The 94132-nt window shown below is 41.4% G+C and carries 71 protein-coding genes and 3 pseudogenes; 50 read left to right on the top strand and 24 right to left on the bottom strand.

Annotated elements, in window-relative coordinates; genetic code table 11:
* Positions 1 to 189 precede the first annotated feature (189 nt).
* The 7 genes from BV375_RS08960 to BV375_RS08990 all read left to right on the top strand — a co-directional run bounded on the left by BV375_RS08960 (position 190) and on the right by BV375_RS08990 (position 15779).
* A complete protein-coding gene (locus tag BV375_RS08960; protein ID WP_086759547.1) occupies positions 190 to 1497 on the top strand; it encodes an ATP-binding protein in 1308 nt (435 codons plus the stop codon).
* The gene (locus tag BV375_RS08965) at positions 1497 to 6242 is read left to right on the top strand and encodes a hypothetical protein (protein WP_086759549.1); all 4746 of its coding nucleotides are present in this window, start codon (positions 1497 to 1499) and stop codon (positions 6240 to 6242) included. The genes BV375_RS08960 and BV375_RS08965 overlap by 1 nt, the downstream gene beginning before the upstream one ends.
* A 199-nt stretch (positions 6243 to 6441) precedes the next feature.
* Positions 6442 to 11514, top strand: a complete 5073-nt coding sequence (locus tag BV375_RS08970) for a DUF4157 domain-containing protein (RefSeq protein ID WP_086759551.1) — start codon at positions 6442 to 6444, stop codon at positions 11512 to 11514.
* Positions 11515 to 11535: 21 nt separating this feature from the next.
* On the top strand, positions 11536 to 12027 hold the full coding sequence (locus BV375_RS08975) for a pentapeptide repeat-containing protein (RefSeq protein WP_086759554.1): 492 nt from the start codon (positions 11536 to 11538) through the stop codon (positions 12025 to 12027).
* 305 nt (positions 12028 to 12332) lie between these two features.
* Positions 12333 to 13256 (top strand): homoserine kinase, encoded by a 924-nt coding sequence (gene thrB / locus BV375_RS08980; RefSeq protein WP_086759557.1) that lies wholly within the window; start codon positions 12333 to 12335, stop codon positions 13254 to 13256.
* A gap of 9 nt (positions 13257 to 13265) precedes the next feature.
* On the top strand, positions 13266 to 13775 hold the full coding sequence (locus BV375_RS08985) for a hypothetical protein (RefSeq protein WP_086759559.1): 510 nt from the start codon (positions 13266 to 13268) through the stop codon (positions 13773 to 13775).
* Positions 13776 to 14165: 390 nt separating this feature from the next.
* A complete protein-coding gene (locus tag BV375_RS08990) occupies positions 14166 to 15779 on the top strand; it encodes an NAD(P)H-quinone oxidoreductase subunit 4 (protein ID WP_086759562.1) in 1614 nt (537 codons plus the stop codon).
* Positions 15780 to 15937: 158 nt separating this feature from the next.
* Here the strand turns inward: BV375_RS08990 and BV375_RS08995 are convergent, their stop codons facing one another.
* The 4 genes from BV375_RS08995 to BV375_RS09010 form a co-directional block, all read right to left on the bottom strand.
* A complete protein-coding gene (locus BV375_RS08995; protein ID WP_086759564.1) occupies positions 15938 to 16480 on the bottom strand; it encodes a Uma2 family endonuclease in 543 nt (180 codons plus the stop codon).
* A 143-nt stretch (positions 16481 to 16623) separates the two neighbouring features.
* On the bottom strand, positions 16624 to 18783 hold the full coding sequence (locus BV375_RS09000) for a glycoside hydrolase family 10 protein (protein ID WP_086759566.1): 2160 nt from the start codon (positions 18781 to 18783) through the stop codon (positions 16624 to 16626).
* Positions 18784 to 19276: 493 nt separating this feature from the next.
* The gene (locus BV375_RS09005; protein ID WP_243713887.1) at positions 19277 to 19792 is read right to left on the bottom strand and encodes a hypothetical protein; all 516 of its coding nucleotides are present in this window, start codon (positions 19790 to 19792) and stop codon (positions 19277 to 19279) included.
* Between the two features lie 276 nt (positions 19793 to 20068).
* The gene (locus BV375_RS09010; RefSeq protein WP_086759567.1) at positions 20069 to 21271 is read right to left on the bottom strand and encodes an alpha/beta hydrolase; all 1203 of its coding nucleotides are present in this window, start codon (positions 21269 to 21271) and stop codon (positions 20069 to 20071) included.
* Between the two features lie 286 nt (positions 21272 to 21557).
* Between BV375_RS09010 and BV375_RS09015 the strand changes: the two genes are divergently transcribed.
* The 3 genes from BV375_RS09015 (at position 21558) to BV375_RS09025 (ending at position 26083) form a co-directional block, all read left to right on the top strand.
* Positions 21558 to 22331 (top strand): ABC transporter permease, encoded by a 774-nt coding sequence (locus BV375_RS09015; RefSeq protein WP_086759689.1) that lies wholly within the window; start codon positions 21558 to 21560, stop codon positions 22329 to 22331.
* A gap of 191 nt (positions 22332 to 22522) precedes the next feature.
* A complete protein-coding gene (locus BV375_RS09020; RefSeq protein WP_086759570.1) occupies positions 22523 to 23416 on the top strand; it encodes an ABC transporter ATP-binding protein in 894 nt (297 codons plus the stop codon).
* A gap of 714 nt (positions 23417 to 24130) precedes the next feature.
* The gene (locus BV375_RS09025; protein WP_086759573.1) at positions 24131 to 26083 is read left to right on the top strand and encodes a choice-of-anchor Q domain-containing protein; all 1953 of its coding nucleotides are present in this window, start codon (positions 24131 to 24133) and stop codon (positions 26081 to 26083) included.
* Positions 26084 to 26938: 855 nt separating this feature from the next.
* Here BV375_RS09025 and BV375_RS09030 read toward each other — a convergent pair.
* Positions 26939 to 28366 carry a right-handed parallel beta-helix repeat-containing protein gene (locus tag BV375_RS09030; RefSeq protein ID WP_086759575.1) on the bottom strand — a complete coding sequence of 476 codons (1428 nt, stop codon included), beginning with the start codon at positions 28364 to 28366 and terminating at the stop codon, positions 26939 to 26941.
* 778 nt (positions 28367 to 29144) lie between these two features.
* On the opposite strand from BV375_RS09030, the gene BV375_RS09035 reads away from it, so the two are divergent.
* Positions 29145 to 29804 (top strand): phosphoribosyltransferase, encoded by a 660-nt coding sequence (locus BV375_RS09035; RefSeq protein ID WP_086759691.1) that lies wholly within the window; start codon positions 29145 to 29147, stop codon positions 29802 to 29804.
* Here the strand turns inward: BV375_RS09035 and egtB are convergent.
* Genes egtB through msrB form a run of 3 tightly spaced genes read right to left on the bottom strand, consistent with a single transcriptional unit; the run spans position 29801 to position 32320 of the window.
* A complete protein-coding gene (gene egtB / locus BV375_RS09040; protein ID WP_086759577.1) occupies positions 29801 to 31036 on the bottom strand; it encodes an ergothioneine biosynthesis protein EgtB in 1236 nt (411 codons plus the stop codon). The two genes, BV375_RS09035 and egtB, sit on opposite strands and share 4 nt — an antisense overlap.
* The gene (egtC, locus tag BV375_RS09045; RefSeq protein WP_086759580.1) at positions 31011 to 31799 is read right to left on the bottom strand and encodes an ergothioneine biosynthesis protein EgtC; all 789 of its coding nucleotides are present in this window, start codon (positions 31797 to 31799) and stop codon (positions 31011 to 31013) included. Before egtC ends, egtB begins: the two co-directional genes overlap by 26 nt.
* A gap of 26 nt (positions 31800 to 31825) precedes the next feature.
* Entirely contained in the window at positions 31826 to 32320 is a 495-nt protein-coding gene (gene msrB, locus BV375_RS09050; RefSeq protein WP_086759583.1) for a peptide-methionine (R)-S-oxide reductase MsrB, read from the bottom strand.
* Positions 32321 to 32688: 368 nt separating this feature from the next.
* Here msrB and BV375_RS09055 point away from each other — a divergent pair, with 368 nt between their 5' ends.
* The 6 genes and pseudogenes from BV375_RS09055 to BV375_RS37535 all read left to right on the top strand — a co-directional run.
* Entirely contained in the window at positions 32689 to 33081 is a 393-nt protein-coding gene (locus tag BV375_RS09055) for an MAPEG family protein (RefSeq protein WP_086759692.1), read from the top strand.
* 410 nt (positions 33082 to 33491) lie between these two features.
* Complete coding sequence (locus BV375_RS09060) at positions 33492 to 34712, top strand: serine hydrolase (protein ID WP_086759585.1); 1221 nt, start codon at positions 33492 to 33494, stop codon at positions 34710 to 34712.
* A 597-nt stretch (positions 34713 to 35309) separates the two neighbouring features.
* Complete coding sequence (locus BV375_RS09065; RefSeq protein ID WP_086759587.1) at positions 35310 to 35813, top strand: DUF2808 domain-containing protein; 504 nt, start codon at positions 35310 to 35312, stop codon at positions 35811 to 35813.
* A 300-nt stretch (positions 35814 to 36113) separates the two neighbouring features.
* The gene (locus BV375_RS09070) at positions 36114 to 37241 is read left to right on the top strand and encodes an aryl-sulfate sulfotransferase (protein WP_086759590.1); all 1128 of its coding nucleotides are present in this window, start codon (positions 36114 to 36116) and stop codon (positions 37239 to 37241) included.
* An 88-nt stretch (positions 37242 to 37329) separates the two neighbouring features.
* Positions 37330 to 37977 (top strand): annotated as a pseudogene (locus BV375_RS09075) (glutathione S-transferase family protein); the annotation flags it as partial.
* Positions 37978 to 38004: 27 nt separating this feature from the next.
* Positions 38005 to 38409 (top strand): annotated as a pseudogene (locus BV375_RS37535) (sulfur transferase domain-containing protein); the annotation flags it as partial.
* 104 nt (positions 38410 to 38513) lie between these two features.
* On the opposite strand, the gene BV375_RS09080 reads toward BV375_RS37535, so the two are convergent.
* The 6 genes from BV375_RS09080 to BV375_RS09105 all read right to left on the bottom strand — a co-directional run bounded on the left by BV375_RS09080 (position 38514) and on the right by BV375_RS09105 (position 45334).
* A complete protein-coding gene (locus BV375_RS09080; protein WP_086759593.1) occupies positions 38514 to 39464 on the bottom strand; it encodes a D-2-hydroxyacid dehydrogenase in 951 nt (316 codons plus the stop codon).
* A gap of 433 nt (positions 39465 to 39897) precedes the next feature.
* Complete coding sequence (locus BV375_RS09085) at positions 39898 to 40182, bottom strand: hypothetical protein (RefSeq protein WP_086759597.1); 285 nt, start codon at positions 40180 to 40182, stop codon at positions 39898 to 39900.
* Between the two features lie 55 nt (positions 40183 to 40237).
* The gene (locus BV375_RS09090; RefSeq protein ID WP_086759599.1) at positions 40238 to 41263 is read right to left on the bottom strand and encodes an ABC transporter substrate-binding protein; all 1026 of its coding nucleotides are present in this window, start codon (positions 41261 to 41263) and stop codon (positions 40238 to 40240) included.
* A gap of 356 nt (positions 41264 to 41619) precedes the next feature.
* The gene (locus BV375_RS09095) at positions 41620 to 41949 is read right to left on the bottom strand and encodes a ferredoxin family protein (RefSeq protein ID WP_086759601.1); all 330 of its coding nucleotides are present in this window, start codon (positions 41947 to 41949) and stop codon (positions 41620 to 41622) included.
* Between the two features lie 214 nt (positions 41950 to 42163).
* Entirely contained in the window at positions 42164 to 43801 is a 1638-nt protein-coding gene (locus BV375_RS09100) for an FAD-binding protein (RefSeq protein WP_086759603.1), read from the bottom strand.
* Positions 43802 to 44293: 492 nt separating this feature from the next.
* Positions 44294 to 45334, bottom strand: coding sequence for an NADP(H)-dependent aldo-keto reductase (locus BV375_RS09105; RefSeq protein ID WP_086759605.1), 1041 nt, complete (start codon positions 45332 to 45334; stop codon positions 44294 to 44296).
* Between the two features lie 652 nt (positions 45335 to 45986).
* On the opposite strand from BV375_RS09105, the gene BV375_RS09110 reads away from it, so the two are divergent.
* The 4 genes from BV375_RS09110 (at position 45987) to BV375_RS09125 (ending at position 52226) form a co-directional block, all read left to right on the top strand.
* On the top strand, positions 45987 to 47684 hold the full coding sequence (locus BV375_RS09110; RefSeq protein ID WP_086759607.1) for an iron uptake porin: 1698 nt from the start codon (positions 45987 to 45989) through the stop codon (positions 47682 to 47684).
* Positions 47685 to 47910: 226 nt separating this feature from the next.
* A complete protein-coding gene (locus BV375_RS09115; protein WP_086759609.1) occupies positions 47911 to 49011 on the top strand; it encodes a sulfonate ABC transporter substrate-binding protein in 1101 nt (366 codons plus the stop codon).
* A gap of 424 nt (positions 49012 to 49435) precedes the next feature.
* Positions 49436 to 51259, top strand: a complete 1824-nt coding sequence (locus BV375_RS09120; protein WP_086759611.1) for a vanadium-dependent haloperoxidase — start codon at positions 49436 to 49438, stop codon at positions 51257 to 51259.
* Between the two features lie 145 nt (positions 51260 to 51404).
* Positions 51405 to 52226, top strand: coding sequence for an NADPH-dependent oxidoreductase (locus BV375_RS09125; RefSeq protein WP_086759613.1), 822 nt, complete (start codon positions 51405 to 51407; stop codon positions 52224 to 52226).
* Between the two features lie 62 nt (positions 52227 to 52288).
* Here the strand turns inward: BV375_RS09125 and BV375_RS09130 are convergent, their stop codons facing one another.
* A complete protein-coding gene (locus BV375_RS09130; protein WP_086759615.1) occupies positions 52289 to 52600 on the bottom strand; it encodes a hypothetical protein in 312 nt (103 codons plus the stop codon).
* Positions 52601 to 53226: 626 nt separating this feature from the next.
* Between BV375_RS09130 and BV375_RS09135 the strand changes: the two genes are divergently transcribed.
* Together BV375_RS09135 and BV375_RS09140 are read left to right on the top strand one after the other, a co-directional pair.
* Positions 53227 to 54030: an ATP-binding cassette domain-containing protein gene (locus BV375_RS09135; protein ID WP_086759694.1), complete on the top strand. Its 804-nt coding sequence runs from the start codon at positions 53227 to 53229 to the stop codon at positions 54028 to 54030.
* 38 nt (positions 54031 to 54068) lie between these two features.
* Positions 54069 to 54266 (top strand): hypothetical protein, encoded by a 198-nt coding sequence (locus BV375_RS09140; RefSeq protein WP_086759617.1) that lies wholly within the window; start codon positions 54069 to 54071, stop codon positions 54264 to 54266.
* 195 nt (positions 54267 to 54461) lie between these two features.
* On the opposite strand, the gene BV375_RS36695 is transcribed toward BV375_RS09140, so the two are convergent.
* Complete coding sequence (locus BV375_RS36695) at positions 54462 to 54608, bottom strand: hypothetical protein (protein ID WP_166507411.1); 147 nt, start codon at positions 54606 to 54608, stop codon at positions 54462 to 54464.
* 561 nt (positions 54609 to 55169) lie between these two features.
* Between BV375_RS36695 and BV375_RS09145 the strand changes: the two genes are divergently transcribed.
* The 7 genes from BV375_RS09145 (at position 55170) to ssuE (ending at position 63439) form a co-directional block, all read left to right on the top strand.
* Positions 55170 to 56285, top strand: coding sequence for an aliphatic sulfonate ABC transporter substrate-binding protein (locus BV375_RS09145; protein ID WP_086759618.1), 1116 nt, complete (start codon positions 55170 to 55172; stop codon positions 56283 to 56285).
* A 384-nt stretch (positions 56286 to 56669) separates the two neighbouring features.
* On the top strand, positions 56670 to 57533 hold the full coding sequence (locus BV375_RS09150; RefSeq protein ID WP_086759620.1) for a TauD/TfdA family dioxygenase: 864 nt from the start codon (positions 56670 to 56672) through the stop codon (positions 57531 to 57533).
* A gap of 326 nt (positions 57534 to 57859) precedes the next feature.
* Positions 57860 to 58672, top strand: a complete 813-nt coding sequence (locus BV375_RS09155) for a class I SAM-dependent methyltransferase (RefSeq protein ID WP_086759622.1) — start codon at positions 57860 to 57862, stop codon at positions 58670 to 58672.
* Between the two features lie 106 nt (positions 58673 to 58778).
* The gene (gene ssuC / locus BV375_RS09160; RefSeq protein WP_086759624.1) at positions 58779 to 59579 is read left to right on the top strand and encodes an aliphatic sulfonate ABC transporter permease SsuC; all 801 of its coding nucleotides are present in this window, start codon (positions 58779 to 58781) and stop codon (positions 59577 to 59579) included.
* Positions 59580 to 60139: 560 nt separating this feature from the next.
* Positions 60140 to 61318 (top strand): acyl-CoA dehydrogenase family protein, encoded by a 1179-nt coding sequence (locus BV375_RS09165; RefSeq protein WP_086759626.1) that lies wholly within the window; start codon positions 60140 to 60142, stop codon positions 61316 to 61318.
* Positions 61319 to 61665: 347 nt separating this feature from the next.
* Entirely contained in the window at positions 61666 to 62826 is a 1161-nt protein-coding gene (ssuD, locus tag BV375_RS09170) for an FMNH2-dependent alkanesulfonate monooxygenase (protein WP_086759628.1), read from the top strand.
* 49 nt (positions 62827 to 62875) lie between these two features.
* Positions 62876 to 63439, top strand: a complete 564-nt coding sequence (gene ssuE, locus BV375_RS09175; protein WP_086759630.1) for an NADPH-dependent FMN reductase — start codon at positions 62876 to 62878, stop codon at positions 63437 to 63439.
* Between the two features lie 72 nt (positions 63440 to 63511).
* On the opposite strand, the gene BV375_RS09180 is transcribed toward ssuE, so the two are convergent.
* Positions 63512 to 63925 carry a VOC family protein gene (locus BV375_RS09180; protein WP_208099091.1) on the bottom strand — a complete coding sequence of 138 codons (414 nt, stop codon included), beginning with the start codon at positions 63923 to 63925 and terminating at the stop codon, positions 63512 to 63514.
* Between the two features lie 98 nt (positions 63926 to 64023).
* Here BV375_RS09180 and BV375_RS09185 point away from each other — a divergent pair, with 98 nt between their 5' ends.
* The 3 genes from BV375_RS09185 (at position 64024) to BV375_RS09195 (ending at position 66752) form a co-directional block, all read left to right on the top strand.
* Positions 64024 to 64815, top strand: coding sequence for a dienelactone hydrolase family protein (locus BV375_RS09185; RefSeq protein WP_086759632.1), 792 nt, complete (start codon positions 64024 to 64026; stop codon positions 64813 to 64815).
* A 407-nt stretch (positions 64816 to 65222) separates the two neighbouring features.
* The gene (locus tag BV375_RS36700; RefSeq protein WP_166507412.1) at positions 65223 to 65360 is read left to right on the top strand and encodes a hypothetical protein; all 138 of its coding nucleotides are present in this window, start codon (positions 65223 to 65225) and stop codon (positions 65358 to 65360) included.
* A gap of 231 nt (positions 65361 to 65591) precedes the next feature.
* Positions 65592 to 66752: an LLM class flavin-dependent oxidoreductase gene (locus BV375_RS09195; RefSeq protein WP_086759636.1), complete on the top strand. Its 1161-nt coding sequence runs from the start codon at positions 65592 to 65594 to the stop codon at positions 66750 to 66752.
* Positions 66753 to 66925: 173 nt separating this feature from the next.
* Here BV375_RS09195 and BV375_RS09200 read toward each other — a convergent pair.
* Positions 66926 to 67267: pseudogene (locus BV375_RS09200) on the bottom strand (Tn3 family transposase); the annotation flags it as partial.
* A 34-nt stretch (positions 67268 to 67301) separates the two neighbouring features.
* A complete protein-coding gene (locus BV375_RS09205; protein WP_086759639.1) occupies positions 67302 to 68033 on the bottom strand; it encodes a class I SAM-dependent methyltransferase in 732 nt (243 codons plus the stop codon).
* Positions 68034 to 68462: 429 nt separating this feature from the next.
* Here BV375_RS09205 and BV375_RS09210 point away from each other — a divergent pair, with 429 nt between their 5' ends.
* From BV375_RS09210 to BV375_RS36705, 11 genes are all read left to right on the top strand, one after another.
* The gene (locus BV375_RS09210; protein WP_086759643.1) at positions 68463 to 69659 is read left to right on the top strand and encodes an FAD-dependent monooxygenase; all 1197 of its coding nucleotides are present in this window, start codon (positions 68463 to 68465) and stop codon (positions 69657 to 69659) included.
* 169 nt (positions 69660 to 69828) lie between these two features.
* Positions 69829 to 70683: an ATP-binding cassette domain-containing protein gene (locus tag BV375_RS09215; protein WP_086759645.1), complete on the top strand. Its 855-nt coding sequence runs from the start codon at positions 69829 to 69831 to the stop codon at positions 70681 to 70683.
* Positions 70640 to 71494, top strand: a complete 855-nt coding sequence (locus BV375_RS09220) for an ABC transporter permease (RefSeq protein WP_086759647.1) — start codon at positions 70640 to 70642, stop codon at positions 71492 to 71494. Before BV375_RS09215 ends, BV375_RS09220 begins: the two co-directional genes overlap by 44 nt.
* 13 nt (positions 71495 to 71507) lie before the next feature.
* Positions 71508 to 71972: a MarR family transcriptional regulator gene (locus BV375_RS09225; protein WP_086759649.1), complete on the top strand. Its 465-nt coding sequence runs from the start codon at positions 71508 to 71510 to the stop codon at positions 71970 to 71972.
* Positions 71935 to 73206: an MFS transporter gene (locus tag BV375_RS09230; RefSeq protein WP_086759651.1), complete on the top strand. Its 1272-nt coding sequence runs from the start codon at positions 71935 to 71937 to the stop codon at positions 73204 to 73206. Before BV375_RS09225 ends, BV375_RS09230 begins: the two co-directional genes overlap by 38 nt.
* 286 nt (positions 73207 to 73492) lie before the next feature.
* Positions 73493 to 75052: a hypothetical protein gene (locus tag BV375_RS09235; RefSeq protein ID WP_143842037.1), complete on the top strand. Its 1560-nt coding sequence runs from the start codon at positions 73493 to 73495 to the stop codon at positions 75050 to 75052.
* 434 nt (positions 75053 to 75486) lie between these two features.
* Positions 75487 to 76422 (top strand): DNA adenine methylase, encoded by a 936-nt coding sequence (locus BV375_RS09240; RefSeq protein ID WP_086759655.1) that lies wholly within the window; start codon positions 75487 to 75489, stop codon positions 76420 to 76422.
* The gene (locus tag BV375_RS09245) at positions 76397 to 77131 is read left to right on the top strand and encodes an HNH endonuclease (protein WP_086759658.1); all 735 of its coding nucleotides are present in this window, start codon (positions 76397 to 76399) and stop codon (positions 77129 to 77131) included. The genes BV375_RS09240 and BV375_RS09245 overlap by 26 nt, the downstream gene beginning before the upstream one ends.
* 240 nt (positions 77132 to 77371) lie before the next feature.
* The gene (locus BV375_RS09250) at positions 77372 to 77746 is read left to right on the top strand and encodes a DUF433 domain-containing protein (RefSeq protein ID WP_086759660.1); all 375 of its coding nucleotides are present in this window, start codon (positions 77372 to 77374) and stop codon (positions 77744 to 77746) included.
* The gene (locus BV375_RS09255) at positions 77743 to 78135 is read left to right on the top strand and encodes a DUF5615 family PIN-like protein (protein WP_086759662.1); all 393 of its coding nucleotides are present in this window, start codon (positions 77743 to 77745) and stop codon (positions 78133 to 78135) included. The genes BV375_RS09250 and BV375_RS09255 overlap by 4 nt, the downstream gene beginning before the upstream one ends.
* A gap of 161 nt (positions 78136 to 78296) precedes the next feature.
* The gene (locus tag BV375_RS36705) at positions 78297 to 78452 is read left to right on the top strand and encodes a hypothetical protein (protein ID WP_166507413.1); all 156 of its coding nucleotides are present in this window, start codon (positions 78297 to 78299) and stop codon (positions 78450 to 78452) included.
* A gap of 177 nt (positions 78453 to 78629) precedes the next feature.
* Here BV375_RS36705 and BV375_RS09260 read toward each other — a convergent pair whose 3' ends face one another.
* A complete protein-coding gene (locus BV375_RS09260; RefSeq protein ID WP_086759664.1) occupies positions 78630 to 79349 on the bottom strand; it encodes a LuxR C-terminal-related transcriptional regulator in 720 nt (239 codons plus the stop codon).
* 97 nt (positions 79350 to 79446) lie between these two features.
* Between BV375_RS09260 and BV375_RS09265 the strand changes: the two genes are divergently transcribed.
* The 3 genes from BV375_RS09265 (at position 79447) to BV375_RS09275 (ending at position 88568) form a co-directional block, all read left to right on the top strand.
* Positions 79447 to 80325 (top strand): sulfurtransferase, encoded by an 879-nt coding sequence (locus BV375_RS09265; RefSeq protein ID WP_086759698.1) that lies wholly within the window; start codon positions 79447 to 79449, stop codon positions 80323 to 80325.
* A 355-nt stretch (positions 80326 to 80680) separates the two neighbouring features.
* Complete coding sequence (locus BV375_RS09270) at positions 80681 to 86578, top strand: AAA family ATPase (RefSeq protein WP_086759666.1); 5898 nt, start codon at positions 80681 to 80683, stop codon at positions 86576 to 86578.
* 16 nt (positions 86579 to 86594) lie between these two features.
* On the top strand, positions 86595 to 88568 hold the full coding sequence (locus tag BV375_RS09275) for an ATP-binding protein (RefSeq protein WP_086759700.1): 1974 nt from the start codon (positions 86595 to 86597) through the stop codon (positions 88566 to 88568).
* Between the two features lie 114 nt (positions 88569 to 88682).
* Here BV375_RS09275 and BV375_RS09280 read toward each other — a convergent pair whose 3' ends face one another.
* From BV375_RS09280 to BV375_RS09290, 4 genes are all read right to left on the bottom strand, one after another.
* Positions 88683 to 89132, bottom strand: a complete 450-nt coding sequence (locus tag BV375_RS09280; RefSeq protein ID WP_086759668.1) for a hypothetical protein — start codon at positions 89130 to 89132, stop codon at positions 88683 to 88685.
* Positions 89133 to 89432: 300 nt separating this feature from the next.
* Positions 89433 to 89582, bottom strand: coding sequence for a hypothetical protein (locus BV375_RS36710; protein ID WP_166507414.1), 150 nt, complete (start codon positions 89580 to 89582; stop codon positions 89433 to 89435).
* Positions 89582 to 90382 (bottom strand): endonuclease/exonuclease/phosphatase family protein, encoded by an 801-nt coding sequence (locus BV375_RS09285; RefSeq protein ID WP_086759670.1) that lies wholly within the window; start codon positions 90380 to 90382, stop codon positions 89582 to 89584. The genes BV375_RS36710 and BV375_RS09285 overlap by 1 nt, the downstream gene beginning before the upstream one ends.
* Positions 90383 to 90620: 238 nt before the next feature.
* Entirely contained in the window at positions 90621 to 91061 is a 441-nt protein-coding gene (locus BV375_RS09290; RefSeq protein ID WP_086759673.1) for a hypothetical protein, read from the bottom strand.
* A 295-nt stretch (positions 91062 to 91356) separates the two neighbouring features.
* On the opposite strand from BV375_RS09290, the gene BV375_RS09300 reads away from it, so the two are divergent.
* The 3 genes from BV375_RS09300 (at position 91357) to BV375_RS09310 (ending at position 94044) form a co-directional block, all read left to right on the top strand.
* The gene (locus BV375_RS09300; RefSeq protein WP_086759679.1) at positions 91357 to 92739 is read left to right on the top strand and encodes a 3' terminal RNA ribose 2'-O-methyltransferase Hen1; all 1383 of its coding nucleotides are present in this window, start codon (positions 91357 to 91359) and stop codon (positions 92737 to 92739) included.
* Positions 92740 to 92840: 101 nt separating this feature from the next.
* Entirely contained in the window at positions 92841 to 93290 is a 450-nt protein-coding gene (locus tag BV375_RS09305; RefSeq protein ID WP_086759682.1) for an ATP-binding protein, read from the top strand.
* A complete protein-coding gene (locus BV375_RS09310) occupies positions 93280 to 94044 on the top strand; it encodes a tRNA(His) guanylyltransferase Thg1 family protein (protein ID WP_086759684.1) in 765 nt (254 codons plus the stop codon). The genes BV375_RS09305 and BV375_RS09310 overlap by 11 nt, the downstream gene beginning before the upstream one ends.
* Positions 94045 to 94132 lie beyond the last annotated feature (88 nt).

Raw genomic sequence — 94132 nt, forward strand, 5'->3', positions numbered from 1 at the left:
TTGACGCTTACACCCAACAAATTTGGGCAAAATCTTCTTAAGTTGACACCAATGGTGGAAGCCGTGCCCCTACAGTAAAATTTATATTTAGTTGTGTGATTAATATTTATTAATTTTTTCGTTCTCATCTGACCCGAAATCGGAATTTTTTGCTCTGTATATAAAGCATATGGTCAGAATTATTTTTATATGAAATTAGATTTAACTAAATTTTATCAAGCGTGCGATCCCAGCAAAACCCTTGTGGTGGGGAATGCTGAGGATCGGCAATACTATATTGATTTCTCCTCGGTGCGCGGTGGCAAAATTATTGCAGAGTTAGAAAGAGCGATCGCAATTTACTCACCAGATAAGCCAACCTGCCAACTGTTTACAGGTCATGTCGGCTGCGGTAAGTCCACAGAATTGCTGAGACTGAAAGCCGAGTTAGAGCAGGAAGGGTTTCATGTAGTGTATTTCAACTCTAGCCATGATATGGACATGGCAGATGTTGATATTACAGATATTTTATTAGCGATCGCCCGTGAGGTAACTGAAAGCCTAGAAGCGATTAAAATCAAACTGAACTCAGGATATTTTGTAAATTTGTTTCGAGAAATTGCCGAGATTTTACAAACACCAATTGATGTCACTGATGTCCAGTTTTCTATTCCTGGTAATATTGCTAAAGTTACAGCTAAAACTAAAGATAGTCCTAGGCTTCGCAGTCAGTTAAGATACTTTCTAGAGCCACAAACAAATCGGCTTTTAGATGCAATTAACCAGGAAGTTCTTGAACCTGCCATCAAAGAACTTAAGTGGCAAAATAAAAAAGGATTAGTAGTAATTGTTGATAATTTAGAAAAGCTACATAATTCTACGAAACCCTCAGGGTCTAGTCAGGCAGAATATTTATTTGTAGACCGGGGCGAACAGTTAAAGCAATTAAATTGTCACCTAGTTTATACAATTCCCCTGGTCTTGATTTTTTCTAACGTCTTAGGAAGGCTAACAGATAAATTTGGCGTAGATCCGAAAGTTTTGCCGATGGTTCCCGTACAGCTAAAAGATAATTCGGAATTTTTCCAAGGTATCGCTCTGCTGCAACAGTTGGTGATGGCGAGAGCTTTTCCTGGTGTTAGTTGGGAAATCAGCCGCGATTTAATTACCCAGGTTTTTGATAGTCCTGAAACTTTAGAACACCTGTGCAGAGTTAGTGGTGGTCATGTGCGAACTTTGCTGATGCTGCTGCAAACTTGTCTTCAGAAAACAGATAATTTACCTATCTCCTGTGACTGCTTGGCAAGTGTGATTAAGCAACGTTGTAATACGCTAAAAAATACAATTAGCGATGATGAATGGGACTTATTGCATCAAGTAGTTCAAGAGAAAAGCTTAAAAGGAGATAAAAGATATCAAAGTTTAATCCACAGTATGTTTGTCTTTGAATATCGCTATCAAGATGATTTGTGGTTTGATATAAATCCAATTTTGGCAGAAGCAGAAGAGTTGCAGTGATGACTAATTCACACCAAATAGAAAATTTCGCTGCCGATAACGAGCGTTCATTGCAGGCGCTAGTGCGAGCGATCGCTCTTTCTCAAGGACAATTCTCGCTAATTTTTTTACGTTGTAACTACGCAGTTTTACGTAAGCGCATAGTGCAACGTCTGCGGGAACTAGCAACTGTCGAGATTCGAGAGTTAGTTCTACCTGAGTCTGTCAAAACTCTCTACACCAGCATTCAGGCAGAAATTGCTTGCGAGCAGCCACAAGCATTGATGGTATTTGGTCTAGATTCAGTTAGCGATATTGATACTGTACTAACTTCTACCAATCAAGTTAGGGAGGAATTTAGCAAGAATTTTCCCTTTCCCTTATTGTTGTGGGTTAACGATCGCATATTGCAAAAGCTGATTCGCCTGACGCCAGATTTCGAGAGTTGGGCGACAACAATTGAATTTGAACTAACTAGCGATGAATTACTTCAGTTCTTACAACAAACAGCAAATGATGTAATTGCTAAAGTTATAGAAGTAGGTGCAGACACATTTGTAGACAATGCAGCCCTAAATTTAGGGATTGGTTCATCTCGTCGCTTTGAGTTGGAGTCAGCCTGCAAAAATTTAAAACGTCGTGGTGTCAGTTTGCAGCCAGAGTTAGAAGCCAGTCTAGAGTTTGTTTTGGGACGAGATGCTTGTAACTCAATGGAACAATCTCTAGAACACTATAAAAGAAGTTTAGCTTTTTGGGAAAAATCTAGTCGCCCAGAATGGCAAGGGTGTTTGCTATTTTGCTTGGGTCTTTGGTGGCTGACATACGCCGTGCTACACCGTTCCCAATACGAGCAATACTGTACTATATCCAAAGACTATTATCAGCAATCAATTAAAGTATTCCAAAAGGCTAACCGTCCCGATCTAGAAGCAAAGTTTATCAATGCTTTAGGCTTCGTTTTACAAAAATTAAGCCAGTGGGATGAGTTGGAAGATATTGCTAAAAGAGCGCAAGATTTACATCAACGCTATTTTAATCCCATCCGCCTTGCTTATACTTATGGTTTGTTAGCCGAGGTTGCACTAGCGAAATCAGCTTGGCAGCAAGCACAGCAATATACTGAAAAAGCACAGCACATTCTAGCAAATGCCGCAGAGCCAGCCCTGAATTATTGTTATTTAGAGCAGAGTACAAGTTTAGCTCAGGCTTGGCAATCTCATGGCGGTTGGTATTTATTATTATTGGCTCAAGCACAACAGCATCTCGGTCAAATTTCTGAAGCAATTAAAAACCTAGAAACTGCGAGAGCCGAAAGTAAATCTGAGTATAATCCACCAGTTTACATTCGGATTTTAGAAGAATTGCGATCGCTTTATTTTACACAAGGTCAATATCTCAAAGCTTTTCAAATCAAACAAGAAAAACGTCAGATTGAACATCAGTATGGTTTCCGCGCCTTCATCGGTGCAGATCAACTACCACTAAAGCAACAGGTAATTAACTCGGCACTGCTACCATCTACCCAGTTAACAAATAACTTAGAAATTGGTACTTCGGCTCGTCGTCAGCAAGAAGTTAATTACTTAATTAAAGAAAGAATTTCCCGGAGTGATCGCAAACTGATAGTAATTCACGGTCAATCAGGGGTGGGTAAGAGTTCGATGGTAAATAAAGAGTTATTACCAGCCCTAGAAGATCCGATTAGTCAATATAAAACTTTGCCTGTAGTGCAGAAGTTTTATACAAATTGGGTAAAAGAACTAAGTAGTGCTTTAGCCGATGCTTTAGAAAAGAAAGGCATGAGCTTACCTGCAACTCTCAATTCAGTCGAAGATATTATTACCGAATTGCGAGACCATAAAAATCGCAATTTACTCACAGTTTTAATTTTCGATCAATTTGAAGAGTTTTTCTTTGTTTGTACCGAACCAGCTCAAAGACGACCATTTTATGAATTTTTGCATACTTCTTTGAATATTCCCTGTGTAAAAATCATTTTGTTACTACGGGAAGATTATTTACATTATTTGTTAGAGTGGGAGCGTCTGACCAATCTAGATATCATTAATAATGATATTCTGAGTAAAAATATTCGCTATTCTTTAAAAGAGTTTTCGCCAGAAGATGCCAAATTAAATATCGAGAGTTTAACGGCGCGATCGCATTGTCACTTTGAGCCTGCGCTAATTGATGCCTTAGTACGAGATTTAGCTGGAGATTTAGGAGTTGTGCGTCCCATCGAATTACAGATTGTCGGAGCGCAACTTGAAGAAGACAACATAACCACCCTCAAACAATATCAACAACTTGGTTCTAATTCCAAAGCAAAACTGGTTGAGCGTTATTTAGAACAAGTTATCCAAGACTGCGGTCTAGAAAATAAAAGAATTGCGCAACTCATTTTGTTTCTATTAACAGATGAAAACGGCACCCGCCCCCTTAAAACTCGTGCTGAGTTAATAGAAAAGATAGACACAGCTGGTTTGCAACTAAAAGCCGAGCAATTAGATTTAGTTTTAGAAATTTTAGTGGGTGCAGGTTTTGTATTTCGCGTCCGAGAACAACCTGCCGATCGCTATCATCTAGTTCATGATTATTTAGTCACGTTTATTCGCCAACAACAAGAACCTGAACTATTAGAAGAACTGAAGCTGACTAAGTTTCAAGAAAAACAAGAACGCAAGCGAGCAGAGATAGCAGAAATTGAAGCTTTGAGTGCCCTTTCTCAAGCATTGCTGCTATCGCACGACCAGCTGGAAGCATTAGTCGCGGCTGTTCAAGCCGGGAGAAAATTACAAGAGATACATGCACTAGTAGATATCAAGCTCAAGCAAAAGACGGTAGCTAATTTACAACAGGCAGTTTACGGAATTCAAGAGTGCAATCGCTTGCAAGGGCACACAGCTAGAATTTTGAGCGTGAGTTTTAGTCCCGATGGTCAAACGATCGCCTCTGCCAGCGAGGACAGTACAATTAAACTCTGGCAACGTGATGGTACTTTAGTTAAAACTCTGCAAGGGCATAGTCTTGGTGTTAATAGTCTGAGTTTCAGTCCTGATGGGCAAATGTTAGCTTCAGCAAGTACGGACAAAACAGTGAAACTTTGGCGGCTTAAAGATACACAATTGCTAAGTACCTTTACAGGGCATACAGACTGGGTTTTGAGCGTGAGTTTTAGTCCCGATGGTCAAACGATCGCTTCTGCTAGCGATGATGACACAGTCAAACTGTGGAATCTGAACGGTACAGAAGTGCGAACCTTACTAGGGCATAGTGCTAGAGTCAGGAGCGTCAGTTTCAGCCCTGATGGTAAGATCGTTGCCTCCGCCAGTGATGATTGTACAGTCAAGCTGTGGAATCTCAACGGCACAGTCATCCAGACCTTACTCGGACATAGTGCTAGGGTAAGGAGCGTATGTTTTAGTCCCGATGGCAAAATAATTGCTTCCGCCAGTGATGACAAGACGGTTAAACTCTGGAACCTCAACGGCACAGAAGCGCAAACCATACTCGGACATACCGATAGGGTAAGAAGCGTAAGTTTTAGTCCCGATGGGCAAACGATCGCTTCCGCCAGTGATGATAGTAAAGTTAAACTCTGGAGCCTTGATGGCATTTTACTCAAAACTTTAAAGGGACATCGCGCTAGAAGCAGGAGCATCAGTTTTAGTCCAGATGCAGAGTTACTTGCCTCAGCGAGTGATGATAGTACAGTTAAACTTTGGAGTCTTGAGGGTATAGAAAAGCCAACTCATCAAGGTCATAGAGCTAGAGTCAGTTGGGTGAGCTTCAGTTCCGATGGGCAGTTGCTAGCTTCCGCCAGCGAGGACAAAACAGTAAGATTATGGAATAGTGAGGGCAAAAGAATACAAACATTTCGCGGGCATACTGACTGGGTAAGGAGCGTGAGTTTCAGCCCTAATGGACAGATGGTAGCTTCCGCCAGTGAAGATAAAACCATCAAAATCTGGAGTCTGAATGGAACTTTGCTCAAAACTTTGAAAGGGCATAGCGATCGCGTTAGAAGCGTAAGTTTTAGCCCCGATGGCAAAACGATCGCCTCATCCAGCGATGACCAAACAATCAAACTTTGGAACTTAGAAGGCAAAGAAATCTGCACTTTCCACGGACATAGCAATTGGATTTGGAGCGTGGTTTTCAGCCCGGATGGTCAAGCGATCGCTTCTGCCAGTGACGATCGCACAGTTAAACTCTGGAATTTGGCAGGCTTAGAACTGTGTACTTTCCACGGTCATCAAAATTGGGTAAGAAGCGTGTGTTTTAGCCCAGATGGAAAAGCGATCGCTTCTGCCAGTGACGATCAAACAATTAAACTCTGGAGCCTGGATGGTAGAGAACTGCAAACCTTCCAAGGACATAGAGATGCTGTCAACAGTGTAACTTTTAGCCCAGATGGTAAATTGATTGCTTCTGCCAGTGATGACAAGACAGTCAAACTTTGGAACTTAGAAGGCAAAGAGATTCAAACTTTTCATGGACATAATCACTGTGTCAATAGTGTCAGTTTCAGTCCAGATGGTAAATTCATCGCCTCTGCTAGTGATGGTAAAACTGTCAGGATTTGGAAAATCAACCATGTAAATGCTCCTACAGAGCTAGATGCGCTTTTGGTGCGCGGTTGTCAGTGGCTACATCCTTATCTAACAACTAACCCCAATATTAGCGAGAGCGATCGCCATCTCTGCAATGATATACAGCAGAATGCAGGATTTAGAATCCAGAACTCAGAAGCAACACAGGCTTGATGAGTGAGTTTGAAACTGAGGATCTGTACTCGCATTCCTTGAAATCCGCTGTAACTTCTCAAAACAGTAGCTTGTAAACAGCTTGTGGAGTGAAATTTAGACTTTAGTCGAAACCGCTGGCAGCTTGACAGGTTGTAATATTGGTGAATTCGGAATGTGGTGGCATTAAGAAAATCGCATAGCCAAGAGGAATAGTGAGATGAGCGAACGCATGGTTGGGCGAAAGAAAGCAGGTACATCCACTTTTTCAAATCCATCGCTTGTCTCACCAACAACTCCAACGCTGGCAAACCCAACCAGCGGTTTTGGAGTAACAAATCATGCTCCAGTCCAAACAGCAACTGAGGTATCAACCGAGTTTCAAGAAGCGCAGTTTACTAGCGAGCAATTATCAGAACCAGATGTTATCAAAGAAAAACCTCTTGGTCACGACATTAGTCGAATATCGCTGTTTCGTTCACAGGCAACATTCTCCACAAGTCAACTAGAAAAAACTCAACAGCCGCTTACCCCAGAAGTAGTGCAGCGTAAATGTGCTGCTTGTGAGCAGGAAGAGGAGGAACTGCAACGCACAACAGACGCTACGGTAATTCAACGAGATCAAACCAGCATACCACCTGTTCCCAATTACCAACTCTCACCCCCTTCACTGCTGCAACCTCCCGACCCTGCTTCACGCTATGGGTTGGGTATGGATATGCATTTGCAACTCGATCCGCAGTTGCAAGCAATGGCAATGCAGTATATCCAGCAGCAGCTAGATCCGGCAACGGTTCTACCTGCACTGAACCAGATCGATTTAGGAGTGTTATCAAATCAAACCAGCCCTAACACACCAAATCCATTTGCAACCCCAACGCCACCGCCTGCTTCGCCACTTGTACCTGCGGGTGCGGGGCCGGAAACTCCCCGAACTGCTACAGCCGGAGATTTGCTGTCAGCGATTATGGCTGTGCCTGGAATTGATAGGGCTGTAACTTCATTACAAACCCAAGCAAGCGATCGCATTTCTCAAGACTGGGGAAGATTAAGAACTGGCGAGCAAGTTGCTGTGGTCAGCACTACTGTATTGATTGGTGCAGGCGCATTAGCAGGTGTACTTTCCGATCCCAACGCTCGCCAATTCGCACTAGATAAATTGAATGGCAAAACCATACCTGTACCCGGATTGAAATGGTTGCGTTTAGAGATGAATACAGGCGGCGACAACTTAATGTTAGGGATGCACGTTGATGTCGGACGCTTGTTACCACCCAGTTTAGGATTTGGGCCATCTTCTCCTAGTGCGATTGGCGGGCCGCCCCAACCTGAGATTCAAAGAGTTGCAGATGTTCCAGAAGTAAATTCTGAACCATCGATTGGGCAGCGCATTCAACAAGCAGCATCTAGCGGTGGTAGCAGTTTAGACAAAGGCGTTCAGCAGGAACTAGAGCAGAGTTTAAATACTGATTTATCTGGAGTCAAGATTCACACTAACACTGAAGCCGATCGCCTGAATCAATCGGTAAATGCGATCGCCTTTACTAGCGGTCAAGACATCTTTTTTAGCGCGGGTAGTTATAACCCCAGTTCTTCTGAAGGTCAGCATTTAATTGCCCATGAAGTGGTACATACAGTGCAGCAAGCCAACGGAGCAGTAGCAGGGACGGCTACAAATGCAGGCGTTTCCATCAGCGATCCGTCAGATGCCTTTGAACAGGAAGCACAACAGGTAGCCGATCGAGTCATGCGAAAGCCAAAAGAGGCGAACGCAACTCAGCAATCTCAGCCAGTATCTCTAACTCACAATTTCAACAAGATTTCGATTCTTGCCAAACATCAGCCTAATGATGCTGCAAACCTTACAGATGAGAGCCAACAGCCAGCACCTTTGAATGCTGCTAACTCAACAGATAATCCTGTCAACATTCCTAAAATTGCAACTGAAGAAAAGGTGAATGATACTGCTGCATCTCCTAAGATTTCTCCAAAAACTACTCCTGAGGAGGCAAATTCTAACGCCGCACCTCAAGCTGCTGAAGTGAAACCAGTAGCTAAATCAACTTCAGAGAGTAACAAGGGAGAGGCTGTATCCGGGGCGAAAGAGACTATACCCAGTGGTGGCGACATGGGAACTACGCCACCGCCAACCCCCGCATTGGATACCAGTAGTTCTGAAGGACTGCTGCAATCTTTGGCAAATACGCCTGCTAGTGCCTTTAGTCAGGGTTTGACAACTGCCAAAGCTGCGAGTGCGCAAATTCAAAACCAAGAAAAAGCCACCTTGGAGACTAGTTTTCCGGAGGTCGATCAGCCAACAGGTTTACCACGTAAAGCTGGAGCGAATAAACTTCCAGCAGCCACCTTAGAAACGGGTCAAGTTCCCCAACCCAAAGTTACTGGGGGAGGAAATCCAACTCAGACTGCTGATACGCAGCATGAAGTAGCTCAAGGCCCGTTACCAGGTAGTCAAGTTTCTACAGCTGCTTCCGAACCAAAAGATGATGAAGGTGGTAGTTGGTGGAATTGGCTATTTAATCGAGTGCGTAATTTTCTTGGCTCTCTACCAACGAGCGATCCGGGTTTATCAACATCAGCAGGTCCCCGCGAGCGAGTTGACCTGAGTGGAGAAGCCGATCCCAATCAGAATTTACAGTATCAACAAGAATCAGATCGCGAAGTTAGTAGTCGTAAGACACAAGCCGACGCCGCGACAACCGCAGATTTTGGCGAGAACAACATTTTCCCCACTCTACCAACTCAAAAGCTCCGACCGAACTATAAACCAACTGCTGCTCAAGGGGCAAAAGGTGGTAGTGCTTTGAATCCGCCTGCGATCCCAGATGATATGCGGATGGGCTTAGATCGAGATGCTTCTCCTTTCCTGCAAGGAAAAGTAAACGAGCAGCTAGAAGAACATCGCTTGAATCAAGCAACGTATCAAAAGGAATCTCAACAGGCGCGTGCAGACGGACAACGTCGGATTGCCGAAGAAACTGAACAGACGCGACTCAAGCAAGAAGGAATGCGACAACAGGCGCGGACTGAGGTAAATGCAGAACGGCAAAGATGGCAGGATGAAAACCTGAAAATTCAAGAGAAATATGCTTCTCAGTCAGATGCGAAGCGCTTGGAAATCGATCGCCAAATTCACGAGAAAGTTCAGACCACAGAACAACAAGCCGATCAAAAATTTACAGAAGCAGAAACGAAAGCTGATGCTGAACGCCAAAAAGCAGAAGCGCAAGCAGCAGAGAAAAAACGAGAGGCAGATAATAGACCTCGCAGTTGGTGGGATCGAGTTAAAGGTGCTGTATCAGATGTATTTGACGGCATTCGCTCGGCAGTGAATGCCATCTTTGACGGTCTGCGCAAGATTGTTAAAGGCATCATCGATGCTGCTAAAGCAGCTGTGCGCATACTAATTGATGCGGCAAGAAGTGCGATCGTTGGTCTAATCAAAGGATTTGGGGAATTTGTTAAAGGTCTAGTTAGTGTAGCCTTATTTGCCTTTCCCGAAGCCGCCGCCAAAGCCAGAGCATGGATTGATGACAAAGTAGACAAATCAGTTGATGCTGTCAACGCCGCAGCTGAAGCCCTAAAACGCGCTACAGATGCGATTTTAGATGCAGTTGGTTTAGCCTTAGATACAGCGCTGTCGGTAATTCAAGCTTCCTTCAACTTAATGCTTGATGGACTAGAGTTTCTAGCAAAACTTCCCTTCGAGGCGATCGCAGCTTTAGCAAAACTCTGGGAGTGGTTGAAAGAACACAGTCATTTCTTAGAAGGAGCGCAAAAACTCTATGATGACCCCAATTCGGTAATTGAAGGCATTAAAGCAGCTTTGGGTGAAAAGCTTGCGGAAGTTCCCGGCCAAGCTTATGCCTCAATTGACGCTGAAGGGCAAAAGCTAGGAGGATCTGCCCAAAAACACATTAAAGGCGTTTTGCGCCATTTAGACAAGGCACTGGAACACCTCAAAAATCACTGGTGGGAAGAAGTCAAAAAAACAGGCTGGAACCTACTGTGGCCTTGGCCTGCGGTTTGGAAAGATTTGAAAGAGATTTGGGCACAAATCAAATTAGGTGTTGCTAGCGCCAGCAAGCTAGAAATTAGCAACGCCATTGACTGCTATCTCAAAATGAGTCAATTGATGAATGGCGTTTTAGGCAACCTTTACGGCTGGTTCTTTATTGGCTCAGTCTTGATTGGCGCTATTATTGGTGCTTTCTTCGGCGGTGCGGGTGCGCTCCCTGGAGCCTTAGCCGGAGCTGCTTTTGCAGGTGAAGTTGGACAGGGATTAGTGATTGCCTTGGTAGCAACCGAAGGAGCCGTAATTGCCAAATCTGTATATGACCTTAGTGCTGGAGAAAATACCCCGCAGCAAGACGAAGAAGACTACAGTCACATTGCTGGCAGTACTTTAACACTCGCTATTACCGGAGCGCTCATGCTCATTGGCGAGCTTGCAGCTAAACTAGCTAAATCTATCTGGGAGGGAGCTAAAGGCTTATTTAAGGGTGGTGAAGCACCCGAAGTTAAAGTTGGCGGCGAAGTACCAGAAGCCAAAGTAGACGCCCCTGAAGTCAAAGGCGAATCTCCCGAAGTCAAAGGCGAAACTCCTGAAGCTAAAGGCGAAACACCAGCAGAAAGTAGCGATCGCATAGTTGCTAAAGAACGAACACCTGACGGAGAGCATGAAATTAAAGTCACTGACGACGGCAGAGTTTTTGTTTGTACAACTTGTGAAGAAGTTGCGAGTAAATACCATCGGGAGTTAAAACAAGATGCTAATAGCAATCTTGCTCAACAGCTTGAAGATGCAATCAAGAAAACCGATCCTCAGGAAAAAGCTAAACTAGCAGGAGAAATTGAACAACAATTACGTAAGAAACGCATCGATGAACTAGCAAAAGATCCAGTTAAAGGTGATATTCCCGCAACACGCGCAGAGGCTGAGGCCATAGCACAAGCAGTAGATGAGGGCTTTCTCCAAGGTCAGCCACGCCGCCCAAATGTCAAAGCAGGCGAGCCGAATTTAGACTGTATTTTGGAAGATGCCAATGGTAAAACAATTGGCTACGCTGATGTTAAGACTCCTGTAGATCCAAAGATTCGCTCATTAGCGGATCAAGTTAACGATGTTGGTGGAAAGATAAATAAATATACTTCTGATATTCAAGTAGTTGTCGATCTGAAAAATATTCCATCTGCCGATAAAGCAGCTTTTAAAGCTGATGTACTTAACCAAGTCACTGATAAAAGTCGAGTTTATTTTGTTAATGACAAGTAAAATATTTTTTTTATAACCGATATGGAATTACAAATTTTGACAAAAGGTGAGTTAGATGAAAAGTTAGCATTGCACCATATATGGCTCACTAATTTTGTACGGCAACCTGAGACATCTATCAATCAACTATCTTTGTTAGATACGTTACTGTCAAATCTGCAATATTCTAAAGCAAATTTTTCTTGTGCCCAACTTGTTCGATGTATTATTCGCGATTCAAGTTTTGAAGAATGCGATTTTTCCTATGCACTACTAATTGATAGTATTATCCAAAACTGTGATTTTATTAATTGTAGTTTTATAAAAACAGACTTGAGATCGGCAAATTGTAGGTTTGCAAATTTTTCTAATAGTAATTTTACTAGAGCAGATTTTACAGATGCGAATTTGCAAGGAGCAAACCTGACAAACTGTATTTTAGATGGAGCTTGGCTAATCAGAACTAATTTAGCTAATGCTATTCTCGATCGTATTCAATTACGAGATGCTAAACTTGCCGAAACCAAAATATAGAATTGTTAGTAAACAACATCCTACTTTAAAGAACAAAGGTTTTGCGGTTGCGATCGCCTGCTACCATATCAAACAAACTTATTCTGGTAACTCCTCAATTAGACATAAATAGCCTCTAAGGCTTGTCTGTCCTGCTAATATCTAGAGGTGAAGCGTTGTTTTATCTCTACGAGCGACCGTTTGATTAATATTTAGGGGGATTAGGAATGAGGGAGAAGTAACTAATGACAAATGAAAACTGATAAAAAATGAGCAAATCAATCATTTACATGGGATGCTGGTTGATTGATTAGTGAGATTTGCAGATGTCTGTTGTTTCTGGTGTAACTGTTACTGTTCCTGCCACCACTGCTAATTTGGGGCCTGGTTTTGACTGCATTGGTGCAGCTTTAACGCTTTACAACGAAATGAAGTTCACTCGCCTTGATGAAGGCGGGTTAATTATTCATGTCACGGGTGAGGAAGCTGAAGGGGTACAAACTGATGAGAGTAATCTTCTTTATCAAGCTTTTGCCAAGTTATTTCAATATATAGAGCAGATACCACCAAGTGTAAAAATTGAGATTCAGCTAGGTGTACCGTTGGCGCGGGGTTTGGGAAGTTCGGCTACAGCAATTGTGGGTGGGTTGGTTGCGGCTAATCAACTGGCTGGGGAACCTCTCTCGCAGTTACAGGTGATGGAATTAGCGATCGCAATGGAAGGACATCCTGATAATGTAGTTCCAGCTTTGTTGGGGGGATGTCGTCTGGCTGCTAGTAGTGGCGCGGGTTGGGAAATTTGTGATGTACCTTGGCATGAAAATGTTGTACCAGTGGTGGCGATTCCTGATTTTGAACTTTCAACTCAGGAGGCGCGACGGGTTCTCCCAACAGAGGTAAGTCGTGCTGATGCAATTTTTAATACGGCTCATTTGGGTTTGTTATTACGTGGCTTGGCAACTGGTAAGGGAGAATGGTTAAAGACGGCTTTGCAAGATAAGTTGCATCAGCCCTATCGCAAAGCTTTGATTCCTGGTTACGATGCTGTGAATATGGCTGCTGTTGCTGCTGGTGCTTATGGCATGGTAATTAGTGGTGCAGGGCCGACACTTTTGTCTTTAGCGGATGCAGAACATTCCCAATCTGTAGAAGCGGCGATGAGATCTGCTTGGCAACAAGAAGGAATTACAGCTGTTGTGCGATCGCTTTCTCTGGATAACCAAGGCGCAAGAAGCACCAAACAAGGATAAACAAAAATTATGCAGCAGATTCAAGCAGAAATAGCAGCGCTTCGCCAACAAATTCAGGTTCTCCAGCAAGAACGTGCTGCTCTCACTATTAATAATGTAGTGGCGAGCGAAAATAATTCACCCATTGCCATAGCTGACGCTTACCGTCGCTTTGCTAGGGAAAATCCCCAATTAGCTGTGGAACTCAAAGGAATTGATGATGCGATCGCCGCCTTAGAATTTCAACTCCAAAAAAAACAAGCTGAGTTAACACGTTGGCAAATTGACTCCAAAGAACTTACCCTACAGCAGCAACTAGAGGAAGCTAGAAGCGTGGCGCAGGTTCATGCTCAAAGCATTAATCAACTCGCAGGAGAACTAGCAACCGAAATCCGCCTGCTGAAAGCTTGCGCCGATCACCTCAGTCCCATATATTGGCAGGTTTATTACAAACCATTCATTACCGGGTTCAAGACAATCTCAGTTCCTCATGTCCGTTCAGATGGTGAGGTTTGGACGATTGTTAACCGCATTGTTTAACCCCAACCGCCTCAAGACTAGGAATACTGTTCACAAGCCTCCCCTTAATAATGCTGTGAGTGACCACTCACGATAATCTTCTATATCTTTACAGCATAGGTTGGTTCTTATCACAGACAAATATCTAGCTTTAACTGGTGGCATAAGCCGCCTTTTTTATTGATTTCTAGCCTCCAACCGAGATTTTTATCTCAGCCCAAGAAAAATATTCAACCGATATTGACGTTGCAAAACTTTACAATTAAAATGGTGGACGGCAAAAATGATGAGTATTTATCTCTATTAAAATCTTAAGATTTGCCATCCTAGGGATAAATTACGTTTACAAAAGTACAAATTTGTTAATATACTGCAATTAAAAGAAAATTGTAAACAGATCGTAACAAAGTGATGAACACTATTGAAATCCCTTGGCTAACAGCCATAATTCTCTTGCCGCTGATGGCATCCCTAGCCATTCCGCTGATTCCAGACAAAGAAGGCAAAACCGTCCGCTGGTATGGTCTGGGAGTAGCACTAGCAGACTTTGCCCTAATGATTTATGCCTTTTGGCATAACTACGACTTCCACGATTCAACCTTCCAACTTGTAGAAAACTATCCTTGGGTACCGCAGTTAGGTTTGAATTGGTCTTTAGCAGTTGACGGTTTATCAATGCCTTTAGTGTTACTGACCGGCTTAATCAACACCCTCGCAATATTCGCGGCTTGGAAAGTTACCAACAAGCCGCGTTTATTTTATGGATTAATGCTGGTGATGTACAGTGCCCAGCTTGGCGTGTTTGTTGCCCAAGATTTACTATTGTTTTTCTTAATGTGGGAAATCGAGTTAGTACCTGTGTACTTGCTAATTTCAATTTGGGGTGGACAAAACCGCCGCTACGCCGCAACTAAGTTTATTCTCTACACTGCTGCCGCATCAATATTTATTCTGGTAGCTGGTTTTGCAATGGCATTCTCTGGAGATACCGTCAGCTTTGACATGGCGACTCTGGGAATGAAAAATTATCCCAAAGCATTTGAATTATTAGTTTACGCAGGATTTTTAATTGCCTTCGGCGTAAAACTGCCAATTTTCCCTTTACATACTTGGCTACCTGATGCCCACGGTGAAGCATCTGCACCTGGTTCCATGATTTTGGCTGGTGTGTTACTGAAGATGGGTGGCTATGCACTAATCCGCTTCAACATTGAAATGTTACCTAATGCCCATGTTACCTTTGCGCCAGTGCTGGCAATCTTGGGTGTTGTAAATATTGTCTACGGTGCTTGTTGCGCCTTTGCTCAAACTAACCTCAAACGTCGGTTGGCTTACTCTTCAATTGCCCACATGGGGTTTGTGTTGATTGGGATTGCTTCCTATACAGAAATCGGGATCAGCGGCGCTGTTCTCCAGATGGTTTCTCACGGTTTAATTGCTGCTAGCTTATTCTTTTTGTCTGGCGTGACTTACGAACGTACCCACACCTTGATGATGGATAAAATGGGCGGTATGGGTAAAGTAATGCCCCGCACATTTGCTCTGTTTACAGCCGGTTCAATGGCTTCTCTAGCTTTACCAGGAATGAGTGGCTTTGTTGGTGAATTGATGGTGTTCCTGGGTATCGCCACCAGTGATGTTTACAGTTCTAGCTTTAAGGTTGTAGTTGTACTGCTGTCAGCAGTGGGCGTAATTTTGACTCCGATTTACTTACTGTCGATGTTGCGCCAAGTGTTCTACGGTAAGCAAAGCGAAGAGTTACATCTCGATAAATTCATCCCTGATGTTAAACCCCGCGAACTGTTTATTACTGCTTGTCTTTTGGTTCCTATCATCGGTATTGGCTTCTATCCCAAGTTAATCACCCAGACTTATGATGTCAAAGCAGTAGAATTAGCTGCTCATGCTCGCCAAGTTCTACCAGTTGTTGCTCACCAGCAACCATCAAGTCTCTACTCGCGTTTATTTAAAGCTCCAACATTGGCAGCTTCTCCAGTTGAAAGTTTGGTTAATATTTCTGAGTAATTATATTTTTCACTAAGGGTGCTACAAGTAAATTCTAAATAAGAGGGGAATATAGAGGTGGTTGCAAAACCACCTCTAAAATTTTGCCTAGAAACAGCAGTGATCGCACTAGCTATTCTCCTCAAGTAAAATGTGAGCGATAGTGCGATCGCATGATCTCATGAAAAAAGCCTACTCACAGAAACTACAATTTCACTAAAAGCTAGTGGTGTAATTATTCCTTCGGCAATAGTATATTCTTCCATGTACTGACCAGCTTGAGGGTTGCGGAACACAATCGTTTGCTTGCTAGATAAATCTAAAACCCAATATTCCGTAATCCCAGCCGTTGCATAAATCGCCGCTTTGAGTTCCAAATCTTTCTTTAAACTGGTGTTGGCAACTTCCACAATCCAGAATATATCACCAGAAGCAGGATGCCGATCGCTGTAGGATGATTCAGGAAGTCGAACAATTGCAATACCAGGTTCTGGTTCGGAGTTGGATAGTGTAATCGGCCCATTAAAACGCACATCAGCTTTCCCTGACAGCAATTCTTCTAAATATTTTGCGCCTCGTTTTGCTGTGGTGTAGTGAATTGGCGTTTCTGGACTCATTTCTATAATTTCGCCTGCTAGCAATTCTACATGACGATCGCGCAGAATGCCTGCCTCAATCATGCGATGATAGTCGTCTATAGACCATTTAGCCAAAGTCTTCATAGCAGAATTGCTCGCATTCTTGTGATAGACCTAGTTTGATTTTATAGTTAATTGCATATTCAAGGTTTTTTGCGATCGCACTAGCTATTCTCTTCAAGTAAACTGTAAGCTATAGTGCGATCGCTTTCACCCACAAGGGCATTTTATCTACGACTGCGAAAACCCTGTTGTCCATTAACTGGGTCAAAGAGTACATCGTATTTGTCGAAAAATGCAATCCCACTATTCACAACCACAGGATTTTCAGCTTTTGCAGAGATATTGATGTTCCACGAATTAAACCCGTCACGATTTCCCGGTGTTAGGCTATAGTCAAAAATCCCAGGAATTGACAGCTTCACAGCATTTTCTGGGCGTAATCTGCCTGGTTTGAGTTTACCTACTAGAGAAGCAGACTTAACTTCCGTAAAACCGCTACTCGTTCCAGTATCAGCGACCATTTTAATATTACAGCTATTGTTCAAGGAACTCCCAGAAATAGTTAAACAAACTCCGTTGAACCGAGAGTCCCACCTGTTACCGGGTATACCGCTAATCACAGGTTGTTGGCTTAAGGAAACCATTTTGAAACCTTCTCGATTATTGAGTGTCAATCCGAGAATCAAGGTACTGTTTTTGTTACTATCGCTATTACCAGTTACGATAAATCCATTACTAAGATTTCCTGGTAGTTTGCGCAATGGGTTATAGGGAAGTGCTTTCTCAGAATAGTTAACACCGATAATACCGGAGAATGGTGTACCACTTTTTGCAGAGCAGTTAGGTTTTTGGGCAATACATTGGCGACTGGTAACGATTTGCACGGGAACAGGTTCTTCTGTGAAGATGAAACCCATCCGCATAGTGGTGTACACTAACTCTCCTTCTAGGACAGTCCCATCATTTAAGACTTCTTTGATAATTTGACCAGTTTTCTTGATGGGAGCATTGCCTAAAAATTCTTTTGGAACTCTTAGCCCAGCCGAACCTGTATCCATTAATAAACGTTTAGGCTGTCCACCTGCTATTGCTACTTCCATAAAATAGCCACGCGTCCGTTGACCGACTGAACCTTTTGTATACAAAGGAACTGATATGGTATTAAAACTGGGCTTGCGGGCTGTAAATTGGGAAGTATCGCGCACAGCCGGATTAGCAAAAAGTTCTAGAAATCCGGCCTGTCGCTGTTCTACTGGTTCGGGTGCATAGTCCCAAAGGCTTTCGTAGTAGAAAAAGGTGGCTCCTAAACCGCGTTGTTTCGCCGCCCGTACTTGAGACTGAATTTGTTGCATAGAAACTGGGCGATTTCTCAACCCAGCCATAATACCGATACCAGTAGGTATTAATTGTTGTGTTTCTAGAAGTTCTGGGCTGGTAAGTTTACTGTAAAAACTGTCCAAATCGTTACGGTAAAGCTGGACAACAAGCTCGTCTACAACACCCAATCGCACCCAGTTCAGCCAGTCTTGGAGTTGATATTTATAGGCAAAGTCGTAGTAATTGGGAGAAACAGAGAAAATGGCATTGGGTTTTCTGGCTTTCACAGCTTGGTTTAGCTGAATCATAAAGGCTGTGATTTTATCTGCTCGCCATTGCTTCCATGCTTGGGCGTGAGGATTGGGCGGAGGAGGGCTACCAGTTTCTTGAGTATATAAGTTAATTGTGTACTTGTCGTAGCCAAAATCAACAGGTAAACTCATGTGATCGTCAAATTGGATACCATCAGCGTCATACTGGGTGATGATTTCCATGACGAGATCGGTAATAAACTTTTGTACTTCTGGGTGAAAAGGATTAAGCCAAGCCACCTCACCCGCAGCCGTAATCGAAGTTTGGGTTCCATCTTGCTTTTGCGTCAGCCAATCTGGATGGTTTGATGCTAGTTCTGAAGTGAGGGGAGCCATAAAACCAAACTCAAACCAAGGTATGGCGAGTACTCCTTGACGACGGGCTTGAGTAACGATGTCTGCAATTATGTCGTGTCCCTCTTTACCTTTAAAGAAAAAAGGGATACCCGCTTGTTTTGCGACTGCGCTGGGATATTTGGGATAACCATCATTCCAAACTACTGGATAAATAGTGTTAAAGTTCAAACGACGCAGTTGAGTAATTGCATCTTGAAGTTTAGCGCGATCGCTCAAGATGTCAAAATCATTATTAGTCAGCCAAACCCCGCGAATTTCTTGAACCGCTGACTGTGATAGTTGAGCCGTTGCAGGAGTGAGGTTATGCAGCAGCAATACTGTAGCAAATGCGATCGCAAACAGAACTGGGAACAGGCGCTTAATTGACTGCCAACCTAGACGCATAAAAGGCAATTGCATAAGTATGGATAATAAGTGAGCTAACCAAGCGTTAAATTGTATACTTTTGTGATCGCATTGCGTTCTCATTACTGCCTAAATATTTATGCTTAGAATTGAGGTTAATTTATAACATTCCATGCAAACATTAAATTACTGCGCCAGGAAAACTGATGCAGATTTAGCTGAGTCAGATAATTGACGCAGCTAGTGAGTGATTAGTGCCAACAATACCTAAGCCACAATCTGATACGCTAGCTACAAGTGTGCATTTCAAGCTACGGGCGTTTCTTTCCGTCTTTGCATGACGGACACTTTCACGCCACTTGCTACTCTGCAAAAAGCAGCCCTCTGGACTTCTACAAGCCGGGAAACCCTAACACAACTGTCCTCTTGTGCATGAGATAAAAAATATGGTTTATTTAAATGAACCACCGATAAACGAGGCATTACGTTGCGGGGTTCCCCCCGCTACAGCAGATGCCGCGCCGATAGTTTTTTCTTAATGGGCTTATTATTTACAGTATTCTTGAAGAAGATTTATAGCTAGCTCAAAATTATTAGGTTGAGTTTGTACTGCATAAGCTTCTCTTTCTAAATCTTGTCTGTGGATATCAGTGTAGCGCAGAAAAAATGGTCGAGCATAATTAATGGGTTGAATATTTAACCCTAAAGTTTTTATTTTACCTTTACCCGCACATACTTGTGCTGCATGAACAGATTCATGAATGAGAGTTTGAGTAGCGATTTGCAAATCAAAGACTACGGGATTAATCCAAATTTTTTTGCTACGCTCTTCTAATAAACCATAAGCTCCTCGCCTTGGTGGCAGATGAATTAGTACCTGAAAACCAGATTTTTCTAACTTATTTTTCAAATTTATAAATTGTTGTTCATCAGCTGAGGGTTGAGCAACTAGTAATAAAGAACTTAATAAAACAATTTCTAGCATATAAATCAATACAGTTCCTAGTATAGTACGATGGGCAATGCCCACCAAAACCCAGATAGAGTTGGCAGCTTCCGACATCACCACTATCGTAGTTCACAAAATACCAAAAGCTCTTTGTAAAAACCAAAATAAGCTAATAACTAATGCAGGCAGATAGAGAGCAAAGAAAAATTAATTTCACCCAAACATCAACATGTGCGAAATGAGGAAGTTGTAGTTTGGGAATGGGATTTAATGATAAATGGAGAAATTTATCAAATGGCGAGCGCCTTTACTCTTCTCCCAACACTATACTTCAACTATAAAATTAATAAGGTTATTTGTTATTTGTAAAAACTTCTTTTGATGATAAAGTTATTGATTGAAGAATGCCCAAGCCAAAAACCTCTCCGTATAATATAAAGCTAATTGATTGCTTACTCCATTAAAAACGGCATCAAAAGCATGTTCAGCCCAAGGTATTTCTAATAAAATTGCAGTTTCACCTGAGTTATGTAAACGTTCATACATCTGCCTACCAAATCTCGCTTCTACTAAATGGTCGCGACTGCCGTAAACTAATAATGTTGGTGGTAAAGAACCGATTACGTAATTAATTGGTGAAGCAGTTTGATACTTTTGAGGTAATTCTTGCGGCGAACCACCGAGCAAAGCTTTTAACACAGCCTGGGTATTAATTGGGTCAGGTCGTGGCGGTGTATTATAGCCTTCAGTTAAGTTCACTGGCCCGTAATAGCTTACCACAGCACGAATCGGTAGCGTATTTGGTTGATAAGCCGCTAGCATTGCAAGGTGTGCGCCAGAGGAGCGTCCCAGAAGTACCATGTTTTCTGGATCTGCTTCATATTCTGCTGCGTGTTGACGAATAAAATTTAAGGCTGTACGCACATCATCCAACTGCGCTGGAAACCGATATTTGGGTGCGTGTCGGTAATCAATTGCAAATACCGTATATCCACGAGCCGCCATATATTGATTAAACTCAGGATTAGCGCTGGGGTTGCCACTTTGCCAAGCTCCACCATAAATTACTACTAGTGCTGGATATTTCCCTACTTCTGGGGGTTGGTAAATTTCCATATCTAAATCAACTCCCGCAGGCGTAGCAAATATAATCTCTGTTTTGTGGCGTATTTTTCCCAGTGGAATACCTCGGAAGCTATTAACTAAAAAAAAGGGATGAGTTTGCATTTTAGTGCTTACTTGAGGTGGGATCTGTGCTAAATAATTTTCACCTAACCCTTGTTTCATTGCTTTCGTCATCTGCATTTGAGTTGGTGAAATGTTGATTAATACTGAACTACAAATAAGTAATCCTATTAAGCTAAAAATGTAGGCTAGGCGTTTTAGTTGATGCTTATATATACACAAACAAGCTATTAACAAAGATAGTAAATTTGATATAAATAGCCAAGGACTGACTTCTGGCGCTCCCACTCCTAGAGTAAGTAAAAACATATTAGGAGCCGAAATTATAATCCAGGAACTGAGAAAAAAGCTGGTGAAGCTCAGTAACAGTGACAAACAGGATAAAATTATTTTGTACCTATAAGACATAACTAGATTTATTCTACAAACACCATAATCAATCAATTTTACAGCAGCTTGATGAACTCTAATAAAAATAGTTCTTGCAATACCACTGTTAAAATCTACGACATTGTTTTAAAATATTATGACACTGTTCTTAGTTTGCAAATTGATAAATTTAGCTCTTTAGATTCCAGAATTATGAGAAAAGGTAGGAATCTTTTTTGTCACCAGCCGATTAATTTAAATTTTTAAACTTTATTACCCTGTATAAATGGACTTTAAACAAACAGCAAATCTACAATTAACTCAAATGAAATATTGGCGTGAAATTATAGCTGTAACTCAGCGGATTTTAATTGAACTATTGCGTCGCAGACGCAGCTTAATATTTTGGAGTATTTTTCCCATTTCTGTATTAATCCTCAGCGGATTTATCTTAGCAGAACGGGCAAAGCTACCCATAAATGCTGCTTTTGATTATGCTGCGCCCTCAACTTTAGTAGGTGCGGCAATGTTTTTTAGTTGTTTGGGTGGAAGTGTCGCTACTGTAGTTGCAGAAAGAGAACAGCAGACTCTCAAACGTCTGTTTCTTTCTCCCTTAAATGGCACTTCCTACTTCTTGGGCATTTTTCTAGCTCATAGTTGCATTGCTCTAGGTCAGACATTGTTAATTTATACTATTGCCGCTTTTTGGGGTGCTAGATTTAAGGGTTCTATTCTGTTAGGATTGATAATTATTTTAATAACTATCATTTCCTATGTCGGTTTAGGTTTTATTTTAGGAACACAATTAGCTCGTCGGATTGAAGATGTCAATGCTTTAGTAGCAGCATTTGGTGTGCCTTTATTAATTCTTGGTGGAGCTTTTTTACCTGCTGCGCTTTTCCCTAAAACTCTAATTAATATCGCTAAATATAATCCAATTTATCATATGAATGAGGCTCTTGTAGGAGTTTCAGCTAAGGGTGAGGAAATTAGTGAGATTGCATCACACTTTTGGTTTTTATTAGTCTTTGCTGTAGTTATGGTTGCTTGTGGATGGCTATGTTATCGACGAATGTTAATAGTAGAAAGGAGATTGTAAAATTTAGAAAGAAGAAAAGCCAGCGCGTTGTGGTGAGATCAATGGTGTGCGAGGGTTTCCCTTCGTTGCAATAACTAACGTAGCAGAAGAAAATTTCTATAACATTCTCGGTTTATGATTTTCAAAAAAGACATTTCTGCGCTCGCACTGTACTTCTTTGCTCTTTGCCTTTATTCAGTAAACTGAAAAATATGCTGACAATTAAAAATCTCAATAAATCTTATGGTACAAGAAAAGTTATTCAAAATTTGAACTTGCATATTGACTCAGGAGAAATTTATGGCTTAATTGGTGCAAATGGGTCAGGTAAGACAACTACAATTAATATTATTTGTAATTTACTCAAAGCTGATAGTGGTGAGATTAAGATCAATTATGAACTAGTTGCAGAATCTACAAAAAAGCTAATTGGGGTTGCGCCTCAAGAAAATTTACTTTATAAAAGTCTATCTTGTGAGGAGAATCTCAAATTCTTTGCTGATATTTATGGAGTAACTCGGAAGAAACGCCAGAAACTAATAACAGAAACTCTAGTAGCTGTAAACTTATTAGATAGAGCAAAAAATCCGGTAGAGACACTCAGTAGTGGGATGCAAAGACGGTTAAATATTGCAGTAGCTTTAATACATCAGCCACAGCTAGTAATTCTTGATGAACCGACGACTGGTTTAGATATTGAGGCGAGATATGAAATTTGGGAGTTGATTCGCCAACTAAAAAATAAAGGAACTACAGTTTTGTTAACAACTCATTTATTAGAGGAAGCAGAGCGCCTTTGTCATAGAATTGGCATACTAAAAAATGGTCATATATTGGCTGAGGGTAGTTTAGCAAAACTACGCACATTAATTCCAGCCCAAGAAATCATCCTAGTGCAAACTGAGTTTGAAGAACAGGCGATCGCAAGAGCCAAAGAATATAATTTTACTCATAGGCGGTATGGTAGCGATTTGGCGTTTTGGTTACCAGAGCCTTTGGAATTAAAGGAAATTATTACACGATTTGAGGGCATAGCTATTAATTCAATCGCCCGTCAGCCTGTACGTTTAGAGCATATTTATATGGAAGTGATGCAACATAATTAGTAAGACCTCAGAATTACAGAAGAGAGGGCTTTTCTGAAGGATTTCTCCTGATTATAATCTTCATACTCAATAATATCTTTGATTGCAGATAAACCTTTATAAATAGCTATCTTGTGTTAATATCCGTTTAAGCACAAGGTAGCGATCACATCTAAATATTCTGTTTAAAACACGTATTCTTTACATTGTCAATTCCTAAATTATCGCTGTTGCACTAACTTTATAGCTTCTATCAAACTTATGCTTGAGTTTGCTCTCAATAGCTTATCAATATGGAATCAAAAAAATAAAATTGAGATATTTTTTTTATAAAGGTTGCATAAAGAGGGCAAATTGTGTAACATCGTCTAAGTAAATTTGTCCGGACAAAAAAAAATCACAGCAAGTTACATCTGTAACTTGTATCTAGGTAAATTTGTCATAGCGAAAAAAGTTTGGGTGAAGTTATAAAGTGTGCATTAACCTAATTGTGCTGATTCAACTGAATCAACATAAGGATAAATTGTTGCATCTCTATATAAGAGGATAATTGGTGATGTTAGCGGATTTTCTGCAAATTTCGGTTGATATTTCCAGTTATTCCTCATCTCAAAAAAATCATCATAGCAGGGTGCTCTGAATCCCATCATCTCGACTGTTTGTGAATCACAACAAAGCGTGATTCTGTTCAAAAAGTCGATCTGACAACGTTCTTCATTCAAGGGAATTCAAAGCATGACTATTATTAACGTGACTACAGCTGCTGATAGCGGATCAGGTTCTTTACGATCTGCGATCGCCTCTGCACAAGCAGGAGACACCATCAAATTTGCCTCTAACCTTGCCAATCAAGTCATTAAACTTACCAGTGGGCAAATTAATATTACGAAGAATCTGACAATAGATGGCACAGGGGCGGCAAATTTAAAGATTAGCGGGAACAATACTGGACGAATATTTGAAGTTGAAAAACATATTGACGCAACGATCCGTAACCTCAGCATTGCTGATGGTCAGACTACTGACAGAGGAGGTGGTATCAGAGTCGTTGACTATGGCAGTCTAACGGTTGAAAACTGTCGATTCAGCAACAATCGCGGCGGTATGGGTGGAGCTATCCATATTGGCTTTAGTAGCAAAGGTACAGTAATCAACAGTAGCTTTGACAACAACGATGGGACTTTAACAAAGTCTGGCTTTAGTAGTGGCGCGATCGCCACCTATGGTTCTGGTGAATTAACTGTCAAAAATAGCCAATTCACCAATAATAAGGGAGTAAATGGTGGCGCAATTTATAGTCTGCTAGGTGGCTTGACTGTAGAAAACTCAGTCTTCCGTAATAACAGTTCCGTCGGTGGTGCTGGTGGCGCAATCTTTACTGATGGAGCTAACCCAGTAGGGCCTGGTTCTACTATCGGAGGTGTTATTGCCATCCGTGGCAGTAAATTTGAAGGAAATACAACCCAAGGAGAAGGTGGTGCGCTCTTGCTCTGGGGTTACGGTCCAGATCAAATCCTTCTGGAAAACAGCACCGTAGTTGGTAACACAGCCAAGTTCAATGATAAAGGTATTGCCCGAGGTGGTGGGTTGCGATCAAATAGCGCCCTCACAATTCGCAACGTTACTTTTGCCAACAACACCTCCGACAAACAAGGAGGAGCTTTGTGGATAGATGGAAGCTCAGCCAAGAAAATTATCAACAGTACCTTTTCCGGGAATAAGGCAATCAACGATGCAGGCGGAGCAATGATGTTGAATACCGACGACTCCACCCCTGTGGATATTGTCAATTCCACTATCGTTAACAATTCTTCTGGAAAATTAGTTGGGGGAATTTGGATAGGTGGTGCGAACAGACCCATAACCCTGACTAATTCAATTGTTGCTAACAATACATCACCGGATGCAGCAAACAAGCAAGTTGGGTATCAACTCCGAGATGGTGGTGGCAACATTGAATTTCCTGCGCCAACACGTGGCAACCGAGTTGTAGCAGGCAGTCGCATTGTTGACCCTCTCCTTGGCTCCTTACAAACTCTTGGTAATTCTTTAGTGCATCCACTTCTAGCAAATAGCCCTGCTTTCAATACTGGAAAGACAGGTACTGGTATACCCACCATTGATGAACGCGGGATGGTACGAGATGGCAAACCAGATGTTGGAGCCTTTGAAGTATCTAGCCAGTTAAGCACAACAGGTATTAACACAAGTATGTCTGGGCCAAATCTTGTGCGTGGTACTGGAGGTAATGACAACCTTCAAGGTGGTTCTGGTAGTAACATTCTTCAAGGCGGTTATGGTAACGATACCCTTAAAGGCGGTAGTAGTAACGATATTCTCCAAGGTGGTGAAGGTAACGATGTTTTAACAGGTGGTCCGGGTAGCGATAACCTCAATGGCGGTGGGGGTAATGACCGATTCGTTTATCAAAGCTTTTTAGACAAGGGCGATACTATCCAGTATTTTGATGCTGGAAAAGACTTGATTGACCTGAACAAAATTATTGACGGCAGCAAGTTTCTTAGCTCTAATCCTTTCAGGGATTATATCAAAACAGCGCAGGTTGGTTCTAATACCGTTGTGAGTGTTAACCCCAATGGAGACGCCAGCCCCAACCAATTTCAGGAATTTTTGACGCTAAAGAACTTCACCAGCAGTAATCTAACTGCCAAGAATGTCATTGTTTAGAATCAGGTTGCAATCTCTAAAAAGTAGCGCTGGTTAAATTATCGTTTTTTTGTAGTGTAGGCGTTTGTCTACGCTACAAAAAACTATCTATGCAATAGACTTGTCCAGAAATTTATCAGCTAGTCTATAGAAAGCTTTTAAAGGGTGCTTATATGTCTTCGCTCAACGTAGCACTCAGGGTTTGAGATAGTTGATGATAGTTGAGAGACAAAAAATAGGATTTTCAAATTTTGAGTGTTAACACGATTTATTATGCTATACAATCCGCAAAAGGTCTATACGGTAAATATTAGGAGTTATAAACATAAAATTTTATATTTTATCTTTACGGGAATTTAGTTTTCGGACGGATCTAATACTAATTTGTTTAAAATTGGCTGCTTATCCCCTCATACAATTTCACCCAGTCTCAACAGCTAATACCAATTTGAAAAAAGAATGCGACACATCCATCGCTAAAAACCCCTCTCAACTCTCCCCGCAGGCAAGTGGGGTATCTGTCGCAAACATTTGTTGAATCGGTATAATCTTTGAGTATGAAGCCATTACAAGCATTTTAGGCTGAGATTGACATAGGTGGGCATTGTTCCATATAAATCAATACGCTTCAGTTAACGATAGCCGTCACCCTTGAGGGTGACGGCTATCCTGTGGGAAGGCTACGTAGGCAGGCTAAAAGCCGATGTTTCACCCAATGTAAAACTGCACTCATCAGGCTTTCCAAAGGAAAAAGGGTGAAAGGAATTGAACTTCCCTTTACCCTTGCTTGGCTGCTGGCAAACTTAGTTTTACAAGCAGCCCTATTTACCCTATTACCCCATCAATTTCTCTACGTTGAATCGCTTTGCTCTCTCGTTACTTTGCCGATGCGGCTTTTGAAAGAACTTCCAATGCACCTATATCCACAACTGGACGCCCGTCACCATTTCCATCTTGTGGACGGTTTAAGCCTACCAGATCGGTATTCGGTGCGCTGCTACCACTGAAATCTTTAACTCCAAAATCAATTGCGAAGCTACCAGACCGGAGGGTAAAATTGCCTCTCGCTGGATCGCTAAATAGTGGATCTTTCCCAAGAATATTGTGAGTTAGCGAACTGGTGAATTTTGAGGAATTGTAGACTAGGTTGTAGTCGTATTGAGTGTTCTTGGCGTTATATATGTTGTTAACTATTGCATCCTTTTTGGCATACATAATGTTGTTGAACACTTTAACTTGATCGGCATCAAGCACTGTAATCTCCCCAGCTTGTCTCGTCTCAGGATACTGTGAATTTTGATACGTTGTGTTATTAACCACATCAACGTTGGCACTGCTGTATACCACGATGCCAGCACCGCCATTTTTATAAGATATGTTGTTGGCAATGAGAGTTTTGCCTCTATAGGGTTGATGAGTTGAATTGCTTTGAGTATTCATAGTATCGTCAATCTCGATACCATTACCCTCAGTAATTTTACCTGACTCTTTCCAGGGAACTAAGCTTTTATTTTCATAGACAATATTTCCCCGAATAATCATCTTGTATTGGCTGGTATTGTTGTCAGAATTCCAGTTATACAACATACCTAGGGTGTTGGCTCCCCAAGGAGTATAGAAGCAGTTCTGAAATAGAACATTATTCTCGTATGTGAGATAGTCTGATTTGATACTACTTATGCCTGCACCACCAAACTTAGAAACTTGGTTGTTGCGAACGACTATATGGTGGGAATTGGTAGTGATTTGAATTCCATTATTTGAGGTTTGGGGATTGTTGAGGTTGTTTTTTTGCTGTAGTGCATACTGCAAAGTGATATTGTCGTTGTTTCCTTCTAATTTAAAACCCTCGACTGTAATGTAAGAAGACTTAACGATTTGAATGCCCGTGGTATTGTTGACTTTGACAAAGGGTTTATGTCCAGGATAGGCTTTGATGGTAGTTGGAGTCTGTGGTGAGCCTTGTATATTTTGAATATACATCACCGCTTGGTTAGGGTTAGACCTCGTGTATGTTCCGTTCATGACATACACTGTATCGCCTGGTTTTAAGACGTATGCTGCTTTGCCCAAGGAACGAAATGCAGTACTTTCCTTCAAGCCATTATTGTTATCATTTCCAGTTCCAGAGACATAGTAAGTCTTGCCAGTAGTACTCTGAGCTATTTTTGTACTTGCATTAGCATTTGTAGGTATCAGCTTTGGTGCAGACAAATCTGCATTATCCGAATATTCAGCTTTTAACCCACTACCATTGCCAAGATTGACAGGTTGAGTTATCGCAACCGGTTGATCTAAAAACATAATTATGCGACTCCTAAGGTGTTTGAGAATTCTAGTAGCGCACTCCTGGTATGAGGCAACGGAAATCTGCAAATCACCGTTCAAAAAATATTCGCGATCGCTATAGATGCCTGGATAGTAAGTGTAAAGGCTCTCAGCCCAAAGTTTGAGCTAACTAAAGCCTTCACTGATGACGCTAAATTGGTAAATATTTTACAAACGATCTTACGTTTGTTTGTCATGCGATTGTTTGGGTGAAATCGCTTTGCTTAAACCTGACTCAGCTTACCATCCGTTTTTGTAGCACATGGTACACTTATGCCACTTTTAAATCTGTCACAATGTATAACTGATTAGAATACAACAGCCAAAGCTGTGACATAAATAAAAAGGCAAAAGATTTTGGCTCTACATCAACCTCAACATCCGCGTAGCAGGTTGGAGTAGTTCATGTAAGATGAGAATAAACAGAGAAAAGAAAGTTGAGAGCATTAATTAACTTTCTTTTCAACGCAATCACAAAGGTGTCGTAAATACTCACATATTTCTCTGTGTGTAATCGGAATTAATAGCGTACTGGTAATTCAGGTAGTACTTAACAGCCTACAGCAGGAGAGAAACTCTAAGACGTACCGGGAAAATTTACAACCACTGTCAAGTAATTACCAGAAAAATTGAGTACAAGCTTTATTGCGTAGCGATTGCAACTAGGAATATGGCAAGGGAAGTAAATCCGGCAGCCTTCTGTATGTTCCACAGAATCAGCGATGCATTGCGCTCACCTAATGGAGGTGAAATTATGTCTAAAAAATTCCATACCCGCGCTGAAGCTGGTAAGATGTTAGCCAGAGAATTGACAGCCTATGCCAACTGCAAAGATCTGTTGGTTTTAGGTTTACCTCGTGGTGGTGTGCCCGTCGCGTATGAAGTGGCAAAAATACTAGGTGCGCTATTAGATATTTGTTTAGTCAGAAAACTTGGTGTACCAGGTCATAAAGAATTAGCAATGGGTGCAATCACGTCGGGTGGAATTCGGGTATTAAATTACGATGTTGTAAGTTCGTTGGGTATCACCAGTCAGACTATTGAGCAAGTAACGGCTGATGAATTGCAGGAATTGCAGCGTCGCGATCGCGCTTATCGTGGCGATCGTCCTCCCTTAAATGTCAAAAATCGTACTGTTATTGTTGTGGATGACGGTATTGCTACTGGCTCAACTATGCGTGCTGCTATTACTATATTGCAACAGCAACAGCCCAAGCGTATTGTTGTAGCAGTTCCAATCGCACCCCCAGAAATTTGTGAACAACTAAGTGAGCAGGTAGCGGAGGTTGTGTGTCTAAAAATGCCAGAGCGAATGTATGCAGTAGGTGTCTGGTATGATGACTTCTCCCAAACTACCGATGAAGAGGTATGTCATCTACTTGCTCAACAGTTAGCTGTTAGCAGTCACAGTTAAGAATCTATTTTGTGATCAGCAACGCAGCGAAACCCTGTGAAAACCTGGCGCACGCTGGGATAATACCAGTTGCGAAAACTCGGACGTAGTACCCAAGGACGAGTTGCCCAACTACCGCCTTTTAAAACGCGATGCTTTTGGTCAAAATAAACTTGCGAGTAACCTATGTAAGGGTAACTTTGAAAACCTTGATAGCCAGCGAACCAAGAAGCCGTCCACTCCCAGACATTACCTAAAGTATCATACAAACCATAAGCACTTTGTCCCCCAGGATAAGCATCTACTGTTGTAGTTTTACCAACTAGGCGATCGCAATTATAATTTTCAATTACTGTTTTTGCTTCTACATTCTGACTAGCAGCTTTTTCCCATTCAGCTTCTGTTGGTAGCCGCTTCCCGACAAACCGTGAGTATGCTTCTGCTTCGTACCAGCTGACACCACAAACTGGGTGATTACCCCAGGTAGGATCGTCATGCCAATACAGCGGTTGTTTTACTTGCTCAGTTTGCAGCCAATTCCACCCAGCCTTTGACCACCAACGATCATCTTGATAGCCGCCTGCCTCTATGAATGCCCGATACTGCCGACAAGTTACAGGGTAGCGGTCAATCCAATAAGTGTCTAAATATACTTTATAGGCTGGGGATTCATTATCCAAAGCATCAATAGAGTTATTACCCTGTTCAAATTCACCGCCTGGGATTTGAATCATTTCTTCGAGGTGATCAGGTGAAGCTTGGCTTGCTCTGTCAGCGCGGAGTAATTTGTTGTTCGATTGAGGAACTTTTGCTAATTCCAACACCATGCTAATAATTTCGCAGTGTTGGCTTTCGTGCTGAATCAAAAAGCGCCACAGACGCTCGTTTGGTTCAACATCAGCTACTTTCAATGAATCCAAAACTTTCACCCTAACCGTATCCAAGTAATAACGGATTTCCTCTAAATCAGGTAATTGCACACGCTTTACTTTGGGTAAACCATCAGCTGCAAACAGCTGACGGTATTGGGGAAACAAGCATGGTAAGCCTGCACTACGTTCTAGCAGCCACAAAGATTCTGTGTAAGCAATATGTCCTAAGTGCCAGCCAACAGGGCTAAAATCAGGATGGGGTTGACAACAAAATGTCTGCCTATCCATACCCTCAAACAGTGCCAGAGTTTTAGTCCGACATTCAAGGAACGCAAGATTTATAGCCTCTTTGAGACTAGATTTGTTCAAATTGGATATCACAGTCTTCTCCCACACTGATGATGCTATTTTCTTGGCAAGCTGTCCAATTACCTGTAAAGAGTGGTTCGGATGCAATAATTACTGCTCCGGGAAAAGTTGGATCGTCCTGCAACCAGTAAAGAGACGGAGCAGGTGATTTTGTACTAAAACGTGAAGCTATCAGGCGATCGCCATCACTAATTACTACGTTGGCATAAACATAAGTTTGATATTCCTTTGCCCATTCTCCTAGCTGAAGTAATGTGATGTGCAAAGCCTGCTCTATACTCTTACCAGGGTTGGCTTGCAAATAATAGAGCAGCAAAGCAAAGATATGTTCCGAATCTGTACTTCCCTGGATTGATTGGTAAATTTCATCGCTGAGCCGATCGCGAATCGGTCTGTATAGCGTCTGCCGAAACTTGTCAATCCGTCCATTGTGAGTAAACAACAAACGCTGATACTTAAATGGCTGAGAATTACTAAAATCTAAGGCTTGACCTGGTGTAGCACTACGAACATAGGCTAAGATTCGTCCTGATTCGACATAGCGGCTCAAACTTGGCAGATTTTGGTCATTCCAAATCGGCAAGGTATTTTTGTAAATAAAGGGTTCGGTATCCTTTTGCGAATGATACCAACCCATACCAAAACCATCAGCGTTCACCACTCCCGAAAGCATTTCGCGAGGTTGGTAACTCTGCACAATCAACGAATGTTCAGGCGTGTACAGTAGCTTTTCTAAAGAAACAGGCGAACCAAGGTAAGCAAGTAAACGGCACATAATTAATTGGAATTTAAAATTGCTGCTCAGCTAGCAATAAACTTTAAAGCCACGCCATTCATGCAGTAGCGCTTACCAGTAGGTGCAGGACCATCGTTAAATACGTGACCCAAGTGTCCACCACAACGATGGCAATGGACTTCAACTCTAGTCATAAAGAACGACTTGTCTACAGTTGTATCTGTTGCTTCTTCGATGGGAGCGTAAAAACTGGGCCAGCCTGTACCACTGTTAAATTTAGTCTCTGAGGAAAATAGAGGTAAATCACACCCAGCACAGACGTAAGTTCCTTGAGCATATTGCTTATCGAGGGGGCTAGTACCAGCGCGTTCGGTGCCATGTTTACGCAATACATGAAACTGTTCTGGTGTCAGGGTCTTGCGCCATTCTTCTTCAGTTTTGGTGATTTCAAATTCATTCTTTGCAGTTGTCATAACTTCTGATTTCCTTGTGAAATATTGTGATAAAAATGCTGTGCCAACGATGACTGCACTAGCTTCTAAAAAATACCGCTTGTTCATTATCCAGTTGCCGATTTACCTTGCTGAATCACCAGTATGAGCGATCGCCCTGAATTAACCCTGATAGAAACATTAAAATCATCTAAGAATCATTGAGATCGGGACTATTAAAGGCTGGTTTAGGATCATCGACTGCAAAATGGAATCGTTGAGCCGGAAAATAAATGCTGTGGTAGTCGCGGATAATTAGTTCTGCTGGCAAATCCTCCTGGTTTCTTTGTCACGCTCTTTTTTAAGCTATTGCAAAACTATATTGTATCGAGAAAGCGAGGTCGTAATTCTGTCGTAATTCCCGACTCAATCTGCTAGTGATCGCTCAATTGATGAAACCAAAGAATTATACTTTTTTGGTACATGAGGATTTTGATATGTCGCCTTGGACTAGTCTCATCACTGCTTTAACACTGCTGCTGTACTCGGTCATCACAATTAATGTTGGTCGAGCCAGAGCCAAATATAAAGTACTACCTCCCCAAATGACAGGAGACGCTGATTTTGAACGCGTGCTGCGTGTTCAGCAAAATACCCTAGAGCAAATGGTTGTCTTTGTGCCTGCTTTATGGTTATTTTCTTTCTACATTAACCCTTTGTGGGGGGCAGTTATCGGTGCTATCTGGCTTGTGGGCCGAGTGGCCTACGCTTGGGGATACTATCAGGCGGCCGAAAAGCGAGCGATTGGCTTTGGCATTAGTTCTATCAGCGGTATAGTGCTACTTTTAGGTTCGCTCGTTGGTATCATCTTGTCTTTGGTGCAGCCATAAGTCATTGTTAGAAGCGATCGCTATTTTTATACCAATTCACAAACAGCCTGATACATATAGATTGTTCATAGGGGTTTAGCGTAGCTAAACCCTTATTTGCGTATTTGTGTCATTATTTACAATTTCTCATAACTTCAAAGCAAATTGCGATCGCCAAAAGCAACAGGGTGTGTGTAGAAAGCAAAGGTTACGACTCTAGCGAGAATTTGCCAAGTTAACCTCCCTTATAGCTGACGAGTTTGGAGTAAGCACTAAAGCTTTTTGGTAATTTTTGCGTAATTTTTATTTATAAAACTATTGCCTCGCTCAGATGAAAATTCATGCAATTCTTAATAGATTATTTCGCCACAATAAATTAGCTATGTTCGATAATTAGTTCCAGATGAACTAGTCAGTAAAACTCAATATATATGTTGTTAGCGACTGGACTATTAACAGCAAGTTTGCTGTTTTCGCATAGGTTCTTGACAGAAGCAACTCAGCAACAGTTATTACCAGTTGTACAGGTACAGTTACCCAAACAATCTGTTATGCCTAAAGCTGCTTTAAAAAGACTATTAACTACCGAACCAGTACAAGCTGACTGGTTTACTTCTGAGTTTTTAGAGCATGTGCCTATCTCCCAGATTCAACAAATTATCTCTAGCTTGAAACAAGGACTAGGAGATTATCAAAAAGTTCAAGAACAAGGCAAAAACTACATAGTTGTGTTTAGTCGTGGTTATGTGCCAGCGCAAATTGCTCTCGATGCCAATGGTAAAATTGCCATGCTATTCTTTCGTCCGCCTATTGCTCAAGGCAAGACTTTAGAAGAAGCGATCGCAGAATTTAAAACTTTACCTGGCAAAGTTAGTTTTTTAGTTTTAGAAGGAAAATCAGAACGAGCCGCATTAAATGCTAATACACCGCTAGCAGTTGGTTCGGCTTTTAAATTGGCAGTTCTTCAAACTCTCAAGTCTCAAATTGCTACGGGTAAGCGATCGTGGCGGGATGTTGTTGAGTTGCAACCTAGTTGGAAAAGTCTACCATCTGGGACTTTACAAACCTGGCCCGATCGCTCAATTTTAACTTTGCAAACATTATCTGCTTTGATGATTTCGCAAAGTGACAATACTGCCACCGACAGCCTGATCGATATCATTGGACGACAAGCCATTGAATCTATTACACCCCGCAACCGTCCTTTACTAACTACCCGTGAATTCTTTGTGCTCAAAAGTGCTACGAACCAAAAGTTACTTCAACGCTATCGTCATAGTAATCAAGAGCAAAGAAGAGCAATTTTACAATCATTAGCTCAACAACCTCTGCCGGATATAAGTGAATTTGAGGCTAAACCAGTCGCTTTAGATATTGAGTGGTTTTTTACTGCTCAAGAACTTTGCAGCCTAATGGAACAGGTTGCCGATTTACCGCTAATGAGTATTAATCCTGGCGTTGCCAATGCTGAAGATTGGCAAAGAGTAGCATTTAAAGGTGGCTCGGAATCAGGAGTATTGAATCTCACGACTTGGCTAAAAGCGAAGAATGGTAAGCAATATTGTGTTGCTGGCACTTGGAACAACGATGCACCTTTAGAAGAATCTCGTTTTTTGAGCATCTATGGAAGTGCGATCGCAGGTTTAAAGTAAACGATATTAACGCTCAAGGCTATGTAAAGCACCCTGAGTTTTAGTAGTTTTCGCGTTAACAGCTTTAATAAATTTTATTTATTATTTTAAAAACAAAGACTATTTGCTTTAATTATTAGTCTGGTTTTATCTTGTAAATATAAGGAATTAAACGCAAGTATTCAAAGTTTCCAGCTTGATTATGAATCAACTATGCCTATGAAATAGGATTTTAAATCACGATACAAGTATCTTTTTACCAATTACTCGCCTCTATTACAGTACAGGAATAATGCCCTATATGTATATAGCATTAGGGGTGTTTTAAATTTGTAAAAAACTTTAATTATTGATGTAGTTAAGTTGTTAGCCCATCAATAATTAAGCCAAAATATAATTGCCATGTTCAAAAAATTAGGCTCAAGAAGATGACGTCTTCAGTAAGGTGATAAGTCGTCAGATAGATTACTCTGACTTGGTTTATTCATCTAGTTTCTTATCGCAATCAAAAACAAGCAGCATCAGCTTATAGTCATAAATTAACTATAAGTTGAGGATGCATTTGTAATTGAATTGCCAATTTTAAAGCCTAATTAAACTATCCATCCCTTAACTGCCATGAAGAATATTTCTAGTGTATCTAAAGCTGTGTTAGCTTTTGCTTTTGGAATATGTATGCTGCCTATTTCCAAAACCTATGCTATTGATGCCAGGACTACGTATAATGACACAAGTATCCCAGCAGTAACTTATTATTTCACTGTTGCTGTACCTGCTTCTGGGGGAAAACCCTTGCAACAAGTGACGCTGACGCAGATCGAAGGCAGCGAAGATATTGAGTTTGATGCTAAACAGAGTAGGGCTTTTGTGGGAACAAGCGATCGCGCAGGTGAAAAACTGCCAGTTTCCTTGGTAAAAAACCCAAGTCAAGACGATTCAGTAACAATCCAGTTCGCGCAGCCCTTACCATCAGGTAAAACTGTAACAATAGCTCTCAAGGCGTACAGTAATCCTACTTGGGATGGTGTTTATTTATTTGATCTCAAGGCTGCTCCTGCAAATCAGAGTACAGAAAGTCAACCTCTTGGTATAGCTCGCTTACAATTTTATTCAAACGACTAAGAGATTGATTTGAAAATAGAAATATACAAATCTCACCAAAAGATTTGTAATAGTTTTAAAGTACACCCTTAACAAGGTGTACTTTTTTATATTTATAGGCTATTTTAGTAATTTTTTATAAGCTTGCTATCTATAAATATGTATGCAATAATCTAAAATTGATTTTATAAACTACGGTTTCTCAATCGGCTTAAAGTACTTTGTTTGCGAATTTAATATGGAAAGTCAGTCATGTCTGCTTTCTATACTCTCCAAGCATTGATACTACGCAGATTTAAGGCTAAAAATTCAAGTAGAATTATGACATTAGCAACTACCTTTGTTGAACAAAATACTATTCGTCGTCGGGGTACTGGCTTAAAAGCATATAATCCTGAAAAAGTTTACTCTGGGTACACGCTTTTTACACCACTTACTGGTAAAGGTGAAGTCTACTTAATTAATTTAGAAGGTAAAGTAGTACATCAATGGCAACTACCATATCTTCCAGGTTTATATGGCTATCTTTTACCTAATGGCAACCTCTTCTATAACGGCAAAACAGTAGAGATTCCACCGCGTTTCCCTGTCTGGTCCTTATTTAAAGGTGGGGTAGTTTTAGAAGTAGATCCACAAGGTAAAATTGTATGGGAATATCATCATCCAGACCATCATCATGATGGTCGTCGGTTGCGTAATGGCAACACAATTTTACTAGCTTTAGAAAAGATACCAAAATCTTTAGTTTCTCAAATCAAAGGTGGTGTAGCTGGGACAGAAGTAGATGGTGATATCTATGCTGATGTCATTCATGAAGTAACTCCAGAGGGTGAAATAATTTGGAGTTGGCACGCTTACGAATATCTTGATCCAGAAAAATATGTAATTACAAAACAAGACCAACGCCATGAATGGACACATGGCAACACAGTTGGAGAGCTTGCTGATGGTAATATTGTATTGAGTTTCCGTAATATCTCAACAGTAGTAATTGTTGAACGTGAGACTGGAAAAATTATCTGGGAACTAGGAGATGATGTTCTTGCTCAACAACACTTTCCTAATGAATTACCTAACGGCAATTTGCTAATTTTTGATAATGGTGCTCATCGGCAGAATGTAGCTTTGAATTTCTCCCGCGTTATTGAAGTGAATAGACAAACCAAGGAGATAGTTTGGGAATACGTTGATAACCCACCACATAACTTTTTCAGTTCTTACATTTCGGGAGCACAACGCTTACCGAATGGTAATACCTTAATTACCGAGGGTGCTTTTGGACGAATTTTTGAAGTAACAGCAACAGGGGAACTTGTTTGGGAATATATTAATCCCTACTTTGCGCCTCAAAATGCTCCTGGAGAATCAGCACTAGTAGCCAAGGGAGAACAAAATTCGGTCTTTCGTGCTTTTCGTTATGCGCCTGAAGAAATACCTTGGCTGAGTTAATTATTAATAAGATTCAAGTGTCAAGGATGAAAAGTGACAAAGTACTAATACTCAGTTCCTTTCTTTTGTTAAATTATAGAGGTAAGATATGGCAGAAATTACAATTTATAGTGCGGTTGTTTGCCCCTATGCTCATAGGTCGCGTTTAGTACTTTTAGAAAAAGGTATTGATTTTGACCTAGTTGAAATTGATTTACAGAATAAGCCAGCTAATTTTACAGATATTTCACCTTATAGCAAAGTGCCAGTGATTAAACATGGCAATGAGCGAGTTTGGGAATCGGCAATTATTAATGAATATCTGGATGAGATTTTTCCTGAACCTTTATTATTACCAAAAGATGCTATTAGTAGGGCACAGGCAAGAATTTGGATCGATTTTGCAAATACTCGATTTGTTCCGGCTTTCTCTACTTTGCTGCGTTCTCAAGACCCCCAAACGCAAAAACAAGCTGCACAAGAACTGGAAGCTCATTTGCGATTTATTGAAAATGAAGGGTTGGGAAAACTATCAGGTAATGGTCCCTATTGGTTTGGCGAAGCTATCAGTTTAGTTGACTTGACATTCTATCCGTGGTTTGAACGTTGGTCTGCAATTGAGCATTATCGAGGTTTTAAATTATCTACAGAATTCACTAGAATACAACAATGGTGGGATGCGGTAAGTAAACGAGAAGTTGTAAAAGCGATCGCAAATTCAAAAGAGTTTTATATAGAACGCTATGCGAGATTTGCTGCACTTCCAACGAAGAAAGTCAGCGAAGAATTAAGTTCAGCTGGACAAGTGACTCCCGAACAATTACAACAAGCAGCAAAGCAAGGATTTAAGTCAGTACTAAATCTGCGTTCTCCTAACGAACAAGGTTTTTTAAATGATGAACAGCAGCAGGCTCAAGCCGCAGGATTAAATTATGCTAATATCCCGATAAATCCCTCAAAAGCAAATCAAGAATTGATAGAAAAAGCCATTTGGGAAATAGATAATTTACCTAAACCAGTATTAATTCATTGTGCAGCGGGTGCAAGAGCAACAGCTATTGCTTTAATTGCTGATGCTAGTCAACAAAAACTTACACCAGAGGAAATTAAACTCAAAGCACAGGAACTTGGTTTAAATTTAGATCAGCCTCATTTAAAACAATTCTTGCAACAAGAAGAATCTAAGTGAGGATTTTAGTCCTCATCTTGAAGAGTAAAAATAAGATTCTCGGCTTCTTCAATAAGTCGGGAATCTATGTTTTTCAATTAGAATTTATAAAAGTACACTGAATATTAATAGCCAGCCTTTTTATCTACGACATTTCGCAGGGGTTGGTCGTTATAATAGCGTGTAAAATTATCGAGAAAAAGTGCGATCGCTCGCTCTTTAGATTTGGGAGAATGACCGGAACAGTGGGGAGTAATAAAAATATTCGGTTGAGTCCATAAGGGACTTTCTGGTGGTAGCGGTTCTGTAAACACTGTGTCTAAAGCTGCACCAGCAATTTCACCATCTTGTAAAGCTTTTAATAGTGCAGGTTCATCAACAATTGCTCCACGCGCAATATTTATCAGATAAGCATCGGGACGCATAAGGCTAAAGACTTCTGCGTCAATTATGCCTTTAGTTTCTTTAGTAAGAGGTGTGGCAATAACTACATAATGAGCTTCACTCAGAAGTGCTTTCCATTCATTTGCACCCACCACTTTATCAAAGTTGGGTAATGGTTGTGGATTACGGCGACTACCATAAATCTTTAAACCAAAAGCTTTAGCACGCTTCGCAATTTCTTGTCCAATTCCACCTGCACCAATAATTAATAATGTTTTATCTTGCAATTCTTCATTTCTAAAACCTCTTTGCCAACTCTTCTGAGCTTGTAACTCATACAATTTCGGAAAATTCTTGGCATAAAATAAAATATAAGCAATCACAAATTCGGCAATAGGAATAGCATGAAGCCCCGCGCCGTTAGTTAGGATGATATCACGTTCTAAATATTGTGGTGTCAGAATGTTATTTATACCTGCATTTGTTGCTTGATGCCAACGCAATTTAGGAGCTGATTCTAAAACTTTCTGTAAAGTTGTAGGTTTAATATAATAAAGCCAACTAAAATATACTTCGGCATCTGTAGCATCACCATCTATATTGCCATCAACATCTGCTCGAACAAATTGTGTATCGTTAGGTAGATGCGGTTTAATTTCATCAGCAACTTCTATTGGTAGAATTAGCTTCATACTCTCTTACTCCATTTAGATTTGAGTTGAATTCTTTCTATTTGAGTGAGAAATTTGCTACTAATACTAATATGCCTGTATTATCTCAAAGCATTATGTACCGCAAGTATTAATAACGTTTTCATACAATTCAAATTTTTGAGAATCAATAGTAGATTACTTAATAGTTTTTTACTGTTGAGCGATTTCCAACAAGCGAACGAGGAGGTATAAGTAGGTCGGCGTGAATATTTATCGTTGGGATGAGGCAGGAGGCAGAAGGCAGGAGGCAGGAGGGAAGAGGGTTTAAGCCTATTTGATTTTTCAAAACATAGTTTTGTTTTTTCACAATGTTCTACTTATACAGCAAAATTCAAGGATCGGAATTGAGAAGTAAAACTTGGTATAAAGCAAGTTTTGAGACTATAGTTACTACTTACCCAGCTACAGTTCATCAGCTCGCAGGAGTATGTAACCATGTTTGTGTAGCAACATCCCAGCGAGAGTCAAGCCAACGCTGTTGTGTTTCATCCCAGTGTAATAATGTAGCCAAATCCACCATTGCGATCGCAATCTCAATGTTTTTTTCTGCCGCCAGCGGTCCTGAATCTGCGAAACTGAGCACTTGGTCAAAGATCTCCACGATCCACCCTTGATAAACTTGACCATTTGTTAGTTTGAAATAGTGTTTTGTGCCTAACTCGCTGAATTCTTCCAGGATAGCTTTTGGGTTTTTCATTAATCTTATTCGTTCATCAGTCGCAACCTTTTGTTAACTTGGTATTTTACATCTTTTACTGTTTTGCCTGCGTCACAATCCAATCATTCAATTTAAAATCAGACTGAGCTAATTTCTGTGAGACTAAAAACTTCTTTGTGCCTTCTAAAAGTTGCACTCCTTGATCTGGTAAAGGTTCTACAGGAAATTGTGTAATGGGGAAAGAAGCCTTCACCACATCAAGAGGATATCCCGATACATCAGCATGAAATTTGTAGTAAGCTTCTGAGTTCGCTTGAATATCTTTGACAGATGCTTGTTTTATCTGATTCCACTTTTGCGGAAAATTGGGATGTTTCGCCAAGAAAGCTTCTGTGGCAACAGTTACGCTGGTTCCTCGTAAGTGTGGGTGTTTAACTGCTTCATCCAATACTGGATAGCCTTTTGATTGTAACAGCGGCCCTGTACCAGTGGATGCAGCGATCGCAGCTACATCTCCCCGTTCTAATGCGGCTTGGGCTTCACTCGGTAACAGGTGAATTACACTAACGCGATCGCTAATCCCAGACTCTTGCAACAATCCAATTAAATAGCGATGCATATAGGAACCTTTGGAAGTCGCTACCTTCTGTCCTTTGAGTTCTGCTATCGAACGCGGGCCGTTTTTCTTTGCTAGTAACCAAGCATTCGTTCCTACTTGTTCTTGACCAATCAGACGCGTAGGAAGTCCCTTGGCTTTACCTACCAGTGCAGGTGTATCACCGTAAATACCCACATCCACCTCCCCTGCTACCAAAGCTTCATTGAGGTTAGGGCCGTTGGGAAAATTCAGTGTCTTAATTTCGGTAATCCCTATTTGTTGCAATTCTGGCAAAAGTTTACCTTGATGCATTGCCCACCCAGCTGGCCCGGTGGGTGTTTTAACTTTCCCATTACTAATAAAACCCAAACGCAAGGTAGTAGTCTTAGCCGCGGCTGTGGTTGTGGGATTGGGTACAGCTTGGGAAACACTCTGACGGGAACTGCAAGCAGTAGTCACAAGCAGCAGACAAGATACGGCCAGAGTTGACAATTTAGGCAAAGAAGGAATGGAAGTAGGCATGGTAAACAAAGCGCAAAGATACAGAAAACGCAGAGGAGACAACAAAAAATTTATGTTATTTCATGTCCGTTCAAATAGCGAACCCGTTCGCGTAGCGTCTCCGGTAGGAGAAGGGTACGAAGTGAAGCAATCACAAGGACTCTGCAATTGCTACCCTACCGGAAGCCCTTCGGGTTCGGGGGTGACGCTCCTGCGTCGCTAACGCAATCGACGGGAAGCGGAGCCGCTGCATTGGACGGGTTCCCACAGGGTAGCAAGTGGCATCCAAGACTGCGACCCCCTCACCACTTCGTGTCTACGTTTCACTTCGTTGCCCTCGCTGCGGACATATTAAGGGCAATTTGCCGGACATCATATTATTTCAGCTGCTTGAGTATTTGATGGGTGGAATCTTCTTTCGCTAACGAAGTGCGATCGCGTCCCCAACCGACATTTTTGCGGTAGCTACCCAGAAGTTCAGCCTTTTTGAGTAATTCTTCATCCACTGAATCTAGTGGATCGACTTGTGGTGCTACATACAAAGCGTCCACCGGACAATACAATTCGCACATGAAACAGGTTTGACAATCACTTTGCCTAGCAATAGTAGGCGGTGCATCAGCTACTTTGTCAAAGACGTTTGTTGGGCAAACGTTAACGCAAATATTACATTGAATGCACCGCGACGCACTAACTAACTCAATCATGTCAAACAATTTTAGATTTTTGATTTTGCGGAAAGTTGCCAGGAGGGTTTCCCTCCGTAGCAAACTTTCCAAGACAGATTTTGGATTGACCTCACAGATTTTTCTGAAGGCTCATACCATCAAGGAATTGTTGGTCAATTTTGAATCAGAAATATTTAGATTGATAAATGAGGCTCGTTGTTGAATAACTCTAATCTTTCTCTGTGAAACATCATCAGGAAGATACACTTACCAATTCTCTCTTCGTCCCTAATCCCTCACTTCTCACCCAAACTCGATCCAAACCACCACTAACTAAATAATGTTGCTGGTTAGTATCCATCTCTGGATAATCCAGATGTTTGTGCATACCGCGACTTTCTTTCCGTTCTAGGGCACTGCTGTACATCCATCTAGCTGTAGCTACCATTGCCGCTGCTTCTCGCACCTGAAGAATTTGAGAATCTCCAGCTTGACTACTACGAATCTCTTTCCAGAGGCGATCTAATCTCTGCAATGATTCAGTCAAACCTTGTTCGTTACGGAAATAATTGCGATCGTAGGGAAAAACTTCCGCCTGTGTTGCTTTGATAACTTCTTCAGCTTTAATCTGGTGTTTACTTGCGTTTGTCAATCCTGCTTCACCAACTGCTTCTACAGGGCGTTGTGTACCCCACTCTCCCAAATTCCGGGCGTACTCAGCCGCAGATTTGCCTGCCCAGTAACCAGAAGATATCGCCCAAGCTGCATTGTGGCTACCACCACCAGTAAACCCACCACAAATTAATTCCCTGGTAGCAGCATCACCAGCTGCATAAAGCCCTGGAACTGATGCGGCGCACGTAGAATCAACGATCCTAATACCACCTGTACCGCGTACTGTTCCTTCTAAACGCAAGGTAACGGCGAAGCGCTGCCTAAAGGGATTGATACCTGCGCGATCGAAGGGTAAGAAGAAATTAGGCTGTGCCTTGCGCATCTGTGCCTGCATATCTTCAGTAGCTTGATCTAAGATGGCATAGACTGGTTGTATCAAGAGGGTTTGAGCAATAACTGAACGTCCTCGTTGCGAACCTGCACCTGGTATAGGTGTGCCGTCTTCGTATGTAAAAGTTGCCCAATTGTAAAACAGAGTCTTGGTGACTGAGGAAAAAGCGGGAGAGATGCCATATGCGTTAGAAAACTCCATCCCTGACATCTCGGCACCCGCTTCTGCTGCCATGAGGTATCCATCTCCAGTCAAGACATTGCAACCTAGTGCTTTACTCAAAAAAGCACACCCACCAGTTGCAATGATTACTGAGTTGGCACGTACAACCCATTGCTTGCCAGTCTGACGGTTAACTCCCGTTGCCCCAGCAACTGCGCCTTCTGCGTCTACTAATAGTTGCAAAGCAGGACTATTATCTAAAATTGTTACTCCTACCCGTTTAATTTGCTTCCGCATCAGGCGCATATATTCAGGTCCCTGTAGACTGCGCCGATAGGGTTTTCCTTCTTCATCAACAGGAAAAGGATAACCCCATTCTGCTAATAGGTTGACGTTGGTATATGTCTGATTTAATACCTCCTGCATCCAATCACGGTTGGATAGAAATCCTCCCAAAGCTTCCCGACTGGACATTGCAGCTTCTCTCGCTTCCGGATTCGGTGGTACATACCACACACCATTACCCGATGCTGCTGCACAGCCACTCGTACCACAGTAGCCTTTATCAACCAAAACAACTCTTATACCACTAGATGCCGCACTCCAAGCAGCCCAAGTACCAGCCGGGCCACCACCAATCACGAGAACATCTGTCTGTAAATTAGGATCGACATCAATATCGATAGTAGATGAATTCTGCGATCGCCAATGGTAACTACTCATTGAATTCTTCGCCTCAATATTTAAACTTATGTACTACAGAAAAACTTGGATAATAACGCAATGAATAAACAAACTTTTAACTGCAATGATGGAAATCAGAACAGTTTATCAATGCATATTTTTGTTGTACTAGGATTTACAATACCACAAACTACGGTTTATCGCTCAAGTTATAGTATTTTTACTAAAATAAGCCTTGCATAATTTTTTCGGAAAATCAAGGGAAGTTTTTATAAAACTTAAAATTCATCATAAAAGACTTGCTTCGTCAGCATTAATATGTATATATTTCCGGCTAAATCAGCGTATTTTATTTAAATTTCGACTTTTATGGCAATTTTGCTATATAGCTTTAGTAATGACATGTATGATTAAATTTATAAATTTCTACAAAAAAAATATCTACCACACACAGATGGAAAAAATTACTTTAGTGTTTTGGTGGGCATTGCCCACCCTACAAAGCCTTCAAGTTGCCAAAAACATGATTAATTAGGGTGCTGGATTGGGATAACGTGTATGAACTGCATCTAATTCTGCTAAAATCTCTGGGTTAAGAACTACATTCACACTGTCGATATTTTCCTGTAGTTGTTGTAATGATGTAGCACCAATAATTGTGCTAGTGACAAACCATTTACTGCGAACAAAAGCCAAAGCTAATTGAGTAGGCTGCAAATTATGTTTTTGAGCAATTTCTACATAGGCTGCTACAGCTTCATTCACATTCTGTTTTAAATAACGTTGACCAAAGCCTTGAAATAAACTTAATCTTGTATTCTCTGGTTTTTTATCTTCTATGTACTTTCCAGTTAACAAACCAAATCCTAGAGGGCTGTAAGCAAGTAACCCAACATTTGTATAGTGAGAAACTTCTGCTAAAGCTGAATCAAATACGCGATTTAGCAAATTATAAGCATTTTGAATTGAAATAACTTTGGGTAATCCTAGCTTTTTGGCAACATGAACAAACTTAGTGACGCCCCAGGGCGTTTCATTACTCAAACCCAAATAGCGAATTTTACCAGCTTTGATGACATCTGCAAAGGCTGCTAATTGTTCAGAAATCGCTACTGTTTCCCGTTCCAACTCTGGTTTATACTCTGTCTGCCCAAAGGTGGGAACATAGCGATCGGGCCAATGAATTTGGTACAAATCAATATAATCTGTTTGCAATCGCTTGAGACTATCATCTACCGCCTGCTTAATGTTATCACGGTCTATTTTAATATTTCCTTCCCGTAGCCAATTAATTGGGCGACCCGGACCAGCAATTTTTGTAGCAACTATCAGTTGATCTCGCTGCTGTTTTTTTAACCATTCACCAATGTAAGCCTCTGTTTTTCCTTGGGTTTCACCACGCGGCGGTACTGGGTACATCTCCGCAGTATCAATAAAATTAACTCCTTGTGCGATCGCATAATCTAACTGTTGATGGGCCTCTTCAATGTTGTTTTGTTGCCCATAAGTCATGGTTCCTAGACAAATTTCAGAAACCTTTAAGTCACTGTCGCCGAGTTGGTTGTATTTCATAGTTTTGGAATTAATTTTCTTAGTTACTCTTGGTAAATTTTCAAGTAACGAAACGCTAAACCTTAATAAAACTCATAAAATCTATCGATTTAGCGGAGTTAATACCTAAAAATGGTATATTACCAGATATTAATCACCAAAACAAGTTGATCTTTCATATTTAAATTTATATATATTGTGTAGCCAAAAATACTCAGTCTCTACAGTTTTTCTGGAATAGTAGTATCTAGTAAGATAAAAGTACTAAAATTCGACCGAATTACCGGAGTATATATAAGGTGATTCAGTCACTACCGTAGTTTAACTTTCTCTTGCATCATTTCTTGCCTAGAAAGGTGTTAGAGAAGAAACTAGCTCAAAAATAACAATGACATTGCAAACTTGAAATTTTTACCTGTTTACCCATAAAAACTTTCAAGCATTTTTACAGTCCTGATGTCCTCTACTTAGTGGGTGCAGAAGTACAGAAGATTTGTACTAGCTCACACTGGGTATTCTACCAAAATGAAAATAATTTTGAGAATTTATTGCTGTATGACATCAGTATTCTCATAAAAGCAATATCTAGTTATTTCTTTTGAGCTATTAGAAGCGCAACTCGCTTTCTAGCAACTACGTAAAAACCTTGTTTTGTGTGAGGAAATTGAAACCAGTGCCTAGAGTTTTTTGGAATTATTTGCTAGCAATCCCAACCTTGTGGAGTGGAGTTTTAGTATTATCTTCAGTAGCAAGTGCAGTTGAAGTTCAGAAATCAACCACATCAACAGTGCAAGTATCGGCGCAGGGACAAGCAAACAAGGAGAACAACAAAGAAACGACTCCTCCAATCTCCGTTTCTGATACCTTAGAGCAAGTCAACTCTGTATCTCAACTGTCTGATGTTCAGCCTACAGATTGGGCATTTCAGGCTTTACAGTCACTAGTTGAGCGTTATGGTTGCATTGCAGGATACCCAGATGGCACATTTAAAGGCAACCGTGCCTTGACTCGTTATGAATTTGCCGCAGGTTTGAATGCTTGCTTAAATCGAGTCAACGAACTACTTGCTACTAGTACTGCTGATTTAGCCACTAAGGAAGACTTGGTTACCCTACAAAGACTCCAAGAACAATTCTCAGCGGAATTAGCAACATTGCGGGGTAGAGTCGATAGCTTAGAGACACGGACTGCACAAGTTGAGGCACATCAGTTTTCAACGACAACTAAACTTACAGGTGAAGTTGAGACCGTTGTTGGAGGAATTCTGGCAGGTAATAACGTCATCACTAAGCAACCCGCCCCCCAAAACATCACATTTCAAGACCGAGTTCGCCTAATATTAAACACCAGTTTTAACGGCACCGATCAGCTGCGGACGACACTGAGTGCTGGAAATATAGCCTCTTTAGGAGGAACAAGAAGTGGATTATTAGGAACCCCTGACGGGAGAACTTCTGATAATGCCAGTCCTGCTTTTGCAAGCAATCAGATTTATGTCTCTGGACTTCGCTATCGGTTTCGCGCTACGAAAAATACCCAAGTTAACATTTTTGCCCAGTCAGATGGAGCTTTTGAAATCGGCCTAACCGGTCCCATTAACCCATATTTTGAAGGGTCTGCTGCTAATGCGATTTCACGATACGCACGACGCAATATGGTCTATGACTATGGAGACAGCGGTCCTGGAATTGCCGTACTCCAGAAATTGAGTGACCAGTTCGACTTAGGATTAGCCTACACCGCTATTAATGGTGACAATCCCACACCTAATAATGGCTTATTTACAGGTAGATATGTAGCTCTAGGACAGTTATCATACTCCTCCCCTAATAAGAATTTCCGCCTGGCTCTAACTTATGCCAATACCTATAGCCCACCGAACACAACGGGTCAAACTGGAACAAATTTCGGTCCAGTAATCGGGAGTAACCTGGCAAATAGTACCGTAGCTGGAACCGGAACCGTAGGAAATCTTTATGGTATACAAGCGTTCTATAGAGTTAGTCCAAAGTTTGCAGTCAATGGATGGGTAGGTTATTCAGCACACCGCTATCTGGGGCGTGGAGATGGCCAGGTCTGGGACTGGGCGGTAGGATTAGCATTCCCCGATCTGTTTAAAGAAGGTAGTTTAGGCGGCATTTTCGTGGGTATGGAGCCGAAACTCACTGGTCTGAGTCCGAATGTTAATTTGGGTGCAGGTGCTGGTAGGGTAGACAAAGATACTTCCCTACACATTGAAGGATTTTACCAATATAAACTCAACGACAATATTGCGATTACACCAGGAGTAATATGGATCACTGCACCAGACTTTGATGCAAGTAACCCTGATACTGTAATTGGTTGGCTTCGTACCACCTTTAGGTTTTAACTATAAAAAACTAGCTCTTTAGTTTCTAGCCATTCTGGTAGCTAGAAACTAAAGATTACTGGCCAGAGAAAAAAGTTTTTTCATAGATGATATTCCTGCCTTATTAGCAAATCTTATTTGCTCGCTTTATTCCAAAATTCAAGTTGCAATTTCTGTTTTTATAGGAAATACCAAACTAACCTGAGAAATCTGATGTGTATTAATGCTATTAGAGAGGAGAAAATTAATGAAGACTTCATTTTTTGTGCAATTTATTACTGAATTTAAAAAAAAATTCCTTTCTCAAATTATCTATAAAAACAGGCTCTTCTCATTTATACCTTTTCCTGTTGCTGGGGCTTTCCTTACTGGATTATGTCTCAGTTTATTATTTGCAGCTTGCACAGCCAATAATACCAACAACACTAATGTTAGCTCTGCTAATAATTCCAACCAAACTAAGGCATCAGTAGTTAAGTTTGGTTATCAAAAATCGGCAATTCTGCTCAAGAGTAAAGGCGTTTTAGAAAAGCGTTTGCAACCTCAAGGTGTCTCTGTAGATTGGATAGAATTTCCAGCCGGGCCGCAGCTTTTAGAAGCTATGAATGTCGGTAGTATTGACTTTGGGCATACCGGAGAATCACCGCCAATTTTTGCCCAAGCTGCGGGAGCCTCATTAACTTACATTGCTGGAATCGCTCCTAGCCCCGCGGGTCAAGCTATTCTTGTTCCTTCAGATTCTCCTATTAAAACAGTGAGTGATTTGAAAGGCAAAAAAGTCGCTTTTCAAAAAGGCTCTAGTGCTCACTATATGCTATTGCAAGTTTTAGAAAAATTTGGCTTGCAATATAGTGATATTCAACCAATTTATCTACCACCTGCTGATGCGCGTGCTGCATTAGTTAAAGGTAGTTTAGATGCTTGGGTAATTTGGGACCCATTTTATGCAGCAGCGCAAAAAGCTATTAATGCTCATGTTTTGATAGATGGTACAGAAATTAATAAACAGGGAGGATATTACTTAGCTAGCCGTAAGTTTGCTACCGAGAATCCAGAAACGATTAAGGCGATATTAGAAGAAATTAAAACCCTAGAAGAATGGTCTGACAAACATCGAGATGAAGTAGCAGCTAAACTCTCGCCAGTGTTAGGTATTGATTTAGAAACGATGAAAACAGCCACAAAAAGAAGAAAATTCGGAGTTGTGCCAATTGATAGTAATTTGATTGCTTTACAACAGAAAGTTGCAGACAAATTTTATGAATTAAAATTAATTCCTAAACAAATTGACGTGAAAGAAGCAATGCTATCACCAGAGCAATATGCCGCTTTTTCTCCAAAAAATTAGGCATAGATCATAGATATAGTAATCTTATTTGATTTGGGAAGATTTGCTATATCTAGATAGCCATCGAAAATTCTTCTTTGATGTGTGGAATACTAGGTATTGTGAGTAATGCCACCCTACAATAATAAAGATTTTTCACATATTATTTAGGTTTCCTATAGAAGGATAAGAGTTAGGCGATCGCGCTTTTTAAAATAGCAATAAATGCCTGCGTGACTGTCAAAAGCAAAAACAGCCAGCGCCAGTTAATTTTCAGTAGTATAATCCCAGATTTCATTCCAAATCCAATTGAGTTTGCCCTCTTTTTCTGGTGATGAGTGTCTCAAATTATGTTTGACTCAAAGCTTTTACTAGTTGTAAGTCACTTACTTTAGTCACCCATGACTAGTTTTTTAGATGATTTTTTGCCAGTGGAGAACATCCCATGCCAGTAGATCCCAATTCTCACCAAAGTTCCGAACAAGATGCTCTAGTTTCTAGCGAAACAACGAAAGTTAAGCACCCTCGACGCTTCTTGATTGGTGGTGCTAGCAGGCGATCGTTTCTAGGTCGTGCTAGTTTATTTACTACAGCTAGTGTGGTTGCAGGAGTTTTAGGTTCACCTCTAGCCTACAAGAAAAGAGAAGGCATTGCCCAGGCTAAGGAACCTTTAGGAAAGTTCGACCATAACAACTTACGTGAGAAAGCTTTTCAAGTACGTACAACAGCAGCGAAGGTGAATCGGGAAATTCCCATTCCACCCCATCCCACGAACGGAGATGAGGCGAAGTACGCCAATAAAATTGCTACGGATACACGAGGATTGCCCCATAATCAGCTGGGCGAAGTGGATCTAAAGGCATATCAATCTTTGATTAATGCGCTCAAATCTGGCGATCCCAACGAGTATGAAAAGATTGTTTTAGGTGGCAAACGAAAACTGGTACAACCGCTGACGCCATTAGCGATTAGCTTGAGTGGTGTGAATACTTGCCAATTAGCGATTCCAGTACCACCCACCCTCGACAGTGCAGAACAGGCGGCAGAATTCCTCGAAATTGCTTGGCAACAACTCTTACAGGATATACCCTTTAGCGAGTTCCGCAATGACACAACTAACTCGCTGATTCTAGCAGCTGTTCAGGATTTGAATCGCTTGTCAGCATTTAAAGGGCCTAAACAGAATGGAAGGGTGACACCAGAACTGCTATTTCGAGGCACGGCAATTTACGTTGATGCATCTGGTAAAACGGCTTACCACACCCTGCCAGGGGTAGAGGTAGGCCCTTACGTTTCCCAGTTTTTACTGCGTCCTGTCCCGGCGGGAACACATAGTTATCCTCAGCTGAACCGGGTTCCTCTGGCTATTCCCGAAAACAGTTTCCAAACCAACTATGACGAATGGTTGCTAGTCCAAAATGGTGGTGAGTCTGGTAGAAAGATTAAGTTTGACTCAACCCGTCGCTACTTTATCAACGGGCGCGACCAATCAGAGATTGCTCACATACCACCACCAGTCTATACAAATGCGGCTTTAATTCTGCTCGCCAAGCCAGTCAAAGATAACCCTCTAGATGGTGGTGTAGGCTCACCTTACAATCCCAGCAATCCTTACAATAAGTCAAAGACCCAAGCGGGTGGTTCGGGGACATTTGGCCCAGGGTATTCACAATCTTTAATCAGTTGGGTCGCTCCACACGCAATCAGAGCAGCCTACTGGCAGAAGTGGTATGTCCACCGTCGTTTAAGAGCAGAGGCTTACGGTGGCTTGGTTCATAATAATAAGGTGAATAAAACAAATTATCCAATTCACCCTGAAGTGTTGAAGTCAGAAGCCCTCGATCGCATCTACAGTAAATATAAATCCTATCTGCTGCCGCAAGCCTTTCCAGAAGGGGCACCATTCCATTCTTCTTATCCAGGGGGCGCTTCGGTGTCGGCTGGTGCTAGCGTCACGATTTTAAAGGCGCTATTTGATGAAAATTATGTGATTCCAAATCCAGTGATACCCGATCCTAAAGATCCTACCAAATTGATTTCCTATCAAGGCTCACCGTTGACAGTGGGCGGGGAATTGAACAAACTGGCAGCGAATATTGGCTTGGGTCGCGATAGCGCTGGGATTCACTGGCGCACAGATGCAGCAGCCTCGTTAGCACTAGGCGAAGCGATCGCGATCGGTATTCTCAGAGATGAAAAGCTTACGTTCCGCGAACAATTTGAAGGCTTCACCTTCACCAAATTTGATGGCACAAAGGTGACGATTTAATTGCCATTAGGATAAGAGGGAACTGGGTTGGGAGAAATCCCCATAATTAAATAGTACAAGTACCCTATATTTGATGCTTATTTGATGCTAAATTCCCCTTTTCCCGCCCTCAAAGGGCTTGGTCACAATTCCACCCACGTAATCTATGACTAATTTTACCGAGCTACTTAATCATCGCTATGGCGCTAGCCCTGCTAATACTGCTCTACTGGGAAATGATTTCATAAGTTCTCTTTTATCTCACCGTTCAATTCGTGCTTACTTATCTGATGCTTTACCACCAGGAACTTTAGAAACGTTAGTGGCAGCGGCGCAATCAGCATCTACATCCTCAAATCTCCAGACATGGAGTGTAGTGGCAGTAGAAGATGCAAAACGCAAGGAAAAGTTATCACAACTAGCTAGCAATCAAGCACATATTCGCTCCTGTCCATTATTTCTCGTATGGTTAGCAGATTTAGCGAGACTCGCGCACATTTCGGAAAGTCGCGGATTACCTCATGAAGGCTTAGATTATTTGGAAATGTTTTTGATGGCGGCGATAGATGCAGCCTTAGCCGCGCAAAACGCTGTTGTAGCAGCAGAATCTCTTGGATTAGGAACGGTGTACATTGGTGCTTTGCGTAACAAGCCGGAAGAGGTAGCGGAGGTTTTAAGTTTACCAAAGCATGTGTTTGCTGTTTTTGGGCTGTGTGTTGGTTATAGCGATCGCACTATCGAGACAGCTATTAAACCACGCTTACCCCAAACAGCGGTATTGCATCGGGAAACTTACAAACTAGCAGAACAGGAAGAAGATATTGCTGTTTATAACCAAGCGATGCAAGCTTTTTATAAGTCTCAGAACATGAATGTTCCTGGTGATTGGACAGAACATTCTGCTAAACGAGTGGCTTTTGCCGAGTCTTTATCTGGACGCGATCGCTTGCGGGAAGCTTTGAAAAATTTGGGTTTTGAATTGCGTTAATTTTTCATCATATACTGGGCTTTCAAGTTGAATCTACGTTGGTATTACTCCTACTTTCAAATCTAAGAAATTAGGAGTAAATTTTTAATATGAATTTTTTCTACTAACACTGTTTGTCCACACTGAAACTGTAAACATTCACTTCTAGACCGAAGTCGAAAGTTTAGTAAATCGAGCCGTGGATGTCCATTACTATCAAGCATTCTAGGTGGTATATCTAGCGCCTCAATTGCACAATTACCAATCGTAGAATCTGAAGTCAACTCAAAACTGATAGTTGGAAAATCTAGCCGTTTTACCACAATATTCCTTAAAATGCGGGAATAATTTAAAATTAATTCAACTTCAACTTCAATAGCAGTTATCAACTCCATTTAAAAACTCTCTCGACTGTGCCATTTTCCTCATTTTTACTTTATCTGCTTCTCAATATTAAACTCACATAGGCTAAGCAAGTTTTTTGGCTTAAGCTTAAATATATTTTATTCTCTCCAATCAAAATTAATAACGCGATCGCCTCTCCTATTGATAATTTCTAAATTGTGTAGCTATCAACACATTTTTTCATGTTGTTTTTTTTTACAAAAATCTACTTGCCTTTTTTTCCCACCTATGTGAGACTACTATAAACATACTACGCAAACCCTACCAATTTAGTGTAGTTTATTGAAAGTTATCGACAAAGAGGCAAATACTGGGCAGCTATCCTATGTAAGTGTTTTCTAGAAAGGGTTTTGAGATTACTGAAACTTATAGATATGGAGGAAAAGAGATGTCAATTAAAAAATGTTGTTGCAGCCTTGGTTAATCATATTCTTTTTGGATAGTCCGCGTACGTAACTGGTCTTCATGACCGTATGAATCGCATGAGAACCACAGTTACTGAAGAGTATATATATGTATTTTAGCTGGTATTTTTTCCAACATGAAGCTTCTCTGGCTATACAGAGGTAGTTAGTAAGCTGAACTGATGCTAGATCAAAAAAGGGAGATTTGTGGAATGACATCTGAAGTACGAGGAATGCATTTAAAACTCGAAGGGTTACGAAAGTCCTTTGGGCGCAAAACAGTCTTGCAAGAAATTGATTTAGATATCAAGCCAGGGGAATTTGTCGCCATTGTGGGTCGCAGTGGCTGTGGTAAAAGTACGTTGTTACGCTTGATTGCTGGGCTAGATGCTCCGAGCGCAGGTACTGTGTTGTTAAATGACCAGCATTCGCATCATCGTATTAGCCCAAGTATCCGCATGATGTTTCAGGATGCGCGGTTACTGCCTTGGCAGCGAGTAATCACAAATGTGGAGTTAGGTTTATTAGGCGCTAACTCGAAAGTTTATGCAAGACAAAAAGCTTTACAAGTTTTGGATGCTGTTGGTTTAGAAGACCGAGCAAGCGAATGGCCTTCTGTCCTCTCTGGTGGACAACGTCAACGGGTAGCATTAGCAAGAGCCTTAGCAAGTAGTCCTGCTTTATTGTTGCTAGATGAACCACTAGGAGCGTTGGACGCGCTCACGCGAATTGAAATGCAGCAATTGCTTGAGCAATTATGGCAAGAGCAAGGCTTTACTGCATTACTAATTACCCATGATGTGGAAGAAGCTGTTGTACTAGCAGACCGAGTGTTGCTAATTGAGAACGGTCAGATAGGACTAGATTTACAGATTAATCTGCCACGTCCACGAGTTAGGGGAGACATTGTACTGGCTCAGACAGTAGAGAAAATTTTACAACGAGTGATGGGTCAGCAAGAGCGCGAACCAGGATTGCAAGAACAACAAGTTTTCATCACGTCTTTGTCAGCGTAAATAATTTCTGCCTCGTTGCGAACTTTGAATTTTGAGTTATGACTATTGCTGTTGAGCATCCACACAAATCTAAATCTGCACAAATCTGCGATCGCCTTAGTTATCCTGTCATCGATACCCATGTCCATACTCAGACATTCTCTCCAGCATTCTTAGATTATTTAGAGTTAGTGGATGAAACTGAGATTGGCGATCGCTCCCTAAAGAATTTACCTGGTGCTTCTCGTGCTCAATAGCTTAGATAGAGTCTCGGCTAAGTGTGTCGAATCAAAAATAGTTCCTATCACCTAATCTTTTGGTATGGATTGGATAACACACCGCTCAATTTTCAATTAACGCTACAACCGTATTGATCGCTTTGCCTCCGCTGGTGAAGCGTTGTGTAAATCCCTATTCTTCGGGGGAATGATATGATGTCCGGCAAATTGCCCTTAATAGGTCCGCAGCGAGTGCAACGTAGACGCCTGAAAAGCTGCTTCCCGTTCGCTGTTAGGCTTTCCCGTAGGGTAGGGTATGCCCGCAGGAAGATGCCCGAAGGGCTGTAGGGCGATCGCAATCAGGGGTATTTGAACGGACATGATATGACACAGCGCTTCCCTTCCTTAAAAGAGTTATTAGCACATCAAAAATAGTTAATCTTTAGCTGTAAATTTTCAACAAACATGGCATAAGGAAGGAGAATAAATTCTTTTATGAATAGCAATATTTTTCTTCCATTACCTATTTATTAATAGCCTTGCAATTCTAAAATAAATATATGGTTGGTCTAAAATTAATAATATTTTTCAAACATAATTTTCCATCACAGTAAACCTCTCATGAATCTATCTTAAGGTGGTTCACTCCACCTTAATTCCTAAAATTAAACTCATAAATCACTTGTGATTAGCTTCTTTTTTATAATATGTATTGCTGTGGTTATTTTAATTCATGCTTAGTTTTCCCAACTTAGATAGTAGTTTATCCATGTTCAAGACAGTTTTTATGGCATTTTTCTCAAGCTCAATAACATACTATGAAATCCGAAGTCAAGAGCAAAAAAAATTTTATAGTTACCCTAAGCTAAAGACTTAGGTTGTTTATAATTATTCAATTTTGTAATTTTTGTAATCGTTTCAAAGGTAGAGGTGAGCCAATTAATGCAAGGTCTGAAAGATAAATTAGATTTTTGGAAACGCGGACGCATTACTCGTCGTTCAGCGTTATTTGCTCTTGGTTATAGCTTAGTGTTATCAACAACACTATTTAGTTGCAGTACGCCAGAAAAAAATACTCAAAAACAAGCAGATTCATCTTCATCTAATACAACCAATACAGCTAATACATCTATAGCTAGTAGTGGACAAAAAGTAATTAGAATTGTACGTTCTAAACAACTTACTGCCCTAGCTGTTCTCGAAAAACAAGGCAGCTTAGAAAAAAGATTAGCAGACCTTGGTTACAAGCTTGAATGGCCTGAGTTCGCTGCGGGTCCACAACAATTAGAAGCATTAAATGCTAACGGGCTTGATATTGCTTCCACAGCAGAATCACCCCCTGTCTTTGCTCAAGCAGCTGGAACACCTTTAGTGTATTTAGCAGCTAATTCCTCTGATGGTAGAGCAGTTTCGCTGTTAGTTCCTAACAACTCAACTGTTAAAACTGTCAAAGATTTGAAAGGTAAAAAAGTTGCTTTCCAAAAAGCATCTATTGGTCATTACCTGTTAGTCAGAGCCTTAGAAAAAGAAGGGCTAAAACTTTCTGATGTACAGTCAGTTTTCCTACCGCCTCCAGATGCGAATGCAGCATTTAGCCAAGGCAAAGTTGATGCTTGGTTTATCTGGGAGCCATTTGTCACTAGAAATGTACAGAAAAAAGTCGGTCGTGTGCTGATAGATGGTGGTAATGGATTACGGGATACCAACAACTTTTACTCCACAACACGCAAATTCTATCAAGAAAATCCAGATGTGATTAAAGTCTTTCTGGAGGAATTACAAAAAGCACAAATTTGGTCTAAACAACATCCAAAAGAAATCGCAGAATTACTTGCACCAGCGACGCAACTCGATGTACCAACATTAGAAGTAATGCACGGGAAATATGATTTTGCTTTGGAACCAATTACCGAGAAAATCATCACCAAGCAACAAGAAGTAGCAGATAAATGGTACAGCTTGGGACTCATACCTAAAAAGGTAAATGTTAGAGATGGGTTTTTGAAACCTGAAGAGTATACCAAAATTACACCCCAAGATGTTTTAGCTAAACAGTAAAGAAAAGGCAGATTGGAGTTAAGTAGGTCAACTTTAAAAAACGGAAAATAAATTCTTTGCGATTACTTCGCTCCACTGCGTTACGCTCGTAATGACATTTCATGTTTAATTAGGTTGAGCTACTTATTTTTTCAATTTTTTTTAGATAAAGTACAGGATTATCTGTGTTCATCTGTGGTTCCATAATTCTTTGTGCAATCCCCCATAACCACTAGGTTATTTCTGCAATTCTGCGCTGAAAATTTTTGTTGATTGTCTCCTTAATTGTGCTATTACCTTTTTTACATCAGACATCAATGTACTTTGTACACAAGAATTGACAAAAATCTTTATTCCTTCTGCCTGCTGCCCTTTGCCTTATTTTCAAATTAGGAAAATATTATTATGCCCACATTAACGTTAACAGAAGTTAAAATTACTCCCTTAGATGCACCTTTAGGCGCTGTTGTTACGGGACTGGATGCTAGTCAAGCTGTTGCACCTGAAGTTATTTTGCAACTTAAACAAGCATTGCGCGATCGCCATATCCTCATCTTCAAAAATCAACAGCTTACTGATGAGCAATTTTTGAACTTTGCATTCTACTTTGGCTCTCTGTTTGTACCACCACAAGATATCCCAGTGTTAGCTTCAGAACCAGGAGTTACACCAGTGATCATTCCTGTTTCCAATGTCGATGGTGGTTATACAGGTACTGGTGAATTAACTTTCCATTCCGATCACCATTGGACTCCTTATCCTTCTAGTGGCTCCTTACTTTATGCTTTAGAAGTACCTGCCAAAGGTGGAGATACCTCTTGGTTAAATCTGAACTTGGCTTATGAGACGTTAGATGAGTCTACCAAAAAGCGGATTGCGGACTTGAAGTTGATTACCTACAATCCGTTTTTAAGAGACCGTAATGCACCTCGTTCTAACTACCGTGTTGATCAGAGTATTCCTCTCATTAGTCCTGTTTTTCCTCATCCTCTAGTACGCACACATCCTGAAAGCAGCAAAAAGATTTTATATCTCGGGCAAGAAACCGAAGTGGAAGTTGTCGGTTTAAATCCCCAAGAGGGAGAAGAATTAATTACACAACTACGCCAGCATCTCAATCAGCCACAGTTTTACTATCAGCATAAATGGTCTGTGGGTGACATTGTTTATTGGGATAATCAAGCGACTTTACACCACCGACAAGCTTTTGATCCCAATGAACGACGGGTAATGAAACGCATCAGTTTAGCTGGAAGCCGTCCTTTTTAGTAGTTGAGATTTTTAGAAGATAACCGCAAAAGTTTTGATTATATAGCCATCCTCAATCATGATTGAAAATCAAGAATTCTGTAAGGTGGGCATTGCCCACCTTACGAATTAATGCTTCTATTAATGGCTTAACTATCAAACTTAATGCGGTTGTTCGCTCACTAAAAACTGAATTTGTGAATATCATCAATTAGACATCTCTCGCATTACTTATATAGGAGTCATATTTGATTTTTGAAAAAAACTCAGTACACTTTTAGTCCTTCTTCCCTGTTCCCTGTTCCCTCCCTACATAAATAATTTCAGTAATCAAATCGGATTGCTATATGACAACAATTCCCAGTTACGACCCTACTTTATTTGAAGGTGCAGCGTGGTATTATGCTCGCTACAGACCCCAGTATCCACCTGTTTTATTTGATTCGCTCACAGAGAAATTTCAGTTAGATGGTAAAGGAAGGCTGCTAGATTTAGGTTGTGGTGCGGGGTTAATTGCAATTCCTTTACGCGATCGCTTTCAAGAAGTCATCGGTTTAGATCCCGATGCAGATATGCTTCTAGAAGCACAACAGCAAGCAGTAGAACTGGGAGCTACAAATATTAGTTGGGTAAAAGATCGCGCAGAAAACATCTCTCCTGCTGTTGGTAAATTCCAGCTAGTGACAATTGGTAGAGCCTTTCACTGGATGCAGCGAGAATTGGTAATAGAACGTATATACAATCTACTTACTGATAATGGTGGTCTTGCTATTATCAAAACCCATGAAGACCCTTGGAATAGTGACCATCCGTGGAAAACAACAGCAATTTCAGTTGTCAAACGCTGGTTAGGTGAACAACGCCGTACAGGTCAAGGTGGTAAAGGCGTATGGCAACCTTTGGCAGTTTCTCACGAAGAAATCTTGGCGAAATCATCATTTCCTCGTCAAGCGACCTATGAAGTTAAATACGAAAAATATTGGACAATTGATACCTACCTTGGCTATCTCTATTCTACGGCTTTCTGTTTACCATCTTTTGTCGGAGAAAATCGCCATAAATTTGAGGTAGATCTCAAAGAATCTCTATTAAAAGTAGAGCCTTCAGGAACATTTAAAGAAGAACTACCGATTACTGTCATTGCTGCTTGGAAAAGTTAATTACTCACAACCTTATCTACCTACTTCATAGAACACAATTCAAAAATACAACATTCATATGAAAAGTATCTCTTCTACTCCTCAAAACCTCTCATCAAGGCAGACTATGAAAAAGCAAAAGTTAAAATTACTGTTCCTTAAGAATCGCCATATTCAATCCTTAATTCCTTGGTTCGTGCCTCTATTCATAATTGTTGTGTGGCAATTATTATCTTCTGTAGGAATAATACCTACTAGAATTTTACCTGCACCTTTAAGTGTTGTGGGCGCTGCTGTTCATTTAGCTCAAACAGGCGAACTATTTAGAAATATTACTATTAGTGCTACAAGAGCAATTTCTGGCTTTTTAATTGGTGGAAGTATTGGGTTTATTTTAGGTTTACTCAATGGCGTTTCTCCAATTGCTGAGAAATTGTTAGATACTTCTATTCAAATGTTGCGTAATATTCCTAACTTAGCATTAATTCCCTTGGTAATTTTATGGTTTGGTATTGGGGATGAAGCTAGATTATTTCTTGTGTCTTTAGGCGTAATGTTTCCCATTTATTTAAATACTTTTCATGGAATTCGTAGTGTCGATCCAGGATTAATCGAGATGGGAAAAGTTTATGGTTTAAATACCTGGGGTTTATTTTGGCGAGTTATTCTTCCAGGAGCATTATCTTCTATTTTGGTAGGAGTCCGTTTTTCCCTAGGTATCATGTGGTTAACGCTCATTGTTGCTGAAACAATAGCTGCTGATTCTGGTATTGGTTACATGGCAATGAATGCTAGAGAATTTATGCAAACAGATGTTGTGGTATTAAGCATTTTGCTCTATGCCTTATTTGGTAAATTAGCAGATGTGATCGCTAGATCTTTAGAAAATTACTGGTTGCAATGGAATCCTAGTTATACAAAGGCTTAACTCAAATTTGTGAGTTTGCTATTCATTGCCATTACAGATAAAGCACTTCAGTAGCAGTCAGGAATCCACAATAATTTCTGGTTGCTACATCTTTTAGTATTTAAGTAATTATTCAGTAGGGTAGGCAGTTTGCAGTGTAGATTTTCTTTTCGCAAAACTGCTGTTTTGTTATTGCTACATAAGGATTTGAGCTTTTGAGAAAGTGACAGCCGTAACGCACTTCCCTAGCGTGACACAGTTAAAGCTGAAGTATAGGCTTTTGGCAAGGCCATACACTCGAAATGTTATTGTAACTAAAGGTTGTTCTTGCCCAATTTCCTATATAAAGGTAGTTTCGAGAAACTAAAACTTGGGGTAAGTCTAAGTAATTTTCATCAAAAAATCATTAATACAGCAATGATAAACTCTTCAATAGAAAATCTCTTTCCTACACTTCGATTACTAATTGTAATAACTGTCTTCTCAATCTTTGATACAAGTAGAGTCTAACGAAATAATACCTCAGACACCGCGTGTAAATATCTGCCCACTCATCCTTTGCTGACACAGAAGAAGTAAATATGGTAAAAGTTGATACATATCCAGTGATACCTACCACAGATTTATTTCAGCGTGTCGCCGCCCTAGCTGCTGACTTTGCTACGCGCGCTGCCGTCCACGATCGCGATGGTTCTTTCCCTTTTGAGAACTTTGCTGCTCTCCAACAAGCGCAGCTACTCAATCTGACTGTTCCCAAAGAGTTTGGTGGTCAAGGTTTAGGATATGCGGCTGTTAGCCGAGTGATTGAAAAAATAGCTAGTGGGGATGCTGCTACTGCCTTAGTATTGACGATGCACTATCTACAACACGTCAATGCTGCTCGCACCCGTCGCTGGAATCCCGTGATTTACGAACGATTGTGTCGTGAATCGGTAGAAGGTATTGCCTTATTAAATGCTGCTCGTGTGGAACCAGAGTTGGGTACACCTGCCAGGGGTGGACTCCCGGCAACCACTGCCCAACAGACTGCTAAGGGTTGGCTATTAAATGGTCATAAACAATACACTACAGGTAGCCCGATTTTACGTTACTTTATTGTTTGGGCGCGAACTACAGAAGCAGAACCGCGAGTCGGTAATTTTCTTATACCTCGTGATGTTCAAGGCATCCGCATTGAGGAAACTTGGGATCACTTGGGAATGCGAGCAACTGGTAGCCACGATTTGATTTTAGAAGATGTCTTGATTCCTTCAGAGTATGCTTTGGATATTAGCCCCTTGAAAGCTTGGTCATCTCCCGATCCGCTGCAATTAGCTGGTGTGAGCCTGTGGTTGAGTGCATTGTATCAGGGCGTAGCCAAAGCTGCGCGAGATTGGCTAGTGGGTTATTTAAATGAGCGATCGCCTACTAATTTAGGAGCTAGTTTAGCAACTTTACCCCGCTTTCAATCGGCGATCGGCGAAATTGAAGCTTTGCTCTACGCTAGCGATCGCCTAATTTATGGTTTAGCTAACGATATTGATCGCGCAGATTATGACAGCAACGTGGGTTTACAGGCGCAAACTGTGAAATATCTCACCACGAGTAACGCCATTCGCGCCGTCGAAAAAGGACTCGAACTTATTGGTAATCCAGGCTTATCACGTCATAACCCTTTAGAACGTCACTATCGGGATGTTCTTTGCAGCCGCATTCATACCCCACAAAATGATGCAATTTGGTTGTCTTTGGGAAAACGAGCCTTGGGTGTGAACTCTTAGACTTAGGCCTACGATTAATCTTTCACAAGTAGGGTCTGTTATGCCGTAGGCTAACGCACCGCATTATCCGAGATTTTCGGTGCGTTAGGACTAAAGTCCATAACGCACCCTACCAAATGAAAACTTTTCATGCTTGGTTCCAAAATGGGGTTGAATGGCTACCTTGAAAGAGTGCTGCATCAAGAGTCATTAATTATTCTCCTTGTGTTTCTTGGCTTTGCTAAATATATTGCTTTCCCCATTCATCTGTGTAATATTATTAAGATGACAAATAAATACGGTATACCGACGAATTTACCGTAGTATTAGAAGTAATCAGATTTTGCAGCCACATTAAATTAGGGATTATGCAACTACTTTGGTTTATCCCCACACACGGAGAAGGACGCTATCTCGGCACTGCAATAGGTGGGCGGGCAGTAAACTTTGATTACTGGCGACAGATTGCCCAAGCAGTGGATCATTTGGGTTTTACAGGTGCTTTATTACCTACAGGGCGTTCTTGTGAAGATGCGTGGATTTTGGCATCAACGCTAGTAACCCATACGAAAAGAATGCGGTTTTTGGTAGCAATTCGTCCGGGGTTGATGTCACCAGGAGTAGCTGCACGCATGGCTGCAACGTTCGATCGCATTTCCGGTGGGCGCTTGCTAATTAACGTGGTTACAGGTGGCGATCCTGTGGAATTGGCGGGAGATGGCTTGCATCTTTCTCACGATGATCGCTACAAACTTACAGACGAATTTTTGACAGTGTGGCGGCAAATAGCAGCAAGCGAAGTGACTAATTTCCAAGGCGACTATCTCAACGTCCAAGATGGCAAGATACTGTTTCCACCTGTACAAAAACCTTATCCGCCTTTGTGGTTTGGTGGTTCTTCACCGATTGCCCAAGAAATCGCTGCTAAACACGTGGATGTCTACTTAACTTGGGGTGAAACACCTGCACAGGTTGCTGAAAAAATTGCCTCAGTCCGTCGACTAGCAGAAGCACAAGGACGGACAATCCGCTTTGGTATAAGGCTACACGTAATTGTCAGAGAAACTGAAAGCAAAGCTTGGGATGCAGCAAATGATTTAATCCGCTACGTAGATGAAGATGCGATCGCCAAGACTCAACAAGCATACGCTCGTATGGACTCAGAAGGACAGCGCCGGATGCAAGAATTACACAAAGGTAGCCGCGACGCTTTGGAAATTAGTCCGAATTTATGGGCAGGAATTGGTTTAGTGCGCGGTGGTGCGGGTACTGCTTTAGTCGGCGATCCTGAGACTGTGGCTAGAAGAATGTTGGAGTATACAGATTTAGGAATTGAGACTTTCATTTTTTCTGGATATCCTCATTTAGAGGAAGCGTATCGCGTTGCTGAATTACTCTTCCCGCGTTTGCCTTTAGAAAATTTACCTGATATCGAACCACAGATGACAAGTCCGTTTGGCGAAATAGTAGCTAGTCGTGAATTTCCCAAACAACAAGTTAATAAAACAGCAGCAGCGACTGTAGATTAAACAGTTCTGCCTTTGTACAAAAAAATAATTCCCAGGAGAACTTGAAACCATGCCTCATATTTTAGCGATCGCAGGTAGCCCTTCCCATCCTTCCCGAACCTACTCTTTAGTGGAATATGCTAGCAAAATCCTTGTGCAGCAAGGTTTCACAGTAGATATTATTTCGGTGCGTGACATTCCTGCTGAAGATTTAGCATTTGGACGTTACGATAGCCCTGCTTTAGAAAAACCAAAAGCTATTTTAGCCAAAGCTGATGGTGTGATTATTGCAACACCAATTTACAAAGCAGCATACACAGGTGTCCTGAAAGCATTCTTGGACTTGTTACCTCAAAAAGCCTTAGCAGGAAAAGTCATAGTCCCTTTGGCAACAGGTGGGACGATCGCTCATTTATTGGCAACAGAGTATGCTTTAAAACCCGTGCTATCAGAATTAGGAGCACGCCACATACTCAGTACTATCTACAGTGTAGATAAGCAAATTCAAGTACAACCTGATGGCAGTATTCAGCTAGATGCAGAAATTGCCCAGAGGTTACAAGATGTTTTGCATGATTTAGTAAAAGCGATCAATACTTCTTCAGCTACAAAAGAAGTCGCTCATGCTGGTTAGGTAATAATCTTTACTCTTTTCTGCTCCAGTAGCAGTTGGGTTGCCCTTGCCTAACTGCTACTTTTCTCCAATTTATAACTGCTGCACCGATGCTATTTCTAAACGATTTCCACCAGGATCGCAGATATAAAAGCGATTGTATCCGGGTATGAGTTGGCGATCGCCAATAATTTCTACCCCATGCGCTTTCAGATGCTCTTCAAAAGCATCTAAATTATGCACTCGAAAACAAATATGCCGTCTTGACGCTTCATTATGGGAGTTATTCTCTCTACTAATGTGAATTTGGATATCTCCCAATGCGTACCAAGCGCCTCCATTGTTTTTAAGTGCTTCCGGCTTTGCAATTTTAGTTAGTCCCAAAACTGTGCCGTAGAAAAATAGCATTGCATCCTCCACTTCAGAGGGCGATGTAACTTGAATATGATCAATTGCATCTAGCCACACTTTCACTTCCTCCAGTTTGCTGCTGTATTGGGGAACCATGCTATTTCGCTACAATATCTCTGGCTTGATTTTAATACTACGATAAATTGGTCAAATTAACGTAGTATAGTAAATTTAAAAATTTTAGGCTACCCAAAATGACAAATAAAGAAATTCGCACTAGCCAAGTTAAAGTCCCAAACGGTGATTTGCAAATTGATGCTTACTTAGCTGAACCAACAAATGAAGGGACATTTCCGGCTGTAATCGTGATTCAGGAAATTTTTGGAGTTAACATTCACATTCGGGAAGTAACCGAGAGACTTGCCAAAGAAGGATATGTAGCGATCGCGCCGGCTCTATTTCAACGTATTGCTCCTGGCTTTGAGGCTGGATACACTCCTGATGCTATCGAAATTGGCAGGAAGCATAAAGAGCATACCAAAGCTGATGAAATATTAAGCGATATTCAAGCGGCGATCGCTTATTTGCGAACTTTACCAAATGTCCAAAAAGATGCGATCGGTTCGATAGGTTTTTGCTTTGGTGGCCATGTCGTTTACCTTGCTGCTACATTATCAGATATCAAAGCTACAGCTTCTTTCTACGGTGGCGGTATTCCAACCTCAACTCCTGGCGGTGGTGCACCTACTATTACCCGTACTTCTGAAATTAAAAACCCTTTATACGCCTTCTTTGGCTTAGAGGACAAGGGAATTCCCACAGAACACATAGAGCAGATTGAAGCGGAGTTGAAAAAACATCAAATTCCTCATGCAGTCTTTCGCTATTCCGGAGCCGACCACGGTTTTTTCTGCAACCATCGCGCCAGTTACAATGCAGAAGCCTCTGCTGATGCTTGGAAGCACGTGTTGGAATTATTCCAACAGAACTTGAAAAAAGTAGAATTAGGGGTAAATCTAGCGAAGCTGTCACCAGGGGGAAGATAGGCTGAAAATATTGCTGTCGTTGTACCCATAATATTGCCGCGACTGGAACCATAATGTTGCCGTAACCGGGGCTGTAATGCTTATTCTTACCTTAAGCGATCACAACCAAAGACCTAAATAAGGGTATCCGGTCAATCCCCCTTCCCCAAATCAAATCCCAGATTGAGAAACTAGTCGAATATGCAAATACTCATCCTGAACTAGAATTCCTAACAACTAGGATTGGATGCAACCTTGCAGGATACACTGACCCAGAGATAGCTTCCCTAAGTGCAAATTTCAATCTTCCTTCTAATATCTGGCTGCCCCAAGAGTTTGTTGATTGGCTCATAGAAGATAAACCAACCCTAAAAGTGGTATTCATGAAAAACAGGCATCAAAAATTTGATGAAGAGGGATGGAAGCAGGTGCGTAGCCGACTCGAAGGCATGATTGTTCATGCTTGCGTTCGTGAAGCGACTCCGCAGGAGTATCGCGCCCTTGAGTGGGTACGCATCCAGTTCTATTCAGGTATGGCTTTGGGGGTTGATATCATGTTCGGTTGAAGACTTATCATAAAGACTGACGCGGGAACACGGGGACGCGGAGAGATTTTAATAATAAGTAATTATCCGAACTTGATATGATACCGCAACAGTAGAGATAATCTGGGAGGTAAAAAAGAAGTTTTCTGTATATTCAGACAGGAATTCGTTGTAATGCTTGATATATTATGATTGAGAAAAGAATTATACGAAAACTTTACGTATAATAAGTAGTTGGGCGACACGGAAGGAATGAACGACTATAAAGACTCAATGCAGAACTCCCTGAAGCTCGGATTCTTCATCCAGCCCGTCCACCCGCCGTCCCGTTTCTATGGGGACGTTCTCCGCGAGGATCGCGAAGCGGTCGTGCTCGCCGATCGGCTCGGCTACCGCGAAGCCTTCATCGGCGAGCATCTCGTCGACTCGGCCGAGACGATCACCTCGAGCCTCGCTTTCATTGCGAATCTCGCCGATGCGTGCCCGTCGATCGCCTTCGGTACCGGCGTGCTTCCGCTCGCCAACTACCACCCGGCGATGGTGGCGGCGCAGGTCGCGATGGTGGACCACCTGGTGCAGGGTCGATTGATCCTGGGAGTTGGGCCGGGCGTTCGCGGCGACGCGGAGGCCATCGGAGACCTGGGATCGGACCGCAACCGCAAGACCCAGGAGGCGCTTGAGCACATGTGCCGGATCTGGAGCGAAGAGCCGCCGTACCGGATCGAAGGCAAGTTCTACCGTACCACCACGGAGCGATCGCTCGATCGGAACATCGGAGTGGGTGTCGCTGTCCGACCGCTGCAAGAGCCCCATCCGCCCATCGCCATCACCTCGATCCGACCGGACGCTCAGGGACCGCACGCCGCGGGAGCGCGCGGCTGGTCCGGAATCTCAGCGACCTACGTGGGTGCGTACGCCGTCCGGGCCCACATTAAGAACTACTTGGAAGGCCGGCGTTCGGCGGGTCTCTGTGCCGATGCTTCCGGGTGGCGCGTGGCGCGCAGCGTTTTCGTGGCCGATGACGAGGCCACGGCACATCGCTACGTGCATCGCGAGGACGGCGCGTACGACTTCTACTTCCACGTCATGAGAACCAAGCTCGCGAAGGCCGGCGCGCTGGACGTCATGCGCGACTTTCCCGACCAGCCGGATTCCGAGCTCTCTACGAAGCGGTGCATCGAGCGTCTCGTAATCGCGGGAACCCCCCAGAGCGTCGCGGACCAGATTCTTGCATTCCGCAACGAGGTCGGCGCGTTCGGCACACTGCTCTACACGGGCCACGACTGGACCGATCCAGTGCTCGCCCGGCGCTCTATGGAGCTCATGGCGAACGAAGTCTGGCCCCGGATTGAGCGGGCCGCGCATGGGACGACACCAAAAGGTCAAACTGACGGTAAGGCATTTTCAGTCTGATGGATAGCCCAACCATTGCGTGCAGCCGACGCCCGTCAGCAGGTGCGGCTGACGCAGGCGTTCTATTAAATATTTTTTTATATCCTTAGTTTCTCCGGAGTGAGAATACTAGTATTATTAAAGACATTCACGCGGCTACTTCAATCGGCAACCTTTCATTCATATCCAAGCGAAAAGTACCGTAGGGAGTCGAAATCAGCAGGTAAATCTTCTTCAGGGTTTCTATAACGATTAGCTCCCACAACCCAAATTTCCTTGCATCTGAGCTTGTCTCTTAATGCTTGAAGCACGCTCAACTCATAATTAATGCGATTAACTTTAATTTCGCCATCGGTATTCTTCTCTAAAATAAATTCTTGCCACCCACTACGTAACACTCTTTCAATAGGTATATCTTACCCAACATCATAATAACGCTGTTTGCTATCAGCATATTTTTTAAGTAATTCTAAACCTTGAATAACTGGATGATGAACTTCGTTATTGGAGCGAAATTCAAGCTTATTTAAAATTAATTAAAAATCAAAGACTAAAGTTCTAACTACGAACTTACTCTGGCTTACGTGCAATAAAAGCAGCATGAGCTTTTGGCAAAGAATATTCACCGTAACTACGCATCATCTGAACTTCAAAACCAACTTGATGGAGTTCATTGGCAATATCCGTTGCTTTGTATAACTGCTGATAATGTACTTCGTCATCCCTTCTGTAGTATTCCCCCACTTTGCGGAAGCTGATAATCCGACGGGTCAAAATGTTTGCCTCCTGATTTTCCGCTTTTTCAACAAGTACTACCCAATCTTTCCCTTCAGTAAATCCCTTAGTTATTTTTTCTGTAACCTGTCTTGGTTCTGCAATGTCGAAAATCAAGACACCCCCAGGAACTAAAGCGTTATATATACGTTGAAAAAGATTAATTAGCGTTTGGCGATCGCTCTTTGGATCGAACAGATAGTTAAGACATTCACTAATCGATGTAACGGCATTGCATAAGGGAATATTAACCTCAAACAGTGAACCGATGCGAAACTCAGCATTTGGCGATCGCTCGCGTGCGATCGCAATCATCGACTCAGAAATATCAATTCCCAGAACACGATAACCAGCTTTTGTAAACTCTTGCGCCGATAAGCCGCTACCACAACCCAAGTCTACTATCAGCCCTTCTCGGATATGGTGTCTAGCCAGAATTTCTAATATACCGGGAGCAGACTTGAGAGCATAGTCACTGTAACCGATATCATGAATAAATGCGAGGTCTTCTTTGTAATATTCTGGCATAATTTTTATTTGGCACTTTATTTATACCTGCATGTAATTAAGCTAATACTAAAATTTTATACTGTCTAGTTGTTAAACTATATCTATTGAAAAGTCTACTTTTTTATAGCATCAAATTTTCACTCTTTTGTTTTAAAGAATTGGCACCATATTTTTTATACTTGTACTAATTAAAATTATTTCTTGTATCTAACTGAATTTTTTAGATATTTTGTTAACCTAATTAATTACTTCTTTATTGAGCAATTAAGACAATATTATACACAATAGTATGACTTGTCCTAATTAATGTGAGTAACATTCCTCTTCAGTAGAAAAATTATTGCTAAAATTTAAAAAAGTTTATATGGGTATTCATATTTAAGATTTAATCTATCTTGATGCGGTTGTTTTTCACTAATCGAAAAGAAGTTGGATGTAAAAAGCAATATGAATATACAAGAACACTCTCTTAGCCAGAATTCATCTAAACAGACAGTAGAAAAAATTGCTGTCATCGGTGCTGGCCCTGGTGGTTTGGCTACTGCTATTGCGCTACGAAACAAAGGATTTGATGTTCAGGTATACGAAAAAGCACAAGAGTTTCGCCCAGCTGGTACTGGTCTAGGACTAACTCCCAACGGATTGAACTGTCTAGAAGCAATTTCGCCGGGAATAGTCGAGAGACTTAAAAGTTCCGGCATTGAACTTCGTCAGACAGCTTTAAAAAATGTTAGTGGAGAAACAATCCGGGCTAACACAGCCAAGTATTTAGAGAAATACGGACAGACATTTATCATTGTCTGGTGGTGGAATTTACAGCAAGTTCTGGCATCCAGATTGCCATCAGACATTATCCACCTGAATCATCGCTGCATCGGCTTTAAACAAAATGACAGCAATGTGGAAATCTATTTTGATGGTGGAAATACAGTAAATGCAGATTTACTAATTGGTGCTGATGGTGTCAACTCCGTTATTAGAGAAACTTTAACTGGTGAAGGTAAGCTTAATTATTTGCGTAGTATGTGTTGGCGTTCAGTCATCAAATATAACCACGAACTGTTTAATTCCTACGATCTAGTTTTTATTAAAGGTAATAAACAGTTCATGTACCTGCTCAATGTGGGTAATGGCTTTACCAGTTGGATTAGTCGTAAATTTTTACCAGATTGCTCTCTTTGTGAGAATGCCGAACAAGTCAAATCTCGTATTCTTCATGAATTAAAAGACTGGGACAAATCCTTTCGGGCGGTTGTAGAAGCAACACCAGCCGAGGAAATCAAGGAACATCCTATCTGCGATCGCCCACCATTAGCTTATTGGAGTCGAGGTAGAGTCACACTTCTAGGCGATGCTGCCCATCCAATGGCACCTGCTATGGCACAGGGAGCAAATTCTGCTTTTGAAGATGCATACGAACTGCAAGCGTGTTTGTCACAAGAATCTAATCTGGAAGCAGCACTAATTAGGTATGAACAGCGACGCATTGAGCGCACACAAGTTATTCAAAAACGTAGCGCCTTGGGTGAGATGCGCTACTACGAAACCGAAACTGAGACATTTGATAGACAAATGCAAGAGCGATCGCAAATAGCTAATAATGATGATTTTCAAACTTGGCTCTATAGCTACAAGCCATACTGAATCGAAAATTAGCGTTGTGACTAGCTTTTCTTTAAACAGTTACGCAAGATGTCCTTGCTCTAGGCATTAGCTGGGGTTGATAGCTTTTAGGCTCTTGACTTACACCAAATATATGAGAAGCTAATAATTAGGTAACCTAATTATCTTTTAAAGGAAGTGCATCTTACTCGTGACAAAACTTACGGGAAGAGCCGATCGGTTAGAAACGCCTACCAACTTTCCGAAATCGGTCATATTGGAAACACAGGAACTCACGCACCGTTTTGACAAGTTCACAGCCGTTGATGGGCTGAATATCTCTGTCGCACCTGGTGAAGTGTTTGGCTTGCTCGGTCCTAATGGAGCAGGGAAAAGTACAGTAATTAAGATGTTGACAACGCTGCTACCACCAAGTAGTGGCAGGGCAACCATAGCTGGTTATGATGTAACTCATCAATCTCAGGCTGTGAGAAGAGCGATCGGCTATGTACCGCAGGCTCTTTCTGCTGATGGGAGTCTCACCGGCTATGAAAATCTCTTAATTTTTGCCAAGCTATATGACATTCCATCTAAACGACGCCAACAGCGTATTCGTGATGTCTTGGAATTCATGGGTTTGGAGGAAGCAGCCCATCGCTTAGTAAGAAATTATTCTGGGGGGATGATTCGCAAGCTGGAAATTGCCCAATCCATCTTGCATCGACCCCAAATTATGTTTTTAGATGAGCCAACAGTCGGACTCGATCCAGTTGCGCGCAGCCAAGTCTGGAATTTGGTACAGGAACTCCGTGCAGATTACGGCACAACTATATTTTTAACAACTCACTTTTTAGAAGAAGCCGACAGTTTGTGTAATCGAGTAGCAATTATGAACCGGGGTAAGGTGATTGCAACTGGCACACCCACCGATTTAAAAGCTGGCTTAGATAAACCAAACGCAACTTTGGATGATGTGTTTATTCAGTATACAGGGGCCGAATTAGCATCAGGAGTTAGTTATCATGACACGGCAAGAACCAGACGTAATGCTCAACGGTTGGGTTGAACCAAAGCCTGCGCGTAAAGGCAATGTTATCTCTGCGATCGCAGAATTATTTAACAAAACTTTTGTAATCGCTGAACTAGAAGTACGTAAACTCCGCCACGATCCCTATGATTTATTAATTCGGGGCGTACAGCCTGCGTTGTGGCTACTAGTCTTTGGACAAGTTTTTACCCGTACTCGCGCTATCCCTACAGGTAACTTATCTTATTTAGAATTTATGGCTCCTGGTATTCTCGCTCAAAGCGTATTATTTGTAGCGATTTTTACAGGTGGGATGACGCTGATTTGGGAGCGAGATTTAGGAATTGTGCATAAATTTCTCGCAAGTCCTATACCTCGTGCGGCGATGGTATTGGGTAAAGCTGTCGCTTGTGGAATTAGGAGTTTATCACAAATAGTGATTATCTATGGATTAGCACTGCTGTTGGGTGTCAAACTTAACCTTAATCCCTTAGCTCTACTGCAAGTAGTAGTAATTGTACTTTTAGGCGCAGCTTGTTTTTGTATTTTTTCATTAATCATTGGCTGTTTGGTCAGAAGCCGAGAAAGGTTTACAGGTATAGGGCAATTAATCACAATGCCGTTGTTTTTTGCTAGTAATGCCATCTATCCCTTATCGCTGATGCCAGGGTGGTTGCATATTATTTCTAGTATCAATCCCTTAACTTATGAAGTTGATGCTTTACGCGCCACAATGATCGCTAATGGCTCCAGTGTTTATGGGTTTGGTCTGGACTGTACAATTCTCTTGTTAACATTAATAGGCTTGACTGTTATCTGTGGACGACTTTATCCACGGGTGGCGATGTAATTAGGAGAAAAAGATGCCCAAGCTCGGAAAACCCTCTGAAGAATGTGCCTCTAGAGTAATGGAAACAGTTCCTTTACTGATGCGGTTTATCCGAGCCGATATGCGCAGTCACAATGCTGAATCTCTATCCATACCTCAGTTGCGATCGCTCGCATTTCTGAACCGCAATCCTGGTGCATCGTTGTCTGAGGTAGCAGAGCATTTAGGTGTCACCTGTGCAACAGCATCAACAACCATAGAACGCTTAGTACAACGCAATCTGGTGCAACGTACAGATCATCCTCAAGAACGGCGGCGAATAGTTCTGAATTTAACAGAAGAAGGAAAACTGTTATTACAGCAATCCCAAGCAATAACTCGCACTCATATTGCCGACATTCTAGAGAGTCTGACACCAGAACAAGTATCACATATTGAAGAAGGCTTGGCTCTACTCAAAAATGTCTTCGAGCAAACAGAAATTAAAAAAGCTCCTTAATGCTGAGGCGACACAACACGACCCCTTTGCAGCCTTAAGGTTTCGAGATTATCGACTATTTACGATTGGGCGTGTACTCCTGTTTACAGGCTCACAAATGCAGACAGTGGCGATTGGTTGGGAACTCTATGAGCGTACCAACTCAGCACTGGTATTAGGTGGGGTAGGGCTAGCGCAAGTGCTACCGATGATTGCCCTGACATTGATAACTGGACACGTCGCTGACAGACGCGATCGCAAACTTATCACTTTACTATCTATTTTGCTACTGGCTCTTTGCTCATTGGCTTTAGCAGTAGTTTCTTATACTCAAGGTGCGATTATTCTTTTTTATACCTGTTTGTTGGTAACAGGTGTAGCTAGGGCATTTTTAAAGCCCGCCAGCGATGCACTGATGTGGCAGTTGATACCTACAACTGTGTTTACAAATGCAGCTACCTGGAATAGTACCAGCTTTCAGTTAGCGACAGTCATTGGCCCAGCCTTGGGAGGATTTGCGATCGCAGCTTTAGGAAATGCCACAGGTGTGTATGTGTTAGCAGCGATCGCAGCGTTCTTATGTTTTGCCTTAACATTGCCAATTAAACAGCAAAACACTGCTCTTTCCAAAGAACCAATATCACTCAAAACTTTAGCTGGGGGTGCGGAGTTTGTCTGGCAAAATCAGATAATTTTAGCGGCAATCACCCTAGATATGTTTGCAGTGCTGTTAGGGGGTGCAGTTGCTTTATTACCCGTCTTTGCCAAGGATATTTTGCACGTTGGTCCTGTAGAGTTGGGGTATCTGCAAGCCGCCCCATCTATTGGCGCACTGATTATGGCGGTAACTTTAGCACATCTGCCACCCTTACGCAAAGCCGGGCCAGCCTTACTGTGGTCTGTGGTAGGTTTTGGTGTAGTAACGATTATCTTTGGCTTATCGCGTTGGTTTTGGCTATCACTGTTGATGCTGGCATTGAGTGGCGCATTAGATAGTATCAGCGTTGTGATTCGCCATACCTTAGTTCAGATTCGCACACCCAACCATTTGCGCGGTCGAGTCGCTGCTATTAACAGTGTGTTTATCAGTGCTTCCAATGAGTTAGGGGGTTTTGAGTCAGGTTTAGCTGCTGCTTTGTTCGGCCCCATAGTTTCCGTTGTTGGCGGCGGAATTGGCACGATTATTGTGGTGATTGCAACAGCGATGATTTGGCCAGAGATGCGGAAGTTAGGGGCGTTGCATGAGTATGAGTAAAAAGTCACTTGTGTTGAGGAATACTAATCTCATGGACTGCGATCACCTCAATAATCATGGTTAAGAGCATGAGTATAAATCATTAAACAGGGATGTCCACAAAAGCGGATTTATCAATAAAAATTTGTATAACTACTCTTAGTAGGGTAGTTATACGTAAAAATTTTGTATAATAACCCAAGTTGTCAGTTATTAACCTCCAGGTACTTGTGACCTCCTTTTTACTTGTGATCGCATAACTAGCAACTTGGGTTATTAGCTTCAACGGACAAGTATGTTGCCCTCTATGCTTCCATTGCGTACTAGAGTCAATAGAATTAAAGATGGAGCCATTCTCATTCTGGTATGCCTTATCTGTATTTTCAGTGCTAGTAGTGCTTTCTCACAAACTAATTTACCTAACCCTATTCGTTTAGGGATTCGGACTGCTGCTTTTCCAATTGGTCATGTTCTTGTACCTGAAGATTATGATGTCGCAACTAATAGAATTATTAAACCTGGTGAATACGATGGATTTTGCAATCTTCTTAAACAAAAATTAGAAAGTTATTTAAATTTAAAAGGCATACATCCAAACATTACAGTCGTACCTGTAAATATAGAGAACCAGTATAGAGGCAAAGGTTATCCTAGATTTGATGGACTTGTGACGAACAAAATTGACATTGAATGTGGTCCTAATTCACTATCGTCACTTAAGTTACTAGATACAAAAGGTAAGCCTATCGAAGATAAAGTTGACTACGCCCCTGTTAGCTTCTATAGAACAGGTATAAAATTACTCTTGAAAGAAGATGAAGCTAAAAAACTAGATAATCAAAATGAGATTGAGCTAGAGAACAGACTTCGAGCACTTAAGATCGGAGTTATTCAGCGTACAACTACTCTCCAACAGTTTGAGAGTGATAAAGGAAGAAGGTTTTATCCGAATTATATTCCTTTTGATGCAAAAGATGAAAGAGGTGATGCAAGAGATTCTGCTTTGGATGCTCTAGAATTACCCGCCTCTGACCAAAATTCAATTCAAGCTTTTGCTAGTGATGCTGTAATCTTACGGACTTTGCTGAAAGAGGGAGTTGAAGATAATCTACCATATCGAAAGTATAGAAAACCTTACGAGCTAAGAGGCTATACACTTTTCCCCCGTAAACCAGGGGATTACTTATTTGGGGAAACAGAGAATTATATTATTGCAATTCAGAGAAAGCCAGGAGGCTATTCTGCTGATAAATTGAAAAAATTGATTACCGATGTTTTAAAGCAAAAAAAGTGGGTCGTAAATGCTCAAAAGGAGATAGAGAATTATGAGTTTGGTACCATCAGTCTTTTCGAGAGGTGGAAAGGTTTTTTACCGTATTTACTGTATTCATGTATTGCTGCTGTTATTGTCTTCTTTATAGTTGTTTTTATCAAACGTAAAAAGGAAAAAAACAAAGATATGGTCAGTCCTCAGCCGCCAAGTTCTAGCTCTGGGCAATCAAACTATAAATTTGGATCTGTTCAAAATCTCCAAATCAACGAGCGTGGCTCCTCAGGAACTCAAAACAATAATAATCTACAACCAGAGATTTGGGAAACTTTGAATGATTTTAAGCAAATAGTCGCAGATTTACAACAGAAATATCCTCGAGCTTCAGAACAACAAGCAACTACAATTATTGATGCAGAGTTTGAGGAAATTCGGCATAATCAGCCTCAGCGCGGGCAAAATCTCTTGAGTCTTAAACGTTTATGGAATGGTGTGAAGAAAGGATCACTTAAAGTTGGTGAACATTTTGCCGAAGAAACACCTTGGGGTAAAGCAGCCATTGGTTTTCTTGAAGGTGTTACAGATGATATCACTTGACAGAATAAGTCGGAGGTAAGTAGGTGAGCGCTAAAAAACACAACTAAATTAAGAAATATAAATCGCTTAAAAGTTTATATTCAAAGCATTTCTGCTGCTTTACATAAATTTACGTAGTTTGGTTTAATTGTGCCTACTTACTTATCCTTCTTCTGTCATTTTCCGGGAGGGCGATAGCTAGAAGCCTGATGAGGCAATCAATACAAGCTATACTATTAGAAAAAAATCGGTTTTGTATTTGTTATTAGAAAATAATCGCGCGATCGCCTGCTATACAAAAGCTCTAGAATTTAGAAATGGCAAAAGTTTACGGAGAGTGACAGAACAGGGTTATAACAAAGGAGACTGGTACTCTTTAGCAAAGTAACGTTGAGAGATCGCACTACACCCTGATCCAAAAAGTGATTCCCAATTCAAAATCAAAATAGTCGAAAATGGCAAGCCTCCCGCATCTGGTTCAATACCAAGGCAGTAAAAGAAACCTTGCGTCAGATATTCTCAAATTTCTCCCTAATGCTGTGGATAGAATGGTAGAGCCATTTGCGGGAACTGCTGCAATTAGTATTGCCGCCTCTTATCAAAGAATTTCTCAAAAATTTTGGCTCAATGATTTAAATCAACCCCTAGTTAAATTATTAGAATTAATCGTAGAGAATCCTGAAAAAATCGCAAATGCTTATACAAGTATATGGAATGAGCAACATAGCAATTCCTTAGAACATTACTATCAAGCTAGAGATAAGTTTAATAGAACTAATGATCCTCAAATCTTTCTCTATTTGTTGGCTCGATGCGTTAAGGGGGCTGTTCGATATAACTCTGAAGGTCTTTTCAATCAAAGCCCTGATAAAAGGCGAAAGGGAACTCAACCTGAAAAAATGAGAAAAAATATAGAAGGTATTTCTAAGCTGCTGAGAAATAAGTGTAAATTCACCTGCTTAGATTATAGAGAAGTGTTGTCTACAGTTAGACAAAGTGATTTTGTTTATCTAGATCCCCCTTATCAAGGTGTGTGTGGTAATAGAGATACAAGATATTTTTCTGGAATAAATTTTGATGATTTCGTTCTAGGTCTTGAGGCGTTAAATCAAAAAGAAGTAGCGTTTGTAGTTAGTTATGATGGCAAACGAGGAAATAAAACTTTCGGTAAATCCTTACCAGCAGAATTAGGGTTGAAAAAAATAGAAATTGAAGTTGGGCGATCATCCCAAGCAACGCTTTTGGGTAAAGACGAAGTAACGATAGAGTTTCTGTACTTATCACCATTTTTACTTCGCGATCGCAATTTAGAGATAGAGAGTTATATTAGCAGGTCGCACAAACCGCTTATTGTGTTGGAGAAGCATGGACAGTTCTCAGCTGCTACCTGATGATTTCATCCAACTTTGTCAGTCCGTAACTGCCAAAAGACCGAAAGCTGTTATTGATCACATTTTGCAACATGGTTTCGTAACCACAGAAGAACTCAAGAACACATACGGCTATAATCATCCTCCAAGAGCGGCAAGAGATGTTCGAGAACATGGAATTCCTTTAGAAACTTTCCGCGTTACAGGAAGCGATGGTAGAAGGATCGCTGCTTATAGATTTGGCGATATTAGTAAGGCTAGATTTTCTAGATTCTCTGGTAGAACTGGTCTATCAAAACAATTGAAGGATGAATTAATTAAGAGATATGGCTGTAAATGCTTCATTTATTTAGAAGAAGTAGATGAGCGTGAATTGCAGATTGATCACCGTGTTCCTTTTGAAGTTGATGGGGAACCGGAGCTTTTACCTGAATATTTTATGCTGCTTTGTGGCTCTGCCAACCGAGCAAAATCTTGGTCATGTGAGCATTGTCAAAACTGGAATCATCTCAAGGATAAGTCTATCTGTTTATCATGTTACTGGGCTTATCCCGAAAACTATACACATATTGCCATGCGACAAGTAAGGAGAATAGATCTAATGTGGCAGGGAGAAGATATTGGGATATATGAAAGATTGAAACAGCAAGCTGTTGAACTGAATAAAGATATTCCTGAATTCATCAAGGAAATCATAGAGAGAGAAATTGATCGGAATGACGATGGCTAACATCACAATAGAGAACTGGGCGATAATTTATGGTATCTCTTCTACCAAGATTCCGATGCTATTACCGAGTTGCTGGAAAAAGCGATCGCGCGATTGAAAATCTTACCGACTACTGAGCAAGATGCGATCGCAGTAAAAACCTATGTAATTGAAAATAAAAACTCGATCTGAAAAAATCGCTTTCTCCTATTGTCCCAATGGCTGATCGGGTACTATAAAAGAAATCTTTCAACTGACGTTATGACATCTACATCAAACGAGAGATCGAAAATTATTCGTACAGAACGGGGACTGACGATCGCCGGAACGCGAATCACTATCTACGATGTGATGGATTATGTAACTGCTCAATATCCAGCCAGGTATACTCGCAATATGCTCAATCTAACTGATGAGCAAATCAATGCGGCTTTGTCTTACATTGAGGCAAATCGCGCTCAAGTGGAAGCTGAGTATAAAAAAGTTTTACAAGAAGCCGAGGAGATTCGGCAATATTGGGAAGAACGCAATCGTGAGCGATTAGCACAAATCAGAGCGCTTCCTCCAAAACCTGGACAAGAAGCAGTTCGAGCAAAGCTCCAAGCGTGGAAAGACAGGCTTGGAATGAGTGAATGAATTTTTTGATCGATCATAATCTTGAAGGATACGCTGTTCAGCTGCTTGGAACTTTGGCAAGTCAAGGTTGGTTTGAGATGTTCTCAATCCGTTTTCTGATGTTTCATGAAGCAGAGTTAGCAGATGATAGCAGTGACCGAATTGTATGGAGATTTGCACAGGAAAACCAAATGATTTTATTGACCGCCAATCGTCGAATGAAGGGGGTTGATAATTTGGAGCAGACCATTCGTGAGGAAAACACGACAAGTTCATTACCTGTAGTGACGATTGCTAGTTTAGATCGGTTTAACGACCGTGAATATCGAGAAAGATGTGCTGTCCGTCTAATTGATATCCTACTTGATATTGAGAATTACAAAGGTGTTGGTCGAATTTTTATTCCATAGTTATAGATAAAAATGCGTTGAAGATTGCGAAGCTATGACTGAGTTGCTCTCAAAAGCGATCGCTGCAATAATTCTGTTAGTAAAAACTGCTTGAGCAAGCAATGGCTAAAACTCTCTTATAAAGCTCGTGTTATGCTGTGAAAAGGTTTAAGCGCAAGGTTATGACTGCTTTAGTACAAGAACTTCTCAATACCTTTGACCGCTTGACAGACTCCGAGCAACTAGAGTTGGTATTAGAGATTCTGAGGCGGACTGTTGATTTAGACTTCCCTCCCTTATCTGATGAGGATTTAATCCCAAATGCTGAGAAAGAGTAATTTGTTGATAGAAATGCCTACTCCTGAGCAACTAAAGAGATAACAGTAAAGTTAAGCGATCGCATCGCCCTGTAATTGAATTGCATCGGCTCGTTATATTAATGCATCGACCTGCAATTGAATTGCATTAACTGGTTCAGTAACATTGAGCGAGCGCATGATATTTGAGCAAATAAACTACCCTAGATATGTATTCAGCATCAAATTAGATTGCTCTGTTGTGGGAGAGGAACGCTGTGTAACTGCTGCAAGCTGGGCAACCATCTCAGCACGAGAGGAAACCTCAAGCTTACGAAACATTCGCTTGAGAGCTTGCTTGACAGAATTCTCTTGAATCCAAAGTTTATGACCAATTTCTGCGTTGGTATACCCTAAAGCAACCAATTCAGCAATTTGCAATTCACGGGAGGTTAAGCGATCGCTCTTTAACGGTTGATATCGCGATCGCACCGTTGCATTCCAAATAGATAGATGCAGGCAGAGCGCACTTAAATCTGCTAAGTTGTGTACATCAAATGCAGTCATTGTCTGTTCGCGGGTGAAGCCGACTACACCTACTAATTGCCCATTACTCACAATCGGCCCTGCCATCACATGCCAATGATCGGGTCGAGGACAAATCATTCTCCAGACATTAGGTGATGCCACCAAGGCTTCGTGGACGGGGGCATGACGCTCCACTAAGTAACGTACAACAGGATTATGTTCGATTGATAATCCCACTTGCAATATTTTCTGAAGCTTGCTGTCTGCAAAACGAAGTTGATCGAAGAAGAAAACGCCCCATTTTTTAGCCACAAAATACTCACCGAGTTTCGGCACGACACGCGATCGCAGATCTTGTTCATTCTGCGCTTGGTTGATAGCTCCAAAAAGCAACTGCAAGGAATTTCTCATGGGCACTGTGTCGGAAACTGTACACGATCGAGGACTGGGCGAAGCTAATACTCCTCTTTTAATCTTAGCTTTAGTGCAAATGACAGGAGAAACGCCCATGTCTCAGTATGCTCATCCTGAAGTTCTCGTCAATACACAATGGCTGATGGATCATCTCAACGATCCCAGAGTTCGCGTGGTCGAGGTTGACATGAGTCCAGAACCATATAAGAACGCTCACATTCCTGGTGCAATCTTTTGGAATATCTTCACGGATCTGCTGATGCCCGATCTCCGTATAAATTTAGATCCAAAGGCCATAGAAAAGCTGCTTTCGCGCTCAGGTATTTCTCATGAAACAACCGTCGTTGCCTATGGCAGTTATCCTGGAACAGGAGCTTGGATTTTCTGGCTTTTGAAAACCTTTGGACATGAACAGGTATACGTTCTTAATGGTGGGCATCAAAAATGGCTAGCAGAAGGTCGTCCATTGGTAGCGGAGTTGTCGAACTTCACCCCCACTAATTACCGTGCGCAAGCTCCTGATGGGAACTTGCGGGTTTTGCAGGCAGAGGTTCTAGCATCTCTAAGCCAGGGCGATCGCGTTTTGTTGGATGTCCGTACCGCTCAAGAGTACCGTGGCGAAATATTCATGATGCAGCCGCCACAAGGAACAGAACGCGGGGGACATATTCCAGGTGCTGTGCATATTGAGCATACCCTTACTCTCAACGCAGATGGAACGTTTAAGTCAGCCAAAGAATTACATCATCTCTACAGTAGCCAAGGCATCACGGCTGACAAGGAAGTGTTTCCTTACTGTGCAATTGGTGGGCGATCGGCATATACTTGGTTTGTGTTGAAATATTTATTGGGCTATCCCAAAGTGAGAAATTATGATGGCTCGTGGAATGAATGGAGCCGTCTTCCTGATGCACCGATTGAGCAATATCAGAACGCAGGGGAATGGATGCAAGAGCCTGGTGTAGTTGCATAGTTGAAGCTAATGCGCGTCTAAATAGGACATTTTCTTGTGAAGATGTTCTACCCTGCGGGTTCGCCGTTAAGCGTTCGTACTGCAAAGCCGAACCCAAAGGGTAGAGTAGACGCACTAGCGGCTTATGATACTAGCCCAGTTCAGCTGCTTGTAAGCGGAGCTATGCCGTACCCCGAAGGGGAAGCAAGCTACGCGCAGCGTCTCCGCTAGGAGAAGGCTTTACGCTCGCAATGACTGTAATTAATTTTGCGTGTTTACTTATCTGGTCGTCGCGCCCCGCAATTTTCCAAGGTTTGTTAGGCTAGATGTCGCTCTGGGAATTCTAATCTCAGTACAAGAATTCTCGTCAAAATTTATGAGTGCAAAAGTTGATGGAACTGTAAGGCTGGCTGGCTACCAAATTATGGAGCAACTTTATTCAGGTTCTCGCACCCAAGTATATCGGGCAGTTCGAGAACGCGATCGCCTAGCAGTTGTCATCAAGCTTTTAAAATGGCAGTACCCGACCTTCAGCGAACTAGTACAATTCCGCAACCAATATGCGATCGCCAAAAACCTAGACATTCCTGGCATCATCAAGCCCTACAGTTTGGAACCTTATAACAACGGCTATACTTTGGTAATGGAAGACTTTGGTGGTATTTCCCTACGCCAATTTACCCAAGGACGACCGCTGACTTTAGAAAAATTTCTTCCAATTGCGATTCAACTGGCAGATACCTTACACCAGTTACATCAACAGCGAGTTATTCATAAAGACATTAAACCTGCCAATATCCTGATTCATCCATATACAAACCACACCAAACTAATTGACTTTTCCATCTCAACGCTTCTACCTAGAGAAATTCAGCAGATTCAAAGCCTGAACACCTTAGAGGGAACGTTAGCATATCTTTCCCCAGAACAAACCGGACGCATGAACCGAGGTATTGACTACCGCAGTGATTTTTATTCACTGGGAGTCAGTTTCTTTGAGCTATTGACCGGACAACTCCCCTTTCAATCTAACGATCCAGTAGAGTTAGTGCATTGTCACATTGCCAAGCAACCTCTCGCTGTTGACCATCTCAATCCAAATGTGCCATCAGTTTTGTCTGCTGTTGTCAGCAAACTCATGGCTAAGAACGCCGAAGACCGCTACCAAAGCGCTCTTGGACTCAAATACAATTTAGAGCAATGCCTGATTGAATATCAAAATTCCGGCAATATTGCCAGCTTCGACTTGGGGCAACGGGATATTACAGACCGCTTCCTCATTCCCGAAAAGCTCTATGGGCGGGAAACAGAAGTTGCAGCGTTGTTGGCAGCGTTTGAGCGTGTCAGTGAGGAGGGGCAATTTTCTGCACGTAGCGAACTTATCTTAGTTGCTGGCTTTTCCGGCATTGGCAAAACTGCTGTAGTCAATGAAGTGCATAAACCGATTATCCGGCAGCGGGGCTACTTCATCAAAGGTAAATACGACCAGTTTCAACGGAATATTCCCTTGAGTGCTTTTGTGCAGGCGTTCCGGGAATTGATGGCGCAACTTTTGAGTGAAACTGATGTCCAATTGAAGCAATGGAAAAGCAAAATTTTGGCTGCTGTCAAAGAGAACGGCCAAGTGATCGTTGAAGTGATTCCCGAACTCGAACGCATTATTGGCAAGCAGCCTGCGGTGGTGGAACTATCAGGAAGTGCAGCACAGAATCGCTTTAATCTTCTGTTCCAAAAGTTCATTCAGGTATTCACCACAAAAGAACATCCCCTAGTAATTTTCTTAGATGATTTGCAATGGGCAGATTCAGCTTCCCTGAATTTGATGAAACTTTTGATGGGCGAAGCAGAAACGAACTACCTGCTGATGATTGGTGCTTACCGCGATAACGAAGTCTTCGTTACCCATCCGTTGATGCTGACATTGGAGGAGATTCACCAAGCGGCGATTGTCAGCACAATCACATTGGCTCCCCTAAGTCAAGCAGATGTGAATCATCTGATTGCTGACACGTTGAGTTGTCCGTCAGTGCGCGCGCTACTTTTGACTGAGTTAGTCTATCAAAAAACCCAGGGAAATCCCTTTTTTACAACTCAGTTTCTCAAGGCGCTTTATGAGGATGGGCTGATTACCTTTGATTTTGATGCCGGATTTTGGCAATGTGATGCAGCACAAGTGCGATCGCTCTCCCTCACTGATGACGTAGTTGAATTCATGGCTATGCAACTACAAAAGTTGCCAATTAAGACGCAGGAAATTTTAAAATTAGCAGCCTGTATTGGCAATCAATTCGATTTGGCAACCTTGGCGATCGTTCTTGAAAAATCGCAGATGGAAACCGCTCTCGACTTGTGGAAAGCACTGCAAGAAGGATTTGTGATTCCTACCAATGAGGTCTACAAGTTTTATCACCAGGACAATCAAGAAACATCCAGCAATCAAGCGGAGGTTGTCCCATCTCTTACAGATGCTTCTCAATTATCAAGCTACCGATTTTTACACGATCGCGTTCAACAAGCTGCCTACTCCCTTATCCCGGAATCTCAAAGAAAATTGGCTCACCTCAAAATCGGCCAATTGCTGCTACAAAATACATCGCCTGAAGCTCTTGAAGCCAGAATTTTTGATATTGTCAATCAGTTAAACGAGGGAATTGACATTATTACCCAACAATCAGAAAAAGATGAAATAGCTCAACTTAATCTGATTGCTGGCAGGAAAGCCAAAGCCTCTACTGCTTATAAAGCTGCGGTTAAATACTTTGCTTCTGGGATAGAATTGTTGCTAGAAAATAGCTGGCAAACTCATTACACACTCACCTTTGGATTATATCGAGAATGTGCAGAGTGCGAATATTTGACTGGTAATTTAAATCGAGCAGAAGAACTGTTTGATTTGGCGTTGTATTATGCTCAAGATAATTTTGATATAGCAGAAATTTATGCTATTCAGATGTATCTGAAAATGACACAAGGCGAGAATATCCAAGCTGCTTGTGAAGCTGGACTTAAAGGCTTGAGCATCATGGGTATGAAACTACCACTCACTGTTGCAGAACAGCAAGCTGCCATTCACACTGAACTCGAAGATTTAAATACTAAATTGGTAACAATTCGTGCAGCAGATTTATTCGATCTACCTGAGATGACAGACCCGGTAAAAAAGGTTTGTATTAGTCTTTTAGCTGACCTTTGGGCTGCTACTTATATGGCAGGTCAGCAACACCTAGCTGTGCTGAGTCTTTTACTCATGATTCATTTATCGTTGAGATATGGCAATGCTGAAGCCTCCGGTTTTGCTTACTGTCTTTATGGAATGAATCTGGCAAATCAAGGAGATTATCAAACAGCTTATGAGTTTGGAACATTAGGCATCAAACTCGATCGCCATTTTAATAGCACTAAGTTTATTTATAAGACTAATAATATCTTTGCTCATACAATTAATCCCTATAATCAGCATTTAAAAACCAATTTACCAGTGTCTCGACAATCGTTTCAAAGCAGTGGCGAAGCTGGAGATGTGGTGTTTGGTGTTTGGGCAGTTTCATTTCTAATTTGGGCGATGTTAATCAAGGGCGATCGCCTAGCGGATGTCTATGCCGAAACTGAAAAATATTTAAGCTATGTGCAGCAGGTAAATGATGTTAATATGCTGTATGCGTTTACCTTACAGCGACAGTTCCTTCTCAGCCTGCAAGACCTTGCGAAAAATACCGACTTATTAGGCGATCGCCATGACCAGGAAATTCTATATATAGATGTTTGGCGAGAAAAGCAGAACTTTGCGCATGGAATTAACTGGTACTGCTTTCTCAAATTACAACTATCCTATTTTTATGGTCGCTATACAGATGCAGTTGCAGCAGCACAAGAAGCACAGAAAACACTGGCATCAAATGCGGGGTTTTTCCCAATTATTCAGTACCATTTCTATTATCCGCTGAGTTTGGCAGCACTCTATACTACTGTTGCATCAGAGGATAAACAACAGTATTGGAGCGTTTTAGAACAGCATCAGCAAATTGTCAAACAATGGGCGGATAATTGCCCAGAAAATTTTCTGCATCGATATCTGTTGCTATCTGCTGAAATGGCAAAAATTTCTGGCAGGTACATGGAAGCTACAGACTTGTACGATCGCGCTATTGCTGTAGCAAAAGCCAACGAATACCTCCAAGAAGAAAGCCTTGCTAACGAACTTGCTGCCAAATTTTACCTGGAATGGAGCAAACAGCGGATCGCTCAGGAGTATCTAATTCAAGCCTACTACGGCTATAGCCATTGGGGGGCTAAAGCCAAAGTCGCTGATTTGGAAACTCGCTACCCGCAACTGTTGCAACCCATCCTACAACAGCGACAACTCAACCTTAATCCTCTGGAAACTGTTGCTAATATTGGCTTCGCCCGGAGTTCATCTACTTACACTTCTAGCAGTAGCAGCACCAGTATTTCTGATGCACTCGATTTTACTTCTATCCTCAAGGCTGCTCAAGCCATCTCTAGTTCCATCGAATTCGATCAACTTATCGCCAGCCTTACTCGGATTATTTTAGAAAATTCTGGTGCCAAGAAATCTGTACTAATCTTGCCGCAAGAGGATACTTGGCAAGTACGAGTAATTACTTATGTTAGCCATGAAGCCCAAGGTGAAATCCGAACTATTCTTAATACACAATCATTAGAAACCTGTGAAGATATCCCCAGAGAACTTATCTATTACGTCAAAAATACCCAAGCAACTGTAGCCATTGATAACTTGCAAACTAATATACCTGGGTTGCTTAGGGAATATATGCAAAAGTATCAACCTAAGAGCATATTATCTACACCAATTCTCAACCAAGGACATTTAGTAGGGATTGTTTATCTCGAAAATCAACTGACTCAAGGAGTATTTACTAGTGATCGCCTACATATTCTCAACTTTCTCTGCACTCAAGCAGCGATTTCTCTAGAAAATGCTCAACTTTATAGCGATTTACAAGCAAATAAAGCTCTATTGCAAACGTTAGCTGACAATATCCCTGGCGTTATTTACAAACTCCACGTCAGTGCTGATGGCTCTAGTTGTATATCCTATATCAGTTCTGGCTGCTATCAACTTTACGGGCTAACCGCAGAAGAACTGATGTCTGGAAAGCAAAGCTTACGAAATTTAGAGCATCCTGATGATATTCCAGGAATTGAAAAAGTGATATTGGAATCAGTGCAAAATCTAACTCTTTTTCAGCATGAATGGCGGATTATTACACCAACAGGTAAAGTGAAATGGGTTCAAGCTGCATCTCAACCAGAATTGCAAGCGGATGGTTCCCTTGTATGGAATGGAATAGTTCTAGATATCAGCGTGCGCAAACAAGTTGAGCAAGCGTTGCAAGAAAAATCACAAGAATTAGAACAAGCATGGCACAATTTGCAAAACGCTCAATTACAAATTGTCCAAAGTGAAAAGATGTCAGCATTGGGCAATTTAGTTGCAGGTGTGGCGCATGAAATCAACAACCCCGTTGGTTTTATTGCGGGAAATTTGCAACCAGCTTTGGATTATGTCAAAGATACCTTTGGACTGCTTGATTTGTACCAGCAAGAATATCCCCATCCCAGCACAGCTATTCAAGAAGAGATTGAGGCGATCGACTTAGAGTATATCCGTGAGGATTTACCCAAACTAATTGACTCAATGAAACTGGGAGTACAACGCATTCGTGATGTCAGTACTAGCCTGAGAATATTTTCTCGCGCAGATAGCGATCGCCCGCAATTTTTTAACTTGCACGAAGGACTCGAAAGCACCATTGTTATTCTCAAACATCGTTTGAAAGTTAATGAAACTCGCCCAGCTATTGAAGTAGTTAAACACTATGGCAATATCCCTTTAGTAGAATGCTTTCCTGGGCAAATAAATCAGGTATTTATGAATATCCTTGCTAATGCGATCGATGCCATAGATGAATCGTATCAAGGACGAGAGTGTAAAAATAGTCAGGAAATTCTTCACTGCATCACAATTACAACTGAAACAGCAGATACCCAGATAGTAATGCGGATCGCAGACAACGGTATTGGAATGTCGCCAGAAGTTAAAGAACGCATCTTCGATCGGTTGTTTACTACCAAAATGGCTGGTAAAGGAACAGGATTAGGATTGGCGATCGCTCATCAAATTGTTGTGGAAAAACATGGCGGTTTGCTGACTGTGAATTCTACACCTGATGAGGGAACTGAATTTATTATCACCTTACCGATTCAAGCACAGACTTCTGATAAAAACTGACATGGAGATAAATGTAATGATACTGTCAGTTTGTAAAAGATTGCGTTATTTATTTCAGCTTGAGCAAAATGAAAATCACCTAAAAAAGCGATCGCAGAATTTAGCAACGCCGTTAATTTTAATTGGTACTACTTTTGCTATAGGTGTGATTGGCATTGCTAGCTACTTAGTAGTTAGGGGTTTAATTCTTCAGCAACTTCAAGAAAAAGCACTGCTTCAGGTTCGTCAAGGAACCGATGAGATCGATCAATGGCTAGCAATTTGCTCTATTGAAATTCAAACTATTGCTAATACAGATGTTGCTCGTTCTTTAAATTGGTCACTTATTGAACCATATTTAAAAGCAGAAATTAAACGCACTGGTGAATTTTCCAAGATAGCGGTATCGCTTCCCGATGGTACTTATTACAATACTGCGGTGGGAAAAACTGATGAGAATAACAAGGATCGGGATTTTATTAAAAAAGCGATCGCTGGACAAACAAATATATCTGACCCCTTTATCAGTCGTACTACTGGAATTCCTTCGGTGGCCGTTGCTTCTCCAATTCGTCAAAGTTATGACGTTACTAGCCGTCCCATTGGAGTTATAAACGGTAGTTTGAAAGTAGATCGCATTACTCAGGTAGTAAATAGACTACACTACGGTAATGGTAGTTATGCATTTGCACTTAACTCATTGGGAGAAGCAATTGTTCATCCCAATCCAGCTTTGATGTCAACGGTAGAAAAACCAGCTACTAGCTTTCTAAATTCAACCGATCCTGACTTAGCTGCGATCGCTCGTCGGATGGTGAAGCAACAGCGAGGAATTGAATTTATTTCCATTGACGGTACAAACAAATATGTTGCTCATGTTCCTCTCAAACAAGTAAATTGGTCAGTAGCTCTGGTTATACCGCGTGAAAATATCGAATCTCAGATAGGAGCGCTCAACTTACTTGCTTCTATATTAGGTGGACTGCTTGGCGTTGCGACGATTGTAGCTTGGCGACAAATCCAACTATCTCAACGAGCGAAAATGCAAGTTGTGCTGCTGAGTCAACAACAAAATACGTTGCAACAGCAAGCGCAAGAATTGGAGCAAACTTTAAAAGAATTACAACAAACTCAAACTCAGTTAATTCAAACTGAAAAGATGTCCAGCTTAGGTCAGTTAGTAGCGGGGTTAGCTCACGAAATTAACAACCCCATCAGCTTTATTTATAGTAATATAACTCCTGCCCATGAATATACTCAAGATTTACTCAGATTACTGCAACTTTACCAACATCACTATCCCAATCCAATACCAGAAATTGAAGATGAAGCAGAAGCGATTGAATTGAATTTCTTGATGGAAGATTTACCGAAGTTGCTGACTTCCATGAAAGTAGGTGCCGATAGAATTAAACAAATTGTCCTATCTCTACGAAATTTCTCGCGTTTAGATGAGGCAGATATGAAAGCAGTAAATATCCATGAGGGTATCGACAGTACACTAATGATTCTTGAAAGTCGCCTCCGAACTACATCTGATTATTCCGCAATTGAGATTATTAAAGAATATGGTGATCTGCCACTAGTAGAATGTTACGCCGGACAACTTAATCAAGTATTTCTAAATATTTTAACTAACGCAGTTGATGCCGTAGAAGATTTATTAGCCATGAGTCAGACCCTACGGGAAGCTGAAGCAGGTAGGTCTACATTATTGGCTAATAATAAAGGAGAAATTCGCATTCAAACTGAACTTACTGCTGACAAGCAAGTAATTATTCGTATTCTCGATAATGGAGTTGGTATTCCAGAAAGCGTACAAAAGCAATTATTTGATCCATTTTTTACTACTAAACCTATAGGTAAAGGTACAGGTTTAGGTCTATCTATCAGTTATCAAATTATTACTGAAAAACATCAGGGTAAATTGCATTGTAATTCTTCTTTGGGAAAAGGTACAGAATTTGTGATCGCAATTCCCCTAAGCCAGCAAAGTCAGCTTGCTGCTTAATTAGCTAATTTCAAATATAAGGCTGAAAAAGCTTGAATGTAGAGACGTTATATGTAACGTCTCTACAGCCGATCCATGTGTCGTCAGGATGTTTGGAATCGGTATAACTATTCTCTATTTGCTAAAAGTGTCCTTGATGTTATCAACAGTGCGTTCAATAACATTCTTGGTGTTATCTACTGCTTTTTCAGTCCGAGCTGCATCTTCTTCTGCTCTTTTGTGAATTGTAGCGGTATCTCTCTTGGCTTTGCGCTCAACAAAACTACCATCGTTATCTGTTGATTGCTCAACTCGCTTGGCATTATCTCTGGCAGTTTGCTCAACTTTATCTGCTGTATCGCGGATGAAATTCTTGGCGCGTCCAGCATCTTCACTAGCTTTCCCTTTAACCTGAGAACCAGCGTCTGCTGATGCGATTAAAGTTGCAGATGGAGCAGCCATTGCTGAGGTATTTGCAAAAAACGCACCCTGCCAAACGAAGGCGATCGCTGATACACAAAACAGAGCTGTAGCCATCCAGCGTCCTACAGTCGAAAACCGTTTCGTTACATAATTTAGTTTCATAGAATACAATCTTCTTGCGATTTAGTATTCTATTTTTACTTCATCAGGCTCATCAGTCATATCGATCCCAAGGCAGAGGTTCTTGCGTCATAAGTGGTTAAATCAATTCGCTCTTTCTGTAGATTAAATCAACGAACAAAATAGTTTAATATTTCTACCAATAGATAGATCAATGAATATTCCCATCTTTTTCTCTAGGCGGTTAGTAGTGCCTTAGCCTAGGGGATAGCACTTGGCAATATTTCTATTTCACCAAGCTGAAATCCGCTATAAGTTTAATTCTTAGGACTTACGCAAAAGTCACGGAATTCCGTCATTACGAGCGTTCGACGAAGTCGTTCCCAAACAGTAGCGACGTAATCGCCTGAAATTCTGGGATTGCTTCCCTACACTACGTTCCGGTCGCAATGACAAATTTTGCTTGCGTAAGTCCTGATTCTTTGTCTTCATCAACTGTTCCATTCCACATCAGCTGCAATGCCAAAATGGTCTGATGGATAAATATTGAGATTTTCAGGTGCAGGTTCAGTCAGAATCAGTTGACAGTTACGCACAGTCAAAAGATTGTTGATAAATATGTAATCAAGAGTGCCGCGCCAAGGTTTAAATGTGCGGTTAGTGTATAAGTTAATTAACCACAGTCCAAATGTGCGCCATAAGCTGTTGTTTGCCTTGAGCAAGGGTGTAGGGCAGGTATATTCTGGTTCATAGCCATGATAGGCAGCGTAGGCTGAGATAAATTGCTCCTGCATAAATCGAATTTCTGGAGTTTCTGGTGTAGCGTTAAAATCTCCCACTGCGACTACAGGTATTTGTGGCGGTAGCTTACCCAGCCAGTTGGCTAACAGCTGTATCTGCTTCATCCGCGCAGAACTAGATCCAGGTTGCCAATAATAATGTCCGTTACAAAATATTAATGCGCGATCGCCTATTTGTACCTGTACGTATTGAGCAAGCCGTCCTTGACTTTGCAAATCGAGTTGAGCCTGCTCAATGAAGGGATAGCGACTGAGAATTGCAATTCCGTACTCAATACCAATTTTATAAGCTCGCTCTTGATAAGGCACTAGATAAACATAAGGCATCTCTAGCTGTTCGGCTAGCCAAAAACCTGTATTTTCTTGAATATTAACTTCTTGTAATCCTATTAAATCTGCCTGAACTGTCTTAAGACCTTCTACTAATAGTTGCCGTCGTCTTTCCCATACATCCATTTCAAATAAAATGTTGATAGTGACGACTTTGACCACTTTGTATAGGACTCCTGTTTGATTTATAGCAATCCGATTTAATTACTGAAATTATTTATATAGAGAGGGAACAGGGAAGAAAGAATAAAACTGTACTGAGTTTTTTTCAAAAATCAACTATAAGTCCTATATTAACTTGCTCTAGACGCAGGCAATAAGCAATCATGATTTAAGATTGCCAGATGAGTCCTAGCAAGGTAGATTTTTCTAATCGATATTTGCCAGGAAACTGCCTATATCAAAATTGTGTCACAGTCACACTAATACCAGAATCAAGTTTAGGGACTTTTAAATACTCAATTGGTTCGCTGCTTCTAGGAGGAGGAGTTTGATTATTATTTAGCTCCTGACATTTCTCAAAAGCCGCCGCTGGATTCTCCAAGAAATCCAAAGGATTCATTTTTTGACATCCTTGCTCCTGCACTACTGTAATTCTGTTGTTATTTGGGATAAGATTATTAGTTGGTTGGATGATAACATTTTTCCACTTGCTATCAATTGTTGCACCTTCTGTTAGTAAATTAGCAGCCTGATTGGGTTCATCTGTTGTAGGTACTATAACAGCAGGCTGATTGGGTTTTATCCTTGTGGGAAATAAATTTTCTTGTTGAGCATAGGCACTCGTAGTTCCGGCGATCGCACTAATGATAACTAAGAAGAATAGGAGTGAGTATTTCATACTTAATTTTCTCAAAAATTAATGTAAGTGTAGGGTGGGCAATGCTCACCTAGATATATTTTAAAAATAAAATAAGAATACTATAGTTATAGCAAACATAACTGTGTGAATAGGATAAGATTTTCTCTTGAGCTACATCATTTGTGAATAATATTCCTTTTGTCACATATTGTAAAAAATCAGTACAATTACTAACTTCACATTCCGCTACAACACCACCATTTTTTTCCGTAATCGCGTAACCTGAAACAGTATTCATTAATTATTCTCATTTTTTAAAGATATACATAGTTGAATGCTGCTAACGATCGCAACTACACACTCCCCAGCAACAGAGTTAGGCCACTTACTACATAAACATCCAGACCGTTGTCAGTCCTTTTCTCTGACGTTTGGACAGGCGCATGTCTTTTACCCCCAAGCGCAGCCAGAACGCTGTACGGCGGCGTTGCTGTTGGATGTCGATCCGGTGAAGTTAGTGCGGGGAAAAGGTGCTAGGCTAGAACAGTATGTAAGCGATCGCCCTTATGTTGCTTCTTCATTTTTGAGTGTGGCGATCGCGCAAGTATTTGGGACTGCATTATCAGGTCGTTGCAAAGATAAACCAGAACTTGCACAAACTCCCATACCTTTAGTTGCAAAAATCTCTGTTTTACCTTGTCGCGGTGGTGAAAATTTTCTGCGCCAACTGTTTGAGCCTTTGGGTTACACTGTTAGTGCCCAAAGTCACACTTTAGATGAGGAATTCCCTGATTGGGGACAGAGCAAATATTTCACAGTTGAACTGCAACACACTTTACCCCTCAGCGATTTATTGAGTCATCTTTATGTTCTAATTCCCGTATTAGATGACGATAAACATTACTGGGTAAATGAGGATGAAATAGAAAAGTTACTGCGTCATGGCGAAGGTTGGTTAACTAAACATCCAGCGAGGGCACAAATTACTAGACGTTACCTCAAACGCCAGCATCGCTTAACACGTGAAGCTTTAGCCCAATTAGCAGAAGAAGACAACCCCGACCCCGACAGCGCCGAAGAAAGTCATGCTGAGGAAGAAGCGGCGGTAGAAAAACCCATTAGCTTAAATCAGCAGCGGATGAATGCTGTAATTGCTGCCTTGAAAAAAAATAATGCCAAGCGAGTAATTGATTTAGGTTGCGGTCAAGGCAATCTTGTTAAAAGTTTGCTTCAAGATAGCTTTTTTGAACAAATTACAGGCGTAGATGTTTCCCATAGGGCATTAGAAATTGCTCAAGAACGATTAGACCGCTTACGCCTCCCTCGCAATCAATGGGAACGTTTACAGCTAATTCAAGGTGCCCTTACCTATCAAGATAAACGCTTCAAAGGTTATGATGCAGCTACAGTAATTGAGGTGATTGAGCATCTAGATTTACCACGATTGGGAGCATTTGAGCGAGTTTTGTTTGAGTTTGCACGTCCAAAAACAGTAGTAGTAACAACACCAAATATTGAGTACAACGTTAAATTTGAAAACCTCCCCGCTGGCAAACTGCGACATAAGGATCATCGCTTTGAATGGACGCGGTTAGAGTTTCAAAATTGGGCGAAGCAAGTAGCAGAAAAATTTGGTTATGCTGTGGAGTTTCAATCTGTAGGGATGGAAGATTCAGAGGTGGGTTCACCTACACAAATGGCGGTGTTTAATTGTTAATAATGCAGGAGGCAGGGAGCAGAAGGGAACTTCCGACTCTCATACTCTCTGCGTCTCTGCGTCTCTGCGTGAGATTTTCATAATTTAAGAACCACAGATGAATGGAAGCAATCATATTGATAGGCATCCAAGGAGCAGGTAAATCTACTTTTTATCGGCATCACTTCTTTAATACCCACATCCGCATTAACCTTGATATGCTCAAAACCCGTCATCGAGAGCAAATTATTTTCCAAGCTTGTTTGGAGGCTAAACAGCCTTTTGTGGTAGATAACACTAATCCCACTGTTGAGGAGAGAAGACGCTACATTACCCCCGCTAAAGCTAAGGGTTTCCGAGTTGTAGGTTATTACTTACAAGCTTTATTAGAAGATTGCAAGCAACGGAACAATCAGAGACCATCTAAACAAATTGTTCCTTTAGGTGGGCTGTTAGCAACTTATAAAAAGCTAGTTGTGCCGAGTTGGGAAGAAGGATTTGATGCCATTTATACAGTTAAACCTGAATTAAATAATTCATTTATTGTTGAGGAATGGAACCGTGAAATTTGATGAACTTGATAGCAGAATGCGGGTATTTGAGACAGCACACGATCATTGTGTGTTACCGGGACTTTATATTGTTGCTAGATTAGATGGACGCGGCTTTACCCGACTAACGAAAGAAGTACATCAATTTGAGGCTCCTTTTGATACCCGCTTTCGGGATTTGATGGTGGAAACAGTCGAACATTTGATGAATTGTGGCATCGATATCATTTATGGTTATACCCAAAGTGATGAAATCTCTCTGCTTTTTGCGCATAACGAAACCACTTTTAGCCGTAAATTAAGAAAACTCAACTCAGTATTAGCAGGTGAAGCTAGCGCTAAATTTTCAGTACTATTAGGTTCTTTAGGTTGCTTTGATTGTCGAATTTCTCAGCTTCCGAATACAGAAGAAGTAGTGAATTATTTTCGTTGGCGAAATGAGGATGCTCATAGAAATGCGCTAAATGCTCATTGCTATTGGTGTTTGCGTCGAGATGGGAAAAATGCCACAGCAGCAACCAGCATGATGAAAGGGTTATCTGTTGCCGATAAAAACGAATTGTTATTCCAACATGGAATTAATTTTAATCAGCTGCCTAATTGGCATAAACGAGGTGTAGGGCTTTATTGGGAAGAATACGAAAAGCAAGGATTTAATCCAATTAAAGGTGAAATTGTTCCAGCATTACGGCGACGCATCAAACGGGATTTCGACTTGCCAATGAAAGATGAATATAGCCAATTTATTGCAGAACTAGTCAGTGCTGAATGCTGAGTATTTAGCACTGACTAGATCCCCGACTTCTTTAAGGATACTGCTGGCGAATTGAGGGTAAGACCCCTCAAGCTAAGCAGTTTTAGAA

The sequence above is a fragment of the Nostoc sp. 106C genome, assembly GCF_002154725.1.
Classification (GTDB): domain Bacteria; phylum Cyanobacteriota; class Cyanobacteriia; order Cyanobacteriales; family Nostocaceae; genus Aulosira.

Bases quoted from the DNA above. Each gene is read 5' to 3' on its own strand.
- BV375_RS09260 (WP_086759664.1), bottom strand. From the start codon at position 79,349: ATGAGAAATTCCTTGCAGTTGCTTTTTGGAGCTATCAACCAAGCGCAG.
- BV375_RS09255 (WP_086759662.1), top strand. From the start codon at position 77,743: ATGAATTTTTTGATCGATCATAATCTTGAAGGATACGCTGTTCAGCTG.
- msrB (WP_086759583.1), bottom strand. From the start codon at position 32,320: ATGAACAAGCGGTATTTTTTAGAAGCTAGTGCAGTCATCGTTGGCACA.
- BV375_RS09070 (WP_086759590.1), top strand. From the start codon at position 36,114: ATGACATTAGCAACTACCTTTGTTGAACAAAATACTATTCGTCGTCGG.
- BV375_RS08960 (WP_086759547.1), top strand. From the start codon at position 190: ATGAAATTAGATTTAACTAAATTTTATCAAGCGTGCGATCCCAGCAAA.
- BV375_RS09025 (WP_086759573.1), top strand. From the start codon at position 24,131: ATGACTATTATTAACGTGACTACAGCTGCTGATAGCGGATCAGGTTCT.
- BV375_RS09230 (WP_086759651.1), top strand. From the start codon at position 71,935: ATGTCTTCGAGCAAACAGAAATTAAAAAAGCTCCTTAATGCTGAGGCG.
- BV375_RS09055 (WP_086759692.1), top strand. From the start codon at position 32,689: ATGTCGCCTTGGACTAGTCTCATCACTGCTTTAACACTGCTGCTGTAC.
- thrB (WP_086759557.1), top strand. From the start codon at position 12,333: ATGTCTGTTGTTTCTGGTGTAACTGTTACTGTTCCTGCCACCACTGCT.
- BV375_RS09125 (WP_086759613.1), top strand. From the start codon at position 51,405: ATGACTAATTTTACCGAGCTACTTAATCATCGCTATGGCGCTAGCCCT.
- ssuC (WP_086759624.1), top strand. From the start codon at position 58,779: ATGAAAAAGCAAAAGTTAAAATTACTGTTCCTTAAGAATCGCCATATT.
- BV375_RS09150 (WP_086759620.1), top strand. From the start codon at position 56,670: ATGCCCACATTAACGTTAACAGAAGTTAAAATTACTCCCTTAGATGCA.
- BV375_RS09240 (WP_086759655.1), top strand. From the start codon at position 75,487: ATGGCAAGCCTCCCGCATCTGGTTCAATACCAAGGCAGTAAAAGAAAC.
- BV375_RS09300 (WP_086759679.1), top strand. From the start codon at position 91,357: ATGCTGCTAACGATCGCAACTACACACTCCCCAGCAACAGAGTTAGGC.
- BV375_RS09225 (WP_086759649.1), top strand. From the start codon at position 71,508: ATGCCCAAGCTCGGAAAACCCTCTGAAGAATGTGCCTCTAGAGTAATG.
- BV375_RS09140 (WP_086759617.1), top strand. From the start codon at position 54,069: ATGACTATTGCTGTTGAGCATCCACACAAATCTAAATCTGCACAAATC.
- BV375_RS09265 (WP_086759698.1), top strand. From the start codon at position 79,447: ATGTCTCAGTATGCTCATCCTGAAGTTCTCGTCAATACACAATGGCTG.
- BV375_RS09065 (WP_086759587.1), top strand. From the start codon at position 35,310: ATGAAGAATATTTCTAGTGTATCTAAAGCTGTGTTAGCTTTTGCTTTT.
- BV375_RS09085 (WP_086759597.1), bottom strand. From the start codon at position 40,182: ATGAAAAACCCAAAAGCTATCCTGGAAGAATTCAGCGAGTTAGGCACA.
- BV375_RS09220 (WP_086759647.1), top strand. From the start codon at position 70,640: ATGACACGGCAAGAACCAGACGTAATGCTCAACGGTTGGGTTGAACCA.
- BV375_RS09305 (WP_086759682.1), top strand. From the start codon at position 92,841: ATGGAAGCAATCATATTGATAGGCATCCAAGGAGCAGGTAAATCTACT.
- BV375_RS09195 (WP_086759636.1), top strand. From the start codon at position 65,592: ATGAACGACTATAAAGACTCAATGCAGAACTCCCTGAAGCTCGGATTC.
- BV375_RS09005 (WP_243713887.1), bottom strand. From the start codon at position 19,792: ATGTCGGAAGCTGCCAACTCTATCTGGGTTTTGGTGGGCATTGCCCAT.
- BV375_RS09135 (WP_086759694.1), top strand. From the start codon at position 53,227: ATGACATCTGAAGTACGAGGAATGCATTTAAAACTCGAAGGGTTACGA.
- BV375_RS08975 (WP_086759554.1), top strand. From the start codon at position 11,536: ATGGAATTACAAATTTTGACAAAAGGTGAGTTAGATGAAAAGTTAGCA.
- BV375_RS09270 (WP_086759666.1), top strand. From the start codon at position 80,681: ATGAGTGCAAAAGTTGATGGAACTGTAAGGCTGGCTGGCTACCAAATT.
- BV375_RS09000 (WP_086759566.1), bottom strand. From the start codon at position 18,783: ATGCAATTGCCTTTTATGCGTCTAGGTTGGCAGTCAATTAAGCGCCTG.
- BV375_RS09100 (WP_086759603.1), bottom strand. From the start codon at position 43,801: ATGAGTAGTTACCATTGGCGATCGCAGAATTCATCTACTATCGATATT.
- BV375_RS09095 (WP_086759601.1), bottom strand. From the start codon at position 41,949: ATGATTGAGTTAGTTAGTGCGTCGCGGTGCATTCAATGTAATATTTGC.
- BV375_RS09185 (WP_086759632.1), top strand. From the start codon at position 64,024: ATGACAAATAAAGAAATTCGCACTAGCCAAGTTAAAGTCCCAAACGGT.
- BV375_RS09030 (WP_086759575.1), bottom strand. From the start codon at position 28,366: ATGTTTTTAGATCAACCGGTTGCGATAACTCAACCTGTCAATCTTGGC.
- BV375_RS09020 (WP_086759570.1), top strand. From the start codon at position 22,523: ATGCTGACAATTAAAAATCTCAATAAATCTTATGGTACAAGAAAAGTT.
- egtC (WP_086759580.1), bottom strand. From the start codon at position 31,799: ATGTGCCGTTTACTTGCTTACCTTGGTTCGCCTGTTTCTTTAGAAAAG.
- BV375_RS36695 (WP_166507411.1), bottom strand. From the start codon at position 54,608: ATGTCCGTTCAAATACCCCTGATTGCGATCGCCCTACAGCCCTTCGGG.
- BV375_RS09130 (WP_086759615.1), bottom strand. From the start codon at position 52,600: ATGGAGTTGATAACTGCTATTGAAGTTGAAGTTGAATTAATTTTAAAT.
- BV375_RS08985 (WP_086759559.1), top strand. From the start codon at position 13,266: ATGCAGCAGATTCAAGCAGAAATAGCAGCGCTTCGCCAACAAATTCAG.
- BV375_RS36710 (WP_166507414.1), bottom strand. From the start codon at position 89,582: ATGAAGACAAAGAATCAGGACTTACGCAAGCAAAATTTGTCATTGCGA.
- BV375_RS09035 (WP_086759691.1), top strand. From the start codon at position 29,145: ATGTCTAAAAAATTCCATACCCGCGCTGAAGCTGGTAAGATGTTAGCC.
- BV375_RS09275 (WP_086759700.1), top strand. From the start codon at position 86,595: ATGATACTGTCAGTTTGTAAAAGATTGCGTTATTTATTTCAGCTTGAG.
- BV375_RS09250 (WP_086759660.1), top strand. From the start codon at position 77,372: ATGACATCTACATCAAACGAGAGATCGAAAATTATTCGTACAGAACGG.
- BV375_RS09090 (WP_086759599.1), bottom strand. From the start codon at position 41,263: ATGCCTACTTCCATTCCTTCTTTGCCTAAATTGTCAACTCTGGCCGTA.
- BV375_RS08990 (WP_086759562.1), top strand. From the start codon at position 14,166: ATGAACACTATTGAAATCCCTTGGCTAACAGCCATAATTCTCTTGCCG.
- BV375_RS09245 (WP_086759658.1), top strand. From the start codon at position 76,397: ATGGACAGTTCTCAGCTGCTACCTGATGATTTCATCCAACTTTGTCAG.
- BV375_RS08995 (WP_086759564.1), bottom strand. From the start codon at position 16,480: ATGAAGACTTTGGCTAAATGGTCTATAGACGACTATCATCGCATGATT.
- BV375_RS08970 (WP_086759551.1), top strand. From the start codon at position 6,442: ATGAGCGAACGCATGGTTGGGCGAAAGAAAGCAGGTACATCCACTTTT.
- BV375_RS09290 (WP_086759673.1), bottom strand. From the start codon at position 91,061: ATGAAATACTCACTCCTATTCTTCTTAGTTATCATTAGTGCGATCGCC.
- BV375_RS09060 (WP_086759585.1), top strand. From the start codon at position 33,492: ATGTTGTTAGCGACTGGACTATTAACAGCAAGTTTGCTGTTTTCGCAT.
- BV375_RS09180 (WP_208099091.1), bottom strand. From the start codon at position 63,925: ATGGTTCCCCAATACAGCAGCAAACTGGAGGAAGTGAAAGTGTGGCTA.
- BV375_RS09015 (WP_086759689.1), top strand. From the start codon at position 21,558: ATGAAATATTGGCGTGAAATTATAGCTGTAACTCAGCGGATTTTAATT.
- BV375_RS09080 (WP_086759593.1), bottom strand. From the start codon at position 39,464: ATGAAGCTAATTCTACCAATAGAAGTTGCTGATGAAATTAAACCGCAT.
- BV375_RS09120 (WP_086759611.1), top strand. From the start codon at position 49,436: ATGCCAGTAGATCCCAATTCTCACCAAAGTTCCGAACAAGATGCTCTA.
- BV375_RS36705 (WP_166507413.1), top strand. From the start codon at position 78,297: ATGACTGCTTTAGTACAAGAACTTCTCAATACCTTTGACCGCTTGACA.
- BV375_RS09205 (WP_086759639.1), bottom strand. From the start codon at position 68,033: ATGCCAGAATATTACAAAGAAGACCTCGCATTTATTCATGATATCGGT.
- BV375_RS09155 (WP_086759622.1), top strand. From the start codon at position 57,860: ATGACAACAATTCCCAGTTACGACCCTACTTTATTTGAAGGTGCAGCG.
- BV375_RS09235 (WP_143842037.1), top strand. From the start codon at position 73,493: ATGCTTCCATTGCGTACTAGAGTCAATAGAATTAAAGATGGAGCCATT.
- BV375_RS09210 (WP_086759643.1), top strand. From the start codon at position 68,463: ATGAATATACAAGAACACTCTCTTAGCCAGAATTCATCTAAACAGACA.
- BV375_RS09105 (WP_086759605.1), bottom strand. From the start codon at position 45,334: ATGAAATACAACCAACTCGGCGACAGTGACTTAAAGGTTTCTGAAATT.
- BV375_RS08965 (WP_086759549.1), top strand. From the start codon at position 1,497: ATGACTAATTCACACCAAATAGAAAATTTCGCTGCCGATAACGAGCGT.
- ssuD (WP_086759628.1), top strand. From the start codon at position 61,666: ATGCAACTACTTTGGTTTATCCCCACACACGGAGAAGGACGCTATCTC.
- BV375_RS09145 (WP_086759618.1), top strand. From the start codon at position 55,170: ATGCAAGGTCTGAAAGATAAATTAGATTTTTGGAAACGCGGACGCATT.
- BV375_RS09010 (WP_086759567.1), bottom strand. From the start codon at position 21,271: ATGTCTTATAGGTACAAAATAATTTTATCCTGTTTGTCACTGTTACTG.
- BV375_RS09165 (WP_086759626.1), top strand. From the start codon at position 60,140: ATGGTAAAAGTTGATACATATCCAGTGATACCTACCACAGATTTATTT.
- BV375_RS09280 (WP_086759668.1), bottom strand. From the start codon at position 89,132: ATGAAACTAAATTATGTAACGAAACGGTTTTCGACTGTAGGACGCTGG.
- BV375_RS09115 (WP_086759609.1), top strand. From the start codon at position 47,911: ATGAAGACTTCATTTTTTGTGCAATTTATTACTGAATTTAAAAAAAAA.
- ssuE (WP_086759630.1), top strand. From the start codon at position 62,876: ATGCCTCATATTTTAGCGATCGCAGGTAGCCCTTCCCATCCTTCCCGA.